This is a genomic window from Roseateles sp. GW821-FHT09H11, from assembly GCF_059415845.1.
This window is the reverse complement of sequence record NZ_JBWKOA010000007.1, coordinates 165,282-279,187: the sequence shown is the minus strand read 5'-3', so window position 1 is coordinate 279,187 and position 113,906 is coordinate 165,282. Positions and strand designations below refer to the sequence as shown.

The 113,906-nt window shown below is 69.9% G+C and carries 100 protein-coding genes and 2 riboswitches (1 of these 102 only partly in view); of the genes, 53 read left to right on the top strand and 47 right to left on the bottom strand.

The genetic code is table 11. The features are described 5' to 3' along the window. Together glnK and AC07PR_RS23315 are read right to left on the bottom strand one after the other, a co-directional pair. Positions 1-319: the 5' portion of a P-II family nitrogen regulator gene (gene glnK, locus AC07PR_RS23320; protein WP_067279313.1), read on the bottom strand. It extends 20 nt beyond the left edge of the window; only the first 319 of its 339 coding nucleotides appear in the window; it begins with the start codon at positions 317-319; the stop codon falls past the left edge of the window. A 10-nt stretch (positions 320-329) separates the two neighbouring features. Further along, positions 330-1,052, bottom strand: coding sequence for a TorF family putative porin (locus AC07PR_RS23315; protein WP_377158382.1), 723 nt, complete (start codon positions 1,050-1,052; stop codon positions 330-332). Positions 1,053-1,351: 299 nt separating this feature from the next. On the opposite strand from AC07PR_RS23315, the gene AC07PR_RS23310 reads away from it, so the two are divergent. From AC07PR_RS23310 to AC07PR_RS23275, 8 genes are all read left to right on the top strand, one after another. Beyond that, a complete protein-coding gene (locus AC07PR_RS23310) occupies positions 1,352-1,912 on the top strand; it encodes an ImmA/IrrE family metallo-endopeptidase (RefSeq protein ID WP_495136727.1) in 561 nt (186 codons plus the stop codon). Positions 1,913-1,947: 35 nt separating this feature from the next. Beyond that, the gene (locus AC07PR_RS23305) at positions 1,948-2,481 is read left to right on the top strand and encodes a hypothetical protein (RefSeq protein WP_495136726.1); all 534 of its coding nucleotides are present in this window, start codon (positions 1,948-1,950) and stop codon (positions 2,479-2,481) included. A 22-nt stretch (positions 2,482-2,503) separates the two neighbouring features. Next, positions 2,504-4,021, top strand: a complete 1,518-nt coding sequence (locus AC07PR_RS23300) for a YifB family Mg chelatase-like AAA ATPase (protein ID WP_495136823.1) — start codon at positions 2,504-2,506, stop codon at positions 4,019-4,021. A gap of 152 nt (positions 4,022-4,173) precedes the next feature. Then, on the top strand, positions 4,174-5,904 hold the full coding sequence (locus tag AC07PR_RS23295; protein WP_495136725.1) for a hypothetical protein: 1,731 nt from the start codon (positions 4,174-4,176) through the stop codon (positions 5,902-5,904). A 33-nt stretch (positions 5,905-5,937) separates the two neighbouring features. Then, a complete protein-coding gene (locus tag AC07PR_RS23290) occupies positions 5,938-8,313 on the top strand; it encodes an Ig-like domain repeat protein (protein WP_495136724.1) in 2,376 nt (791 codons plus the stop codon). A 16-nt stretch (positions 8,314-8,329) separates the two neighbouring features. Continuing rightward, a complete protein-coding gene (locus AC07PR_RS23285) occupies positions 8,330-9,337 on the top strand; it encodes an RHS repeat-associated core domain-containing protein (RefSeq protein WP_495136723.1) in 1,008 nt (335 codons plus the stop codon). 2 nt (positions 9,338-9,339) lie between these two features. Further along, entirely contained in the window at positions 9,340-9,801 is a 462-nt protein-coding gene (locus AC07PR_RS23280; protein ID WP_495136722.1) for a hypothetical protein, read from the top strand. Further along, the gene (locus AC07PR_RS23275; RefSeq protein WP_495136721.1) at positions 9,798-10,001 is read left to right on the top strand and encodes a hypothetical protein; all 204 of its coding nucleotides are present in this window, start codon (positions 9,798-9,800) and stop codon (positions 9,999-10,001) included. The genes AC07PR_RS23280 and AC07PR_RS23275 overlap by 4 nt, the downstream gene beginning before the upstream one ends. A 105-nt stretch (positions 10,002-10,106) precedes the next feature. Here AC07PR_RS23275 and AC07PR_RS23270 read toward each other — a convergent pair whose 3' ends face one another. From AC07PR_RS23270 to metH, 3 genes are all read right to left on the bottom strand, one after another. After that, positions 10,107-10,484 (bottom strand): hypothetical protein, encoded by a 378-nt coding sequence (locus tag AC07PR_RS23270; protein WP_495136720.1) that lies wholly within the window; start codon positions 10,482-10,484, stop codon positions 10,107-10,109. 192 nt (positions 10,485-10,676) lie between these two features. Further along, entirely contained in the window at positions 10,677-11,345 is a 669-nt protein-coding gene (locus tag AC07PR_RS23265) for a glycine zipper 2TM domain-containing protein (RefSeq protein WP_377158421.1), read from the bottom strand. Between the two features lie 163 nt (positions 11,346-11,508). Beyond that, entirely contained in the window at positions 11,509-14,292 is a 2,784-nt protein-coding gene (gene metH, locus AC07PR_RS23260) for a methionine synthase (protein WP_495136719.1), read from the bottom strand. An 81-nt stretch (positions 14,293-14,373) separates the two neighbouring features. Beyond that, a riboswitch (S-adenosyl-L-homocysteine riboswitch) is annotated at positions 14,374-14,478 on the bottom strand. 166 nt (positions 14,479-14,644) lie between these two features. Here metH and AC07PR_RS23255 point away from each other — a divergent pair. Further along, positions 14,645-15,850, top strand: a complete 1,206-nt coding sequence (locus tag AC07PR_RS23255; protein ID WP_495136718.1) for an HD-GYP domain-containing protein — start codon at positions 14,645-14,647, stop codon at positions 15,848-15,850. 3 nt (positions 15,851-15,853) lie between these two features. Here the strand turns inward: AC07PR_RS23255 and AC07PR_RS23250 are convergent, their stop codons facing one another. The 3 genes from AC07PR_RS23250 to AC07PR_RS23240 are packed head-to-tail and all read right to left on the bottom strand — an operon-like array spanning position 15,854 to position 18,726. After that, positions 15,854-16,930: a homocysteine S-methyltransferase family protein gene (locus AC07PR_RS23250; protein WP_377158425.1), complete on the bottom strand. Its 1,077-nt coding sequence runs from the start codon at positions 16,928-16,930 to the stop codon at positions 15,854-15,856. 40 nt (positions 16,931-16,970) lie between these two features. Further along, the gene (locus AC07PR_RS23245; protein ID WP_495136717.1) at positions 16,971-17,648 is read right to left on the bottom strand and encodes a DUF4197 domain-containing protein; all 678 of its coding nucleotides are present in this window, start codon (positions 17,646-17,648) and stop codon (positions 16,971-16,973) included. After that, on the bottom strand, positions 17,629-18,726 hold the full coding sequence (locus tag AC07PR_RS23240) for a fumarylacetoacetate hydrolase family protein (RefSeq protein WP_495136716.1): 1,098 nt from the start codon (positions 18,724-18,726) through the stop codon (positions 17,629-17,631). The genes AC07PR_RS23245 and AC07PR_RS23240 overlap by 20 nt, the downstream gene beginning before the upstream one ends. A 34-nt stretch (positions 18,727-18,760) precedes the next feature. Here AC07PR_RS23240 and AC07PR_RS23235 point away from each other — a divergent pair, with 34 nt between their 5' ends. The 18 genes from AC07PR_RS23235 to pssA all read left to right on the top strand — a co-directional run bounded on the left by AC07PR_RS23235 (position 18,761) and on the right by pssA (position 39,955). Continuing rightward, a complete protein-coding gene (locus AC07PR_RS23235) occupies positions 18,761-19,645 on the top strand; it encodes a hypothetical protein (protein WP_495136715.1) in 885 nt (294 codons plus the stop codon). 218 nt (positions 19,646-19,863) lie between these two features. Further along, positions 19,864-20,169 (top strand): BTH_I0359 family protein, encoded by a 306-nt coding sequence (locus tag AC07PR_RS23230; RefSeq protein ID WP_067279348.1) that lies wholly within the window; start codon positions 19,864-19,866, stop codon positions 20,167-20,169. Positions 20,170-20,488: 319 nt separating this feature from the next. Continuing rightward, positions 20,489-22,822, top strand: a complete 2,334-nt coding sequence (locus tag AC07PR_RS23225) for an ATP-binding protein (RefSeq protein ID WP_495136714.1) — start codon at positions 20,489-20,491, stop codon at positions 22,820-22,822. Positions 22,823-22,928: 106 nt separating this feature from the next. Next, positions 22,929-23,912, top strand: coding sequence for a TraB/GumN family protein (locus AC07PR_RS23220; protein WP_483108520.1), 984 nt, complete (start codon positions 22,929-22,931; stop codon positions 23,910-23,912). Between the two features lie 112 nt (positions 23,913-24,024). After that, entirely contained in the window at positions 24,025-24,696 is a 672-nt protein-coding gene (locus AC07PR_RS23215; protein ID WP_377158433.1) for a MarC family protein, read from the top strand. 126 nt (positions 24,697-24,822) lie between these two features. Then, positions 24,823-25,551, top strand: a complete 729-nt coding sequence (locus tag AC07PR_RS23210; protein WP_495136713.1) for a PhaM family polyhydroxyalkanoate granule multifunctional regulatory protein — start codon at positions 24,823-24,825, stop codon at positions 25,549-25,551. A 29-nt stretch (positions 25,552-25,580) separates the two neighbouring features. Beyond that, a complete protein-coding gene (locus tag AC07PR_RS23205; protein WP_377158437.1) occupies positions 25,581-26,720 on the top strand; it encodes an FIST signal transduction protein in 1,140 nt (379 codons plus the stop codon). Then, on the top strand, positions 26,720-27,661 hold the full coding sequence (locus AC07PR_RS23200) for a substrate-binding periplasmic protein (protein WP_495136712.1): 942 nt from the start codon (positions 26,720-26,722) through the stop codon (positions 27,659-27,661). The genes AC07PR_RS23205 and AC07PR_RS23200 overlap by 1 nt, the downstream gene beginning before the upstream one ends. A gap of 47 nt (positions 27,662-27,708) precedes the next feature. After that, positions 27,709-29,235, top strand: a complete 1,527-nt coding sequence (locus tag AC07PR_RS23195; RefSeq protein WP_495136711.1) for an FAD-linked oxidase C-terminal domain-containing protein — start codon at positions 27,709-27,711, stop codon at positions 29,233-29,235. A gap of 74 nt (positions 29,236-29,309) precedes the next feature. Beyond that, positions 29,310-30,398, top strand: a complete 1,089-nt coding sequence (gene glcE, locus AC07PR_RS23190; protein WP_377161636.1) for a glycolate oxidase subunit GlcE — start codon at positions 29,310-29,312, stop codon at positions 30,396-30,398. A 95-nt stretch (positions 30,399-30,493) separates the two neighbouring features. Next, a complete protein-coding gene (glcF, locus tag AC07PR_RS23185) occupies positions 30,494-31,750 on the top strand; it encodes a glycolate oxidase subunit GlcF (protein WP_495136710.1) in 1,257 nt (418 codons plus the stop codon). Between the two features lie 407 nt (positions 31,751-32,157). Continuing rightward, complete coding sequence (locus tag AC07PR_RS23180; protein ID WP_495136709.1) at positions 32,158-33,864, top strand: alkaline phosphatase family protein; 1,707 nt, start codon at positions 32,158-32,160, stop codon at positions 33,862-33,864. Between the two features lie 123 nt (positions 33,865-33,987). Next, the gene (locus tag AC07PR_RS23175) at positions 33,988-35,964 is read left to right on the top strand and encodes an ABC transporter ATP-binding protein (protein WP_495136708.1); all 1,977 of its coding nucleotides are present in this window, start codon (positions 33,988-33,990) and stop codon (positions 35,962-35,964) included. 178 nt (positions 35,965-36,142) lie between these two features. Continuing rightward, positions 36,143-36,817 carry a hypothetical protein gene (locus AC07PR_RS23170; RefSeq protein WP_377158446.1) on the top strand — a complete coding sequence of 225 codons (675 nt, stop codon included), beginning with the start codon at positions 36,143-36,145 and terminating at the stop codon, positions 36,815-36,817. Between the two features lie 41 nt (positions 36,818-36,858). Beyond that, positions 36,859-37,158: an HPr-rel-A system PqqD family peptide chaperone gene (locus tag AC07PR_RS23165; protein ID WP_377158448.1), complete on the top strand. Its 300-nt coding sequence runs from the start codon at positions 36,859-36,861 to the stop codon at positions 37,156-37,158. Continuing rightward, positions 37,155-38,069, top strand: coding sequence for an HprK-related kinase A (locus tag AC07PR_RS23160; protein ID WP_483108510.1), 915 nt, complete (start codon positions 37,155-37,157; stop codon positions 38,067-38,069). Before AC07PR_RS23165 ends, AC07PR_RS23160 begins: the two co-directional genes overlap by 4 nt. Beyond that, complete coding sequence (locus AC07PR_RS23155) at positions 38,066-39,220, top strand: nucleotidyltransferase domain-containing protein (RefSeq protein ID WP_495136707.1); 1,155 nt, start codon at positions 38,066-38,068, stop codon at positions 39,218-39,220. Before AC07PR_RS23160 ends, AC07PR_RS23155 begins: the two co-directional genes overlap by 4 nt. A gap of 117 nt (positions 39,221-39,337) precedes the next feature. After that, complete coding sequence (pssA, locus tag AC07PR_RS23150; protein WP_495136706.1) at positions 39,338-39,955, top strand: CDP-diacylglycerol--serine O-phosphatidyltransferase; 618 nt, start codon at positions 39,338-39,340, stop codon at positions 39,953-39,955. 74 nt (positions 39,956-40,029) lie between these two features. Here the strand turns inward: pssA and AC07PR_RS23145 are convergent, their stop codons facing one another. From AC07PR_RS23145 to AC07PR_RS23135, 3 genes are all read right to left on the bottom strand, one after another. Beyond that, positions 40,030-42,072: a S41 family peptidase gene (locus AC07PR_RS23145; RefSeq protein ID WP_495136705.1), complete on the bottom strand. Its 2,043-nt coding sequence runs from the start codon at positions 42,070-42,072 to the stop codon at positions 40,030-40,032. Positions 42,073-42,243: 171 nt separating this feature from the next. Then, positions 42,244-43,905, bottom strand: a complete 1,662-nt coding sequence (locus tag AC07PR_RS23140; protein ID WP_495136704.1) for a S41 family peptidase — start codon at positions 43,903-43,905, stop codon at positions 42,244-42,246. 120 nt (positions 43,906-44,025) lie between these two features. Continuing rightward, the gene (locus AC07PR_RS23135) at positions 44,026-44,361 is read right to left on the bottom strand and encodes a DUF2917 domain-containing protein (RefSeq protein WP_495136703.1); all 336 of its coding nucleotides are present in this window, start codon (positions 44,359-44,361) and stop codon (positions 44,026-44,028) included. A gap of 152 nt (positions 44,362-44,513) precedes the next feature. Between AC07PR_RS23135 and AC07PR_RS23130 the strand changes: the two genes are divergently transcribed. Then, positions 44,514-45,977, top strand: a complete 1,464-nt coding sequence (locus AC07PR_RS23130) for an aminotransferase-like domain-containing protein (protein WP_483108504.1) — start codon at positions 44,514-44,516, stop codon at positions 45,975-45,977. Between the two features lie 7 nt (positions 45,978-45,984). On the opposite strand, the gene AC07PR_RS23125 is transcribed toward AC07PR_RS23130, so the two are convergent. The 5 genes from AC07PR_RS23125 to AC07PR_RS23105 all read right to left on the bottom strand — a co-directional run bounded on the left by AC07PR_RS23125 (position 45,985) and on the right by AC07PR_RS23105 (position 50,992). Beyond that, entirely contained in the window at positions 45,985-47,019 is a 1,035-nt protein-coding gene (locus AC07PR_RS23125) for an alpha/beta hydrolase family protein (RefSeq protein ID WP_495136702.1), read from the bottom strand. Next, positions 47,016-48,002 carry a DMT family transporter gene (locus tag AC07PR_RS23120; protein ID WP_495136701.1) on the bottom strand — a complete coding sequence of 329 codons (987 nt, stop codon included), beginning with the start codon at positions 48,000-48,002 and terminating at the stop codon, positions 47,016-47,018. The genes AC07PR_RS23125 and AC07PR_RS23120 overlap by 4 nt, the downstream gene beginning before the upstream one ends. 21 nt (positions 48,003-48,023) lie before the next feature. Further along, positions 48,024-48,851: an AraC family transcriptional regulator gene (locus AC07PR_RS23115; RefSeq protein ID WP_495136700.1), complete on the bottom strand. Its 828-nt coding sequence runs from the start codon at positions 48,849-48,851 to the stop codon at positions 48,024-48,026. Positions 48,852-48,929: 78 nt separating this feature from the next. Further along, positions 48,930-50,054: an AraC family transcriptional regulator gene (locus AC07PR_RS23110; protein WP_495136699.1), complete on the bottom strand. Its 1,125-nt coding sequence runs from the start codon at positions 50,052-50,054 to the stop codon at positions 48,930-48,932. Then, positions 50,051-50,992, bottom strand: a complete 942-nt coding sequence (locus tag AC07PR_RS23105) for a GGDEF domain-containing protein (RefSeq protein WP_495136698.1) — start codon at positions 50,990-50,992, stop codon at positions 50,051-50,053. Before AC07PR_RS23105 ends, AC07PR_RS23110 begins: the two co-directional genes overlap by 4 nt. A gap of 132 nt (positions 50,993-51,124) precedes the next feature. Between AC07PR_RS23105 and AC07PR_RS23100 the strand changes: the two genes are divergently transcribed. The 4 genes from AC07PR_RS23100 (at position 51,125) to AC07PR_RS23085 (ending at position 57,783) form a co-directional block, all read left to right on the top strand. Beyond that, positions 51,125-52,741, top strand: a complete 1,617-nt coding sequence (locus AC07PR_RS23100) for a hypothetical protein (protein WP_495136697.1) — start codon at positions 51,125-51,127, stop codon at positions 52,739-52,741. Between the two features lie 156 nt (positions 52,742-52,897). After that, entirely contained in the window at positions 52,898-55,495 is a 2,598-nt protein-coding gene (locus tag AC07PR_RS23095) for a TonB-dependent receptor (RefSeq protein ID WP_495136696.1), read from the top strand. A 23-nt stretch (positions 55,496-55,518) separates the two neighbouring features. Continuing rightward, positions 55,519-57,216 (top strand): phytase, encoded by a 1,698-nt coding sequence (locus AC07PR_RS23090; RefSeq protein WP_495136695.1) that lies wholly within the window; start codon positions 55,519-55,521, stop codon positions 57,214-57,216. Between the two features lie 105 nt (positions 57,217-57,321). Beyond that, positions 57,322-57,783 carry a GNAT family N-acetyltransferase gene (locus AC07PR_RS23085; protein WP_377158480.1) on the top strand — a complete coding sequence of 154 codons (462 nt, stop codon included), beginning with the start codon at positions 57,322-57,324 and terminating at the stop codon, positions 57,781-57,783. 46 nt (positions 57,784-57,829) lie between these two features. Here the strand turns inward: AC07PR_RS23085 and AC07PR_RS23080 are convergent, their stop codons facing one another. Further along, positions 57,830-58,438, bottom strand: a complete 609-nt coding sequence (locus tag AC07PR_RS23080; protein ID WP_495136694.1) for a diguanylate cyclase domain-containing protein — start codon at positions 58,436-58,438, stop codon at positions 57,830-57,832. A 311-nt stretch (positions 58,439-58,749) separates the two neighbouring features. Between AC07PR_RS23080 and AC07PR_RS23075 the strand changes: the two genes are divergently transcribed. The 3 genes from AC07PR_RS23075 to AC07PR_RS23065 are packed head-to-tail and all read left to right on the top strand — an operon-like array spanning position 58,750 to position 62,506. Further along, positions 58,750-59,304, top strand: a complete 555-nt coding sequence (locus AC07PR_RS23075) for an ECF-type sigma factor (protein ID WP_377158483.1) — start codon at positions 58,750-58,752, stop codon at positions 59,302-59,304. A gap of 57 nt (positions 59,305-59,361) precedes the next feature. Beyond that, the gene (locus AC07PR_RS23070) at positions 59,362-62,082 is read left to right on the top strand and encodes a serine/threonine protein kinase (protein ID WP_495136693.1); all 2,721 of its coding nucleotides are present in this window, start codon (positions 59,362-59,364) and stop codon (positions 62,080-62,082) included. Positions 62,083-62,116: 34 nt separating this feature from the next. Continuing rightward, positions 62,117-62,506 carry a hypothetical protein gene (locus tag AC07PR_RS23065; protein WP_495136692.1) on the top strand — a complete coding sequence of 130 codons (390 nt, stop codon included), beginning with the start codon at positions 62,117-62,119 and terminating at the stop codon, positions 62,504-62,506. A gap of 15 nt (positions 62,507-62,521) precedes the next feature. Here the strand turns inward: AC07PR_RS23065 and AC07PR_RS23060 are convergent, their stop codons facing one another. Beyond that, positions 62,522-63,136: a hypothetical protein gene (locus tag AC07PR_RS23060; protein WP_495136691.1), complete on the bottom strand. Its 615-nt coding sequence runs from the start codon at positions 63,134-63,136 to the stop codon at positions 62,522-62,524. A 63-nt stretch (positions 63,137-63,199) separates the two neighbouring features. Between AC07PR_RS23060 and AC07PR_RS23055 the strand changes: the two genes are divergently transcribed. The 4 genes from AC07PR_RS23055 (at position 63,200) to AC07PR_RS23040 (ending at position 66,656) form a co-directional block, all read left to right on the top strand. Beyond that, positions 63,200-63,724, top strand: coding sequence for an outer membrane protein assembly factor BamE (locus AC07PR_RS23055; protein WP_495136690.1), 525 nt, complete (start codon positions 63,200-63,202; stop codon positions 63,722-63,724). Between the two features lie 154 nt (positions 63,725-63,878). Then, entirely contained in the window at positions 63,879-64,118 is a 240-nt protein-coding gene (locus tag AC07PR_RS23050; protein WP_495136689.1) for a hypothetical protein, read from the top strand. Further along, a complete protein-coding gene (locus AC07PR_RS23045; protein WP_495136688.1) occupies positions 64,111-64,623 on the top strand; it encodes a putative toxin-antitoxin system toxin component, PIN family in 513 nt (170 codons plus the stop codon). Before AC07PR_RS23050 ends, AC07PR_RS23045 begins: the two co-directional genes overlap by 8 nt. A 56-nt stretch (positions 64,624-64,679) precedes the next feature. Beyond that, the gene (locus AC07PR_RS23040) at positions 64,680-66,656 is read left to right on the top strand and encodes an RDD family protein (protein ID WP_495136687.1); all 1,977 of its coding nucleotides are present in this window, start codon (positions 64,680-64,682) and stop codon (positions 66,654-66,656) included. Between the two features lie 87 nt (positions 66,657-66,743). Here the strand turns inward: AC07PR_RS23040 and AC07PR_RS23035 are convergent, their stop codons facing one another. The 8 genes from AC07PR_RS23035 to glpD all read right to left on the bottom strand — a co-directional run bounded on the left by AC07PR_RS23035 (position 66,744) and on the right by glpD (position 75,218). Further along, a complete protein-coding gene (locus AC07PR_RS23035; protein ID WP_495136686.1) occupies positions 66,744-67,220 on the bottom strand; it encodes a tellurite resistance TerB family protein in 477 nt (158 codons plus the stop codon). Positions 67,221-67,331: 111 nt separating this feature from the next. Further along, positions 67,332-69,068: an ABC transporter substrate-binding protein gene (locus tag AC07PR_RS23030; protein ID WP_067279460.1), complete on the bottom strand. Its 1,737-nt coding sequence runs from the start codon at positions 69,066-69,068 to the stop codon at positions 67,332-67,334. Positions 69,069-69,167: 99 nt separating this feature from the next. Continuing rightward, complete coding sequence (locus AC07PR_RS23025; protein ID WP_377158493.1) at positions 69,168-69,476, bottom strand: DUF2160 domain-containing protein; 309 nt, start codon at positions 69,474-69,476, stop codon at positions 69,168-69,170. Positions 69,477-69,594: 118 nt separating this feature from the next. Continuing rightward, a complete protein-coding gene (locus tag AC07PR_RS23020; RefSeq protein ID WP_331617855.1) occupies positions 69,595-70,407 on the bottom strand; it encodes a carbohydrate ABC transporter permease in 813 nt (270 codons plus the stop codon). Continuing rightward, on the bottom strand, positions 70,400-71,287 hold the full coding sequence (locus AC07PR_RS23015) for a carbohydrate ABC transporter permease (protein ID WP_495136685.1): 888 nt from the start codon (positions 71,285-71,287) through the stop codon (positions 70,400-70,402). The genes AC07PR_RS23020 and AC07PR_RS23015 overlap by 8 nt, the downstream gene beginning before the upstream one ends. Then, positions 71,284-72,459, bottom strand: a complete 1,176-nt coding sequence (locus AC07PR_RS23010; protein ID WP_377158498.1) for an ABC transporter ATP-binding protein — start codon at positions 72,457-72,459, stop codon at positions 71,284-71,286. Before AC07PR_RS23010 ends, AC07PR_RS23015 begins: the two co-directional genes overlap by 4 nt. After that, a complete protein-coding gene (locus AC07PR_RS23005) occupies positions 72,459-73,529 on the bottom strand; it encodes an ABC transporter ATP-binding protein (RefSeq protein ID WP_431101138.1) in 1,071 nt (356 codons plus the stop codon). Before AC07PR_RS23005 ends, AC07PR_RS23010 begins: the two co-directional genes overlap by 1 nt. A 105-nt stretch (positions 73,530-73,634) precedes the next feature. Then, positions 73,635-75,218 carry a glycerol-3-phosphate dehydrogenase gene (gene glpD, locus AC07PR_RS23000; protein ID WP_377161640.1) on the bottom strand — a complete coding sequence of 528 codons (1,584 nt, stop codon included), beginning with the start codon at positions 75,216-75,218 and terminating at the stop codon, positions 73,635-73,637. A gap of 255 nt (positions 75,219-75,473) precedes the next feature. On the opposite strand from glpD, the gene AC07PR_RS22995 reads away from it, so the two are divergent. From AC07PR_RS22995 to AC07PR_RS22980, 4 genes are all read left to right on the top strand, one after another. Next, positions 75,474-76,238 carry a DeoR/GlpR family DNA-binding transcription regulator gene (locus tag AC07PR_RS22995; RefSeq protein WP_377158500.1) on the top strand — a complete coding sequence of 255 codons (765 nt, stop codon included), beginning with the start codon at positions 75,474-75,476 and terminating at the stop codon, positions 76,236-76,238. A 56-nt stretch (positions 76,239-76,294) separates the two neighbouring features. Further along, positions 76,295-77,788: a glycerol kinase GlpK gene (gene glpK, locus AC07PR_RS22990; protein WP_495136684.1), complete on the top strand. Its 1,494-nt coding sequence runs from the start codon at positions 76,295-76,297 to the stop codon at positions 77,786-77,788. Positions 77,789-77,919: 131 nt separating this feature from the next. Then, on the top strand, positions 77,920-78,180 hold the full coding sequence (locus tag AC07PR_RS22985) for a hypothetical protein (RefSeq protein WP_067279481.1): 261 nt from the start codon (positions 77,920-77,922) through the stop codon (positions 78,178-78,180). Then, positions 78,177-78,647 carry a type II toxin-antitoxin system VapC family toxin gene (locus tag AC07PR_RS22980; protein WP_495136683.1) on the top strand — a complete coding sequence of 157 codons (471 nt, stop codon included), beginning with the start codon at positions 78,177-78,179 and terminating at the stop codon, positions 78,645-78,647. The genes AC07PR_RS22985 and AC07PR_RS22980 overlap by 4 nt, the downstream gene beginning before the upstream one ends. Here AC07PR_RS22980 and AC07PR_RS22975 read toward each other — a convergent pair. The 3 genes from AC07PR_RS22975 to AC07PR_RS22965 all read right to left on the bottom strand — a co-directional run bounded on the left by AC07PR_RS22975 (position 78,569) and on the right by AC07PR_RS22965 (position 82,025). Then, positions 78,569-79,147 (bottom strand): TMEM165/GDT1 family protein, encoded by a 579-nt coding sequence (locus AC07PR_RS22975; RefSeq protein WP_431101133.1) that lies wholly within the window; start codon positions 79,145-79,147, stop codon positions 78,569-78,571. The two genes, AC07PR_RS22980 and AC07PR_RS22975, sit on opposite strands and share 79 nt — an antisense overlap. Positions 79,148-79,225: 78 nt before the next feature. Continuing rightward, positions 79,226-79,359, bottom strand: a riboswitch (yybP-ykoY riboswitch). Further along, on the bottom strand, positions 79,339-80,751 hold the full coding sequence (locus tag AC07PR_RS22970) for a M16 family metallopeptidase (protein ID WP_495136682.1): 1,413 nt from the start codon (positions 80,749-80,751) through the stop codon (positions 79,339-79,341). Its footprint overlaps the riboswitch before it by 21 nt. After that, positions 80,748-82,025, bottom strand: a complete 1,278-nt coding sequence (locus AC07PR_RS22965; RefSeq protein WP_495136681.1) for a M16 family metallopeptidase — start codon at positions 82,023-82,025, stop codon at positions 80,748-80,750. Before AC07PR_RS22965 ends, AC07PR_RS22970 begins: the two co-directional genes overlap by 4 nt. 199 nt (positions 82,026-82,224) lie before the next feature. On the opposite strand from AC07PR_RS22965, the gene AC07PR_RS22960 reads away from it, so the two are divergent. Beyond that, on the top strand, positions 82,225-82,608 hold the full coding sequence (locus tag AC07PR_RS22960; protein WP_483109320.1) for a VOC family protein: 384 nt from the start codon (positions 82,225-82,227) through the stop codon (positions 82,606-82,608). Positions 82,609-82,636: 28 nt separating this feature from the next. Here AC07PR_RS22960 and AC07PR_RS22955 read toward each other — a convergent pair whose 3' ends face one another. After that, positions 82,637-83,944 (bottom strand): NAD(P)/FAD-dependent oxidoreductase, encoded by a 1,308-nt coding sequence (locus AC07PR_RS22955; protein WP_495136680.1) that lies wholly within the window; start codon positions 83,942-83,944, stop codon positions 82,637-82,639. 62 nt (positions 83,945-84,006) lie between these two features. On the opposite strand from AC07PR_RS22955, the gene AC07PR_RS22950 reads away from it, so the two are divergent. Continuing rightward, positions 84,007-84,699 carry a helix-turn-helix transcriptional regulator gene (locus tag AC07PR_RS22950; RefSeq protein WP_377161644.1) on the top strand — a complete coding sequence of 231 codons (693 nt, stop codon included), beginning with the start codon at positions 84,007-84,009 and terminating at the stop codon, positions 84,697-84,699. 72 nt (positions 84,700-84,771) lie between these two features. Here the strand turns inward: AC07PR_RS22950 and AC07PR_RS22945 are convergent, their stop codons facing one another. Then, positions 84,772-85,866, bottom strand: coding sequence for an acyltransferase family protein (locus tag AC07PR_RS22945; RefSeq protein WP_495136679.1), 1,095 nt, complete (start codon positions 85,864-85,866; stop codon positions 84,772-84,774). Positions 85,867-86,034: 168 nt separating this feature from the next. Further along, positions 86,035-86,604, bottom strand: a complete 570-nt coding sequence (locus tag AC07PR_RS22940) for an SRPBCC family protein (RefSeq protein WP_483108478.1) — start codon at positions 86,602-86,604, stop codon at positions 86,035-86,037. 67 nt (positions 86,605-86,671) lie between these two features. On the opposite strand from AC07PR_RS22940, the gene AC07PR_RS22935 reads away from it, so the two are divergent. Then, on the top strand, positions 86,672-87,679 hold the full coding sequence (locus tag AC07PR_RS22935; RefSeq protein ID WP_495136678.1) for an XdhC family protein: 1,008 nt from the start codon (positions 86,672-86,674) through the stop codon (positions 87,677-87,679). 37 nt (positions 87,680-87,716) lie between these two features. Here AC07PR_RS22935 and AC07PR_RS22930 read toward each other — a convergent pair whose 3' ends face one another. The 3 genes from AC07PR_RS22930 to AC07PR_RS22920 all read right to left on the bottom strand — a co-directional run bounded on the left by AC07PR_RS22930 (position 87,717) and on the right by AC07PR_RS22920 (position 90,146). Then, positions 87,717-88,973, bottom strand: coding sequence for an acyl-CoA desaturase (locus tag AC07PR_RS22930; protein ID WP_483108476.1), 1,257 nt, complete (start codon positions 88,971-88,973; stop codon positions 87,717-87,719). Between the two features lie 14 nt (positions 88,974-88,987). Next, complete coding sequence (locus AC07PR_RS22925; protein WP_483108475.1) at positions 88,988-89,395, bottom strand: metalloregulator ArsR/SmtB family transcription factor; 408 nt, start codon at positions 89,393-89,395, stop codon at positions 88,988-88,990. A 136-nt stretch (positions 89,396-89,531) separates the two neighbouring features. Beyond that, on the bottom strand, positions 89,532-90,146 hold the full coding sequence (locus AC07PR_RS22920) for a DUF6515 family protein (RefSeq protein ID WP_377158518.1): 615 nt from the start codon (positions 90,144-90,146) through the stop codon (positions 89,532-89,534). A gap of 313 nt (positions 90,147-90,459) precedes the next feature. On the opposite strand from AC07PR_RS22920, the gene AC07PR_RS22915 reads away from it, so the two are divergent. Then, entirely contained in the window at positions 90,460-91,122 is a 663-nt protein-coding gene (locus AC07PR_RS22915; RefSeq protein ID WP_495136677.1) for a glutathione S-transferase family protein, read from the top strand. A gap of 76 nt (positions 91,123-91,198) precedes the next feature. On the opposite strand, the gene AC07PR_RS22910 is transcribed toward AC07PR_RS22915, so the two are convergent. From AC07PR_RS22910 to AC07PR_RS22875, 8 genes are all read right to left on the bottom strand, one after another. Then, positions 91,199-92,083, bottom strand: coding sequence for a hypothetical protein (locus AC07PR_RS22910; RefSeq protein ID WP_495136676.1), 885 nt, complete (start codon positions 92,081-92,083; stop codon positions 91,199-91,201). After that, complete coding sequence (locus tag AC07PR_RS22905; protein ID WP_483108472.1) at positions 92,080-94,518, bottom strand: penicillin acylase family protein; 2,439 nt, start codon at positions 94,516-94,518, stop codon at positions 92,080-92,082. Before AC07PR_RS22905 ends, AC07PR_RS22910 begins: the two co-directional genes overlap by 4 nt. Then, complete coding sequence (locus AC07PR_RS22900) at positions 94,515-95,111, bottom strand: response regulator (RefSeq protein ID WP_377158525.1); 597 nt, start codon at positions 95,109-95,111, stop codon at positions 94,515-94,517. The genes AC07PR_RS22905 and AC07PR_RS22900 overlap by 4 nt, the downstream gene beginning before the upstream one ends. Before the next feature lie 230 nt (positions 95,112-95,341). After that, positions 95,342-96,865: an ABC transporter substrate-binding protein gene (locus AC07PR_RS22895; protein WP_495136675.1), complete on the bottom strand. Its 1,524-nt coding sequence runs from the start codon at positions 96,863-96,865 to the stop codon at positions 95,342-95,344. Between the two features lie 9 nt (positions 96,866-96,874). Further along, the gene (locus AC07PR_RS22890; protein ID WP_495136674.1) at positions 96,875-97,681 is read right to left on the bottom strand and encodes an ABC transporter ATP-binding protein; all 807 of its coding nucleotides are present in this window, start codon (positions 97,679-97,681) and stop codon (positions 96,875-96,877) included. Next, positions 97,678-98,631 carry an ABC transporter ATP-binding protein gene (locus AC07PR_RS22885; protein WP_483108469.1) on the bottom strand — a complete coding sequence of 318 codons (954 nt, stop codon included), beginning with the start codon at positions 98,629-98,631 and terminating at the stop codon, positions 97,678-97,680. The genes AC07PR_RS22890 and AC07PR_RS22885 overlap by 4 nt, the downstream gene beginning before the upstream one ends. Next, a complete protein-coding gene (locus AC07PR_RS22880; protein ID WP_495136673.1) occupies positions 98,628-99,437 on the bottom strand; it encodes an ABC transporter permease in 810 nt (269 codons plus the stop codon). Before AC07PR_RS22880 ends, AC07PR_RS22885 begins: the two co-directional genes overlap by 4 nt. A 10-nt stretch (positions 99,438-99,447) precedes the next feature. Continuing rightward, a complete protein-coding gene (locus AC07PR_RS22875) occupies positions 99,448-100,425 on the bottom strand; it encodes an ABC transporter permease (RefSeq protein ID WP_377158532.1) in 978 nt (325 codons plus the stop codon). Between the two features lie 224 nt (positions 100,426-100,649). On the opposite strand from AC07PR_RS22875, the gene AC07PR_RS22870 reads away from it, so the two are divergent. Then, entirely contained in the window at positions 100,650-101,378 is a 729-nt protein-coding gene (locus AC07PR_RS22870) for a cistern family PEP-CTERM protein (protein ID WP_483108466.1), read from the top strand. Between the two features lie 53 nt (positions 101,379-101,431). On the opposite strand, the gene AC07PR_RS22865 is transcribed toward AC07PR_RS22870, so the two are convergent. From AC07PR_RS22865 to AC07PR_RS22850, 4 genes are all read right to left on the bottom strand, one after another. Then, positions 101,432-103,672, bottom strand: coding sequence for a S8 family serine peptidase (locus AC07PR_RS22865; protein ID WP_495136672.1), 2,241 nt, complete (start codon positions 103,670-103,672; stop codon positions 101,432-101,434). Between the two features lie 229 nt (positions 103,673-103,901). Next, positions 103,902-105,272, bottom strand: a complete 1,371-nt coding sequence (locus AC07PR_RS22860) for an MATE family efflux transporter (protein ID WP_483108464.1) — start codon at positions 105,270-105,272, stop codon at positions 103,902-103,904. 201 nt (positions 105,273-105,473) lie between these two features. Then, positions 105,474-105,737 carry a hypothetical protein gene (locus AC07PR_RS22855; RefSeq protein WP_431101109.1) on the bottom strand — a complete coding sequence of 88 codons (264 nt, stop codon included), beginning with the start codon at positions 105,735-105,737 and terminating at the stop codon, positions 105,474-105,476. Positions 105,738-105,830: 93 nt separating this feature from the next. Continuing rightward, a complete protein-coding gene (locus AC07PR_RS22850) occupies positions 105,831-107,003 on the bottom strand; it encodes a phospholipase A (RefSeq protein ID WP_495136671.1) in 1,173 nt (390 codons plus the stop codon). Between the two features lie 134 nt (positions 107,004-107,137). Between AC07PR_RS22850 and AC07PR_RS22845 the strand changes: the two genes are divergently transcribed. The 5 genes from AC07PR_RS22845 to AC07PR_RS22825 all read left to right on the top strand — a co-directional run bounded on the left by AC07PR_RS22845 (position 107,138) and on the right by AC07PR_RS22825 (position 113,695). After that, a complete protein-coding gene (locus AC07PR_RS22845) occupies positions 107,138-108,541 on the top strand; it encodes a hypothetical protein (protein WP_495136670.1) in 1,404 nt (467 codons plus the stop codon). Between the two features lie 117 nt (positions 108,542-108,658). Beyond that, positions 108,659-109,552, top strand: coding sequence for an N-acetylmuramic acid 6-phosphate etherase (locus AC07PR_RS22840; protein ID WP_495136669.1), 894 nt, complete (start codon positions 108,659-108,661; stop codon positions 109,550-109,552). Positions 109,553-109,650: 98 nt separating this feature from the next. Further along, a complete protein-coding gene (locus AC07PR_RS22835) occupies positions 109,651-110,952 on the top strand; it encodes an MFS transporter (RefSeq protein ID WP_483108460.1) in 1,302 nt (433 codons plus the stop codon). Beyond that, entirely contained in the window at positions 110,949-112,127 is a 1,179-nt protein-coding gene (locus AC07PR_RS22830) for an acyltransferase family protein (protein ID WP_495136668.1), read from the top strand. Before AC07PR_RS22835 ends, AC07PR_RS22830 begins: the two co-directional genes overlap by 4 nt. A gap of 53 nt (positions 112,128-112,180) precedes the next feature. Further along, the gene (locus AC07PR_RS22825; RefSeq protein WP_495136667.1) at positions 112,181-113,695 is read left to right on the top strand and encodes a glycoside hydrolase family 10-like protein; all 1,515 of its coding nucleotides are present in this window, start codon (positions 112,181-112,183) and stop codon (positions 113,693-113,695) included. The last annotated feature ends 211 nt before the right edge of the window (positions 113,696-113,906 follow it).

Here is a 113,906-nt window from a genome sequence, read left to right as displayed (position 1 = left end):
TCTCGCCGGTACGGATGCGGATCACCTGGTCCAGCGGGGAGACGAAGATCTTGCCGTCCCCGATCTTGCCGGTGCGGGCGGCGTTCTCGATCGCCTCGATGACCTGCTCGACCACGGTATCGGAGACCGCGGCCTCGATCTTCACCTTGGGCAGGAAGTCGACGACGTACTCCGCGCCGCGGTACAGCTCGGTGTGGCCCTTCTGGCGGCCGAAGCCCTTGACCTCGGTGACGGTCAGCCCCTGGACGCCGATGGCGCTCAGCGCCTCGCGCACTTCATCCAGCTTGAAGGGCTTGATGACGGCAGTGATCAGTTTCATGCGTAGCTCCTCAGAAGACCTTCTTGACGGACACGACCACACCGTTCTTGCCCAGGTCCTTGCCCTTGCCGCCGATGTAGTTGTCGGTGTTGGTGGCGACGAAGCCGGCGCCGAAGGTGAAGCCGGACCAGTCCTTGTTCACCGTGAGCGAGTAGTCCGTGTAGCTGAAGTCACCGTTGTTCTTGACCTTCTGGTGACCAATGTGCGGGGTCAGGGTGAAGCCGCCGCCGACGTCGAAGGTGGCGCTCAGGTCGAGGTAGCCGCTCTGCTTGGAATCGGCGAAACCGAACAGGTTGCTGATCGAGTGCGAGTACTTCAGCGTGGCGGGACCGAAGGACACCGCGCCGTACAGCTCGTTGGTGTTGGCGCTGGTGGGCAGGTCGTTGCCGGGGTAGTTGTAGCGCAGGAAACCGACGTCGACGGTGACGCCGCCGCCGACCTCGGTCTTGTAGCCGGCGTAGGTGTCGATCTCGATGTCGGCGTCGCCGCCGCCGTCCTTGATCCACTTGATGGTCGAGGCCCAGGCGCCGATGTAGAAGCCGCTCGAATGGGCGTAATCGACACCGCCTTGCAGGGCGGGCTTGAGGCGGGTCTGCGAGATCCCGCGATAGCGGTAGTCGGAGGTGACGCTGACGTTGAAGGACAGCGGGTTGGCCTCCTGCGCCAGCGCCGGGAGGGCGATGGCGGCGATGGCGGCGACGGCTGCGGCGCGGACGACGGCGATGGGATTCATGCGCGGGGGCTCCTGATTGTTTGGGGCGACTCTGGGCGACTGCTTCCGGACGTGGCTTTGCAGCTTTTGTGCCAAGCGGGCCTTGGCGAGTCCCTTCCCCCATGAAGGGGCCCCATTCCGGCTCACATCGCCACGAACGGTTGCCGATCACGCCCCGTCAAGCGTCAAAGCGCACCAAATGCATGCACAAGCGGGGGAGTGGTTAACCCTGGAAACGCCCCAACAGGGTGCTAGGCGTGAAATCGTTCGCTGCGGACACTGCGGAGCTCATGAACCGAATGGGTGCGGAAGGAATGCAGATGCAAGGCAACGGATCGAACGAGAGGTCGAACGGCGAATCGAGCGGCGAATCGAGCAACGTGACGGTGCGGTGGCCGGCGGACCTGTCGCACCTGCGGCCGGAGGACGCGGCGGAGTGGGTGGTGGCGCGGTACGGCGATGGCGCGATGCCGATCCTTCCGGAGAAGATTGCCGAGCAGATGGGGATCCGTGTGTGTGCCCTGGCTGATCACCATCGCCATTCGGTGTACGCGGGTCCGGACGGTGGACTGCGGATCGTGATCGACACGAACGGCAGCAACCATCGCAAGCGTTTCGCGGTGGCTCATGGCCTGGGGCATATCCTGCTGCGTCACGAGCATCCGCCGCTGGAGGCGTGGAACTCGTTCGGAAACCACCCACCCGACCCGCGGGACCATGCGGCCAACATGTTCGCGGCCAGTCTGCTCGTGCCCACCGAGAAGCTGCGGTGGTGCGTCACGAGCGGCTGGATGAGAAACGTCGACCACATCGTCAAGACGCTCTGGGTTCCATTGGAACTCCTCGAATTCCGATACCAACAGCTGCTCCGACGTCGTTGACTCGATGACGCCGCCTGCTGCTCAAGGAGCTGCAAATGTCCCAACTTCCCTCGGAGCACGCACCGGACCGACAAGGGGAGGCGGAGGCCGCGATCACACCCGAGATCCCGCTTCTCCGCGTCTCTGACGACTCGATCGAAGCGCGCGCCCGCATGTGCTTCCGCGCGTTGTCGCTGTGCCTCGCCGCCATGGTGCTAATCCTCACCACACTCGGCCTCCACGCCGTGATATCCGGCTTTGTCAGCGATGTGCATGCCGGGCAGTACGACGCTCCACATGCGACACCCGCGAGCCTCGACACGGCGACCGACGTGGACGCCACCAACGGTTCACCGGCCCAAGCCTGGCCGCACGCCGTCGTTGCCGTGATCTCGATCCTGTTGATTGGCGAGGTTGTCCTGGCGATCGGACTGGTCCGCGCAACGTTCTCGATGAAGGTCAATACGGATGTGCCTTCAACGCCCGAGAAAGAGACCTCCTCCGCAGGCGGCGGTCTTCCCGGCATCGAGCTGCTCAAAGCCGCGACAGACACCATTGAGATGGTGCTCAAGGGCCTGCCCAAACGCTGACGCTGGGCGACGTCACATGGCGATGTCCCTCTCCATCATCCACAGCCGCGCGCTGGACGGCCTATCCGCCGCGGCCGTTGAAGTCGAGGTCCATCTGGCCAACGGGCTGCCGAGCTTCACCTTGGTCGGTCTCGCAGACCTGGAGGTCAAGGAGTCCCGCGAGCGCGTGCGCGCCGCGTTGCAGAGCAGCGGGCTGGAGTTCCCCGCGAACAAGCGCATCACGGTCAATCTGTCCCCGGCCGACCTGCCGAAGGAAGGCGCGCGCTTCGACCTGCCGATCGCGCTCGGGCTGCTTGCGGCGAGCGGGCAGATCGACGCGGACATGCTCGCGAACATCGAATGCGCGGGCGAGCTCGGTCTGTCCGGTGAACTGCGGCCGGTCAAGGGCGCGCTGGCGATGGCGCTCGCGCTGCGCGCCGCCAAGCTCGATCGGGAACTGGTCCTGCCGCGCGGCTGTGCCGACGAGGCAGCGCTGGTGCAAGGCCTGGTGGTGCGGGAAGCGGCACACCTGCTCGACCTCGTGAATGCGCTGCAAGCCCGCAGCGAAGCGCCCTTGCCTCGCGTGCAGCGCGATCCGCCGCCGCGCGGCGAGACGCCGCTCGACCTGCGCGACATCAAGGGCCAGACCGGGCCGAAGCGCGCCCTGGAGATCGCCGCGGCAGGCGCATTGAGCATCCTCCTGGTCGGCCCGCCGGGTACCGGCAAATCGATGCTCGCGCAGCGGCTGCCGACGCTGCTGCCGCCCTTGTCGGAGTCCGAGGCGCTGGAGTCCGCCGCGCTGCTCAGCGCCAACGGCCAGTTCCGCCCGTCGATGTGGGCGCAACGCGCCTTCCGCGCGCCGCATCACAGCGCCTCGTCCGCCGCGATGATCGGCGGCGGGTCGCCGCCGCGGCCCGGCGAGATCACCCTCGCCCAGCACGGCGTGCTCTTTCTCGACGAGCTGCCGGAGTTCCAGCGCATGTCGCTCGAAGCCCTGCGCGAGCCGCTCGAGACCGGCCGCGTCCACATCTCGCGCTCGGCGCATCAAGCGGAGTTCCCGGCGCGCTTCCAGCTGGTCGCGGCGATGAACCCCTGCCCGTGCGGACACCTCGGCAATCCGACCAAGGCCTGCCGATGCTCCCCGGATCAGGTCACGCGTTATCAGAACCGCCTGTCAGGTCCGCTGCTGGATCGCATCGACCTGACGGTGGAGGTGCCGGTGCTGCCGCCCGCGATCCTGTCGGCGGCCGCGGACGGCGAGACCAGCGCTGCCGTTGCCGCCCGCGTGGCCGCAGCCCGTGATCGCGCCATCCGCCGGCAGGGATGCACCAACGGACTGCTCGGCGCGGGACAACTGGACCGGCATCTCGCCATGGCGCCGGAAGCCGAAGCGATGCTGCATCGTGCCGCGGCGCGGCTGGCCTGGTCCGCGCGCAGCTTCCATCGAGTGATGCGCATCGCGCGCACTGTCGCCGACCTGGCGGAGAGTGACGCCATCACGGCATCGCATGTCTCCGAAGCGATCCAGTGGCGCCGCGCGCTGTCCGGCCGCGAGAGCTGACGTCATCGTGCGGATCGACGACTCGCCGGTGGGCGGCGGTGTCGTCAACCTGTCATCGTTCCTCAGTAAAAAGCCGTCCCAGAACAAGACTGGCCGCCGCCCGACTCCATCGCAAGGACGACGAATCGCGGCCTGTTTCGAGGGAGTTCCAGATGCATGTCTCCACCGCAGTCGCGGGCCTGTCGGCCCTCGCGATGGTTGCGCTCGCCGCGCATGCCCAGACCGTCGAGGTCCCCGAGCAACGCGGCAACAACGATGAGAACCGGGCCTACATGGGCGATATCGTGAAGAGCGATATCGATCCCTATTCCGGGAACCTGCGCCTTGTCTACAAGGACGTCGACCTGCCGGGCACCGGCGGACTGGCCATCCAGGTGCACCGCGTCTACGACGTCCAGTCCATCGCGCACTTCCCGCGCCTGCGCATCGCCAACATGGCGTCGACCCGCTGGGCGGGCCTGGGGTTCGGCTGGCAGTTGAGGGTCGCGCCGCGCGTGGTGATCAGCGGGGCCAAGGATCCTGAGAACTGGCAGACCTATCCGGGCGGCTCGCCGAAGCTGCCGGACGGCAACTACCCATGGTGCCAAAAGGCGTACGCGCACACCGACGGTGTGACCTTCCGGCTTGAGCTGCCCGACGGCACCGCCGAACAGATGGCGACGTCGCAGTCGTTCAACATGGTCACGCCGTCCAACTGGTCGGCGTCCTGTACCTTGGTCAACGGCACCTACAAGTACACGCTGCGGTCGCCAGCGGGCATCCGCTATGACCTGGGGGCCAACTTCTACGTCACGGAGGCGGCCCCGCAATCGAACGTGACGCCGAGCGAACTGGTGCTCACGCCGACCACGCAGACCGACCTGTCGGGCAACACGCTCACCTACACCTACGCCGGCTCGACCTTCACCGGCCTGACCAACGGCACGCCGTTCCCGCAGACGATCACCGCCAGCGACGGCCGGAAGATCACCTTCGCCTACAACATGCCGACCGATGGCAAACCGCCGTCGCTGACCAGCATCACCGGGCCCCGCTTCACGCGGAACTACACCTACGCCTTCCTCGCCGCGCCGCCGTGGGCGTCGCTGAGCGCGGACTACGGCCACTACACGCTGACCGGCGCGCAGCGGGCCGATGGTTCGTGGTGGCGCTACACCTACTCGCCGGTCCAGGCCGAGGCGGCACCCGATCGGGTGATCAGCCATCTCCTGCAGTCGGTGCAGTTCCCCTTCGGCGGATCGAAGACCTATCAGTACGCGTTGTCCCAGCCCTATGCGAAATGCCTGCAGGCACCGGGCACCGAGCCGCTGCAATCGTCGATCCAGGTGCGCTCGATGGACGCGAGCGACGGCGACTTCGAACATCTCTCCCATGCGCCCGCGCTTCGCGGCGGCGATCTCGACGTCACCACGGTCGAGACGCCGGCCGCCACGAAGACCTACAGCTTCATCGGACCGAGCTATTTCCTCCCCGCTTCGGAAGGGTCTCCCAGCCTGACCAAGCCCATGACCTGCGTCGATACCCCGGGCGGCGACAGCCTCGGCACGCTGGTGCGGATGGCGGTGGGCTCGCGCTACAGCGAAACCTCCGTGTGGGGCAGTCGGCCGTTGAACAACCGCAACAACCGCGTCATCTACTCGCGGATGCAGCTGCGGGATCTACCCGGCGGCAGCACATCGATCCTGCTGTCGAAAGTGGTGTCGCAAGACGGCCTGGAGTACCGGACCGAGTACTCGGATTTCGACGGCTTCGGCAATCCCGGCACCGTGACCGAGACCGGCCCCGGCGGCACCACGCGCCGCACGACGCGGCGGTATCTCAACGACACGACCTTGAACATCATTGGTCAGCCGATCGGGATCGACGTCACGAACGCGCCCTGACCCAGAGCCTGCCGACCCATCGACGAGCACCGCATGAACACCCTTCCCTACGCAAAGACAGCCGTCCGCGCGGCCGGCGGCCTGCTGATCGGCGCCGCCGTGGCAACCGGGGTCCACGCCCAGAGCACCACCTCGCTCACCCGGGAATACGTTCCCGGGACCACGCTGGTGCGTAGCGAGACCCGCGACGGCGTCGCCCGGACCTACACCTACACGGCCGCCGGGGACGTCGAGACGATGACCGACGCGCTCGGCATCGTCACGCGCTACGGCAACTACAAGCTGGGTATCGCCCGCACCGAGACACGGGCGGAAGGCCGGCCCGAACAGGTCGCGATCACGCGCGAGGTGGACGATCTCGGCTGCATCACCGCCGAGACCGATGGCGAGGGCGATCGCACCCTGTATGAGCGTGACGCGCTGTGCCGCCCGATCACCATCACGCCCGCACGCGAAGGCGCCAACCGGACGGTCATCGTCCACGCACTGCGCACGCCCACGACGCCGGAAACCGAGACCACCACGCGGGGCGCGTTGGTCGAGCTGCGGGTCTACGACGACTTCGGCCGCATGATCGAGCACACCCGGGGCGGCGTGCGCCGCACCTGGGCGTTCGACGCCGTAGGCCGCACCCGTTTCGCGTCCCTGCCCTATGACGCCGGCGGCCCCTCGGCGGGCGGCGACACCTTCACCTACGACGAACGGGACCGCCTGCTGCGCACGGACCATGCCGACGGCACGACCAGCCTGCGCAACTACGTCGCCGCCGGCGGCAAGCCGCAGATCGAACTCACCGACGAACGCGGCAACGTGGTCCGGCACACCTTCCGCGCGTACGGCGGCCCGGAGAGCGCGGAGCTGATGAGCATCGGCACGCCGGTGCCTTCGACCGACATCGCGATGGAGCGCAACGTGCGCGGTCAGGTGACCCGGGTCGTGCAAGGCGGACTCACGCGCACCTACGCCTACAACGAGCGCTTCCAGCTGACGACGGTGGTCAATCCGGAGACAGGCACCACGACCTACGGCCGCGACGCGCTCGGCAACATGACCTCGGTCCAGGTCGCCGGCTCGGGCGTCACCGGCTTCGACTACGACGGCCTGGGTCAGGCGGTCGCGATCCGGTATCCGGACGCCGCGAGGAACGTCGTCCAGACCTGGTTCAAGGACGGCAAGCGCAAGACCGCCCAGAACGGCACGACGACGCTGAGCTGGCGCTACGACGCGGATGGCAACCTGATCCAGGAGACGCTGAGCGTGGGCGGCCAGGAGTTCGTGGCCGCCTACGGCTACGACGCCAACGACGAACTCAGCAGCATCGCCTATCCGAAGAAGGGGACGGTGATCGATCTGGCGCCCGACGTCCTGGGACGGCCCACCCGCGTGGGTCCTTATCTCAGCGCCGTGGTTTATCACGCGAGCGGCCTGGTCGCGTCGATGACCTATGCCAACGGCGTGCGCACGACCGTCACCCCCGACTCGCGCCAGCGGCCGCAGGCCGTGAGCGCGGGCAGGAACGGCGGCAACGGCTACGTGGGCCTGGCGATGGTCTACGACGGCACGGGCAACGTGACGTCGGTGGCAGACAGCGCCAACCCAGTCAACGATCGAGGCTACGGCTACGACGGCGTCGACCGGCTGACCGACGTGGTCGCGGGCGGCGTCAGCTATCCGGTGAGCTACGACGGCGCGGGCAACATCACGCAGCAGAACTTCGGCGGTCGGCTGGACTACAGCTACGACGCGGCCACGAACCGGCTGCTGAGCACGACAGGCCAGAAGATCGGCAGCTACGGCTACGACGTGCGCGGCAACATCACGTCGGACGGCAGCATCGCCTTCCAGTACGACGACAGCTCGCGACTGCGATGTGCCCGTTGCGGCACGGCCGCCCAGATCGACTACGACTACGACGCGCTGGGCAAGCGGGTGAGCCGCACGAAGGACGGCCAGGTGTCCTACCGGGTCCACAGCACGTCGGGCGACCTGTTGATGGAGTTCAGTCCGGCCGCCAACACGCGGCAGGAACACGTTTACCTGCGCGGCCAGAAGATCGCCACGCGGAGCGAGGGCGCCTATTTCCCCACCAGCGTCGGCCTGACCGCCAGCGCGGCGTCGATCGATCCGGGACAGGCGGTCACGCTGACGGCGACCCTGAGCGGCGGACGCACGCCGGACGGTCGCATCGATTTCTACGACAACGGCACGCTGATCGGCACGGCGTCGGTGGTCAACGGCGTCGCCACCTTCACGACGGCCGCATTGCCCTTCGGCAACCACAACTTCACGGCGTCGTACGGCGGTGACGGCGCGAACGCGGTCAGTAGCACCGCGGTCGCGACGCGCGTGGCCTCCGGGCCGGTGGATGCGGTCATGAGCGCCATCCTCTCGATCCTGCTGGACGACTGAGACAGGGAGCACAAGAGTGTCGACACACGCATCGGCCGCACGCACGGCCTCGAATCCGGCGGCTCCGGCCAGACGTCTGCTCCACTGGGCGCTAGCCCTGCTGGCGCTGGTCACGCTCGCGCTCGGACTGCAGTCCGCGGCGCGGGCGCAGACGATCACCTACTTCCACAACGACACGGCGGGCTCGCCGGTCGCGGCCACCAACGAGGCCGGCGACCTGCTGTGGCGAGAGAGCTACCGGCCCTACGGGGATCGAATCCTCAAGCCGGCCACCGCCAACACGCAGTGGTTCCACGGCAAACAGCAGGATCCGGACACCGGCCTGGAGGACTTCGGCGCGCGCAACTACGACCCGGTGCTGGGGCGCTTCCTGTCGATCGATCCGGTGGATTTCACCGACAAGAACATCCACTCCTTCAACCGCTACACCTACGGCAACAACAACCCGCTGAAGTACAAGGACCCGGACGGCAACTCGCCGCTGGACATCGGATTCCTGGCGTATGACGTCATCAAGTTCGGCGTCGCGGTGTACACGGGCGTCGGCGTCGGCGGTGCCGCCATCGAGGTCGCGATCAGCATCGCGGGCGTGGCCAGTCCGATCCCGGGTACCGGTCAGGTGCTCAAGGGTCTGCGCACGGCTGAGCGTGTCGCCGAAGGGGTCCGTGCGGCGGAGAAGGCGGGTGAGACCGGCGTCAAGGCCGAACGTACCTTCCAGACTTATACGAAGACGAACGCGAAAACGGGCGAGATCTATACCGGAAAGACCAGCGGGCTCGGCACGCCGGCGGAAAATGTGGCCAAGCGTGACAGCGGGCATCACATGACCAAGAAGGGGTTCGGCCCTGCTGTGCTGGACAAGTCGTCCAAGAACGAGGCCGCGATCCGCGGCCGCGAGCAGATCGGGATTGAAGCCAACGGCGGCGCGAAATCGGTGGGGGGCACGTCGGGCAATGCCATCAACGGTATCTCGCCCAAGAACGTCAACCGGGAGTTCTATATGAGCGAAGGCGGCAAACTCTAGGTATGAACAAGAGAAAACCTCCCGAAGGCAGCTTCCTCAGAATCGACCTCGGCGATCTGCATTGCGCCGTTGCCAGGGTGTTGCCCAACATGCAGGTGGCTGTCTACGGCCGCAGGACAGCGTGCGAAGACCTGCCGAAGCTAACGTCGCTGTCCGCCGATGACGTGCTGTTCATCTCCACGGTCATGAAGGCCGCGCTGCTGAAATGGGATGTGATCGGCAGGGAGCCACTTGAACCGGCGCTGGTCGGACCGTTCGACTACTTCATGCAGGATCAGCTCGACGGCAGTTTCAGCATCTATCGGAGCGACACAGGAGAGACACGCCCCGCCACCGACGAGGAGTGTCACTCGCTGGAGCGGATGGCCGTCTGGGAAGCGGAACACGTTGAAGACCGTCTGCGCGACCATTTTGCGGGCCGACCTAACGCCTGGTTGGAGCAATTGAAGCCGGCGCCCCGATGAACAGCGAATCCTTCGTGCGTGCCGTCGAGCAGCACATCGTGAACGCCGCGATCGAAGACATGCTCGAGGAACTGAAGCAGCCGACCGGCCGGCGCGTACCGCCTGAGATCCAGGCTCGCACGGACTGGTACAACGGCCTGCCCGCTGAGGCGCGCGACGAACATGTGGGGTCGCCGATGGCGGACAGCGGACATGGCTGAATCCGGACTCGATCAGCCTGCACGAGTTCCTGACCTTGCGTCGTTGAATCAACGTGCGGCCCCCCGCAGAGCTCGATGCATGACACGGGGGCGTCCGCGCCCCGGTCAATCCTCGTTCGGATCGATCTGGGACAGCCGGCAGTAGCCGCCGGAGGTCGGCGGATCGACGTAGAACACGCCGGACTTCTTGCCCGTCGACCACATGAGCAAGGTCGTCGCCATCAGCGCCTTGTCCTCCGTGGCCACCAGCATCCATGCGAAGGGTGTCCCGTCGCAGATCGTCGGGCGGGCCGCGTCCAGCCGGATCAGGACGCCCTGACGCGTGGCGGTGAGGTCGATGATGCGACCGTTCGCATACGTCGTCTGTGCCGCTGCCGTCAGTGGCAGCACGAGCGCACTCGCCAGCACCGCGGCACCGAGGCCGACCCGTTGAACGAGGCGCCGCGCCGACCCGGCACGGACTGTCGAGATCGTGTTTGCCATGAATCCTCCCTGACGAGCCTGACGCAGGCTCCTTGTTGTGGTCTTGATCGGCGCGACCCGTCCGCGCCGGGGGGCGATTCTAGGAGCCGATCTGCACTGTTTTCATGGCGAAAGCCTGCTTCGAAAACGACAACGCCGACCCGCAGGTCGGCGTTGATCGCAACACCAGGCAGACCGCCCGGGACGCAGCGTTTACTGGCGGATCAGCTGACCGTCGCTCACGCGCACGATGTCGCCGTTCTGCACACCCGGGTCGTGGCTGAACGTCATCGTGCGGTTGCTCTGGTCGGCGTTGCGCATCTTGACCACCCACACGGTGGTGCTGCGCTGGCGCTTCTCGATCTCGTTGCCGGCGTAGCCGCCCGCGACCGCACCGCCGACCGTGGCGATCTTCTTGCCCGTGCCGCCGCCGACCGCGCTGCCCAGCAGGCCGCCGACCACCGCGCCGCCAACGACGCCGATGCCCGTGCCCTGGCCTTCACGCGCCTCGGTACGGACCGACAGCACCGTCGCGCAGGATGCGCACAGGCGGGACTCGGTCTGGCCCGCGCCGGACGTGCCGGCGTTGTCCGCATAGCCGGTCGAACCGCCGTCGCGCGGCGCCTGCTGCTGCGCGACGCGGCGCGAGTCGTTGGCCGGACGCTGCTGGACGGCGTCATCGCCGGAGCGGCGGGCCGCCCGGGCCTCGTCCGCGGCGTTGGCGCCATTGCGGTCGACGATGTTGCCTTGCTGCTCGGTCGCCGCCACCGGCGAGTCCGGCAAGGTCGGCGCGGCCTGCCGGCCCGCGAAGAAGGCCGCCACGACCAGCACGGTCGCCCCAACGGCCCCAGCCGCGATCTTCTGATTGGTATTCAACGCCATGATTCACCTCTTATGGTTTTCCCCTATCTCGGGGGATGAGCGAAGAATGCCACGCTGTTACAAGTCGCGGGGGCCTAAAACTGTCCCGTTTGTAAAGGGGTGAAACGCCGCCTGTAGGACAAGGCCGCGTCCTGTGGCTTTCGTTGCGCGGACGCGTCGCGCGTCAGCCGAGCAGCGGCGCCAGCGCCCGTTGCGCGGCCTGATGGTCGAGCGCCATCCGTGCCGCCCAGTCGGCGACCTGGTCGTCCCCGATGCGGCCGACGTTGAAGTACGTCGCCTCCGGATGCGCCAGGTAGAAGCCGCTCACGCTGGCCGCCGGCGTCATCGCCATGCCCTCGGTGAGCGCCATGCCGATGTCCTCGGCCTGGAGCACGCGGAACATGTCCCGCTTGACCAGGTGATCCGGGCAGGCCGGATAGCCCGGCGCCGGACGGATGCCGCGATACGACTCCGCGATGAGTTCCTCGTTGCTGAGGGTCTCGTCCGCCGCATACCCCCACAGATCCAGCCGCACGCGCTGGTGCAGCCGTTCGGCGAAGGCTTCGGCCAGGCGGTCCGCCAGCGCCTTCAGCATGATCGCGGAGTAGTCGTCCAGGTCGTCGATGAACTGCTGCTCCTTCTTGTCCACGCCGAGGCCGGCGGTGACCGCGAACAGCCCGATGTAGTCCGGCACCGTGCCCTTGGCGGCGATGAAGTCGGCCAGCGCGCGATTGGGCCGGCGCACGCCGTCGACCACCGGCCGCTCGGTCTGCATGCGCAGGCCGCGCCAGGTCATCAGCACCTCGGTGCGCGACTCGTCGCTGTAGATCTCGATGTCGTCGTCGTTGACCTGCGCGGCGGGGTACAGGCCCATCACGCCGCTGGCGGTCAGCCAGCGGCCCTCGATCAGCCGCTGCAGCATGCGCTTGCCGTCGCTGAAGACACGCTGCGCCTCGGCGCCGACGATCTCGTCCTTCAGGATGGCCGGGAACGGCCCCGCCAGGTCCCAGGTCTGGAAGAACGGGCCCCAGTCGATGCACTGCGCAAGCTCGGCCAGGTCGTAGTTGCGGAACTGGCGCTTGCCGATGAAGCGCGGCACCGCCGGCGTGTAGTTCGTGAAGTCGGCGCGGTGCTTGTTCGCGCGCGCCTGCGCCAGCGTCACCAGCGGGGTCTGCTTCTTGTTGGCGTGGAGCTCGCGGACCTTCTCGTAATCGGACTTCAGCTCGTCGATGAAGCGCGTCGCGCGTTCGTCGGACAGCAGCTCCGAACACACGCCCACCGAGCGCGACGCGTCCGGCACGTAGACCACCGGGCCTTCGTAGTGCGGCGAGATCTTGACGGCCGTGTGCACGCGGCTGGTCGTCGCGCCGCCGATCAGCAGCGGGATCTTCTTCATGCGGAAGTAGTCGTCGCGCTGCATCTCGGCGGCGACGTACTGCATCTCCTCGAGGCTGGGCGTGATCAGGCCCGACAGCCCGATGATGTCCGCGCCCTCGACCTTGGCCTTCGCGAGGATGTCCTGGCACGGGACCATCACGCCCATGTTGACGACCTCGAAGTTGTTGCACTGCAGGACCACCGTGACGATGTTCTTGCCGATGTCGTGCACGTCGCCCTTCACCGTCGCGATGACGATCTTGCCCTTGGAGCGCACGTCCTCGCCGGCGGCGGCCATCAGCCGCTTCTCTTCCTCGATGTAGGGCACCAGGTGCGCGACGGCGGACTTCATCACGCGGGCGCTCTTCACCACCTGCGGCAGGAACATCTTGCCGGCGCCGAACAGGTCGCCGACGACGTTCATGCCCGCCATCAGCGGCCCTTCGATCACGTGCAGCGGCCGGCCACCCTGGGCAAGGATGCCCTGCCAGGCCTCCTCGGTGTCCTCGACGATGAAGTCGGTGATGCCGTGGATCAGCGCATGCGACAGCCGCGCGGCGACGTCGCCGGCGCGCCAGGCCAGCTTGGCGCTGTCGTCCTTGGCGGCGCCCTTGACGGTCTCGGCGACCTCGAGCAGCCGTTCGGTCGAATCCTCGCGGCGGTTCAGCACCACGTCCTCGACGCGCTCGCGCAAGTCGGCGGGGATCTCGTCGTAGACGCCGACCATGCCGGCGTTGACGATGCCCATGTCCATGCCGGCCTGGATCGCGTGGTACAGGAAGACCGTGTGGATGGCCTCGCGCACCGGCTCGTTGCCGCGGAAGCTGAAGGACACGTTCGAGACGCCGCCGCTGACCTTCGCGCCGGGCAAGTTCTTCTTGATCCAGCGCGTCGCCTCGATGAAGTCGACGGCGTAGTTGTTGTGCTCCTCGATCCCCGTGGCGATCGCGAAGATGTTGGGGTCGAAGATGATGTCCTCGGGCGGGAAGCCGATCTCGTCGACCAGCATGCGGTAGGCCCGGGTGCAGATCTCGATCTTGCGCTGGTAGGTGTCGGCCTGGCCGGTCTCGTCGAAGGCCATCACCACCGTGGCCGCGCCGTAGCGGCGGATCAGCTTGGCCTGGCGGCGGAACTCCGTCTCGCCTTCCTTCAGCGAGATCGAGTTGACGATGCCCTTGCCTTGGATGCACTTCAGGCCGGCCTCGATCACCTCCCACTTGGACGAGTCGATCATGATCGGCACGCGCGCGATCTCGGGCTCCGAGGCGATCAGGTTGAGGAAGCGCACCATCGCGGCCTTGCTGTCGAGCATGGCCTCGTCCATGTTGATGTCGATGACCTGCGCGCCGTTCTCGACCTGCTGACGGGCGACGCTCAGCGCGGCCTCGAACTCGCCGTTCAGGATCAGCCGCGCGAAGGCCTTCGAGCCGGTGACGTTGGTGCGTTCGCCGATGTTCACGAACAGCGTGCCGGCGCCGATGTTCACCGGCTCCAGGCCGGAGAGCTTCATCGGCGGCACGGCCACGGGCGAGGCCGGCGCGGCAGAAAGATCGGAAGCAGCGGAAGCGGAGGCGGAATTCGGGGCGGACATGGCGGCGGCGCTTTTCGAAGCTGGACGTGAGCTGAAACGAAAGACGGGGCCGCGCAACTCACCGCAACCCCGCGGAACGCGGGTCGGTGAGCGCCGTTGTGAGGCGGGGTCCAGGGGTCCGACACCGCCGTTCCGAGCCTGGCGGGAACCCGGGTGACGGGACCTGTCGCAACGCTCCTCGGAAACCACCGCCGCCGCAGGGGCGCGGTGCGGCCTTGCTGGTAGCGGGAACAGCGTGCATTCTACCGGTCCGGCCCTGGTTTGTTCGTGCCGTATTGCCTTCCCGGCCCAGGTGCGCCCGTATCCTGCGCGGCACAACGACAAGACGACGACACGTCGATGGGAAGCCACCGTGGATCTGGTCCAACTTCCTCCCAACAGCCTGCGCGTGGGACAGGTGCTGACGTTCTCGCTGCGCGACGCGGCGGGACATCTGCTGTTCGCCTCCGGGCATCCGCTGCCCGACACGCCGCAGGTGCGCGACCTGCTGGCCCGCGGGCCGTGGGTGCAGGCGCACGAGACGCGCGAGTACCAGCGCGCCCTCGCCCACAAGCTCGACACGATGATGCTGCAAGGCGCGTCGATGTCGGCGCTGGCCAACGCGACCGCGGAATACAAGCCCACGCGTCCGATGCCCATGCCGCAGTCGACGTCGCCGGCGCACACCGCCATCTGGGCCGACCTGCAATGGCATGCGCAGCAGGTGCTGCGTGATCCGCGACGGCCGGAATTCCTGCCGCGCCTGAGCGAACTGCTCGACAAGGTGCTGGCCCGGCTGACGCAGCAGCCGGACGCCTCGCTGGCGATGCTGGTGCACGACGCCGGCCAGGAGCCGCTGCAGTACAGCGCGCGGCATGCGCTGCTGTCGCTGGCGCTGGTCGAGATGACGACGCGCCAGCTCGGCTGGGGCGAAGGCCGCCGTCGCACGCTCGGGCTCGCGGCCTTGACGATGAACCTGGACAGCGGCGCGCAGCAGGACCAGCACGCGATGCGTCCGCAAGCGCTGGGCGACGCGCAGCGCGAGCAGTTGGCCGGGCACGGCGACCGCGCGGCGGCCACGCTGCAGGCGATCGGCGTGGACGACGAGGACTGGCTGACCGCCGTGCGGCTGCATCACGACGCCGGTCCAGGCCCCCTGGCGGGCCGATCGGACGGCGAGCTGATGGCGCGGCTGCTCCGGCGCATCGACGTGTACGGCGCCCGCCTCAGCCCGCGACGCAGCCGCCGGCCGCTGTCCGCGGCGCAGGCGGCGCGGGCGGTCTACCTCGACGAACTCCAGCAACCCGACGAGGCCGGTGCCGCCCTGATCAAGGCGATCGGTCTCTACCCGCCGGGCTCGTTGGCCCGGCTGGCCAACGGCGAGGAAGGCATGGTGCTCAAGCGCGGCCACAGCGCCAACGCGCCGCTCGTGGCCTCGCTGGTCGGCCGCAGCGGCACGCCGTTGACCGTGCCGGTGCTGCGCGACACGCGGCTGCAGGCGCAGGCCATCACGGCCAGCCTCGCGCCGCATGAGATCCGCCTGCGGATCAACATGGACGCGATGCTGAAGTTGTATTGAGGCTCAGACCTCTTCGGCGACCAGCCCGCTGAAGAGCTTGCTGCCCCAGCGACGCGGCTGGTAGGCGGAGACCTTCTGCGCGATCGCCCGGATGTGATCCGGCGTCGTGCCGCAGCAGCCGCCCGCGATGTTCAGGAAACCCGCGGCGGCGAACTCGCCGACCAGACGGCCGGTGACGTCCGGCGTCTCGTCGAAGCCGGTGTCGCTCATCGGGTTGGGCAGGCCGGCGTTCGGATAGCAGGAGATCGGCGTGTCGCCGGCCGCCTTCGAGAGTTCCTCGATGTAAGGCCGCATCAGCGCCGCGCCGAGCGCGCAGTTCAAGCCGATCGCGATCGGCTGCGCGTGCCGCACCGAGTGCCAGAACGCCGTCACCGTCTGCCCCGACAGGATGCGGCCCGACGCGTCGGTCACCGTGCCGGAGATGATCACCGGCAGACGCTCGCCGGTGTCGTCCATCAGCTGGTCGACCGCGAAGATCGCGGCCTTGGCGTTCAGCGTGTCGAAGATGGTCTCGATCAGGAACAGGTCGACGCCGCCTTCCAGCATCGCCTTGGCCTGGTCGTAGTAGGCCGCGCGCAGGGTGTCGAAGTCGACGTTGCGGGCGCCGGGGTCGTTGACATCCGGGCTGATCGAGGCCGTGCGCGGCGTCGGGCCGAGCGCACCGGCCGCGAAGCGCGGCTTCTCCGGCGTGCTGAACGCATCGCAGGCCTCGCGCGCCAGGCGCGCGGCGGCGACGTTCATCTCGTAGGCGTAGGCCTCGAGGCCGTAGTCCTCCTGCGCGACGGTGGTCGTGCCGAAGGTGTTGGTCTCGATGATGTCGGCGCCGGCGTCGAGGTACTGGCGGTGGATCTCGCTGATGACCTCGGGCTTCGTCAGCACCAGCAGGTCGTTGTTGCCCTTGAGGTCCTTGGGATGATCGGCGAAGCGCTCACCGCGGAAGTCGGCCTCCGTCAGCTTGTAGCGCTGGATCATCGTGCCCATCGCGCCGTCGAGGACGGCGATGCGTTGCGCCAGGATGGCAGGCAAGGCGGCGCCGCGGGTGTAGGCGACGGCGGGACGGGCGGAGGTCGGGGCGTTCATGGGGCTCGATTGTAGGAAGCCCCACCCCGCCCCATCGTTCTCAACCGCCGAAGACCTTCTTCAGGATGGCGCTTCCGGTGCCGACCGGGTCCTGGCGGATCTTCTTCTCCTCCTGGCCGATCATGAAGTACAGGCCGTCCAGCGCCTTGTCGGTGACGTAGCCCTGCAGGTTGGCGTCTTCCTTGCGGATGAGGCCGAACCCGGAGGCCTTGCCGGCGACCGCGTTGTACTTCTCGCTCAGCGACTGGCGCTCGGTGGCCTTCGTGACGATGGGCAGGAACTTCGTCGTCAGCGGCGAGCGGGTCTTGTCCTCGAAGAACTGCGTCACCGCGTTGTCGCCGCCGCGCACGATCCTCACCGCGTCCTCGACGCTGATGTTGCGCACGGTGCTCACCAGCAGTTGGCGCGCCTCGGGCATCGCCTGTTCGGCGGCGCGGTTCATCGAGGTGATCAGGTCGTCGATGCGCCTGCCCTGGCCGGTCGTGCGCAGCAGGCGCGCGGCGTCCTTCAAGGCGCCGGGGAGCTCGATCTTCACCTGGGGATTGCCGAGGAAACCATCGGTGCGACCCAGGTTGGCGAGCGCCGCCTGGGCGCCGCGCTCGAGGGCCGCGCGCACGCCGGAGGCGGCGTCGCCCTCGCTCAGGCTCAACGCCATCGCCCACGGCGAGGCGCAGCCCGCGCCCAGCAGCGCGATCAGGTCACGGCGAAGCAGGTTCATCGGTGTCTCCTTCTTGAGCTTCAGTGGGGGTCGCTTTCTCGGCTTCGATCGCCGCCTCGGCAGCGCCTTCCGAGGCGGCGGCAGCGTTCGAGGGCCTGTCGTCGGTGTTCTCGGCGTTCTCGGCGTTCTCGGTGTGCTCGGTGTTCTCGTCGAGGCCGGCGTCGTCGGACGTTGCATCTTCCGACTCCGCGAGATCCATGTCGATGGCGCCGAACGGGCCGGGACCGTCGCCGAGCTTGAACTCGATGCGCAGGCTGTCCCCGGCCTCCAGCGCCACCGGCTTGCCGAGCACCGGCGTGCCCGCGCCGACCAGCGTGCCGGCGCGCAGCGGCCGGTTGAGGGCCGCCTCGGCGAGCAGGTCGCCGAAGGACCAGCGCATGCCGGTCTTCGCGTCGACGACCGCCTGCTTGCGTCCGTTGCGCATCACCTGCAGCTGCAGCGCCGCGCGTCCGAGGTACCACGCACCGGGCAGTTCGTCGGGCGTGACGGCGACCGGCGCGAACTGCAGCGCCGGGCGGCTGTGCAGCGCCGGCCAGCCGTTGGCGAGTTCCTCCTGCTGCACCGGCCGCAGCACCCAGTCGCTGACCAGCATCAGCAGCCGGATCGACTCCAGCGCCTGCGACGGCACCGCGCCCTGCGCCAGGTCGCCGGTGAGCACGGCGAGCTGCGGCTCGGGTTCCAGCCCCGGCGTACGCAGGTCCAGGAGTTCGGTCGGACCGAGCAGCGCCTCGGCGCCGCCGGCGCGCAGCAGCGGAGCGCTGAGGCGTTCCGGCCACGCGAGGCCGCGCTCGCGCAAGGCCTGACCCTGGTCCGGGTAGGCCTCGCCGGCGATCCAGCCGGCCAGGCGCGGCAGCGGTGCCAGGCATTGCTTCGGGTCGAACGCGAACGCATGCCGCGCGCGGCCGTGGTTCAGCGACTGCGACAGCATCTCCAGCTGAGGCGCCATGAAATTCCAGTCGTCGAGCACCTGTTGCAGGCGCGTCGCGATGCCGTTGGCATAGCATGCTTGACTCAGGTCTCGCGACACGACCACCAGTTGGCCGTCGCGGGATCCGTCGCGGTAGGTTGCGAGTTTCATTGTGGTGGGCGGACAGTCATTCGTCGGGCGATCGTTGGCGGCATTTTCACCTCAGGATCGGGTCGCGCTCGCGACGGCCGTCGCGGGGGCGCTGGTGCTGCACGCGGCGGCGATCGGTGCGCTGTCTCAGCGTCCGCCGCCGCAGGCGATCGATGCGCCGGTGGTGACGACCCGCGTCATCGAGGCCCCGCCCCCGGCCAGGCCAGAAGCGGTCACACCCGTGGCCGCTCCGCCCGCCACGCCGCGCACGCCTTCGCGTCCCGCGCCCACGCCCGCTGCGGCTCCCGAAACCCGGCCCGTGCCGGCGCTGCTCGCGCTGCCGCTGCGCGGCGACGGCGCCCTCGCCTACGCCTTCGTCATCGACGGCCAACCCGGCGAGGCCGCCTTGAACTTCCACATCGGGAACGGGCGCTACGACATCACGCTCGAACGCCGCTCGGGCGATCGCGAGCTGCCGGTCTGGCACAGCGAAGGCCGCGTCGGTCCGCAAGGTTTGCAGCCGGAGCTGCACCGCGTGTCGCGCCAGGGTCGCGAACGGGAGCTGCAGATCTTCGACCGTGACGCCGCGCGTCCGGTTCTGCTTGTAGGCGCGCGCGCCTTTCCGCTGTCGGCTGGCACGCAGGACCGCCTGTCGTGGTGGCTGCAGGTGGCCGCCATGATGGCCGCCGAACCCGCGCCCTACATCGGGCAGCGCCTGCGCGTGCCGGTGGCCGGCCCGACGGGCGTCAGCGACTGGGATTTCGAGGTGATCGCGCGCGACGGCGGCCGGTGGCTGCTGCGGCGCGACCTGGCCCGCGGCGCGGGCCGCCCGGCGCTGCAATGGTCGGTCTGGCTCGACGGTCAGCGCGGTTTCCTGGCCGTCGACCTGCGCTTCAGCCTGGACGACGACGAGCAGTGGGCGCTCCGATTGCTGGAGTGACCCTGTCCGCCGCGTGCATGTCCGCTTGATCTCGATCCCGTGTGTGCGCGTTACGGTTCGTGAATCCGTGAAACCCTGTGCGGTTGGCACCACAAATGCTTGAGACACGGTGCAGCGTGTTCCGCGAGATCTGCCACCATGGGTCATGGCCTGGTTGGGAGCGACGGGTCTTGAATCTGTCGCAACAGGCCATAACTCCTCCAACCAAGGAGTCCTTCATGCACATGCTTTACGACTCACCGAGCTACATCGTCGTCCAGTTCGATGTACCGGTCGCTCCGTCCGCTGGCGATGCCGCGCACGCCGCCCAGGTGGACCACACGAACCTGCCATCGCTGCAGCGTGACGGTTTCGAGATCGTCGACAAGTTCACCCGCAAGGAGATCTTCATCGAAGGCGCCCTGGCGCAGACCTTCCAGGAGGGCGTCGAAGCCCTGATCGAGCAAGGTCCCGACGTCGACGACCTCGACGCCTTCATCGCGCAGTACGCGAACCTGGGCCAGCAGCCCGTGATCATGCATTGATCCCCCACACCACCCGCCCCTGACAGGCAGTCGACCACTGCTCCGCAAACGGGCAGTCAGCGATTGCTGGTGGGGCCGGAGTGGCGCTTGGGGTTCCCGGAGGGAGGCCCCATGCACCGCGGAGAGCCCGCGCCTGGCCTCCCGCACGCTGACCGCCGCTGATTCCGTCAGCCGGGGCTTGTCCCCAAACCATCCCTGCGCCAAGATCGTGCAGCCGCGCCCCTTCGAGGGGTGACGCGGCAAGCGGCGCCCGGGTCCGGGGCCATGTCCGCGTCCTCGACGCCGTCCTCGTTCCGGAGATCCCCCTCCCGCACGAACCATGGGCAAGCGCGCGCAACTTCCACTGGACTCCCCGGGCCTGTCCGACAGCCCGGTGCTGGACCGCATGTGCTCGCACTTCGTGCTGACGCTGACGGTCCGCCACGCCAACCGCTTCAATCCGCGCCGCGACCTCAGCGGCCTGCTGGCGCTGACGGCGCGCCACCTGGTCTGGCCGCCGCAGGTGCTCACGCGTGTGCGGGGCTATCTGGCGCGGCGTTGCCAGGGCCACTCGCTGTGGGCCGGCCATGAACGGCTGGGCGACGCCGCCTTCCTCGCCCGCCACGGCGTGTGGCGCGGCCCGTTCGCCGAAGGCACGGTGTTCTTCTACCTCGACGAGTACGTCAAGGATGCGCCGAAGGACCTCCTCGCGCTGCTGTCCTGCACCTGCGACGCCCTCGACGGCCAGCTGCGCAGCCGGTCCACGCTGGTCGAGCAGAACATCGACGTGCTGGGCCGCCTGCTGCAGCTGAACGCGGCCGAGCGCGCGCTGCTGCTCTACGGCACGCTGGCGCGATACCAGCGCGAATTGCGCGGCGCACTGGTCGAGTTCAAGGTCAACACCGCGCAGGAAGCCTTCGCCGCGATCGCGGACCTGGCCGGCGTCGATCCGCACGAGGTGGCCGACGCGCTGCGCGCCGGGTCGCGGCTGGAGCGGGTCGGCATGATCGAGAACCTGATCGCCGAACACAACATCACCGATCTCTCCGACCTGATGAAGGTCAGCGAGCAGTTGCCGCCGGTGCTGATGCGGGCCTATGACGGTCCGCAGGACCTGATGGCCGTGTTCACGCGCCCGGTGACGCCGAGCCCGCTGCAACGCGCGGACTTCGACTTCATCGCCGAGGACGTGACGCTGCTCGCGACCCTGCTGCGCCAGGCGGTGGCGCAGGGACAGGCCGGCGTGAACGTGCTGCTGTACGGGCCGCCCGGCACCGGCAAGACGGAGCTCGCCAAGGTCGCCGCGCGCGAGGCCGGCCTGGCGCTGTACGAGGTGGAGTACGCCGACCGCGACGGCAATGCGCTGAGCGGCCGCGACCGCTACCGTTCGCTGCAGATCAGCCAGGTGTTCCTGAAGGCGAGCCGCGATGTCGCGCTGCTGTTCGACGAGGTCGAGGACGTCTTCCCGCACCTGAGCGGCGACACCGCGCATCTGATGGCCCGGCTCGACGCGGCGCTGGAACTGCCGGCGACGATGGCCGTCAACGGCAAGGCCTGGGTCAACCAGATCCTCGAGAGCAACCCCGTTCCGGTGCTGTGGATCACCAACCGCATCGAGCACATCGACCCCGCGTTCCGGCGCCGTTTCCAGTACCACCTGGAACTGACCTCGCCGCCGCCCGGCGCGCGGCTGGGGCTGGTGCGCAAGGCGCTGGAGGAACTGCCGGTGCCCGAGGGCTTCGCCGAACGGCTGTCCGAGCGCCGCGGCCTGACGCCGGCGCAGGTCCGCACCGCCGTGCGTTTCGCCCGGCTGGCGGGGGCCGGACGGGGAGGCGACGACAGCGCCGCCGATCCTGCGGAGGTCGCCGCCGCCAACGAGCGCCTCGTCAGCCGGCAGCTGCTGCACGCCGACAAGGCGCTCGGTCTGGTCGATGCCTCGCCCCAGTCGCGGCCGTCGGCGACGCGTTACTCGCTCGACCTGATCCACTGCGAATGCCGCTTCGCGCTGCCGCGCCTGATCGAGGCGCTGCGCCGCCGCGGCATGGGCAGCCTGTGCTTCCACGGCCCGCCGGGCAGCGGCAAGACCGCGCTGGCCGAGCACATCGCTTCCGAACTGCAACGGCCGCTGATGGTGCGGCTGGCCAGCGACCTGATGTCCAAGTACGTCGGCGAGACGGAGCAGAACATGGCCCGCATGTTCGAGACCGCCGCCGCCGAGGGCGCGCTGCTGCTGCTGGACGAGGCCGACAGCTTCCTGCGCAGCCGCCGCGCCGCCGAGCGGCACTACGAGGTCAGCGAGGTCAACGAGATGCTGGCCGGCATGGAGCGCCACGCCGGGCTCTTCATCTGCACGACCAACGCCTTCGACGATCTGGACGAGGCCGCGCTGCGCCGTTTCAGTTTCAAGATCCGCTTCAAGGCGCTGCGGCCGGACCAGCGGCTGACGATGTTCGAGCGCGAAGTCGGCGTGGCGCCCGACGGTGCGCACGCGGACCGGCTGGGCGCGCTGGACGCGTTGACGCTGGGCGACTTCGCCGCGGTGCGGCAGCAGGCCGAGATCCTCGGCGAGGCGTTGTCGCCCGACGAATTCCTGACGCTGCTCGAGGCCGAGCATCGTGTGAAGCCGGAAGTCCGCCAGCGCCGCCCGATGGGCTTCCGCGCCGGCGAGGCCTGACCCCAGCCCGTTCATCCGCCCCAGCCGATCTCCCACGCCGCGCCGGAGAGCGCGGTCGTGCACCGCCTGCCTCGAACCGCGCCGGTTCTATGGCATCGTGCCGCCCATGCTGAACCCGTTCCTCTCGACGCTGCTGATGCGGGCCTCTCGCGGTCTCGCCACCGGCTCGCTCGCCTTGTTGGCGCTGCTGGCCGGCGCCGGCGCGCTGGCCGCGCCGCCCAAGCCCTCCTGCCCCCCGGAACCCGCGCCGCTGCCCGCCGACCGCCTCGCCGCCCAGGCCAGGGATCGCGGGCTGATGTGGACGCTCAAGCGCGACGGTCGGACCTCCTACCTGTACGCCAGCCTGCACGTCGGCAAGCCGGGCTGGGCCGCGCCCGGTCCGCGCCTGCGCAAGGCGCTGGACGAGGTCGACGCCGTCGCGCTGGAACTGGACCCGCTCGACCGCGACGCCTGGAAGATGCCGCCGATGCCCGAGCTGCCGCTGGACGCCGCGATGCGCCAGCGTCTGGATGCGCAGGCCGTGGCGGTCTGCCTGGAGCCGCACGCCCTCGCCGCGATGCATCCGCTGCTGCAGACCAGCACCTACATGCTGCTGCGCGCCCGGTCGCTGGGGCTGGACGTGCGTTACGGCCAGGAGATGCTGCTGAGCCAGTGGGCGCGCGACCGCGGCCTGCCGGTGCTGGCGCTGGAAACGCTGCAGGGCCAGCTCGAAGCTCTGCTGCCCGCCGACGTGGACGCGGCGCGGCACGAGTTGCGCTCGAACCTGCAGCAGCTCGAACGCCCGAAGTCGCTGCTGCGCACGCTGGACACGATGGTGGGCGTCTATGACCGCGGCGACCTGGCCCGCCTGAACCGATACGCCGAGTGGTGCGACTGCGTGACCGACGCCGCCGATCGCGCGGCGCTGCAGCGCATCAACGACGGGCGCAATCCGGCCCTCGCCCAGCGCATCTCCGAGCTGCACCAGCGCGGCCAGTCGCTGCTGGTGGCCGTCGGCGCGATGCACATGACCGGCCCCCGCGCGCTCACCGCGCTGCTCAAGGAGCAGGGTTTCGAGGTAACCCTGATGCCGCGATCCGGATCGCGGTGACCGAGTTGCGGCACACTGGGCCGCGCCGGCCTGGCCGGGCCTTCCCGCCGGTCTTCCCCACCCCCCTTTCCACCGACCTTTCCACCGACTTTTTCCTCTGGAGTCGCGCATCTTGGACAACCTGCCGTCCTTCCTCCAATCCCTGTTCCTGGTGCCGCTGACGCTGCTGCCGATCATCAATCCGGTGGGCGTGGCCCCGATCGTCATCGGCGCGGCCGGCGGCGACGACCGGGTCCTCAAGCGGCTCGCGCGCCAGGTCGCGATCAACGGCTGGGTCGTGATCATGGTGTCGCTGCTGGTGGGGACCTACGTGCTGGACCTGTTCGGCATCTCGCTGCCGGTCGTGCGCGTCGGCGGCGGCCTGCTGGTGGCCTACAGCGCCTGGGTCATGCTGACCCGCAACGAGACCGACGACGTCCAGACCGCCGTCGTGCACGCCTCGCCCGGCGACATCAGCGAGACCGAGATCGTCCGTCGCAGCTTCTTCCCGATCACCTTCCCGCTGACCACCGGTCCGGGCAGCATCGCCGCGGCGATCGCGCTGGGCGCGCAGATCCCGCGCTCGCCGGTGCCGTACGTGATGGGCGCGGGCATCGCCGCCATCGGCGCGGCCTTCACCGCCGCCGTGGTCTATCTGGTCTACCGCAACGGCGGCCGGTTGCTGATGAAGATGGGCGAGGTCGGCACGCTGGTCATGATGCGGCTGATGGCCTTCGTGCTGCTGTGCATCGGCATCCAGATCCTGTGGACCGGCTGGGCCGACCTGAACCACATTCCGACCTGACGCGGCCACCGCCCTTCCCGACATCGGGCGGCCGCCGCCAGGACGTAGGATCGAGCCCATGGCCGCCCCCGGGGCGCCCCTGCGCACGCCGGGGTCCCTGGCGAGGACGGCTCCCGAGGAGACACCATGGCGGACACCGACTTCAGCAAATTCGTTCCGGGCTTCGACTTCCTGCAAGGGCTGATGAAGAACGCCGGCGCCGCGATCCCCGGCTTCAACCAGTGGGTCGCGCCGACGCTGGACCCGCAGGAGCTGGACAAACGTATCGACGAGCTGCGCACCGTGCAGTTCTGGCTCGAGAACAACGCCCGCATGCTCAACGCGACCATCCAGGCGCTCGAGGTGCAGCGGATGACGCTGTCGACGCTGCACGCGATGAACGTGCCCATGGCCGACCTGAAGGACGTGCTGAAGACGCAGGTGCCGCCGCGCCCGTCGCCCGCGCCGAGACCCCAGGAGCCTGCCGCCGCCGCCGCGACGCCGGCTCCCCAGGACGCGCCGGCCGACGCGAAGGCCGACGCGAAGGGCGAGGCAAAGGGTGAGGCGAAGGCCGGCGACCCGGCCGGGCCCAAGCCTGCCGGCGCCGACCCGATGCAATGGTGGAACGCGCTGACGCAGCAGTTCACGCAGGTCGCGGCCAACGCGATGAAGACGGCCCAGACGGCGGCGACGGCCGCCACGTCGGCCGCGACGTCCTCGGCTTCCGCGGCCTCGACCCCGACGTCCACCGCGAAGCCGGCGACGAAGACTTCGCCGGGCGGGGCGAAGAAGACTTCCGCCACGTCCGCGGCCAGGCCAGCCGCGAAGAAGGCGGCGCCCGCGCGCAAGACCGCTCCCAAACGCAAGGCTCCCTGAGCCATCCCCAGTTTCCCCGAGGGCCGTTCATGCCTCGTTTCCTCCAGGCGCACGCCACCCATCCCGATCCCCACATGGCGCTGGCGCTGGCCGGCGCGCAGCTGGAGGGACAGCGCGCCGGCATGACGCCGACGCTGGGTTTCCTCTACCTCACGCATCCCTACGTGCCGCACGCGCAGGCGCTGCTGGACGAGGTCCGCGAACGCTGGCCGGGCTGCGGCTGGGTCGGGGCCTCGGCGCTGGCGGTCAGCGCCAGCGGCGTCGAATACTTCGACGAGCCGGCGCTGGTCGTCATGCTGTGCGACCTGCCCGCCGACCAATGGCGGATCTTCTCGGGACTGCGGCCGCTGACGCCGGACTGCGAATCCCGCAGCCTGCTGCTGCACGCCGACGGCGGCACGCCCGACCTGCAGGAGTTGATCGCCGAGCTCGCCCAGCGCTGCAGCAGCGGCTACCTCTTCGGCGGGCTGGTCAGCGGCGGTGACGACGCGGTCCAGATCGCCGACGGCATCTTCGAAGGCGGCCTGTCGGGCCTGGCGCTGGGCCCGGACGTGCGCTGGATCTCGCGCGTCAGCCAGGGTTGCCAGCCACTCGGTCGCGAGCGCCGCGTCACCGCCTGCGACGGCCCGCTGGTCACGGAGCTCGACGGCCAACCCGCGCTCGACGCACTGCTCGAGGATCTGAAGCTGCCCGCCTACACCGGCGAATCCGGTTCCCTGCGCCAGGCGATGCCGCTGTTCCGCCGCACGCTGGTCGGCCTCAGTGACGAACCCGGCGCCCGGCGCGAGTACGGCGCCGAGGTCCGTGTGCGGCATCTGGTCGGCCTCGACCCGGGCCGACGCGGCATCGCCGTCGCTGAGCAGATGCGCGAGGGCGAATTGCTGAGCTTCTGCGAACGCCACCCCGACGCCGCCCGGCGCGACCTGGTGCGCATCTGCACCGAGATCCGCGCCGAGGCCGAGGAGCGCGGCGCGCGCATGGCCGGCGCGCTGTACTTCAGCTGCACCGGTCGCGGCGGTCCGCACTTCGGCGCGCCGTCGGCGGAGCTGCAGTGGGTGCAGCACGCGCTGGGCGAGGTGCCGCTGGCCGGCTTCTTCGCCAACGGCGAGATCGCCCACGCGCGGCTGCATGGCTATACCGGCGTGCTGACGGTCTTCCTGGACGCCTGATGCCGGGACGCCGCGACCTGCTGCAGGCCGCCGCGGCCTCGGCCCTCTCCGCCACGCTGCCTGCGCTGTCCCTCCTGCCGGGCCGCGCCACGGCCGCCCGTGCTGCGCCCGCGGCCCCGCTCGCCGCGGTGCCGCCGGAGCCGACCACCGTCATCTATCCGCGCCACCTGCCGCAGCAGGACCGGCAGGTCGACTACTTCATCAGCCTGTTGCACGCCGCGTTGCAACGCAGCGGCGCGCGCTATGCGCTGGTCCAGACGCAGTCGGAGATGGTGCAGAGCCGCGCGCTGCTGGAGATGGCGAGCAACGACCCCAGCATCGACGTGTTCTGGACGATGACCGACCCGCAGCGCGAGAAGAGCCTGCTGCCGATCCGCGTGCCGCTGGACCGCGGACTGATCGGATGGCGCCTGTGCCTGACGCGCGCCGCCGACCGCGACCGCCTGCGCGAGGTGCGGGACCTGAAGGACCTGGCACGGCTGACCGCCGGGCAGATGCACGACTGGCCGGACACCGCCGTGCTGCGCGCCAACGGGCTGCCGGTGCAGGTCAGCACGCATTACCAGGGGCTGTTCCAGATGCTGTCGGCGGGACGTTTCGACTACTTCCCGCGGTCGATCTTCGAGATCGACGCCGAGCTCGGCAGCTTCGCCGACCAGAACCTCGTCATCGACCCTTACCTGCTGTTGCACTATCCGGCGGCGCTCTACATGTTCGTCCGCCCGGGGCGTCCGCGCCTGGCGGCGGACCTCACGCGGGGCATGAATGCCCTGGTGGCCGACGGCACCTTCGAACGCCTGTCGCGACAGATCTTCGGCGATCTGCTGCAGCGTCATCGGATCGACCAGCGCCGCGTGCTGCGGCTGCGCAACCCGCTGCTGCCGGCGCAGACGCCGCTCGACCGCAAGGCGCTGTGGTGGCCGCTGCCGGGTATGCGCTGACGCCGCGTTCAGGCCGGGGTCAGCGCGCGGGGCTACAGTTCGACGCCATGACCGCCGTCCTCCCTTCGACCCACGAGCCGCCCGGCGACCAGGCCGCCGCGCTGGCCGGTTTCCGCGCCGGGCGTCGCGCGCAGCTGGTCCAGGCCCTGCGGGCCGAGCTGCCCGCGCACGCGCTGCTGTGGCAGGACGAGCAGACCCGCCCCTACGAGTGCGACGGCCTGACCGCCTACCGCGAGCGTCCGCTGGCCGTGGCGCTGCCCGAGACCGAGGCCCAGGTCGCCGGCGTGCTGAAGGCCTGCCATGCGCTGGGCGTGCCGGTGGTGGCGCGCGGCGCCGGCACCGGCCTGTCCGGCGGCGCGATGCCGCACGCCGAAGGCCTGACGCTGGCACTCGCGAAGTTCAACCGCATCGTCGCGATCGATCCCCTGGCACGGACCGCCCGCGTCCAATGCGGCGTGCGCAACCTGGCGATCTCCGAAGCGGCCGCCGCGCACGGCCTGTACTACGCGCCGGACCCGAGCAGCCAGATCGCCTGCACGATCGGCGGCAACGTCGCGGAGAACTCCGGCGGCGTGCATTGCCTGAAGTACGGCCTGACGCTGCACAACGTGCTCAAGGTGCGCGGATTCACCGTCGAGGGCGAGCCGGTCGAGTTCGGCTCCGAGGCGCTGGACGCCGCGGGCCTGGACTTGCTCAGCGTCGTGATCGGCAGCGAAGGCATGCTGGCGGTGGTGACGGAGGTGGTGGTCAAGCTGACGCCCAAGCCGCAACTGGCGCGCTGCATCATGGCCAGCTTCGACGACCTGCGCCGTGCCGGCGACGCGGTGGCGGCGATCATCGCGGCCGGCATCATCCCCGCCGGCCTGGAGATGATGGACAAGCCGATGACCGCGGCGGTCGAGGACTTCGTCCACGCCGGTTACGACCTGGATGCCGAGGCCATCCTGCTGTGCGAGAGCGACGGCACGCCGGAGGAGGTCGAGGAAGAGATCGACCGCATGAGCGCGGTGCTGAACGCCAACGGCGCCACCCGGCTGGAAGTCAGCGAGAACGAGGCGCAGCGCCTGCGCTTCTGGAGCGGCCGCAAGAACGCCTTCCCGGCGTCGGGGCGCATCAGCCCGGACTACATGTGCATGGACTCGACGATCCCGCGCAAGCGGCTGGCCGACATCCTGCTGGCGATCCAGGCGATGGAGCGCAAGTACGACCTGCGCTGCGCCAACGTCTTCCATGCCGGCGACGGCAACCTGCATCCGCTGATCCTGTTCGACGCGAACGATCCGGACCAGTTGCACCGCTGCGAGCGCTTCGGCGCGGACATCCTCGAGACCAGCGTCGCGATGGGCGGCACCATCACCGGGGAACACGGCGTGGGCGTCGAGAAGCTCAACAGCATGTGCGTCCAGTTCTCGCCGCAGGAGCGCGAACGGATGCTGGCCCTGAAGCGGGCCTTCGACCCGCAGGGCCTGCTGAATCCCGGCAAGGTGATCCCGACGCTGCAGCGCTGCGCCGAATACGGCCGCATGCACGTGAAGCGCGGCGCACTCTCATTTCCAGAACTGGAGCGATTCTGATGGCAGTGCAAGCAGCAGGTGTCGCGGCGGCGGACACGGACCCGTCCCCCGGCTTCGTCCCCGCGACGCAACTGATGGCGACGCTGGAGGCGATGGCGGCCCGCTTCGCCGAAGGCCGGCCGGTGCGTTTCACCGGCCACGGCAGCAAGGACTTCTACGGCGGTCCGCTGGGCGACGCCGAGCCGATGTCGACGCTGTCGCTCAACGGCGTGATGGCGTATGAGCCGAGCGAGCTCTACGTGACCGCGGCCGCCGGCACGCCGGTGGCGGACGTGGAGGCGCTGCTCGCGCGGCACGGGCAACACCTGGCCTTCGAGCCGCCGCGTTTCGTCGGCGCGGCCTCGGGCGGCACGGGCACGATCGGCGGCATGGTCGCGAGCGGGCTGTCGGGCCCGGCGCGCGCGACGGCCGGCGCGGTGCGCGATCACGTGCTGGGGCTGACGATGCTGGACGCCAAGGGCGAGCTGCTGCACTTCGGCGGCACGGTGATGAAGAACGTCGCCGGTTACGACGTGTCGCGGCTGATGGCCGGATCGCTGGGCGTGCTCGGGCTGATCGCGCAGGTGACGCTGAAGGTGCTGCCGCAGCCGGTCGCGACGGCGACGCTGCGCTTCGAGGCCAAGCAGGACAAGGCCCTGCTGCAGATGAACCGCTGGGGCGGGCAGCCGCTGCCGGTGTCGGCGAGCGCGTGGTGGGACGGCGCGCTGGTGGTGCGGCTCTCGGGCGCCGAGGCGGCGGTCCGCGCGGCGATCCACAAGCTCGGCGGCTCCGCGATTCCGGAGGCGATGGCCGCGCCGTTCTGGCAGGGCTTGCGCGACCAGTGCGACGAGTTCTTCCTCGGCGCGCGCCGGGCGGTGCAGGGCGGCGCGACCTTGTGGCGCATCGCCGTGCCGTCGACGACGCCGCCGATGCCGCTGCACGGCGAGCAGCTCGTGGAATGGGGCGGCGCGCAGCGCTGGGTCGTCACGCCGATGGCGCCCGCGCAGGTGCGCGAGGTGGTGGCCGCGGCCGGCGGCCACGCGACGATGTTCTACGCCAACGACAAGTCGGCCGGCACCTTCTCGCCGCTCGGCCCCCAGCTGACGCGGATTCACAAGGAGTTGAAGCGGCAGTTCGATCCGGCGGGGATCTTCAATCCGGGGCGGCTCTATCCGGATCTTTGATTCGAACCTCTGACCCGGGCCGTTGAACCGGATCTCCGAGGCGAGACGTCTCCTCCAGCCTCACGACGCGCAGCAAGCCCACAGCAAGCCGACCGATGCAAACCCACCTGGCCCCCGAATTCCAAGGCACCCCGGAAGGCGAGACCGCCGAGGCCATCCTGCGGCGCTGCGTGCACTGCGGCTTCTGCACCGCGACCTGCCCGACCTATCAGCTGCTGGGGGATGAGCTCGACGGACCGCGCGGCCGCATCTACCTGATCAAGCAGGTGCTCGAGGGCGAACCGCCGACTGCGGCGACGCAACTGCATCTGGACCGCTGCCTGACCTGCCGCAATTGCGAGACGACCTGCCCCTCGGGCGTCCAGTACGGCCAGCTCGTCGAGATCGGCCGGCAGATCGTCGACGCGAAGGTCGAGCGCCCGCGCGAGGAGCGCCTCAAGCGCTGGCTGCTGAAGGAGGGGCTGACCTCGCCGCTGTTCAAGCCGGCGTTGCGGATCGGGCAGGCCCTGCGTCCGCTGGTCCCGGGCACGCTGAAGGACAAGGTGCCGCCCAAGCCCGACGCGCGCGCCCACCAGTGGCCGCAACGCACGCATCCGCGCAAGGTGCTGATGCTGCTCGGCTGCGTGCAGCCCGCGATGATGCCCAACATCAACGCGGCCACCGCCCGCGTGCTCGACGCCGCCGGCGTGCAGACGCTGGTCGCCGACGAGGCCGGCTGCTGCGGCGCGATCCGCACGCACATGAACGACCACCACGGCGGCCTCGACGACGCGCGGCGCAACATCGACGCCTGGTGGCCGATGGTCGACGGGCACGGCGAGCAGGTCGAGGCCATCGTGATGAACGCGTCCGGCTGCGGCGTGCAGGTCAAGGACTACGGCCGGCTGCTCGCGCACGACGCGGACTACGCGGCGAAGGCCGAGCGCGTGTCCGCCCTGACCCGGGACCTCAGCGAGTTCCTGCCCGAACTGGTCCAGCCGCTGCGCTCGCGCATGGGCCAGGACGCGTCGACGGCGCCGCGCCCGAAGCTCGCCTATCACCCGCCCTGCACGCTGCAGCACGGCCAGCAGCTGCGCGGCGGCGTCGAGGGCCTGATGCGCGAGCTCGGCTTCGAGATCTCGGTCGCCCCCAGCGAAAGCCACCTCTGCTGCGGCTCCGCCGGCACGTATTCGGTGCTGCAACCGCTGCTGTCCAAGCAGTTGCGGGAACGCAAGCTCGCCGCGCTCGCGCCGCTGGCGGCCGAGGCCATCGTCTCGGCCAACATCGGCTGCATCCAGCATCTGCAAAGTGGCACGGACGTCCCGGTCCGACATTGGGTCGAAGTGCTGGACGATGCACTTCTACATCGATGAGTCATTGACTCGCGCCCCGAATCTCTTGAGGAAGCGTCGCTTCGGCGCATCACTTCGCGCCTAAACCCTTCCCACTTGAGGAGGAGTTCTCACGTCAATCGCCCCACCTCGGGCAAACCCGGGCATGCCCTTTGCCTGCGGCCCGCAGAATCGCCTCCCATAACAGGAGGGGAGCGCGTCAAGCGATCCAACCAGAAAGTGAAATGGGCCGGTCACCGCGTGGTGACCGGCCTTTTTTCCGTCCAGGCCCCTTCGGCTCCCCGGCAGGATCCTGGCCGCCCGGTCAGGGTTTCCCCGCCGCGCAGAGCGAGCAGATGCGCCGGCAGCCGCCCCGACACCGCGAGCGGGAGGCGGATACTCCGCTGTCATATCTGTTTCAGCGGCTTCGTCCGGAGCCCCGATCCGCCATGACCCTGACCCGTCGCACCTGGCTGCTGGTGCCCGTCCTGGCGGCGCTGGCCGCCTGCGCCAACGCCCCGTCCTCCCCGACCTCGGACGCCGGCACCGCCCCGGCAACACCTGGCCCCGTGGCCCCCGCCTTCGCGGCGAAGAAACCGCCCAGGCTGGTGGTCTTCATGGTGGTCGACGGGCTGCCGATCCGGCAGGTGCTCGACTACCGCGACCAGCTGCAGCCGGACGGCTTCAAGCGCTTCCTGGACCGCGGCGCGTGGTTCGCCAACGCGTACTACGGTCACGGCTACACGGTCACGGCCGCCGGCCACTCGATCATGCTGAGCGGCGCCTATCCGCAGCGCAGCGGCATCATCGGCAACGAGTGGCGCGATCCGCAGACCGCCGCCCCGCAGTACAACACCGCCGATGCGCGCTACCAGTACATCGGCAACAAGACCGAGCCGCTGGCCGGCACGAGCCCGAACAACTACAAGGTCGAGACCGTCGGCGACGTGCTGCGCACGCTGCAACCGGGGTCGAAGGTCATCGGCATCTCCGGCAAGGACCGCGGCGCCATCCTGCCGGCCGGCCACAAGGGCACGGCCTACATGTACATGGGCGGCAGCGGCGAATTCGCGTCGTCCACCTACTACATGGACAAGCACCCCGCCTGGGTCGACGCCTTCAACGCGGCCAAGCCGGCCGACAAGTTCTTCGGCAAGACCTGGTCCCCGATGCTGCCGGAGGCGGCCTACGCGCGCAGCGTGCCGGACGGCCAGCCCTGGCAGGCCAACAGCGGCAACGGCAACAAGCTGCCGGCCGTGCTGGGCGCCGGCATGGACGGCCCGGGGCCGCGCTTCTACGGCAACATCCTGCCCTCCCCCTTCGGCGACGAGCTGACGCTGGCCTTCGCCAAGGCTGCCGTCGAGGGCGAGCGGCTGGGCACCGACGATCAGACGGACATCCTGTCCGTCAGCCTCTCCAGCCATGACTACATCAACCACGCCTTCGGTCCCGAGTCGCGGCTGTCGCACGACCACTTCCTGCACCTCGACGCCTACCTGCAGGACTGGTTCAAGTACCTCGACGCCAAGGTCGGGCGCGACAACTACGTCGCCGTGCTGACCGCCGACCACGGTTTCACCGACACGCCCGAATGGGCGAAGTCGCAGGGCCGGGACGCCGGGCGCATCAACCCGGCGCAGGTCGTGGGCGTCATCAACGCGGGCCTGTCGAAACGCTTCGGCGAGTACCGCTGGGCACTCAACATGTCCGGATCGGGCGTGATCTTCGACGAGGTGGCGATCAAGGCCGGCGGCCTGAACCCCGACGACGTCTATGCCGTCGCCAAGGCGTCGGTCGAGCAGGTCGATGGCATCCAGGTGGCCTTCACCCGCGCGCAGCTGGCCGGAACGGACACCACGACGCCCTACCTCGAGCAGTTCCGCCGTTCCTGGTACCCCGGCATCGCCGCGCCGCTGCAGGTGGTGCCGAAGGCGGGCTGGATGTTCGGTTCCCGCGCGACCGGCACCACCCACGGCAGTCCCTACGAGAACGACACCCACGTTCCGCTGCTGACCTGGGGACCGACGTGGGTCGGCCAGGGCCGCATCGAGCAGCGCGTCGAGATCGTCGATCTCGCGCCGACGCTGTCGGCCCTTCTGCACATCCCCGCGCCGAAGCAGGCGCAGGGCCGGCTGCTGCCCCTGCCGGCGAAGTAACCCAACCGAGCGCGGATTCCCCCCGTTCACCCCACCCACCCGCCACCGAAGCGGGGGTGGGGTGCGCCCGCCACACGGCTCCTGTAGGCTCACCGGTCTCGCAGAAGTGACAGGGAGACCGCCGTGTTTGGCTGGTTCGAAAAGCTCGTCGATCCGTTTCCGCAGACCCCGGCGCCTCAGCCGCCCAAGGGGTTCTTCGCCTTCGTCTGGGCCGGCTCGCACGGCATGCGCGGACTGGTGGGGGTGCTCATCGTCCTGACCGCCGCCATCGGCGCCTTCGAGGCGCTGCTGTTCTCGATGCTGGGCTCGGTCGTCGACTGGCTCAGCCAGGTCCCGCCCGCGCAGTGGTGGGCGACGCAGCAGGACAAGCTGCTGATGCTCGGCGGCATCCTGCTGGCCAGCCCGCTGCTGATCGCGCTGCAGTCGCTGAGCAAGTACCAGGGCCTGTCCAGCAACTTCCCGATGCGGCTGCGCTGGAACTTCCACCGCCACCTGCTCGCGCAGAGCATGAGCTTCTACCAGGACGAGTTCGCCGGCCGCGTCTCCGCCAAGCTGATGCAGACCGCGCTGGCGGTGCGCGAATGCTGGTTGATCGTCACCGACATCCTGGTCTTCATCACGATCTACTTCGTGACGATGCTGGGCGTCGTCGGCAGCTTCGACGCGACGCTGCTGCTGCCCTTCCTGGGCTGGCTGGCCTGCTACGTGGTGGCGCTGAGCTACTTCGTGCCGCGCCTGGGCAAGGCCGCCACCGCGCAGGCCGACGCCCGCAGCCTGATGACCGGCCGCATCACCGACGCGTACACCAACATCAGCACGGTCAAGCTGTTCTCGCACTCCAACCGCGAAGCCGGTTTCGCCCGCGGCGCGATGCAGGACTTCCTGAACACCGCCTACCGCCAGATGCGGCTGATCAGCGGCTTCGAGATCGTCAACCATGCGCTGTCGATGGGCCTGATCGCCTCGACCGCCGGCATGACGGTCTGGCTGTGGACGCAGGGCCAGGTCGGCATCGGCGCGGTCGCCGCCGCCACCGCGATGGCGCTGCGCCTGAACGGGATCTCGCACTGGATCATGTGGGAGATGGCCAGCCTGTTCGAGAACATCGGCACCGTGCAGGACGGCATCACGACGCTGTCGCGCCCCATCGCGATCCAGGATGCGGACGACGCCAGGCCGCTGGACGTGACCCGGGGCGAGGTCCGCTTTGAGCATGTCGACTTCAGCTACGGCGGTCGCAAGACCGTGCTGCACGACCTGACCCTGACGATCCGCCCCGGCGAGAAGATCGGCGTGGTGGGCCGCTCGGGCGCGGGCAAGTCGACGCTGGTCAACCTGCTGCTGCGCTTCTACGACGTGGACAAGGGCCGCGTCCTCATCGACGGCCAGGACATCGCCACGGCCACCCAGGACAGCCTGAGACGCCAGGTCGGCATGGTCACCCAGGACACCAGCCTGCTGCACCGCTCGGTGCGCGACAACCTGATGTACGGCCGCCCCGACGCGACGGAAGAGGAAATGCGCGCCGCCGCCGAGCGGGCCGAGGCCGTGGACTTCATCGACGGCCTGACGGACCCGAAGGGCCGGCAGGGCTACGACGCCCACGTCGGCGAGCGCGGCGTGAAGCTGTCCGGCGGCCAGCGCCAGCGGATCGCCATCGCCCGGGTGATGCTCAAGGACGCGCCGATCCTGCTGCTCGACGAAGCGACCAGCGCACTGGACTCCGAGGTCGAAGCCGCGATCCAGCGCAGCCTGTACCGGCTGATGGAAGGCAAGACGGTGGTGGCGATCGCGCACCGGCTGTCGACGATCGCAGCGATGGACCGGTTGATCGTGATGGACCAGGGCCGCATCGTCGAACAGGGCGACCACGCGGCGCTGCTGGCCCAGGGCGGCCTCTACGCGAAGCTGTGGGCGCACCAGAGCGGCGGCTTCCTGGTGGAGGACGACGTGGACGTGAAGGAGGACCCCCCGGCGCAAGGGCGGGCGCGGGCGTTGTCGCCTGAAGCCGTCACGGGCATGGGCCATCCGCCTCATGCCGTCGGATCCACCGTTGGACACATGGATCCAGCGTCAACGACAGCAAGGGATTCCGCGTAAGCCGGCGCTGACTTATCTGGCGCGCGACGGACACCGCACGCCACCCGTTCAAGGGGTTGGGCGGGGTATCCGGTGGCAGGCTTGTATGGAACACTGCGATCGCAGGTCGGACGGGAGCGCCGATCCGCTTGAGCGTCCGCAGGAATCAGGACGGCATAGCACCACGAAAGCTGAGCATATGGACAACAGCAGCGACACCACCCCGCAGTCTTCGGCCACCCCGACCCCGGTCAAGGGTTCCGTCGTCTCGCAACGCCGCCGCCGTTTCATCCAGGCAGGCGTGGTGCCGGTCGGCCTGACGCTGGCCAGCCGTCCCGCGATGGCGTGGCACTGCAACACGACCTCGGCCTGGGGCTCGGCGATCCTGCGCAACGGCGGCGCCAGCGTGCAGGCGCGTGCCGACGCGGCGGTGATCAACAACACCGAGTGCTGGTACATCTCCAACTGGAAGGACAACTCGGGCCGGTCCCAGGTGCGCGGCGGCAACGCCCCCTGGAACTACGTCATCGCCCAGTACTACTCCGGCAAGACGCTGACTTACGCGCGCAACAACCTGACCGTCTCCAAGCTGTTCCCGGGCGGCCTGAAGAACGTCAGCGGCACGGCCAACGTCTACAACCTGCTGAAGAACGACCCGTCGGGCTACGGCACGATGATGATCGTCGCGCGGCTGAACACCTTGTTCGCCGGCAACAGCGTCGGTCAATGCGTGCTGTCGGCGACCGGCCAGGACATGCTGCTGCAGATGGCCTCCCAAGGCCCCGGCCTCTTCAAGCCGACCAACTCGACCGGCGCGGCCTGGACCCAGGCGGACTTCAAGAACTACCTGTACAGCAACTGGCTCGTGGCCTGATGGCCGGAGCCGCCTGGCGCTGCAGGCAACCGATCGCTGAGGTGCTGCTCGCCTGGGAGGGCGAACAGCACGCGGTCTATTTCGACCCCGACAGCGGGGACACCCACCTGATCGCCGCGCTCGGCGCGCAGCTGGCCGAATGGCTGGCCGCCGAGCCGCTGGACCGCGACCAACTCCTGGCGCGCCTGGCCCGGGACGTCGACTGGGACGAGCCGCCCACCCCCGAGGCCCTGTCCGAACTGCTGGACCTGCATCTGCGCCGCCTGGCCGACATCCACCTGCTGATGCCGACGGACCTGGCGGATGCGGTGGCGGAGGCGGCGGAGGAGCCGGTCGCTTGAGACTGCAGGACGTCGGCACCGCCGGGCTGCGGGCCCGGATGCGCGACGGCGGCGTGACGCTGCGGCTGTCGCCCTTCACCGTGCGCGTGCGCTCGGACATTCCCCACCTCGCCGACGACGTCGCGGCCATGTACCGCGACTTCGATCTCGTCGACGAGAACGAATTTGTCGACTTCCACGTCGCCGTCCTGCGCAGCCCCCATTGGCTGAGCCGTCTGCAGGGCCGCGCCGAGTTCTGGTTCGACGGCCAGCGCTCCTTCACGCCGCTGCCGGCCGCGCAGGCGCTGGCGATGCTCGAATGGGGCATCAACTGGTGCATCGCCGCCCACGCCCATCAATACCTGCTGATCCACGCGGCGGTGCTCGAGCGCGACGGCCGCGCGCTGCTGATGCCGGCACCGCCGGGCTCCGGCAAGAGCACGCTGTGCGCCGCGCTGGCGCATCGCGGCTGGCGGCTGCTGTCGGACGAACTCGGCCTGCTGGACATGGCCACCGGCCTGGTGCATGGCATGGCGCGGCCGATCAACCTGAAGAACGCGTCGATCCCGTTGATCCGATCCTTCGTGCCGGAGGCGCATTTCAGCGCGTCCATGCCCAACACGTCCAAGGGCACGGTCGCGCTGGTGCGCGCGCCGCAGGACGCGATCGAGCACCGGCTCGCGCCCGCCCGGCCCGCCTGGGTCGTGCTGCCCGCCTGGCGCGCCGAGGCGGCCGCGCAGCTGCTGCCCATCGAGCGCGCCCGCGCCTTCATGGACCTCGCCGAGCAGTCCTTCAACTACGACGTCCATGGCCAGGCCGGTTTCCAGACGCTGGGACGGCTGGTCGACGCCTGCGCGTGCTACCGCTTCGAGTACAGCCGGCTCGACGAGGCCGTGGCGCTCTTCGAAACGCTCGCGGAGGCGGCGCCATGAGCGCGCGTCATGGTCGCGGTCACGGCGAACGCCGCCGTCCACTGCTGGTCCGCGTGCTGCTGCAGCCCGCGATCGCGGCCGGATTGAGCCTGACCGACTGGGACCTGCTGCTGCGCCAGGCGCGGCGGTCCAACCTCGCCGGCAAGCTGGCCGCGCAGATGGAAGCCGGCGGCTGGCTGGCCACACTGCCCGAGCCGGTGCAGCCGCATCTGCGCTCGGCGCTGCTGCTGTCGCGGCGGCAGGCGCAGATGCTGCGGCGCGAGGTCGACCTGCTGCGCCAGACACTGGCCGAGCTGCCCGGGCCGCTGATCCTGCTCAAGGGCGCCGCGTATGCGCTCGGTGGACACGCCCCGGCGCCGGGGCGGATGTTCAGCGACATCGACCTGCTGATCCCGCCCGAACAGCTGCCGCGCTGCGAGACGACGCTGCTGGTGCACGGCTGGGACTTCGACGACGGCCTGGACGCCTACGACCAGCGCTACTACCGCACCTGGATGCACGAGCTGCCGCCGCTGCATCACAAGCGCCGGGGCACCTCGCTGGACGTGCACCACACGCTGCTGCCGCCGACGGCGCGCACGCCGCTGGACAGCCGCGCGCTGTTCGACGCCCCGCGGCCCCTGGACGGTCTGCCTGGCGTCTTCACGTTGCCGCCCGAGGACATGCTGCTGCACAGCGCCGCCCACCTGTTCCACGAGGGCGAGTTGCCCAACGGCCTGCGCGACCTGTTCGACCTCGACGCGCTGTTGCGCGAGTTCGGCGCGATCGAGGGCTTCTGGCCGCGGCTGGCCGAGCGCGCGCGGCGGATCGGCCTCTCCCGCCCGCTGTGGCTCGCGCTGCGCTACACGCGGATGCTGCTGGACACACCCTATCCGGACACATTGCCGTCGGCACTCAGCCCGCCGCCGGGTCCGGTGGCGCTGCGACTGCTGGACGCCTGCTATCGCCGCGCGCTGCGGCCGGCCCACGACAGCTGCCGCCTGCCCGGCCACGCGCTGGCCGAGGTCGCGCTGTACGTGCGGTCGCACTGGCTGCGGATGCCGGTCGGGTTGCTCGCGCTGCACCTGGGGCGCAAGGCCTGGGGCCGGATGACGGCGGTGCCCGAGGCGCCCCCGGTCGACGCGCCCGGCGCGACCCGGGGCGACGGCTGAGAGCCCTCCCCCGCCCTCTTCTTCCCCTCTCACCTCGCGAGCGTGGGCCGAGGGGAGGGCCTGCCCGGGCGCGGCCTTTGCCACGTGGGCCAAGGCCTTCGCTTATGCTCGCTTCCCATGAACCGACCCAAGCCTTTCTCCATGATCCGCGAGTTCCACCTGGCGGACTGGTTCACCCTGGGCAACGCCTTCTGCGGCGTCGGCGCGCTGTTCTCGGTGATGACCTTCCTGCAGACCGGCGCGGTGCAGCACCTGTACTACGCGTGCGCGCTGATCCCGGCGGCGCTGGTCTTCGACGTGCTCGACGGCCGCATCGCGCGCTGGCGCCAGAAGAGCTCCGCGATGGGGCGTGAGCTCGACTCGCTGGCCGACGTGATCTCCTTCGGCGTCGCGCCGGCGGTGATCGCCTACGGCTGCGGCATGCAGGGGCTGTGGGACCGCATCGTGCTGGGCTTCTTCGTCGCCTGCGGCGTGTCGCGTCTGGCCCGCTACAACATCACCGCCGAGACGCTGTCCGGCGGCAACGACAAGGTCGCCTACTTCGAAGGCACGCCGATCCCGACCTCGCTGCTGATCGTGATCGTGCTGTGGATCGCCGCCTGGCAAGGCGCGATCGGCGAGGCGCTGTGGTTCGGCGGCGTCAAGCTCGGCGGCTTCACGCTGCACCCGCTGGTGCTGCTGTTCGCGATCTCGGGCTCGCTGATGATCAGCCGGATCAGGATTCCCAAGCTTTGATCCGGCGCGACGGTCAGGTCGGCATCATGCCGACTGACCACCGCCAAACCGCCGCCAGACCGCCGCCGCCGCCCTCAGTGCGGCGGCGTCGTGACGATCGCGCCACCGCGCAGCAGATCGCGCCAGGGCGCCCGCGGCGCCGCGTCTGCCGGCCGGTCTTCCAATGGCCTCGTCACCCGGCACTGGCCGGTGGCGGCATGGATCAAAGCCGCTTTCAGCAGCGCCTCATTGGGATCGCTGAGCTCATGGGCGAGATCGTCCACCACGAAGCAGCCCTGAACCCCATTGGCGCCCGATCCGCCCGGCACGAAGCCCTCGCCGTAACCTGAGAATCCCTGGGCGTTGCTCACGACATGGTCCAGCGGCAGGTAGGTGTGGCCGCAGTTGGCCCTCGGGCTGGCGGCATAGGGGCGACCGCAGGTGGTGCTGCCGATCAGCACGACATCCACGCCGACGCCCCGCAGGCCGTTGATCAAGGCCTCGCTGGCCGCGCATGTGCCGGCCTGGGTCAGGACGTACACGCGCCGAAGATGGCCGGCATCGAGCGTGGGCAGGTCAGGCGTCAGACAGCGCCCGCTCAGGTCGGCGCAGCCATGGAACGGCAGCTCCGTGCCGCTCAGTTGCCCGCCCTGGAGGCGCGAGAAGGCTTGTCCCATGCTGCGTTTGCCAGCGACCATGTAGGCCAGTTGACTGGCGACGGACAAGTCGCCGCCCTGGTTGAAGCGCAGGTCGATCACGAGGTGGTCGATCCGCGCCTCGCTGAAGTCATTGATCGCGCTGACCAGCTCGGCGGTCGCGTGCGCGCCATGTTCCTGGAACAGCAGATATCCGACATCGTCCTCTCCCATCTTGATGAGCTTCGCCAACGGCACGGGCTGCCTGGCGAGGCCGCTGGTCAAGATCACGGTCCTCGTCGAAGCGTCGCCCTCCGACCTCAAGATGAAGCGGTGCTCCGTTTCCATGTCGCGCGGAAACATCAACGCCGCGAGGAGGGCCGCGCGTTCCTCGTCGTCGTCGTCGGCCTCGACGCCGGCGGCAGCGACCAGCGTATCGCCCCGCTTGACGCCTTGCCGCTCCGCCCGGCTGCCGGGCTGAACGAAAGCGACCCGGATGTTCCTGGGCGGCGTGTGCGATCCCACCGACCATTCGATGCCGAAACCGGGCACTTTCTCGCCGCTCATGAAGGCATTGAACGCGGACGTGGGCACGACCTGGGTGTATTCATCCCGGCGCTTTCCGCCGGGCTTGAACGCGGGCGAGCGCAGCGCGTCCAGATAGGCCGACAGGGCTCGCGACACGTCGTTGTCGTCGAGTCCATCGACATCGACATCGACATACGGCACGTCCTGGCGCCAGAGGTAGACCTCGTCCATGAGTGAACGCACCCAGTTCCGCTCGATCGCCAGGCTGCCGGTGGGCGCTCCGTCCCGGGCGTTCTCCGCTTCGACGTTGTCCGGGGCGCACTGCCCGGCGTAGACCGAGCTGTGCTGAAAGGCGCGATTCAGCACCCGCCCGGCATCGACGCCGTCCTTGCCGTCCGCGCCAGCCGGACCACGCGGGCCTGGAAAACCGGGCCGGCCTGGAAGACCTTCCGGACCAGGAAAGCCCGGCTCACCACGTTCACCCGGATTGCCGGGCGAGCCGTCCTTGCCATCCCGCCCGTCCTTGCCCGCCGGTCCGGGCAGGCCCGCTTCGCCGGGCAGACCGCGAAGCCCGTGCAAGCCGTCCTCGCCATCCCGTCCATCCTTGCCCGCCGGTCCAGGCAGGCCCGCTTCGCCGGGCAGACCGCGAGGTCCGGGCATGCCGTCCTCGCCATCCAGCCCATCCTTGCCATCCCTGCCCGCCGGTCCGGGCAGGCCGGCCTCGCCAGGCAGACCGCGAGGTCCGGGGGAGCCGTCCATCCCGGCCATCCCGGTCATCCCATTCGTCCCGTTCGTCCCGTCCCGGCCATCCTTTCCAGCCGGCCCCGGCGGGCCGTCCTTGCCATCGGCCCCGTCCACGGCCATCACGTCCTCGCCGCCGTCATGGCAGCCTTGCAACACCGCGACGCAAGCGGCGCACATCACGATGATCGACGCACGCTTGGCCGCGCGCTCGATCCAGGTTCTCTTGGTCATCTCTGCTGTCCGCCGAACGAATCGGCCGCCTCTGTGGGAGAAGGCGACTTTGTCGAAGCGCTGCGGGCAGGGTTCCGTTGCCCAGTGCAACAAATCGGCGCGCGCGACAACAAAAAAGCCGCTCCGGGGAGCGGCTTCTTCAGTGCGCCATGAACGGCGCGGACCGACGGCTCAGGGCCGTCCGCCGACGATCCGGTTGCTGCGCGCCGCGAGCTTCTTGAGACTCAGCGCGATCGCATCGCCGTCCGCCGCCCGCACGCCCATCGCGCGGGCCCGGCCCGTTTCCGACGACTGCGCCGCCGGGCAGGTGCCGTTGGCCCGGTACTGCAGCGCCGCGGCCAGCATCGCCTCGCTGGTGTCGCCCAGCGCGTGGTCGAAATCGTCCGCGACCTGGCAACCCTTGACCCCGGTCGCGCCCGTGCCCGCGGGGACGAAGCCGTCCGCGTACTCGCCGAAGCCCTTGTTGTTGGTGCCGACGAACTCGATCGGGAAGTAGCTGTAGCCGCAGTTGTCCTTCGCGGAGAAGCCGTAGGGCTTGCCGCAGGTGGTCCCGCCGACCAGCACGACCTCGATGTCGACGCCGCGCAGGCCGTTGATCAGCGCCTCGCTGGCCGAGCAGGTGCCCGACTGCGCCAGCACGAACACGCGCTTGAGGTTCAACGCCGGCAGCGGCTGCTGGGACGTGCAGTTGTTGCCCGACAGCAGGCAGGACTCGCTGTAGAACGGCGTCTTCGAATCCGGGCTGTTGGTCTCCGCGCTGCGCTTGCTGTTGTAGCGCAGCTGCTCGAAGGTCTTGCCCGACGTCGCCGTGCCGCCCGCGATCATGTAGGCCAGCTCGCTGGCGATGAACAGGTAGCCGCCGCCGTTGTAGCGCAGGTCGACGACCAGATCGCTCACGCCGCTGGCGCCGAAGCTGCGCATCGCGCTGATCAGCTGCGCCTCCGCCGTCAGGATGTGGTCGTTGAAGACCAGGTAGCCCACCTTCGCGCCGTCGGCGGCGGTGAGCACCTGGCTGGTCGGCACCGGCGTCTTGGTGACATTGCCGGCGACCAGCGAGACGTCGCGCGGCAGCCCCGCGTTGGACGTCAGCACCAGGCGGTGGCTGCCGCCCGCGGTGTCGGGGAAGAGCGCCGCGTTGAGCGTGTTCACGCCGGCCGCATCGGCGGCATCCGCGGCCGCGCCGTCCGCGGTCACCAGCGTGTCGCCGCGGCGCACGCCGGCCCGGTCGGCGACGCTGCCGGGTTCCACGAAGGCGACGCGCAGACCGCGCGGCGGCGTCGGCGACTTCATCGACCATTCGATGCCGTAACCGACCTCCACGCCGCTCTGCGACAGCGCGTTCCACTCGCGCGTGCTCATCATGAAGCTGAACTGGTCCTTGCGCTTGCCGCTCGCCGTGAACGCCGGCGACAGCAGGTCCTCGAAGTAGGCGTTCAGCGCGGTCTCCACGTCGCTGCCGCTGTAGGCCGCCGCCGAGGCGTTGATCGACGGCACGTCCTCGCGCCACAGGTAGGCCTCGTCGAGGTAGGAACGGACCCAGCTCTTCTCCGTGGACAGCGAGGCGGTGCGCAGATTGGCCGCCGCTTCCGTGTTGCCCGGCGCGCATTGCTGGGCGTAACTGGCGCTGGGCTGGATCGTGGTCTCGCCCCCGGTGTTCCCACCGGTGTTGCCCCCGCCGCCGACGGAGCCGCCGCCGTTGTTGCTGCCGCTGTTGCTGCCGTTGAGCGGCGTCCCGCTCTCACCGCCCCCGCCGCCGCAGGCGCTCAGCATCATCACGCCAACAGCGCCGGCCACGGCCAGACGCGCCACCCGGCCCATCACGGATCGATTCATCGCAACTCCCTCGTGGGACTTCGGTCCCATGTCTTTGTAGGTTGGCTGACACCGTCGTGATGTCATCGGGAAACCTTCGAGGGCCGATTTATAGCGAAAAACCGGTGACAGGCCTTGGACTTAATCGAGGGTCTCCGCCCTCAGGGTGACGAGTGATGCGCCCTCGCCACTGGCGAAGATCCGCCAACCGAACCAACCCGGGGGCGCCGGCAGGTCCAGCGTCTGGCCGGGTTCCAGCCAGTGATCGTCCGGCCAGCCGACCCGGGTGATCCAGGCCCGACCGCCGAAGACCCGCAGCCGCACGGGGCGCCGCAGGCGCAGCGCGACCGGGCGGCCGTCGGTCGGCAGCACGAGGGCGTCGGGACCCGGCCCGGGAGGGACAAAGGCCGGCGCGGGCCAGACCTGGGGCTGGAGGCGGGGCCGGAACGGCGAGGGGAGCAGGCGGAGCGGTTGCATGCCGTCACCTTAAAAAATATGGCTGTCGCGCTCCATCCACAGCCGCCGACCGACACGAGGCATACAGCCCGCGCACGAACCGGGCCTGTGCTGGCCGGCTTGCCGCTCATCTGTATCGGTCATCGCCGGGCGGGAACACACAGAATCGATGCATGGACGCGCCGCTGTTACCGCTGTACATGCAACTCGCCGACCGGATGGCCCGGTCGATCCGCTCGGGCACCTTGAAGCGCGGCGAGCGGCTGCCGTCGGTGCGGGAGCTGGCGGGACAGCACGGCGTCTCGCTGTCGACGGCGGTCCAGGCCTACCGGTGGCTGGAAGACGCCCGGCTGATCGAGGCCCGGCCGCGCTCGGGCTACTTCGTCGCGGCACGCCCGCCGCGGCTGCCGGAACCGCGCGTCTCGCGCCCCGACACGGCGTCCCGGATGGTGCAGCTGGACCAGCTCGGCGTGCAGGTGATGGCGCTGTCGCAGGACCCCGCCTTCGTCTCCTTCGGCGCGGCCTGTCCGGGCCCGGAGCTGTTCGACCAGGACCGCGTCCGCCGCGCGATGGCGCGCGCGGTGATGCGCCATCGCGACCTGCTGTGCACCTACCCGCTCGGCCCCGGCATGGAGGAGGCGCGGCGCGCGGTCGCGCGGCATGCGCTCGGCCTGGGCTGCGTGCTCGACCCGGACGAGGTCGTCCTCACCAACAGCTGCATGGAGGCGATCAGCCTGTGCCTGCGCACGGTGTGCAAGCCCGGCGACGTGGTGGCGCTGGAATCGCCGACCTATTACGGCTTCCTCGAGATCCTGCAGAGCCTGCACCTGCGCGCGCTGGAGATCCCCACGCATCCGCGGCACGGCATGTCGCTGGACGCGCTGCAGCTGGCCTTCGAGACCCAGCAGGTCAAGGCGGTGCTGACGGTGCCGACGCTGTCGAATCCGCTGGGCGCGTCCATGCCGGTGCCTGAGCGCCGCCGGCTGGCGGCGATGCTGGCGCAGCACGACGTCGCGCTGATCGAGGACGTGCTCTACAACGACCTGTCCGAGCAGGAGGACAAACGCCGCGCGGTGAAGTCCTTCGACACGACGGGGCACGTGATGATCTGCGGCTCGTTCTCGAAGACGATCGCGCCCGGGCTGCGGCTGGGGTGGGTGGAAGCGGGCCGCTGGGGCCAGGTGTTGCGGCGGACGAAGGCGGTGCAGTCTGGCGGCCAGACCAGCGTGCTGGAGCTGGCGCTGGCGGACCTGCTGACGCAGGCCGGCGGCGGTGCCGCGTTGCGGCAGCTGCGCGCGACGATCGCCGCGCGCGTCGACCACGCCCGCCAGATGATCGCGGAGAGCTTCCCGAAGGGCACGCGCGTGTCCGACCCGGCCGGCGGCTTCATCCTGTGGGTGGAACTGCCCGACGGGCTGGACACCGCCCTGCTCTACGAGGCCTGCCTGGCCGAGCACATCGTGATCGCGCCGGGGATGATGTTCTCGGCGAGTCCGCGCTTCCGGAACTGCGTGCGTCTGGGTGTCGGCGGCCAGTGGGGCGACGCGCACCCGCGCGCGCTGCGCCGCATCGGAGCGTTGGCGAAGGCGCTGCTCATGGCCCCTTCCAACACGTCCAACGACGAGCTCGCGGCTTAGCAGTCGCTCATCCCTGAAGCCATTCGTCCTTGGCGTCCAGGCCCTTCGGTGACTTCAGGCGCGTCAGCGCGCCTTCGTCCTCGAGCAATCGCCAGCGCCACCAGTCCGTACTGATGGACTTGATGAGCGACGCGTGGTGCGCGGCGAGCTTCTCCGGAGCTACTTCACGCCCCCGCCCCAGCAGCCGCTGCCCGAAACCCGCGCCTCGCTCGCCGCCGCCGCCGAAGCTCATGTGATCGGCGTCCTCGAGCCACAGCTGCGCCTTGGCGCCGGCCGGCAGCGTGTCGTAGACGACGCGGCGATAGCGGCCGTCGCGCTCCTGGCCGATCGGGTTGCCGTCGAGGCTGCCGGTCAGGCACAGCATCGGGCGCGTGATGCCCTTGATGCCGCCCGGGAAGTGGCCGGCCGACGGACTGAACGCGGCGAAGGCCCTGAAGTGCGAGTCGGTCAGGTCCGGCGCGTTGCGCACCTGGAAGTCGCGTCCCGCGACCGCCAGCGTCGTCTGGGCGCCGAAGGAGTGGCCCGACATGCCGAGCGCCTTCGGCAACACGCGCGCCCACGGACCGCTGCCGTCCTTCTGCAGCTTCAACATCTGCCCGACGGCGAACTGCACGTCGTGGCCGCGTTCGATCAACTGCTCGACGCTCGCGGCGGCCTTCACCGCCTGCAGCCCGCCGCGCCAGATCGCGCGATCGCTCCCCGCATGCTGCAGATGCAGCGTCGCGATGCCGGCCTCGGCCCAGGCCTGCCCCCACTCGGTGCCGCCGTCCAGGCTGCCGCCCAGGCCGTGCGAGAACACCACCAGCGCCATCGGCCGGTCGCCGTCGGGCAGGCGCAGCCGCCAGGGAATGTCGCGCAGGCGGGACTGATCGCGCCAGACGCCTTGCTGGACGCCGGCATCCGGCGCGCTCTGCGCACGCGCGGGAAGCCATGCGGCGGCACCGAAGGGGAGGCCCACGGCCGTCACGGCGGAGAAGGCGGAAAAGGCGGAAGCGCGCTTCAGGAGCGCGCGGCGAGCGGGGTCGTGAGGCAGAAAATTCATGGCGACGAGGCGGGCAGATGCCGTTCCCGCCCCGGTGGCGGCACCGGCTTGAGGCGCAGGGCCCAGGAGACGCCGCCGACCAGCAGCGCCACGCCGGCCACGCCCATCAGCGGCGGCCACTCGGCGCGATGCCACTGCGCGTAGGCGAGCGCGGCCAGCGTCTCGAAGACGATCAACTGGCCCACCAACGCGGTCGGCAGGCGCTGGCTGGCCTCATTCCAGCACAGCGTGCCGAGCCAGGACGCGAACAGCCCGATGGCGGCCATCAGTCCGACATAGGGCCACAGCCGGGGACCGGCGGGGAAGTCGAAGCCGGCGGGCAGCAGCGGCAGCCCGGCGCCGTCGGCGATCGCGAGCACCACGAAGGCCAGCCCCGCCATCGGCAGCGTCACCAGCCCCTGCGCGGTGGCCCAGGCCCGGGGGTTGCGGTCGGCGTGCGCGCGCAGCCAGTCGGCGTTGCGGATCGGGTACCAGGTCCAGCAGGCCAGCGCGATCAACGCCAGACCCGCGCCCTGCAGGTAGCGGCCCAGTTGCTGGGGCGCGACCGCGGCCTGCTCGACCTGGTTGACGCAGCCGATGCCCAGGGCGATCAGCAGCAGCGCCGGCGCCAGGTCGCGCCAGCGGTAGTGGCCGTCGCGCGCGGCGTTGCGATGGTTGGAGCAGACCGCGATGACCACGGGCAAGGTGCCGATGATCATCGTCGGCAGCGGTCCGCCGGCGCGCTGGATGGCGGCGGCCAGCGTCAGGTAGTAGAGGAAGTTGCCGATCGCGCTGAGCTTCACCGCGTCGACCCAGTCCGCGCGGGTGAGGCGCTTCAGCTCCCGCCAGTCGATCGACGCCAGCGGCACGGCCAGCAGGCCGAACGCGAGGTAGCGGCCGGCCATCAGCATGGCGGCGGGGTAGTCGGGCAGCAACAGCGGGGTGACGAACACCAGGCCCCACATCAGGCCGGCGGCGAGCGCGAACAGGAATCCGGACAGCATGCGGCGCAGTGTCGCCGGGCGTCAGGGGCGGCGTCTTGTACCCAGTTGCTGCTGGTAGCGCGCCGGCGTCACGCCGTAGCGACGCGCGAAACCGCGCGTCAGGTGCGCCTGGTCGGTGAGTCCGACGGCGGCCGCGACCTGCGCGGGCGCGTGGCCGGCGGCGAGTTGCCGCTTGGCCTCATTGAGCCGCAGTGCCATCAGCGCCTGCTGCGGCGTCGCATGGTGCTGCGCCTTGAAGCTGCGCAGGAAGTGGAACGGGCTCAGGCCGGCGACGGCGGCCAGGCGCCCGGTGTCCATCGACTCGTCGAGGTGGGCCCGCATGTGCTCGATCACCGGCGCGAAGCGCGGCGCGCCGCCGTCGGGGCGGACCGGCGCGCGATGCGCGTGGCGGCTCAGTCCCTGGACCAGTTCGAGCAAGGCACTGTCGAAGGCCAGCGGCTCGCGCGCGCGCCACAGCGCGGCGATCAGCGCGGCGGCGCGCGTGGCGGCCGCCGCATCGTGCGCCACCGCGACGTCGAAGCGCCACGCCGGGCCGCCGTACAGCTCGGCCAGCAGCGCCTCGTCGAGGTAGACCATCCGATATCCCCAGGCGTCGGCCGTGGCCGCCTCGCCGGTGTGGATGTCCTCAGGGTTCATGAGCATCAGCGTCGCCCGGGGCGCAAGGTGCTCGCCGCCCCGCCAGCGGAAGCGCCCGACTCCGTCCGTGATCGCGCCCAGGCCGTAGGCCTCGTGCGTGTGCGGCTCGAAGCTGTGGCGCAGGATGTGGGCGTGGTACAGCTCGACGCCCGCGCGATGCGCGGGGCGACGGTACTGGGCCTGGTCCTCGGGATGTTCGAACGCCGTGGGCATGAGGCCGAGTCTATGCGGGCCTCGCGCCGCGCGTCGGCGCCAGCCTTCGCGGCTTCGGAAGTCCGTGGACCGCGCCGCTCAGAGCAATCCCGGCGTCATCCCCGTCCAGCGCTTGAATGAACGCCGGAAGTTGCTCTTGTCGGTGAAGCCCAGCGAGCGCGCCACCGCCTCGCCGCGCTGGCCGCGCATCAGCATGAGGTAGAGCGCCGCATGCGCGCGGACCTGGTCCAGCTGCGCCTGGTGGTGGGTGCCGAGCTGGGCCAGCTGGCGCTTCAGCGTCGCCGGGCTGACGCCGAAACGCCGCGCGCTGCGTTCCAGCGACGGATCGCCGCCGACCTCGGCCAGCAGGTGGTCGTAGAGCGCCGCGAGCTGGCCGCGCGAGGCGGCTTCCGGATCCGCGCCCTGCGCCAGCGCGCCTGCGGCCATGGCCGGGCGGCCGGGGACTGCCGCGGGCCAGGGCGCGGTCGCCGCCGCCAGCGGCAGGCGCATTGCATCCACCTGGCAACCGAAGCGGAGATCGCTGCCGAGGTAGGCCGCGTGCTGCGACAGCTCCCGCGGGCGCGTGCGGTTGAAGCTGAAGGACCAGGGCAGCGCCTGCCCGCCGCCCAGCCATTGCGCCATCGCGACGACGGCGCTCATCTGCATGTCCACGAGCAAGGGCTGCAGGCTGGCCGGCGCGCCGCAGGATTCGGTCCAGACGAGCAGCAGTTCGTCCGAGGTCTCGACCAGCCGAGGCGTGAGCAGCGGCGACAGACGTGCCGGCCAGTCGCACAGCACGCGCAGCGCCTGGCGCAGGTCGCCGGCCTGCTGCATCGCCTGGCTGGCGAGGCCGTAATGCCCCGGCAGGCTCAGCTGGCCGACGACGAACCCGACGTCGCGCGCCAGCGGCTGCAGCGCGGCCAGCATCGACAGCAGTTGCCGAGGCGACAACACCTGCCCCGGCACCACCCCGCAACGGCCCAGCCATTCCTGCGGTTCGAACGCGCGGCTCCGGGCGAACTCGGCCAGCAGCGCGCCCTGGTAGGCCCACGGGATGAAGGCGCGGTCCGCGCCGTGATGCGGCACGGCGCGCGTCGGCAAGGCCTGGCGCAACGCGGCCAGCGCATCGTCGGACGCAGCGGTCGCGCCGGTTGCGCCGGTCGCTGCGACCGCGCCCACCGCAGCGCTGGCAGCGGCGTCGGCTTCGTCCGCGACGAGCCTCACCGCAGCCGCTCCAGCAGGCGCAGCAGCTGCGTCTCCGCGTCTTCCTGCGGATCCAGCGCGGCGCTGGCCATGCGGGCGCTCAGCCGCGCCCGCGTGCGTCCGTCGGCGCACGGGTGCACATGGGAGGACAAGGCCGCCAGCAGATCGCCCGGCAGCGCCGAATCGGCGTCCGGCAACACGGCCACGAAGCGGTCGGCCGCATAGCGGCACAGCAGGTCGTCGCCGCGCAACTGCAGCAGCAACAGCGGGCCGGTGGCCTGCAGCAGCCGGTCGGCTTCGGCCAGCCCGTGCTGGCGCGCGAGCGCGGGCAAGTCCAACCAGCCCAGCATGACCAGCGTGGTGCCCACCGCCGCCGTGCCCGCTGTCGTGCCCGCCGACGTCGCGTTCGACGCTCGTGCCAGGTCTTGCTGGCGGCGGATCTGATCCAGCAGGTAGGCGCCGTCGCCGAGTTGCGTCAGGCCGTCGATCTGCGTGTGTTCGCGATAGCCCCGCTCGCGCCCGGCGCGCAGCGCATTCAGCGCGAGCTGCTCCTGCCGCCACAGGTGCAGGCCGAAGGTCAGGCCCGTCATGCCGATGACGTGGAAGGTCGACTCCATCCCCATCAGCAGCGTGAACTCGCGCGGGAACTTCCAGAACTCGTCCATCAGGTCGGCCCAGCCGCCCAGCAGCATCCCGGACAGGCCCAGGCACAGCCAGGTCGTCACGCGGCCCGCGGGCCGGCTCGCGCGCAGCTGGACGAGCCACAGCGCCAGCATCGCGACGATCGAGGTCTCGCTGACAAGGTCGATCCAGCGCCAGATCGCCATCGGCTTGGCCACGGCCCAATAACCGAAGGCCCAGGTGATGCCCGCCATGGCCAGCAGCAGCGCATGGCCGAAATGACGCGAGCCCGCGACCGGAGCGAGCACCAGCGGCGGGCGAGGCAGCACGACTTTCATGGCGCGCGATGCTAGGCGGCGTGTGTGACAGCCGTTGTCACACGGCGGGGACGGGGTCGTTTCGGCTCACGAACGCCCGGCCAACGCCACTCACCGGCCTCCGTGGCCCCGCCACGTCAACCGGAGAGCCCCTTGCCGAACCGCGTCCTGTCCCTCACCCCGATCGCCGCCGCGCTGCTGGCGCCATTGACCGTTTCCGCCCTGTCGACCGCCTTGCCTCCCCGATCCGTCACGGTCGTCACGACGCTCCCACCGCCGATGGTGATGTGCGGCAACGAGCCGATGCCCATCCTCGAAGCGCCCTACCAGGTGGTGTGCGCGCTCAACGAAGGCGTGATGGCCGATTCGGGGGCTGACCAGGGCGACAACATCCGTGCCGCGCTGGAACGCCTGGCCGACAAAGACACCGGCCTGTACTTCCCGACGGGCCGCTACCTCGTGTCGGGGCACCTCTGGCTGCGCAGCGGCAACGTGCTGGTGGGCAGCCGGTCCGGGGTCACGCACTTCGTCAATCCGGCCGGGAAGACGTCTTCCATCGATCAGACCTTTCACAGTGCCAACAACATCCTGGTCGAGGGCCTGGTCCTGGACAACATCGCCATCAACTTCACGCACGCCGGCACCAGCGTGGCCCGCTACAACGGTTTTCGCAATACTGCGTCCGAACAACCGCAGATCTGGACCCACGGGGCGGACAGGATCGTGGGCAACGTGCTGTGGCGTGAGCCGGACCATGCAGGCCGCGGCATCGCCGACTACGGCGGTCGCGGAGCGCTCATTTCGGGCAATCTGCTCGGCAGCGGCGACGCGAGCTCGATCGCAGGGATGAAGCGTCTGGCCGTCGTCGACGCCCGCACGCTGAAGCTCGCCAAGCGGATGACGCGGCTGGCCGCCATTGACGGGATGGTGCCCGACGCAGGGCAGCCTCAGGGTTACTTCACCGTTGCCCTTCATGTCGACGGCACCCGCGGGGGGCAGATCACCAGGAATGACGTCTCGGTGAACGGTTCGCGCGGCGGCGAGGTCGGCCCCGCGGGCCAGGTGGCCCAGCTGAGGAACGTTCAGGACCTGTCCCTGATGGACAACCGTTTCGCCGTCGAGGGCGACGCAGCCACCACCGGGCTGCCGCTCCTGATCGAGGCGCCGCAGGACACGCACATCACCGGGAACACGCTTGAGGGCGTCCCGCTGCAGCTGGTGCCAGACGCCGAGGGGAAACGTCCGACCAAGCGAACCATCGTCAAGACGAATGACCTGGTCGGCACTGCCGTGAGCGTCACCCAGCCTGTCACCGGCGACGACAAGGCCAGCACCACGATCGACGACCTGTCCTTCGTCCAGAACCGCTTCTGGCGGGTGGACCGCTCGCACTGCATGATCGACGCCCCGGTCCCCGTGCAACCGGGCAGGACCTTCGGGGCAATGGGCAACGTGCGGGTCCCCGGCAACGAGCCGGCGAAGACCTGCAATCTCCGCCTCTTGTCTCGCAAGGTGCCGGCGGGGACGACGGAGATCAAGCCGTCGGCAGAGGGTCGTCCTCCCGAAAGGACCACGTCCACGCCCGCCCCCGGCGACGGCAATGCGACGGCACCGATTCCCGAGGTCGCGATGCGACCGGTCCCAGCGACCGACGACCGGCAGCCCGAAGCACCCAGGAAGCGCCGCTGGTACCAGCGGGCGTCCGAGTTCATCGACGAGCAATCCGACGAGATCATCGACAGGCTGAGGGCCATGATCCGGCGGCTCTGACGTCGCCTGCGCGCCACCAGGGGGTCGGATCGGCTCACCGCGCCCCCGCGACGGAGCCGTCCGGGCCGGCACGACACGAGAATCGCGCGCTGTCACGGACCCGCCATCCGCGGTTCCTAACGTGCGTCGCCATCCGTGACTCACCGACCCCCGACCATGCGCACGCCTCCCCGCCCTACCCTGCTCGCCCTCTGCCTGTCCAGCCTCTTCGCCGCCGCGCCGGCCCTGGCCCAGCAGACGCTGGATCCGAAGAACGACGCCAGGACCGCATCGAAGGCCGAGGCGACGTCCGACGCGAAGGCCGACGCGAAGAAGAACGCCAAGGACTCGACGCCCGGGGCGAAGCAGCTCGAGACCGTCGTCACCGTCGGCCAGGCCGCGTCGCTGCGCTCCGCGCTCGACAAGCAGACCGCCGCCTCGGGCATCGTCAACGTCGTGCACGCCGACGGCATCGGCCAGCTGCCCGACAACAACGCCGCCGAGGCGCTGGCCCGCATGCCGGGCGTCTCGGTCGAGCGCGACCAGGGCGAAGGCCGCTTCATCCGCGTCCGCGGCCTGGGCCCGGACTACAACGCCGTCAACATCAACGGCGCGCTGACGCCGGCCTCGGAGTCCGACCGCCGCGCGCCCGGCCTGGACCTGGTGCCGGCCGGCCTGATCCGGTCACTCGAGGTGCAGAAGACGCTGACGCCGGACCAGGACGCCAACTCCCTCGGCGGCACGGTGACCGTGCGCACGCTGAGCGCCTTCGACCAGCCGGGACGGCTCTTCACGATGGAGCTCGGCGGCAACTACGACGCCAATGCGTCCAAGACCAAGCCGCGCGGCTCGGTGGCCTTCGCCGACCGCTTTGCCGGCGGCACGCTGGGCGTGGCGATGGCGCTGTCCGGCGACCAGCGCCGCTTCGCCAGCGACAACGTCGAGACCGGCGGGGATTGGGACGGCGAGAAGCTCAACAGCTTCGAGCTGCGCCGCTACACCATCACCCGCGAGCGCGTCGGCGCCGCGCTGAACCTCGACTTCAAGCCGGACGACGCGTCGCTCTTCTACCTGCGCAGCTTCACCAGCAGGTTCACCGACCAGGAAAGCCGACAGTCGGTCGCCGTCGAGTTCGAGGAGCCGCAGGCCCCCGGCGAGACCGGCGAAGGCACCGTCAGCCGCGGCCTGAAGGCGCGCAAGGAGATCAACAAGTCCAGCGCCGTGGTGCTCGGCACCGAGCTGTCGCGCGGCGACTGGAAGTTCTGGGCCGAGGCCGGCGCCGGTCGCGCCAGCGAGAACAAGCCCGACACGCTGGCCTCCTCCTCGTTCACGGCGGACTTCTCCGGCCTGGGCTACACGGACACGGTCAAGCCGATGCCCACGGCCGTCGCGGGCCTGAACGATCCGTCGCGGTATGCCTTCAACAAGGCCAAGATCGAGAAGAGCAACGCCACCGACCGCGTGCGCCACTTGAAGGCGGACGTGCAGCGCGAGTTCGACCTCGGCGGCTGGGACCTCGACCTCAAGACCGGCCTGAAGGCGACCCGTCGCGACAAGGACAACGAGCAGGAGACCTACGCGCCCAGCGCCAAGCTGCTGAAGAAGGCGCCGTACAACGTGCCCTCGTCGCAGCTGGGCCTGGGCGGCTATGTCGGCGGCGGCCCGGTCGATTATCCGTGGACCTCGTTCGGCCCCGGCATCGATGTCGGCAAGCTGCGCGGCCTGTACGGCGGCTACGACCTGAACGCGTTCCGCGACGAAGTCGATTCGACGGTCAACGACTACGGCATGAAGGAACGCACCGACGCCGGCTACCTGCAGGCGACGCTGGAGAGCGGCGGCACGCAATGGCTGGTCGGCGTGCGCCACGAGCGCGTGCGCTTCACCGCCGACGGCACCGCCTGGAAGGACGGCGTGCTGAGCCCGGTGCATGAGGAGACGCGCTCGCGCCATTGGCTGCCGGCGGTGCTGCTGCGCCAGAAGCTGAACGAGGGCCTGGTGCTGCGCGCGGCGCTGACGCATTCGGTGGTGCGGCCGGCCTTCGGGCAGTTGAGCCCCGGCGTGACCGTCGACGGCGACGAGGCCACCATCGGCAACCCGCTGCTCAAGCCGCTGCGGGCACGCAACCTGGACCTGGGCCTGGAGCAGCGCCTGGGCCGCGACGGCGCGATGTCGGCCTACGTCTTCCACAAGAAGATCCGCGACTTTGCGTTCCAGACCGACCTGGCGGGCACGCCGGGCTGGGAGGACTTCAGCCATGTCGAGGCCTTCGCCAACGGCGGCGACGCGACCGTGCGCGGCGTGGAGCTCTCCTGGAGCCAGGCGCTGAGCACCCTGCCCGCCCCGTGGAACGGCCTGGTGATCGGCGCGAACGGCAGCTTCGTGAAGTCGCGCGCGACCATCGGCGGCTACGACGCCGGCCAGTTCGTCAGCCGCCGCATCGCGCTGCCGAGTCAGTCCGACCGCAGCGTCAACCTGAGCCTGGGGTGGGAGTCGCCGGCCTTCGGCGCGCGGATCGCGCTGAACCACAAGTCGCCCTACCTGCTCGAAGTCGGCGACGTGCTGGACGCCCGCCAGGACCGCAAGGTCGACACGCAGAACCAGATCGACGCGTCGATGCGCGTGCAGCTGACCCCGCAGCTGCAGCTCCAGTTCGAGGCGCTGAACCTGAGCAACGAGCGCTACTACGTGTACCAGGGCAGCAAGGCCTTCAACACCCAGTACGAACAGTACGGCCGCGCCTACAAGCTCAGCCTGAAGCTGGCGATGTTCTGAGGCGGCGGCACACGATGACGATGATGACAAAGACGATTCGCGCATTCGCGTCCACTGCCGCACTCGCCGCGACGCTGTCGGTGGCGGGGTTCTCCGCCGGCGCGGCGACGCCGAAAACGGCGCTCGAACTCGGCAAGAGCGGGCTGCGCCTGCTCGACGACAAGGGTCAGGTGGTGGACGAGTTCGGCGTCCGGGCCAAGCGCTGGGATCGCCGCCAGTTGGCGGACGGGACGACGGTCGCGCTGCTGCAGGACGCCGACTCCGGCGCCCTGCGCCTCATCGAGGTGGGCGATCGGCAGCTGCGTGAACGCGCGCACTGGCATGGCCCCGCCTTCGATGTGGAAGCCATCTGCCTGTACCTGGAGCCACGGCAGCAGACGCTGCAGGCGTTCCTGCTGAGCAGCGACGGGTTGGCCGAGCAATGGGTGCTGGGGCCGTCGAACCATGGCCAGGGCAGCGCCAAGAGCAACCGCAGCGGCAACAGCAGCGGCAACAGCAAGGACGGTGGCAAGGATTTCGCGAGGGGCCAGGTGTTGCGTCAGCTCGCCACGGTCCCCGATGCCAAGGCTTGCACGGTGCGCGACGACGAAGCGACCTTGTACGTCGCCGAGGCTGGCGTCGGCCTGTGGGCCTTCGTCGCGGATGCGGAGCGCGCGGGCCGTGAGCTCGTCGCCCCCGGTCTGGCGCCGCAGGACATGGCGCTCTGGCTCGACGCTCGCGCGGCGCAGCCGCGTCCCGTGATCCCGGTCGCGACGCCCTCGGCGCAGACCGAGCCGGTGCGCGGCGGCGGCGATGCGGCGGACGACCCGGCGATCTGGGTCCATCCGACCCGGCCGTCCCGGAGCCGCATCCTCGGCACCGACAAGAAGCGCGGCCTCGCGGTCTACGACCTGCAGGGTCGCGAGACGCAGTTCCTGCCGGTCGGCCGGGTCAACAACGTCGACCTGCGCCAGCGCGTGCGCGACGGCGATCGCACCTGGGACCTCGCGGTCGCGACGCAGCGCGACCAGCGCAGCGTGCTGCTCTTCGGCATCGACGGCGCGGGCAAGGTCTCGACGCTCGCCGAGTTGCCGACGGGGCTGGACGAGGTCTACGGCGTCTGCAGCGCCCGCCATCCGGCAGGCGGGCTGGATGTGTTCGTCAACGACAAGGATGGCCGGCTCCTGCAGATGCGCGTGACGCGCAAGGCCGGCGTGTGGACGTCGGAGACGGTGGCGTCGATGAAGCTGGCGACGCAGCCGGAAGGCTGCGTCGCGGACGAGCCCGGCCGGCAGCTGTTCATCGGCGAGGAGAAGCGCGGCCTGTGGCGCGTGGCGCTGGACGCGGACGGCCGGCTCGGCGACGCGACGCTCATCCTGCCGGTCGGCGAGGTGCTGCATGCCGACGTCGAGGGCATGGCGGTGCATCGCAGCGCGGCGGGCGCATGGCTGGTGGTGTCCTCGCAGGGCAACGACAGCTACGTGGTGCTCGACGCCGACGCGCCGCACGCGGTCAAGGGACGCTTCCGCGTCGGACTGAACCCGGCGCGCGGCATCGACGCGGCGTCGGAGACGGACGGCCTGGACGTGACCTCGGCATCGCTCGGCGGCGAATACGGCGAGGGCCTGCTCGTCGTCCAGGACGGCCACAAGCGCTGGCCGATGGGCCGGCAGAACTTCAAGCTGGTGCCGTGGCGCGAGGTGATGAAGGCGATCGAGGCGCCGACCACGCCGGTGCGCTGAGACGTCCGCTCACCCCGCGCGCCAGCGACGGCTTGATCGTGCGGACACCAGGGCTGATGATCCGGGCCTTTTCAACCCCGGGCTCGGCCCTCAGCTTCACCGCGCATGTCCTCAGATCTCGTCGTCCGTCCGATCGCTCCGTCCGACCTCGCCGCCTGGCGTCCGCTCTGGGACGGCTACAACGCCTTCTACGGACGCGTGGGCGAGACCGCCCTGCCCGAGGCCGTCACCGCGTCCACGTGGTCGCGCTTCTTCGACGAGCGCGAGCCGGTGCACGCCTTCGTCGCGGAACTCGACGGTCGGCTGGTCGGCCTGACGCACTACCTCTTCCATCGCAGCACGTCTCGGATCGAGGACACCTGCTACCTGCAGGACCTGTTCACCGCCGATGACGTCCGCGGCCGCGGCGTCGGGCGTGCGCTGATCGCGGCCGTCACGGCCGCCGTCCAGGCCCGAGGCGGCCATCGCCTCTACTGGCAGACACACACGACCAATGCCGCCGGTCGCGCGCTGTACGACCGCGTCGCGGAACACAAGGGGTTCATCGTCTACGGCCAGGATTTCTGACCGGGGGGAGATCGCGACGGCGGAGGCGCCGGATCCTGATCCGGTCTCAGCGCATCCGCCGGCGCAGATCCTGGCGCGCGCTTTCCGCAAGATCGGTGCCGCGCGCGCCGCCTTCCGGGAAGGACGCCATGCCCATCTGCAGGCGCACCTGCATCGTCACGGCACCCACGCCGTACGGCCCGTTGAGCGCGGTCTCCAGACGGTGCTGCACCAGGTGCGCCTCGGCGACGCCGGCATCCAGCAGCAGCACCGCGAAGCTGGTCTCGCCCACCTGCAGGACCATGTCGGTCCCACGCACCCGGCTGCGCACGCGGCGACCCACGGCCGTCATCAGCCCGTCCCGGACCTCGGCCGCGGCGGCGCGTTCCCGGGCGCCCTCGCCCTCGCCCTCGCCCTCGTCCTCACCGACATCGTCGGCACCGGCCATGGCCTGCGCCGCGGTCGCCGCCGCCTCGGCCTCCAGCCACAGCACCGACAGGTGCCCGCCGTAGCGGCGGCACTGTGTCAGCTGGCGCGAGATCATGAGGCCGAACTCGGCCAGCGAATCCACCCGCGGCACCCACAGCGCCGGCGTCTGGCGCGTCGGCTTGAGGAGCCCGACCGGGGCCTGCTCCAAGGCGTCGGCGGGCGCTGCGGCGGCGGTGGACGGACTCATGCGCAACTGCTCCAGGCGGAAGACGGGTCACGCCCGCGCCTTTGCCTTTGATCGGCCTTCCGCGGGTGCGAATGAAGAGGGTGAGGACACGACCCGCTGAAGCAGCCCGATCCATGCCGGCCTCCCTTGCCACATTGACCAAGCCGTGTCCTCATCTATCTAAAACGGATCCCCAACGGCCATCCCGACATCCGCTAACAAAAATCTTCTCAGTGGAAACCCTTGAATTGACGCCTCCATGGCGCTGATCGCGTCATCCGTCGCCCGCGCCTGTGTAACAGGGTCATACGGGGCCGCTAGAGTTCTGCTCCATGAAGGACATCACCGAACTGCTGCACGACGCCGGTCAAGGGGACCGGTCCGCCGCTGACCAGGTGGTGGCGCAGCTGTACGGCGACCTTCAGCGCCTGGCGCGGCAGCGCATCCGGCAGGCAGGAGACCTGACCCTGCTGGACACCACCGCGCTGGTGCACGAGGCCTGGCTGCGGCTCGCCGGTTCGCAGGGGCAGACGTTCCCGGACCGGCGCCACTTCCTGGCCTACGCGGCCCGCACCATGCGCCACGTGGTCATCGACCTGGTGCGCGCGCGCCAGGCCGAGCGCCGCGGCGGCAACCAGCCGGACCTGACGCTGAACACCGCCGTCGTGGAAGGCACGCCGCAATCCGACGACAGCATCCTGCGCGTGCACGAGGCGCTGGAGGAGCTGGCGACGATCGATCCGCGCCTGGCGCAGGTGGTCGAGATGCGCTACTTCGGCGGGCTGCTCGAGCAGGAAATCGCGGAAGCCCTCGGCGTCACCGAAAGGACCGTCCAGCGGGACTGGCAGAAGGCGAGAATCCTGCTTTCGATGAGCCTCAAGGACTGACCCCCGCCGGGTCGGGTCCGAGACCCGTCGTCCTCACCGACACAAGACGCCCGACCGATGGACGCACTCGATAAACAGCGCTGGATCGCGCTGAGTCCGCTGCTCGACGAACTCCTGGACCTGGAGGGGCCGGACCGCGTGCGCCGGCTCGAGGAGATCCGGGCCGGCGACGTCGCCATGGCCGAGCACCTCGAGGCGCTGCTCGCGCGCGACGAGGCCCTGAACGACGACGGCTTCCTGGAGCAGCCCGCCGCGGAGGCGCTGCAGGGACCGGTGCCGTCGGCGGTGCCGCCGCTGGACTTGCGCGGCGAGTCGCTCGGCCCCTACGAGCTGGAGCGCGAGATCGGCCAGGGCGGCATGGGCGCGGTGTGGCTCGCGAGCCGGGCCGACGGCCGCTTCGAGGGCCAGGTCGCCGTCAAGTTCCTGAAGTCCGGCCTGTTCGGCAAGGGCGACAGCGGGCGCTTCGAACGCGAGGGACAGATCCTTGCGCGGCTCTCGCATCCCAACATCGCGCGGCTGCTCGACGCGGGCGTGCACAACGGGCACCAGCCCTACCTGGTGCTGGAGTACGTCGACGGCCTGCCGATCGACCGCCACTGCCAGATCAACGCGCTGGACGTCGAGTCGCGCATCCAGCTCTTCCTCGACGTGCTGGCGGCGGTCGCGCACGCGCATTCGCGGCTGATCCTGCACCGCGACCTCAAGCCCAGCAACATCCTGGTCACACACGACGGGCAGGTGAAGCTGCTGGACTTCGGCATCGCCAAGCTGCTCGACGATGCCACGCATTCGGGCGCGGCGACGGAACTCACGCAGCGCGCCGGCAGCGCGTTCACGCCGCAGTACGCGGCGCCGGAGCAGGTCCAGCAGGCCGACGTCACGACCGCGACGGACGTCTACGCGCTGGGCGTGCTGCTCTACCAGATGCTGGGCGGCCGCCATCCGACGGCGGACGACACGCAGACCCACCTCGACCGGCTGCGCGCCGTCGTCGAGCTCGTGCCCAAGCGGCTGTCGGAGGTGGCCAGCGACCAGCTCGACCCGGTCATCGCGCGCCAGGCCAAGCTGCTGCGCGGCGACCTGGACACGATCGTCGGGAAGGCGCTGAAGAAGAAGCCGTCCGAGCGCTATGCCAACGCGGAGTCGATGGCCGTCGACCTGCGGCACTGGCTGGCGCATGAGCCGATCACGGCAAGACCTGACACGCGGCTCTATGTGTTGGGGCGGTTCGTCCGGCGCCACCGGTGGAGCGTGGCGGCCAGCAGCGTGGCCGTGCTGGCGATGGTGTCGCTGACCGGGCTCAGCGTGCTGCAGGCGCGGCGTGCCGAGCGGGCCGAACATCAGGCGCAGGAGCGGCGGCAACAGGCGGACGATCTGCTGAGCTACATGCTCGGGGAGTTCGCCGACAAGCTGCGGCCCGTGGGCCGGCTGGAGCTGCTCGACAGCGTGGGGAGCAAGGCGCTGACGTATCTGGCGCAGGACGACAACGCCACGCCGGAGGAACGGCTTCAGCGAGCCAAGGCGCTGACCGTGATCGGCGAGGTACGCGTGACCAAGCGCGCCTTGAAGGAGGCACAGGAACCGCTGGCCGTCGCGCGCCGGCTGTTGACAGGGCTCCCGCCCTCGAAGGCCTTGACCGGCGAGTGGTTCAAGGCCCAGGGAGCGGCCGCGTTCTGGGCCGGACATATCCACTACATCGGCGGGGACCTGGACCAGGCCACGTCCGCCTGGCTGGCCTATCGCGATTCCGAGCAGGCCTGGCTGGATGCCGAGCCGGACAACCTCGAGGCGCTCATCGAGCTGTCCTACGCCTACAACAGCCTGGGATCCGCGCGGCTGAGCCGCGTCGACCTGGAGGGCGCAGCGGACTACTTCCGTCGATCCATCGACCTCAAGCGCAAGAGCATCGCGGCCAATCGTTCTCCCAGCGTCGACAGCCGCATGGAGTTGGCCGACAGCCTGAGCTGGCTGGGCACGGTCTATTTCCAGCAGGGCATGAACGCCGCCGCGGCGCGGCTTTTCGCCGAAGGCGCGGCGATCATCGCGCAGGTGAGGAGCAACGCGCCCAAGGACGCGAAATGGGTTTACCGCGAGGCGATCATGTTGCGCTGGCAGGCCGATGCGCTGTCACGCCTGCGCCGGCACGAGGAGTCGCAGCGGGCCTCCCGCAAGGTGCTGGACATGCTGCGCGATCTGCTGCAACAGGATCCGTCCAACTCACAATGGCGCGTCAACCTGTACACCTCGGAGGTCTTCGATCTCGGCTTCCGTGAATCGAGTCTGACGCCGGCCGAGGTCTTGGCCGGCGCCCGCGCGCTGAGAGCGCGCATGCCGGAGATCCGCGACCCCGCCAACCCCCAGCGCAGTCTGCTGGACTCGCCGTCGCAGCTGGCATGGCTCACATCGCATGCGCTGGCTCAGCTGCACGACACGGCGGGCGCCATCCGCGAGTTGCAGGACACCCGGCGGGGGCAGCAGGCGATGTTGGCGAGGCGCCCGGTCGATCTCAACTTCATTTCCAGCTACGTGGAAACGCGCCGCCGGCTGATCGCTTTGCTCGCGCCCGGCGGACCGGCGGCGGACGAAACGGAGCGCCGCGCCGTGTGCCGGGAGGTCGATGACTTCCTCGTGAAGAAGGGCGCGGCGATCCGGGTTCATCAGCAGATCACGCAGGCATGGGTTGAGGCCCAATCCTGCTTGGGTCGGGAAGAGAGAGAAGACGTGAGGCAGGCAGCACGATGGTTGCAACGCGACCGGTCTGCGGAGTTTCCTTCCTGATCCGGATCACCACCACATCCCAGGAGAGGAAAACATGGCTACTACCATCTACGTCGCTGGCACCGTGAGTGCGGACGGCAACTTCGCCGATTGCATCTACTACAAGGACCAGGCAGGCACTGACCCCTATCCGAGTTCGGACATCAGCATCCCTCAGGACGCCGGCGAATGCATCTTTGCCCAGGCGGACACGACCGACCTGCTGCTGATCGGCGCGACCTTCAAGACGATCGGATCGGCGCCGGGCATGAACGCCAGCAACTTCGCGCCGGCGGACGACGAGAACGCCGTGCACTTCCCGATGCCCGTGACCTCGATCATCACGAAGGGCGTCGTGCTCCTGTTCTCGACGCCGGGCACGGTGGAGAACCTGTACCCGAGCACCGACCCGCAGGTCACCAACGATTCGGTCCGCTGCGACTGACGGTCGGTCTCGGTCTCAGGGCCGTCCGGCCGCTGGGGAGAGGCTCGGGAGTGCCTCCTCCGCCATGACCCGTCCCAGCCGGGACGGGTTCACGCGATCCATCACGCGCGCGTCGAGCGCGAATTCCTTCTGCTGCGTGTAGGCCACCGCGCCGATCCTCGGCACGCTGCCGGCCGCCTGCGGCCCGAGCATCCCCAGCACCGGATAGACGCGCAGCCGCGCGATCAGCAGCCCCTGCGCCGCATCGGCGAACACCGCCGTCTCCAACACCCGCGTGCAGCCGCGCCGCTGCACCTCCGCCACCAGTCCCTGCAGATTGCGTGGCACATCCGTCGCGGACACCGGCAGCACCACGTTCACCACCGGCAGGCCCGCGGCCACGAGCGGCTCGCGCGCGGCGAGGTTGAAGGCCCCGTTGGCCTCGTCCCAGCGGCGGTTGGCGGCGGGCTGGTCGGGATCGAAGTTGCGGCCCTGGCCGAACAGCAGCACGCACGGCGCGCCGCTTGCCACGGTGGCTGGCGCGGGCGTCGGAGCGGACGCTGGCGTTTGCGCCTGCGACGGCCCTGCGGCCACGGCGAAGGCGACGAGGGCGGCGTGCTCAAGCGCCTTCCGGATGTGCGATCTCGACATGGCGCGGATTGTGCGCTGCCCCGATCGCCGCACAATGGCCGCTCCGCCTTGCAGGAGACAACGATGCGCGAATGGACGAGCCTGGGCACCCTGTGCGCCACGACGATGGCCGTGGTGGCGACCGTCGCTCTCAGCGGCTGCGCGACGCCGGTGAAGGATGAGCGGATGAGGGCCGGCGTGACGACCAGCGCCGACGTGCAGCAGTACTACGGCGCCCCGACGCGTGTCTGGCCCGAGGCCGACGGCGGCCGCACGCTGGAGTACGCGACCCAGCCGTTCGGCCAGACCTGCTACATGGTCCGTCTGGACGCGCAGGACCGCCTCGTCGGCACGACGGACGGCCTGTCCGCGGCGAACCGCGCCCGCATCGTGCCGGGCCTGACGACCGATCAGGTCACGCGGATGCTCGGCCGGGAGCGCAAGCGCGTGTTCTTCAGGCTCAGCGGCGAGGACGTCTGGGACTGGAACATCCCGCCGGAGATGAACGGCTACCTGCTGCGCTTCAACGTCCACTTCAAGCACGGCGTGGTGGTCCGCACCTCGCAGAGCGTGGTCTACCCGGACCGGCGCTTCTTGTGGGATGACTGAAGGGCGCGCAGTCGCGGTGGCGCACCATCCGGACGACGACCTCGCAACTTCAGGCTGCTTGTGTAGCAAGACGAGTCATTGAATCGGGACGTCGTCTTGGGGACGATGGTCCATCGCGATGCCCATTCCACGGCAGCGAGAAAGGACCTCTCCCGTGACCTCCATTGAAATCCAACTGCCGCCCCTTCTTGCGCGCGAGGCGGCGCGCGCCGGGCTGTTCGCTCCTGATCGCCTGGAGACGATGTTCCGCAGACAGCTCCACGTCGCAGATCTCCAAGCCTTCTTGAAGGAAGAAGAAGACCTCGAAGAACTGGTCATGCAAGAGATTCAGGTGGAAGTCGATGCGGTCCGAGCAGGCAAGCGAGCAGCACAGCACAGTACGGCTCGTGCTTGACACGAATGTCGTCGCTTCGGGCCTCATGTGGGAGGGAGCCACGGCGCGGCTCATCGAGCTAGCCGCCAGCGGCCCCCTTCATGTCCAGCTCGTGTGCAGCACACCGCTGTTGGCGGAGTTGAGAGACATCATCGGGCGCCGCAAGTTCTCGAAGCGCCTGTTGTTGAAGTCCCGCAGTCCCGACGAATTCGTCGCGGACTATGCCTGTCGCACCACTCTGGTGGCACCGTCGGCGATTCCACCCACGGTGCATGAGGATCCCGATGACGACGTTGTCCTGGCGACTGCCCATGCGGGTCAGGCTCATCTGCTCGTCACCGGCGATGCTCACCTGCTGAGGCTGGGCCGCTTCAGGTTCGTTCCCATCGTGCGTCCCGCCGCCGCGATCGCGATGCTTGGCGGTCCGCCGTTGCGCCGAAGGCCGCCCGCTCTCCTCCCAAAGGGGGAAGCCCACCCTCATGCCTGTGACGGAATGAATACAGCTCCCGCGCTGTCGTCGAGCTGACGCACGAAGCCGTTCACACCCTCTTTACACTTCCTGCCCAAGAGGGAGAGAAGAGGATGTCGAACCAATCCGTCGGCCTGGCGCCCCGCGCACTGGCCATGGTCATCGACGGCGTCTTGATGATCGCCGCGAGTACCTTGTTGATGTGGGCCGTGTACGGCGACCCGGTGTCGAAGTGGAACGATCTGCGGCCCGGCACCATCGCCATCAACTGGCTGCTGCCGCTGATCGTCTGCGTCGCGTTCTGGACCTGGCAGGGCGCCACGCCCGGCAAGCTCGTCGCCGGCATCAAGGTCGTGGACGCCCGCAGCGGCGGACGCCCGACCCCCGTGCAGGCCGTGATCCGCTGGGTCGGGTATCTGATCTCCGCGATCCCGCTCTTCGCCGGCTTCCTGTGGGCGCGCGTCGATGCCGAGGGACGCACCTGGCATGACCGTCTGTCCCGCACCGCCGTCGAGCGCAGCCGGCCCGCCCCGGCCGACGGGGAAGGCCTGCTCATCGGCTACATCGCCAGCCACTGGCGCGGCGAGCAGAGCCTGGCCCAGAGCTTCTGGATCAACCACGTCCTCCTGACCTGGCCCCTCGCCGCCGGCGTGCAGGGCCTGGTCGCCTGGCTCGCCACCAAGAGCGACGGCCTGCAGGGCGTCGCGATCGCGCTGCTGATCGTCTGGCCGCTGCTGATCCTCGTCGAGATCTGGAGCGCCGTCGGCACCTGGCGCTCGGTGCGCGGTTATGTCGACGCCGGCGGCTCCTTCCTGATCTCCGGTTTCGCCCGCCTGTGCCTGCTGTTGTCGTTCCTGCAGATCGCGTTCTCGCTGGCGCTGGGCGTGTTCGGGGAACTCCCCGAGCTGTGGAAGCTCGCGCGCGGCATCGATCCGATCGGCAACGCGCGCCTGGTCGTCAGCACCGACGGCCGCACGATGCAGCTCAACGGCCCCATCGGCGCCGGGGACGCCGGCCGGCTGGGCACGCTGCTCGCAGCCTCGCCGGCCGTGCGTCTGCTGGAGGTCGCCTCGCCCGGCGGCCGCGTGACCGAAGCCGAACGCATGGTCCAGCTGATCCGCCAGCGCGGCGTCGGCACGCGCGCGATCGGCAATTGCGAGAGCGCCTGCACGCTGGTCTTCCTCGCCGGCAACAAGCGCCAGCTGATGCCGGGCGCGCAGCTCGGCTTCCACCGCGCCAGCAGCGGCACCTTCAATCCGGCCTTCGACGAGATCGCCAACCAGGAGCTCGCGCGCACCTATCGCCGCATGGAGCTGCCGGAGGAATTCATCCAGAAGACGCTGAGCACGCCGTCGCGCACCATGTGGTATCCGCCGCCCGTCGACCTGGTGCGTCACTCGCTGATCCAACCGCCACCGAAGACGCTGGACGTCGCCCTGCCCGAGGGCGACAAGCCCGGCCAGTACGCGCCGCTGAGCGACTACGTCAACGCCCTGCGCGCCAGCGATGCCTGGTTCCGGCTCGACCAGCGTTTCCCCGGCCTGATCGACGAGGCCGCTGGCCGCATGCGCGCGGCGCAACTCGCGCTGGGTGACTCGGAGCACGCCGTCGCCGGGGCCCAGATCGCCGCACAAAGCGTGCTGGCCCCCAATGTGCGTGAGATGCTCCTGAACGGATCGCGCGACCTGCGCCGCCGCTACCTGCAGGTGCTGCGCGCGCAACTGACCGCCGCGCAGACACTGGGCGCCGACACGTGCCAGTCCTGGTTGTCCGGCTCCCCCGTGCCGCGCCGGCTGCTGCCGGAGGACGCCATGGCACTCGAAGCCCTCTGGCTGACCGACGCCGCGGGGGAAGCCCTCCCCACGCGCGCCCGCGCGCCGCAAGCGACGCCGCTGGAACTCGAGGTCGTGACCCGCACGGTCGGCGCCACGGCCCCCGGCGCGTTCTCCAAGCTGTGGACCGACGGCAATGCCGGCCCCGCCCCCATCACGTGCGAGCGTGCCGGCCAGGTGTTGGACCACATCCAGCGCCGGACCGTGGGCGCGCCGCGCGAGCTGGCGGAGCGGGTGGTGTTCCAGAACGCGCGCTGACCCCGCGACCGCGCGGAGTCCCCACGAAGAAGGCCCTCCTCAGGAGGGCCTTTCCGTTTGGGGCGTCGAATCGGCGCGCGCAGCGGGTCAGTCGTCCTCGCCGAGGCCGGCCGCCGCCTTCGCGCGGATCCGTGCGTGGTGGTACGCGCCTTGCGGGATGTGCAGCAGGTCGGCGATGCGCCACATCGTGTGGCGCTCGATGTCGCCGAGCCTGCCGTCGGCGTAGGCCACGCCCCACATCAGTTCGACCAGGCGCAGCTTCGCGGGCATGTCCCAGCGCTCGTCGACCGGCGAGGTGAAGGCGAACAGGTCGGACGCCGTGCGGGCGGTGCGCTCGGCCTGCGCGGTGAGCGCGTCGGCCTCGTCCTCGGACAGCGCGAACAGCACGGTGAGCGCCTTGCCCACCGCCGAGCGCTCGACGCTGGAGAAATCCGCGTCGGAGCGCATCACCTCGACGAGCAGCACCGCGGCCGCCAGCGGCAACGACGGCGCGCCGCCCCGCGAGCCACCGAACGCGTCGTCCGGCGCCAGCGTGTCGAAGAGGTCCATGAGCGACTTGAACATGGGCCGATGGTGGCACGGCGCCCGGAGCGGGCCTTATGCCCGTCTTAAACGCGCAATGAAAAGGGCCGTGCCACCGGCACGGCCCCATCGAGTCTCAGCCCGGGTGCGCGATCACCGCACCTTGCCGTCCTTCCACGCATTCAGCAGCTTCTCGTAGGCGATGGTCTCGCCCTTGGGCTTCTCGTTGGCCAGCTTGGCCCACGGCGCGCCCTTGTCGGACAGCCACTTCTTCGGGTCTTCCTTCTTGTTGAGCTTGGGCGCGCACTTGGCCATGCCGGCGCGCTCCAGCCGCGCCATCACCGCGTCCATCTCGTCGGCCAGCGTGTCCATCGCGGCCTGCGGCGTCTTCTCGCCGGTCACCGCCTGCGCCACGTTCTTCCACCACAGCTGCGCCAGCTTCGGATAGTCCGGCACGTTCGTGCCCGTGGGCGTCCACGCCACGCGCGCCGGCGAGCGGTAGAACTCGATCAGGCCGCCGTACTTGTTGGCGTTCTTGGTGAAGTAGTCGCTGCGGATGTCGCTGTCGCGGATGAAGGTCAGGCCCTGGATGCTCTTCTTCAGGCTCACCGACTTGGCCGTCACGAACTGCGCGTACAGCCAGGCCGCCGCGGTCCGGTTGGCGTCATGGCCGCTGAAGAAGGTCCAGCTGCCCACGTCCTGGTAGCCGTTCTGCATGCCGTCCTTCCAGTACGGCCCGTTCGGCCCCGGCGCCATGCGCCACTTCGGCGTGCCGTCCGCGTTCACCACCGGCAGGCCCGGCTTGACCATGTCCGCCGTGAACGCCGTGTACCAGAAGATCTGCTGCGCGATCTGGCCCTGCGCCGGCACCGGGCCCGATTCCCCGAAGGTCATCCCGGTCGCCTCCTTGGGCGCGTACTTCTTCATCCAGTCGACGTACTTGGTCAGCGCGTAGACCGCCGCCGGCGAGTTGGTCGCGCCGCCGCGCGCCACCGAGGCGCCCACCGGCGTGCACTTGTCGTCGGCGACGCGGATGCCCCACTCGTCGACCGGCATGCCGTTGGGGATGCCCTTGTCCGCCGCGCCGGCCATCGACAGCCACGCGTCGGTGAAGCGCCAGCCCAGCGAGGGGTCCTTCTTGCCGTAGTCCATGTGGCCGTAGATCGGCTTGCCGTCCAGCGTCTTCACGTCGTTGGAGAAGAAGGCCGCGATGTCCTCGTAGGCGCTCCAGTTCAGCGGCACGCCCAGGTCGTAGCCGTACTTGGCCTTGAACTTGTCCTGCAGGTCCTTGCGCGCGAACAGGTCGGCGCGGAACCAGTACAGGTTGGCGAACTGCTGGTCGGGCAGCTGGTAGAGCTTGCCGTCCGGCGCCGTCGTGAAGCTGGTGCCGATGAAGTCCTTCAGGTCCAGGCCCGGGTTCGTCCACTCCTTGCCCGCGCCGGTCATGTAGTCGGAAAGATTCATGATCTTCCCGTACCGGTAGTGCGTGCCGATCAGGTCGGAGTCGGAGATCCAGCCGTCGTAGATGCTCTTGCCCGACTGCATCGAGGTCTGCAGCTTCTCGACGACGTCGCCTTCCTGGATCAGGTCGTGCTTGACCGTGATGCCGGTGATCTCGGCGAAGGCCTTGGCCAGCACCTTGCTCTCGTACTCGTGCGTGGTCAGCGTCTCGGACACCACCGAGATCTCCTTCACGCCCTTGGCCTGGAGCTTCTTGGCCGCCTCGATGAACCACTTCATCTCGGCCGTCTGCTTGTCCTTGGACAGGGTCGACGGCTGGAATTCGCTGTCGATCCACTTCTTCGCCTCGGCCTCGCCGGCCCACGCGGCGTTTGCTCCCAACGCCAGCAATGCGGCCACGGCCAGCGCGGAATACTTGCTCTTGTTCACGCTTGTCTCCTGTGTCTGTCGAATCTCCCCCTGCATGAGGACGAATCGCGGCTCCGGGGGAACGGGGAAGCCGAATTCCTTGAAGCTTGAACTACTCGATCATCCCTTGCGCAGGATCAGGCCCAGCACCAGCATCGACGCGATGAAGCTGATCCAGACGCTGGGTTCGGCCTCGAGCTGGAACCACTCGGCCATCTTCGCGCCCAGGCCGACGAAGGCCAGGTTGATGTACGCGGCCGTCAGCAGGCCGATGAACAGCCGGTCGCCGCGCGTCGTGCGCATCGGCAGCCAGCCCTTGCGCAGCGTCGTCGGCGACTTGATCTCCCACACCGTCATGCCGACCAGCATCAGCACCACGCAGGTGAAGAAGACGGCGACCGGGGTCGTCCACACCATCCAATCGAACATCAGGACTCCTTTTGGCCGGCGTCAGCCCGGCCGTCGTCAAGCGGCACCCATGGACCGGGCTCCGCCGGGCCATCGGGTGCGCCCCCTTGAGGGGGCCGCCGTAGGCGGTAGGGGGTGGTCATACTCTGCCCATCGCAAAGCCTTTTGCGATGTAGTGCCGGACAAACCAGATGACGATCGCGCCCGGCACGATCGTCAGCGTGCCGGCCGCGGCCAGCGTCGCCCAGTCCATGCCGGAGGCGCTGACGGTACGCGTCATCGTCGCGACGATGGGCTTGGCGTTGACGCTGGTCAGCGTGCGCGCCAGCAGCAGTTCCACCCACGAGAACATGAAGCAGAAGAACGCCGCCACGCCCACGCCCGCCTTGATCAGCGGCAGGAACACGGTCAGGAAGAAGCGCGGGAAGCTGTAGCCGTCGATGTAGGCGGTCTCGTCGATCTCGCGCGGGATGCCGCTCATGAAGCCTTCCAGGATCCACACCGCCAGCGGCACGTTGAACAGCAGATGCGCCAGCGCGACCGCGATGTGCGTGTCCATCAGCCCCAGCGTCGTGTACAGCTGGAAGAACGGCAGCAGGAACACCGCCGGCGGCGTCATGCGGTTGGTCAGCAGCCAGAAGAAGACGTGCTTGTCGCCGAGGAACGAGTAGCGGCTGAACGCATAGGCGGCCGGCAGCGCCACGCTGACCGAGATCACCATGTTGATGCCGACGTAGATCAGGCTGTTGATGTAGCCGCTGTACCAGGACGGGTCGGTGAAGATGGTCTTGTAGCTGGCCAGCGAGAAGTGCTGCGGCCAGAGGCTGAAGCTGGAGAGGATCTCCTCGTTGGTCTTGAAGCTCATGTTGACCATCCAGTAGATGGGCAGCAGCGCGAAGAGCAGGTACGCGATCAGGAAGATCGTGCGCTTGCGGAAACGGCGGTCATCCATGGCCAGCCTCCATCGTCTTGTCTTGGGTTCCGAGCGACTGCATCCAGTTGTAGAGGATGAAGCACAGCAGCAGGATGATCAGGAAGTAGATCAGCGAGAACGCCGCCGCCGGGCCGAGGTCGAACTGGCCGACCGCCTTCTGCGTCAGGTACTGGCTGAGGAAGGTGGTCGCGTTGCCGGGACCGCCGCCGGTGAGGACGAAGGGCTCGGTGTAGATCATGAAGCTGTCCATGAAGCGCAGCAGCACCGCGATCATCAGCACGCCCCGCATCTTGGGCAGCTGGATGTAGCGGAACACGGCGAACTTGCTGGCGCCGTCGATGCGCGCGGCCTGGTAGTAGGCATCGGGGATGGAGCGCAGTCCGGCGAAGCACAGCAACGCCACCAGCGGCGTCCAGTGCCAGACGTCCATGATGAGCACGGTGACCCATGCGTCGGTCGCATCGCCGGTGTAGTTGTAGTCGATGCCCAGCGCCTGCAGCGACGCGCCGAGCAGCCCGATGTCCGCGCGGCCGTAGATCTGCCAGATGGTGCCGACGACGTTCCACGGGATCAGCAGCGACAGCGCGACGATCACCAGCACCAGCGACGAACGCCAGCCCTGCGCCGGCATCGACAAGGCCAGGCAGATGCCCAGCGGGATCTCGACCAGCAGCACCGCCAGCGAGAAGCCGAGCTGGCGCAGCAGCGCGCCGTGGAGTTCCTCGTCGCGCATCACCGCGGCGAACCACTCGGTGCCGACGAAGACGCGCCGCTCGGGCGAGATGATGTCCTGCACCGAATAGTTCACCACCGTCATCAGCGGCAGGATGGCCGAGAAGGCCACGCAGATGAGCACGGGCAGGACGAGGAACCAGGCCTTCTGGTTGATCGGTTTCATGCGAGGCCCTCCGGAGCACCCGAGGTGATCGCCGCGAAGGTCGCGGCCATGGGTACCGCGCCGACGATCAGCCGCTCGTCGGCACCGTAGAAACAGGTGTGGGGATTGAGGACGCGCAGGGCCACCGTGGCGCCGGCCGCGGGCGGCTGCGCATGGGCGGACAGACGCGCCTTCAGCGTGTGCGGTCCCACCTTGGCGGTGAGCAGCCAGTAGGTGCCGATGTCCTGGACCTGGCTGACCACGCCGGTCACCGTGCCCGGCAGCGCCGGCACGCCGTCACCGACATCGTCGACCTCGACATATTCGGGTCGGATGCCCACCATGAACGGCTCCGCCCGGGAGAGCGCGGCCCCGGCGACGGGATCGACCGAACCCGCGACCGGCTGCCCGGCGACGCTCAGTCCGCCGCCGTCCTCCAGCGCCGCCGGCAGGAAGTTCATGCCCGGCGAGCCGATGAAGTGGCCGACGAAGCGGTGGCTCGGGCGCTCGAACAGCTCGCCCGCCGAGCCGACCTGCACCGCGCGACCCCGCGTCATGACGACGATCTGGTCCGCGAAGGTCAGCGCCTCGACCTGGTCGTGGGTGACGTAGATCAGCGTGAGCTTGAGCTCGTTGTGGATCTGCTTGAGCTTGCGGCGCAGCTGCCACTTCAGGTGGGGATCGATGACGGTCAGCGGCTCGTCGAAGAGCACGGCCGAGACGTCCTCGCGCACCAGCCCGCGGCCCAGCGAGATCTTCTGCTTGGCGTCGGCGGACAGCCCGGAGGCGCGCTGGTTCAACTGGCCGTTGAGCTCGAGCATCTCCGCGATCTTCCCGACGCGGGCCTTGATCTTGTCCGCCGCCACGCCGCGGTTGCGCAGCGGGAAGGCGAGGTTCTCGGCCACCGTCATCGTGTCGTAGATGACGGGGAACTGGAACACCTGCGCGATGTTGCGCTGCTGCGGCGTCAGCCCGGTGACGTCGCGGCCGTCGAAGCGCACGGTGCCCTGCGAGGGCCGCAGCAGCCCGGAGACGATGTTCAGCAGCGTCGTCTTGCCGCAGCCCGAGGGGCCGAGCAGCGCATAGGCGCCGCCGTCCTCGAAGCTCATCTTCAGCGGGAGCAGCGCGTAGTCGCTGTCTTCCTTCGGATCGGGCCGGTACGCGTGGGCGAGGTCCAGATCGATGCGGGCCATCAGCGGGCTCCCTGGCGCTCGGGGGCGCGCGTCAGCAGCCCGGCCGCGTCGAAGACGTGGACATGGGCGGCATTGAGGTACAGCGTCAGCGGGGCGCCGAGCTCGAAGTCGTGCACGCCGGTCAGCTGCGCGACGAGTTCGCCGACCTCGGTGTGGGCGTGGACGAAGGTGTCGGAGCCGGAGATCTCGGCCAGTTCCACCTCGCCCTTGATCGCGATGTCGCCGGGCCGCTGCGTGACGTGCAGCGCACTGGCACGCACGCCCACCGTCACGCCGCCCTGCCCCGGCAGCGCCAGGTCGAGCCCCGGCCGCAGTTGCAGCCGGTCGCCGAGTCCCTGGGCGATGACGAGGTTCATCGGCGGATCGCTGAAGGCCCGCGCGACGCGCAGCGACGCGGGTCGGTGGAAGACCTCGGCGGTGGGACCGTATTGCAGCAGCTCGCCGGCGTCCATCACCGCGGTGTAGCCGCCGAGCTGGAGCGCCTCCGCCGGTTCGGTCGTCGCGTAGACCACGGTCGATTCCCCGGCGGCGAACAGCTGGCCGAGTTCCTCGCGCAGTTCCTCCCGCAGCTTGTAGTCGAGGTTCACCAGCGGCTCGTCCAGCAGCATCAGCGGCGCCTGCTTGGCCAGCGCGCGCGCCAGCGCGACGCGCTGCTGCTGACCGCCGGACAGCTGCGCGGGCAGCTTGTCGAGGTGCATCTCGATGTGCAGCTTGTCGGCCAGCTCGTCGACGCGCTTGCGGATGGCGTCGCGATCGAGCTTGCCGCGCAGCTTCAGCGGAGACGCGATGTTGTCGCGCACGCTCATCGACGGGTAGTTGATGAACTGCTGGTAGACCATCGCGACGTCGCGCTTGCGCACCGGCCAGCCGGTGACGTCCGTGCCGTCGACCGTCACGCTGCCGTCGCTGGGCTTGTCCAGGCCCGCCATCAGGCGCATCAGCGTCGTCTTGCCGGCCTGCGTCGCGCCCAGCAGCACGGTGACCGCGTTCGGCACCAGCCGCAGGTCCATCGGGTACAGGTGGTGCTGCGCGCCGACCTTGTGGCTCACGCCGCGCAAGGTCAGCTCCATGATGTCGGCTCCATCGGGGTGTCTCTTCGCATGTCGTTCTTGTGGATCGGTCTCTGGATCGGTTGCCCGATCGGAGTCGGGATCGGCGCCCGCGCCGGGGTCAGGTCATGCCGCCGCGGCCGGCGGCTTGGCCCAGAGGTGCTCGCGCTCGGCGAACCACTGGACCACCGCCATCCGCTGCGCCTCGGTGTAATGCAGTCCCAGCTTGGAGCGGCGCCACAGCACGTCGTCCGCGGCGCGCGCCCATTCCTCGCGGACCAGGTATTCGAGTTCCGCCTGGTGCAGCCCCGGGGCAATCTCCGGGCCAAGGTCGTCGATCCGCTCCGCGCCGCCGAGCACACGCCCGAGACGCGCGCCGTAGGCCCGCGCGAGGCGCCGCGCCAGCGACGGCGGCAGCCACGGATGGCGCTGGCCGACGGCGGACAGCAGGCGCTGGAAATCGGTATCGGGCCGCTGCGGCGCGCCGATCCAGTCGCGCAGGTCGCCGCCGGGAAGATGGGCGTGCTCGGTCCAGGCCCGGCGCCGATCGCCGAGCAGGTCACCCAGCAGGTCGGCCGCATCCTCCGCCAGCTTGCGGAAGGTCGTGATCTTGCCGCCCCACACGCTCAGCAGCGGCGCGCCGCCGTCGGCGTGGGTCTCGAGCAGATAGTCGCGCGTCACCGCCGACGGATCGCCAGACGCGTCGTCCAGCAGCGGCCGCACGCCGGCGTAGGTCCAGACCACGTCGGACGCGACCACCGGCTCGCGGAAGTAGCGGCTGGCCTGCTCGCAGAGGTAGGCGATCTCGCGCTCGTCGATGCGCGCCTTGCCGAAGCCCGCCAGCGCGTCCGGCGCCAGCTCCACGTCGGTCGTGCCGATCAGCGTGAAGTCGTCTTCGTAGGGGATGGCGAAGATGATCCGCTTGTCCGGGTTCTGGAAGATGTAGGCGTGGTCGTGCTGGAAACGCTTGTGCACGATGATGTGGCTGCCCTTGACCAGGCGCAGGCTCTTCGTGGCGAGCGCCTCGCCACGCGCGGGCGCGGCGACCTCGCGCAGGAAGCCTTCGGCCCACGGACCCGCCGCGTTGACCAGCGCGCGCGCCTTCAGCGTGCGGTCGCCGTCGGCACAGCGCAGCGTCGCGGTCCAATGATCCGCGTGTCGCTGCGCGGCGGTGACCGTCGTGCGGGTGTGCAGCACGGCGCCGTGCTCACGCGCGTCGAGCGCGTTCAGCAGCACCAGCCGCGCGTCGTCGACCCAGCCGTCGGAATAGACGAAGCCCTTCGTGTACTCGGCCTTCAGCGGCTCGCCGTAGGGCGAGCGCCGCAGGTCCACGCCCTCGGAGCCCGGCAGCACCTCGCGCCGCGCCAGGTGGTCGTAGAGGAACAGGCCGATGCGGATCATCCAGGCCGGGCGCATCGCCGCGTCGTGCGGCATCACGAAGCGCAGCGGCCACATGATGTGCGGGGCGCTGCGCAGCAGGACTTCGCGCTCCTGCAGTGCCTTGCGCACGAGCGAGAACTCGTAGTACTCCAGGTAGCGCAGCCCGCCGTGGATCAGCTTGGTCGAGGACGAGGACGTGTGCGCCGCGAAGTCCGAGGCTTCCGCCAGCACGACCTTCCAGCCGCGGCCGGCCAGGTCGCGCGCGATGCCGGCGCCGTTGATGCCGCCGCCGACGACGAGCACGTCGCAGTCACCGATCGCGCCGCCCACGCGGGCGGCGTCGCGCGCGCCGGCGACGCCTGCATCGAGGGAGGCGCGGTCAACGGAGATCGGTTCGGGGATCGAGGCGGCGGTCAAGGTGTCTCCTTGGAGCGAATTGGCCGGACAGTCAAACGGCCACCCTGCGATGGCCGTTGGAAAGTTCGCAATTCTGTTCTTCTTTTTTCTTTTTAGCGCGAATATGCGCGTTTCGATTGAGGGTTAACCCGATCAATTGTTCGTTTCGGTTCCTTTAGCCTGCGCGCCATGAATCCGAACCCTCGTCAGAACAATCTGCTGCAGGAGGTGCGCGCCCATGGATCGGTGAGCGTAGAGGCGCTGGCCGAGAAGTTCGGCGTGACGCTGCAGACGGTGCGCCGGGACGTGCAGCGCCTGGCCGAAGCCGGCCTGGTGCAGCGCTTCCACGGCGGCGTGCGCGTGCCGTCGTCGACCACGGAGAACATCGCCTACCGCCAACGCCAGGCCATGCAGGCCGACGGCAAGGCGCGCATCGCGCGCGCCATCGCAGCGCGCATCCCGGCCGGCTGCTCGCTGATCCTGAACCTGGGGACGACGACGGAGGCGGTGGCGCACGCGCTGCTGCGCCACAAGGGCCTGCGGGTGATCACGAACAACCTGAACGTCGCGATGATCCTGAGCGACAACCCGGACTGCGAGCTGGTGATGGTCGGCGGCTCGGTGCGGCACCGCGACCGCGGCATCGTCGGCGAGGCGGCGGTCGACTTCATCCGCCAGTTCAAGGTGGACATCGGGCTGATCGGCATCTCGGGCATCGAGTCCGACGGCAGCCTGCGCGACTTCGACTATCGCGAGGTGATGGTCGCGCGGACCATCGTCGAGCATTCGCGCGAGGTGTGGGTCGCGGCGGACGCGACCAAGTTCAACCGGCCGGCGATGGCCGAGGTGGCCCGCCTGCCGCAGATCGACGCGCTGTTCACCGACGAGCCGCCGCCGGAGCCCTTCCCCGCGCTGATGGCCGATGCGGGCGTGGAGCTCGTGGTCGCGCCGTAGCATCGCGACGGGTTCTTTCCAAAAGCAGTTCAAGAACACAACGAGCGAGACAAGCCATGACCTATCTGCTGGCCCTGGACCAGGGCACCTCGAGTTCGCGCGCGATCGTCTTCGACGCGCAGGGGCGCATCGTCGCGATGGCGCAGCGCGAGTTCCGCCAGATCTATCCGCAGCCCGGCTGGGTCGAGCACGATGCCGATGAAATCTGGGAGACGCAGCTTGCCGTCGCCCGCGAGGTGCTGACCAAGGCGTCGCTGAAAGCCTCCGAGGTGAAGGCGATCGGCATCACCAACCAGCGCGAGACGACGCTGGTGTGGAACCGCAAGACCGGCCGCCCGATCCATCACGCGATCGTCTGGCAGGACCGGCGTGCGGAGCCACAATGCGCCGCGCTGCGCGAGCAGGGCCACGGCGCGCGCATCCAGGAGAAGACGGGGCTGGTGGTCGACGCGTACTTCTCGGGGACGAAGCTGCAGTGGATCCTCGACAACGTCGCTGGCGCGCGCGACGCGGCGGAGCGCGGCGAGCTCGCCTTCGGCACGATCGACAGCTGGCTGATCTGGAAGCTCACGAACGGCGAGGTGCACGTCACCGACGTGAGCAACGCGTCGCGCACGATGCTGTTCAACGTGCGTGAGAACCAATGGGATGAAGCGCTGCTCGCGCTGCTGCGCATTCCGAAGTCGCTGCTGCCCGAGGTGAAGCCGTCGGCTTCGGACTTCGGCCGTGTCGCGCCGGAGCATCTCGGCACGGCGCTGATGATCGGCGGCATCGGCGGCGACCAGCAGAGCGCGCTGTTCGGCCAGGCCTGCTTCGAGGCCGGCATGGCCAAGAACACCTACGGCACCGGCTGCTTCATGCTGATGCACACGGGGCCGCGCTTCCAGACCAGCGCGAACGGGCTGATCACGACGAGCGCGGCGCAGATCGACGCGACGCCGCAGTACGCGCTCGAAGGCAGCGTCTTCATCGGCGGCGCGGTGGTGCAGTGGCTGCGCGACGGGCTGAACGCGATCAAGGGCAGCGGCGAGGTGCAGGGGCTCGCGGAGAGCGTTCCCGACGCGGGCGGCGTGATGTTCGTGCCGGCCTTCACTGGCCTCGGAGCGCCCTACTGGGACGCGGAGGCACGCGGTGCCATCGTGGGCCTCACGCGCGGATCGACAGTGGCGCACATCGCGCGCGCGGCGCTGGAGAGCATCGCGTTCCAGAGCGCGGCGCTGCTGCAGGCGATGAGCCGCGATGCCGTCGCAGCCGGCGGCGCGCCGGTGAGCGAGCTGCGCGTCGACGGCGGCGCGTGCGTGAACGACCTGCTGATGCAGTTCCAGGCGGACCTGCTCGGCATCCCGGTCGTGCGTCCGAAGGTGATCGAGACGACGGCGCTCGGCGCGGCCTACCTCGCCGGCCTCACGGCGGGCGTCTACGGCAACCTCGGCGACATCGGCCGCAACTGGCAGACGGAGCGCACCTTCCGCCCGACCATGTCGCGCGACCGCGCCGAGACTCTGATGGCGCAGTGGGAACGCGCGGTGAGGCAGGCCTCGGCGCGCTGAACGGACCCCTCTTGGGAAGGCCCCATTCAGGGGGTCAGGTCTTCACCCCTCAATGACAAGTTTGAGGAAGTGCCAGACGGAATCGGCGTGCCTAGAGTTGTCGGCTTCTGTTCCATTGAAGGAGAAGCTTCATGTCTGCACTCGATACCCTGGTCAAGGTCGGTACCTACGAAGAAGGTCAGGTGCTCAACATTCCCGACGCCGTTCGGGACGAACTCCGCTTGAATCCGGGAGACCGGGTGGAGTTCCTCAGGCTCGCGCCGCACGAGTACCTGATCTATTCGAAGGAGCACCCCCTCAGCCTGGAGGGAATGATCGGCAAGCCCAAACGCAAGGTGACGATCAAGGACATGAACCGGGCGATTCGTGCCCGGGGAGGTCATGTCGGATGAAGGGCATCGATACGAACATCCTCGTTCGCCACTTCGCGAACGCGGATGACCCGCAGACTGCGGTAGCCCGGCGCTTCTTGAGTTCCCTCACGCCGGAAGATCCCGGCTATGTCTCCACCGTCGCGCTAATGGAGCTGTGGTGGGTCCTCAGCAAGACCTACGAAATGGAAAGGGCCGGCCTCATCCGCACCATTGGACGGATGCTTGCTGATCCTCGCCTGCGCGTCGAACATGAGTTCGAGGTTGCCGACGCGGTGGACCGATTTGTGATGGGAAAGGCTGACTTCCAGGACTACCTGATAGAGCGCCGCTGTTCGGGCGCTGGCTGCGTCCGAACGATGACTTTCGATCACGGCGCAGCCAAGTCAGCCGGAATGACGCTGGTCGATCAGAACCCCAGCGACTCCCCTGCCCCCAGAAGCGTGAGCACCCCCAGCACCGCGAAGATGATCGCCGCGATGCCGTGAACCAGCCGCACCGGCAGCTTGTGCGCGAGCTTGTCGCCCACCAGCACCGCCGGCACGTTGGCGATCATCATCCCGAGGGTCGTGCCCGCGACCACCATCCACAGGTCATTGAAGCGCGCCGCCAGCGCCACTGTGGCGATCTGCGTCTTGTCGCCCATCTCGGCCAGGAAGAAGGCCACGATCGTCGTGCCCAGCACGCCCAGGCGGAACTTGCCGCCGGTCTCCTCTTCGTCGATCTTGTCGGGGATCAGCGTCCACGCCGCCATCGCGATGAAGCCCACACCCAGCACCCAGCGCAGCGTCTGCGGCGACACCTGCGTCGTGATCCAGCTGCCGACAGCACCCGCACAGGCGTGATTGACCAAGGTCGCGATCAGGATGCCCAGCACGATCGGTCCCGGCTTGCGGAAGCGCGCCGCCAGGATGAAGGCCAGCAACTGGGTCTTGTCGCCGATTTCGGCGAGGGCCACGAGGCCGGTGGAGATGAGGAAGGCTTCCATGAAAGACTCAGCGGCCGAGACGAACCAATGACCACGTCACCGCCGGCCGCAAAGTCCGGGGACATGGTCAAAGGTCTCGCCAGGCTGGGAACCGGTGGGTTCCTGGCTACCTCGCGCCATGAGCCAAGGCTCAAGTCTGTTGACGCGGGTCTGCTGAATCGGCCCGTCGGGCGACGGGCGGGGTGCAGCGGCTACTCCCCAATGACAGCTCGCATTGTAGTCAAGGCCAGCCCAGGCCACGCGCGCTGCGCCGGCTCCGGCGACCCCGCGTCGCCCAGCAGCAGCAGATGTGTGCGGCCTTCGCGCCAGCTGGACGCCATCAGCAGCTGCAGCACCGGCGCGCTCACTGCGCGCACACGCTGCGGCCAGTGGACGCAGTCCTCGAGTTCCCCCACCGCCAGCGCCTGCGCCAGCAGCGCATCCGGCGCTTCGGTGAGCTCGAACTCCCAGTCCCCTTGTGCCAGTGCCTGCGCGAGCGCCAGGTCCTCCGGCGTCACCGCCTCGGCCGCGAGCAATGGCAGTTGCTCGCGCAACAGCGTGAGCTGCTCCGGCACCGCCGACGCCGGCAAGGTCACGCTCAGCCGCCAGCACAACGCGCCGCCGAGGGACTCCATCTCACTCTCCCACGGCCACGGCAGCCGCGCCGCGAGCCGTTGATGCATCAGCGTGCGCGCCAGCTCGCGCAAGGCGGGCGGCGTGCCGCGCGGCACCGGCGTCTGCACGATCAGCCGGCAGCCCTGCCCCTGCGGCAACGGCAGGAACTGCGCGATCGCCGGCGTGGGCGCCGCGGCGGGCAGCGCCACCGCCGGCGTCGGACCGGTCGCCGGCACCTTCGGCACGCGCCAGCCGCCCATGAAATCCTCGGCTAGCCCGCGCGCCGTCTGCAAGCTCAGGTCGCCGGTGAACAGCAGCACCGCGCGCTCCGGCCGCCAGTACTGGCGGTGGAAGGCCAGCACGTCCTCGCGGCGCAGCCGCTTCAGGCTGGCCGTGGTCTGCACCGGCTGCGCGCGGCCCCGGAACTGCCGCCGCGCCGCCCACGGCGCGAGCAGCAGCGCATCGGCGCGACGCAGCACCAGCGCATCGATGGCGCGGCTGCGAATGTGCTCGAGCGATTCGAAGGCGAGCAGCGGCCGCTGCGTCAGGTCCGCCAGCAGGTTGACCGCGTCGTCGCACTGATCGGGCAAAGCCTCCAGCACGATCTCCGCCGTCGACGGCGTCAACTCCAGCCGCAGCGGCAGGCCCAGCAGATCGCCCGCATAGGCGATGTCGGCGGATTCCATCTCCTCGCCGTCGCGCTTCGCGCCTTGCGCCAGCATCGACAACGCCACTTCCGCGAGGCCGTCCTTGCCCGCCGGGTCGCGCAGCCAGCCGCCTTCGCCAATCAGTCGGACCGCCGTGCGCGGCGCGCCGGGACGCGGCAGCACGATGACGCGCAATCCGTTCGCGAGCTTCGTCTGCTCGAGCGGCAACGGCTGCGGCGCCGGGGCCGAAGGCGCCTCGGGCGGTCGGTCGAAACCATCCTGCGCCAACGCCGGCCAGGCCGCCGATCCCGACACGATCGCCGTGCCGAGCATCAGCCCCCGGCGGCTCAGATCGACCGTCATGCGGCGACCCCCGCGGCGGCGCCGATGTCCGCCAGCAGCGTCAGCACCGGCGCCTGCACGACCTGTTTGCGCCAGAACTGCTGCACCTCGGCACCGCTCAGCTTGACCCACGTCGCCATGTCCTTGGCCGGTGCGCCGGCGTCGCCCCGCACCGCCCAGGCAGTGCCGAGCGAACGCGCCAGGCGGTCCGCGGTCCAGTCGTCCGACAAGGTCTGGCGCCGCAGCAGCGCCTTGGCCTTGTTGAGTTCCTCGTCGGTCACCGGCTCGTCGGCCAGGCGCAGCACTTCCTGCTGCAGGGCCTGCGCCACCGGCGCGGACGTCTGCCCGTGGGCCGCCAGCGCCTGCGCGACCAGCAGCCCCGCGTCCCGATGCGTGTCCAGACGCAGGCTGAGCTGATGCGCCAGCGCCTTCTCGTCGACCAGCGTGTCGATCAGCCGGCCGGAGCGACCGAGTCCAAGCAGCGCGTGGGCGAGCTGCCAGCTCGGCAAGGCCGGATCGTCGGCGCGCGGCACCTGCCAGACCAGCGCGGCGGCCGGCAGCGGCGCCTGCGCGAGCGACAGTTTCTGAGTCTGACTCTGAGGGCGGCGCGACTCGCGAACGTCGACCGGCTCGGGCGCCGTCGCGGGCGGCATCGGCGGCCGGATCGAGCCGAAGTAATGCATCACCCAGCGCGCGACGGCCGCTTCATCGAACGCGCCCGTGACGACGAGCAATGCGCGGTCGCAGCCGAAGCGGTTGGCATGGAAGGCCCGCACGGTGTCGATGTCCAGGTCCTTGAGCTGCTCCGGGTCGCCGAGCGCGCCGCGCTGGTACGGATGCGTCAGGTAGCCGTGGCGCTGGACGGCGAGGTCCAGCCGCGCATACGGATGGAGCTGCGGCGCCTGCACCGCCTGGCGCAGCTGTTGCCGCGCGGTGGCGAGCGCGTCCGGCTCCAGCCGCGGGTTGCTCATGCGTTCGGCCTCGGCCCACAGCACGCGTTCGAGCTGATGCGCGGGCACGACGGTCTGCAGCGCGGCGAAGTCCTCGTCGATCTCGAGGCCGCTTCGACCGCCGGCCGAAGCGACCAGCCGGTTGAACTGGCCGGGCTCCAGGTAACGGCTGGCGCCGGCGACGAGTCGCAGCACCAGATGCGTCATGCCGCTGCGGCCGGTGGGATCGTCGCGTCCGCCGCAACGGTAGACGACGCGCACCGCCGCCTGCGTGCTTGCGACCGGACGCGCCAGCCAGAGCAGGCCGTTGGGAAGCCGTTGCGGCTCGAGGGACGGGGCACTCATGGGCGGCAATCCTAGCTGCCAATCCGCTGTCAGCAGCCGGTCCGCATCATGGACGCGACGTCGTCCTACACGATGGCCCACCCGAATCGGGGGGCCTCGGTCAGGGCGACGGGGGAGCCGGCTCGCGCCGACGCCCCGCGCGCAGGGGACATGTGCCCCGCTGTCATCGTCCTTCCACGGAGAGCCCGCCATGAGCGCCTTGAACTTCGCCTACACGATCGTCTACGTCGAGGACGTGGGTGCGTCGCTGGACTTCTTCGAGCGCGCCTTCGGGCTCCGGCGACGTTTCCTGCACGAGTCCGGCGCCTATGGCGAGCTGGAGACCGGCGCCACGACCCTGTCGTTCGCGCGGCACGACATCGCGCGCGGCAATCTCGGCCAGGACTACCGGAAAGCCGAGGACGGCGCGCCCCTGGGCATGGAGATCGGACTCTCCACGCAGGACGTCCCCGCCGCCTACGCCCTGGCGCTGGCTGCCGGCGCGCAAGGCCTGACCCCGCCGATGACCAAGCCCTGGGGCCAGGTGGTGGCCTACGTCCGATGTCCCGACGGGACGCTGGTCGAGATCTGCACGCCCATCTGAACGCCCATCTGAACGCTGCCGACGCGTCCTACGCGTCGTCTCCAACGCCCGGGCGCGGCTCGACCACGATCCGCGCGTGGCGCTGGAAGGTGAAGTAGGCCCAGGCCCAATCCGCGAAGACGCGGACGCGGTTGCGGAAGCCGATCAGGAAGTACACGTGCACGAACAGCCAGAACAGCCACGCGGAGAAGCCGCTGAACTGGATCGTCCCCAGGTCGGCGACGGCCGCCTTGCGGCCGATCGTCGCGAGGTTGCCGTAATCGCGGTAATGGAACGGCGGCTCCGAACGCCCTTGCATCCGCGCCAGGATCTGCCGCGCGGCATGCCGGCCGGCCTGCTTCGCACCGGGGCTGACGCCGGGCACCGGCTTGCGGCTGCCGTCCTTCTCGAGGCTGGTCGCCGCGGCCATGTCGCCGACGACGTAGATCTCCGGATGGCCGGGGATGTTCATGTGCTCGTCCACGACCACGCGACCCGCGCGATCGAGCGGCACCTCCAGCGTGCGGGCCAGCGGCGACGCCGCCACCCCGGCCGCCCAGACCTTGGTCCGCGACGCGATGCGTTCCGTGCCGCCATCGGCGGTCTGGAGGTCGACGCCCGCCTCGTCGATGCCGACGACGCGGCAGCCGGTCCGCACCACCACGCCGATGCGTTCCAGCTGCGCCTGGGCCTGCGCCGACTGCGCCGGCTTGAACGCCGCCAGGATCCGGTCCGAGCCCTCGACCAGCAGCACCTGCGCGCGGCTGGGATCGATGCGGCGGAATTCGTCGCGCAGCGTGTGGCGGGCGATCTCGGCCAGCGTGCCGGCCATCTCGACACCGGTCGGCCCGCCGCCGATGACGACGAAGTTCAGCCACGGCGCGCGGCTGGCGGCATCGGGCAGTGTCTCGGCGCGCTCGAAGGCGCTCAGCAGCCGGGCCCGCAGCTGGAAGGCGTCAGCCAGCGTCTTCAGTCCGGGCGCGTGCGCCTGCCACTGGTCGTTGCCGAAGTAGCTGTGCGTGGCGCCGGCGGCCACGATCAATTGGTCATACCCCACGCGCTGGCCATCGGCGAGCACGATCTCCCGCGCGTCCTTGTGGATGGCCTCGACGTCGGCCATCAGCACCGTGAGATTGCGCTGGTGCCGCCGCATGTGGCGGATCGGCGAGGCGATCGACGGTGCGGACAGCCCTGCCGTCGCGACCTGGTACAGCAGCGGCTGGAACAGGTGGTGGTTGCTGCGATCGATCAGCGTGACGCGGACCGGCGCGCCGTCGAGGACCTTGGTGGCCTCCAGGCCGCCAAAACCGCAACCGACGATCACGACATGGGGAAGCACAACATGTGGGTCAGCCATGCGACACATCGTAGCGGGGATGACGACCTGGACAGGTCATGCCCATGGCCGACAATCATCGGATGCGCCGCGCCGACCGCCTGTTCCAGATCGTCCAACTCATCCGTGGACGCCGTCTCACGACGGCCGAGTTCCTCTCCCAGCGGCTGGAGGTGTCGATCCGCACCGTCTACCGCGACGTCGCCGCGCTGCAGCAGCAGGGCGTGCCGATCGACGGCGAGGCGGGCGTCGGTTACCGCATGCGGGTGGGCTTCGAATTGCCGCCGCTGATGTTCAGCGCCGAGGAAGCCCAGTCGCTGGTCGCCGCAGTGCGGCTGGCGCAGCCGCAGCTCGACGCGGTGCTCGGCCAGCGCGCGGAGGAGGCGCTCGGCAAGATCTTCGCGGTGCTGCCCGGCACGGCGCGCGCGGCGGCCGAAAGCCTCACCGTCTACGCGCCGCAGCGCGGCCTCGACGACGCCACCCGCGAGCGCCTCACCCACCTGCGCCAGGCCACCGAATCCCGCACCAAGCTGCGCCTGCACTATCTCGACCTCAGCGACCAGACCAGCACGCGCCTCGTGCGGCCGCTGGCCTGCTTCTTCTGGGGACCGGTGTGGACCTTCTCCGCCTGGTGCGAGTTGAGAGAGGATTTCCGCAGCTTCCGCGTCGACCGCGTGCAGCAGCTCGAGATGACGGAAGAGCGCTTCCGCGACGAGCCCGGCAAGACGCTCGCCGATCTGCAGCGGCGCGAGAACGCGCGCGAGAACTGGGCCTAGTCCGAACGGACCGGCGTCAGCGGTCCTGGATCAGCGGACAGGCATCGGCGGCTCCAACGCCGTCGAGCGGAATCAGCGGACCGCCACGCCCTGCGGCAGCACCGCGGCGCGCGGACGCCAGCGCAGCAGCGGCGCCTCGATCCAGCGATGGAAGGGCAACGCGGCCAGGTTGCTGAGGAACCAGGCGGCCACCAGCGCCAGCGGCGCGAGCGCATCCAGCATGGGGGCGGGACTCTCGGCGCGGTGCTCGTAGATCGCGTTCACGAGCAGGCAGACCGGGAAGTGCACCAGAAAGAGCGCATACGCATGACGCGCCATGGCCTGGACCGGCGCCTGTCCGCGCCGTTCGAACCATGCCGGCAGCGTGCCGCGACGCCACATCACGATGACCACGGCCGTCAGCGCGGCGACGACCAGACGCTCCCGGAACTGCAGCGCCAGCGCGACCACCATCAGGCCGCCCAGCGCCAGCAGTCCGGCGCGGCGCGCGGCCGGCGCCCAGCCCTGGCACCAGTAGAGCAGCACGCCCAGGCCATAGGCGCCGAAGAAGTAGATCGCGTAGGCGTCCATGTCGGCCATGCGGTTGAACTTCAGCAGCGACGCGGCGCACAGGGCGCCAACGACGGCCGGCGCCATCCACTGCCGCGACGCGCGCGTCAGCGGCAGGCAACGCAGGCCCCACATCACCAGCAGCAGCAGGGCGAAGAGCTGGAAGTCGATCGCCACGTACCAGGCGCCGACGGTCAGCGCCTCGACCGACATCAGGTCGTGCAGCAGCAGCGCATGGGCCAGGATCTGCGTCAGGTGGACCTGGGTCGGGACCAATTCGGGCAGCAGGGGCTGGACCAGCCAGGACGTCAGCAGCGTCAGCCCGACGGCCGCCATGAAGGGCGGCACCAGGCGCCAGTAGCGCTGCGCCAGCAGGGCCGGCGCGGAGCGGCGCAGTTGCGGCTCCTGCGCCGACAGCGCCCGCGCGCTGAGATAGCCGCCCAGGACGAGGAACACCTGCACGGCCATGCGGCCGTAGTCGTAGAGCCATCCCGACAGCAGCGGGAACAGGCCGTGCATCGCCTCGGCGATCGGTCCGTAGACCGACAGGTGATGCAGCACGATCAATTGCGCGGCGGCCGCGCGCAGCGCGTCCAGCGGGAACAGGCGAGAAGCCATCGGGGGTCGGCGGATTCGGTCGCCGACGATCCTGGGGAGCGCATTCGGCGGAAAACGAAGCGGCCACCGCGAGGTGGCCGTTGGATTGCGCCGGATTCTATAAGCAAATCAACAAGTTACATCGAGGCACAGATTCGGTGGCGGTCGCATGACGCCCGGGTGTCGCGCTCAGCGCTTGTCGCGCGGGCCCGGAGGACGCGGTTTCGGCGCGGGAAACAGCGTCCCGTTGAAGATCGCCGCGAACCAGCCGAGGTACCAGTCGACCAGCCGCTGCGGCCACGGCTTGGGCGGTGCTTTCACCGGCAGCGGGCGGTCGGAGGGATGGCGGCGCTCGACCGCGGCGGCGAAGGCGACGAGCCTCGCCCGGAGCGCCTGCAGCCCGGCAACCTTCGACGGCGTGGCGCCCTCGGCCTGGATCACGATCGCCACATGCAGCAGCGTGCGGTCGTCGCCGAGCGACTCCAACCGGAGTTGCGCCTGGCCCGTCACGGCGCCGGTGCGAGGGCCGCGCCCGTCGAAGCTCAGGCGCAGTCGGCTGGGCGCGTCGAGATCGAGCTGCAGGACACGACCGTCGAATCCCGCCAACGCCAGCGCGAACGCGCCCGGCGCATCGCCGGCCTGGAGGCGGGCGCCCTCGGGCAGGCTGTCCGCGAGCAGGGTCAGGTCGTGCAGCGTCTTCCAGGCCAGGGCCTGCGGGACGGGCAGCACGAGGTCGTCGTTGAGGGCGAGCGTGGGCATGTCGACGATTGTGAGCCTGCATGCCCGGTCCGACGCAGACGGGAGCGAAATTCGCTATGGTGCGCGGATGGACAACATGGACCTGCAGGTGCTGCGCCAAGTGCAGCAATGGATCGACGCCGACCAGCGCGTCGTGCTCGGCACCATCACGCGGACCTGGGGCTCGGCGCCGCGGCCGGTCGGATCGATCGTCGCGGTGCGGGCGGACGGGCTGATCACCGGATCGGTCTCCGGCGGCTGCATCGAGGACGACCTGGTCGCGAAGATCCGCGAGGGCGCGCTGTCCCTGGAAACGCCGGAGCTGATCCGCTACGGCGTCGGGGCGGAGGCGGCGCAGCGCTTCGGCCTGCCCTGCGGCGGCACCTTGGAGCTGATGCTGGAGCCGGTCGGCGCGCACTCGGCGATCGCGCCGCTGCTGGAGCGGCTGTCGCGCGGCGAGCGCGTGCTGCGCACGCTCGACCTGGCGACCGGCGCCGTCTCGCTCGCGGAGCCCGGCGCGCATTCGCGCGACGGCGCGGACCGGCTGGTGCGGAGCGACACCCAGCTGGTGACGCACCACGGGCCGCAATGGCGGCTGCTGATCATCGGCGCGGGGCAGATGAGCCAGTACCTGGCGCAGATGGCGTTGGCGCTCGACTACCAGGTGCAGGTCTGCGATCCGCGCGACGACTACCCGTGGACGCTGATCGCCGCGCCGCTGACGCGCGAGATGCCGGACGACGTCGTCCAGCGCCTGAAGCCCGACGGCCACACGGCGATCGTGGCGCTGACGCACGACCCCAAGCTCGACGACCTGGCGCTGATGGAGGCGCTGCGCGGGCCGGCGTTCTACGTCGGCGCGATCGGCTCGCGCGTGAACCAGGCCAAGCGCCGCGCGCGGCTGAAGGAACACTTCGACCTGACCGACGCGCAGCTCGATCGGCTGCACGGCCCGGTGGGCCTGCACATCGGCGCACGCACGCCGCCCGAGATTGCGCTGGCGATCCTGGCGCACATGACCGCGGAGCGGTATGGGGTGCAGGTCAGCAGCAGCGGGGCACCGTCGGATGGGAGCGAGGCCGGCTGCTTGCTGTGAACCAGGCGCGGCGTGGATCTGCCGGTGACTCGCCCGCTCAGGCAGGCTGCGATGCCGATCGACCGGACTCCCAGGCTGCGGCCATCGGCAGCAACGCCGCCGCCGCCCAGCTCGCCAAGGCACCTCGCGCAGCGAGGCTGACGCACAGCGCGGGCAGGCCGCGCACCACCTGGCCGGTGCTCGGGACGAGCACCTCCAGACGCGCCATCTCGCGTCGACGCTCGAAGGCCGCGCCCGACCAGGCGGTCAGCCACGCCGCCGGCATCAGCGCCGCCGGTCCTTGCAATCGGGCGCCGTCACGCGCCGCGGTTCTCAGCACGCCGCGCAATGCCGGCAGGTCGCGCCAGGCACCGAGGCCCGCCGCCGTCGCGACCGGCATTGCGTCGATCGCGCGAAGCTCGGCCCGCGGGGGCATCGCTGCCGGCAGCCGGAAGTCCCAGGCAAGGCCGAGCCGCTTCAGCAGCATCAGCATCCACCAGCCCGGATCGAACTCACCCGGATAGAGACCCAGCCGCGCGGAGCCGGGAAAGGCATGGTGGTTGTTGTGCCAGCTCTCGCCCATCGTCAGCAGCGAGGTCCACCGGATGTTGCGCCCCTGGACGGCAGCGCCCTCCACCTCGTGATGCATGCCGCCCGCGTTGTGGGCGAAATGCCCGATCAGCCAGTGCCCGACGACACCGGCGCAGATCCGCGCGCACACCCCCCAGCAGACGAATGCCCAGCCGCCCACGGCGTACAGCAGCAACGCGGGCGGCAGCTGCTGCAGCATCCAGGTGCGTTCCAGCAGGCGCAGGTAGCGGTCATCGGCGATGCGGGGTTCCAGCGCAATACGCGGCTCGCGCGCGAGCCGCAGCTCGCAATGCAGCTGCCACCAGCCGTCACGCCAGAACGAGACACCGTGACGCAGGTACGGATGGCAATCGGGCAGGCGCTGCGCGAAGTCCCGCAGTTCGTGCTGACGCAGCAGTCCCAGCGGCCCCGCGAGGCCGACCTGGACGCCGAACCAGATCAGCAGCCGCTCGAGCCAGCGCGGCGCTTGATAGCTGTCGTGGATCAGCTTGCGATGGCTGCCGAGCGAGTGGCCCAGCAAGAGCACCGTGACCGTGGCCATCACGAACATCAGCACGGCGGACCAGGACAGGAAGAACCAGACGCCGACGAGCGCGCCAGCCAGATTCGCGAGCAACCAGAGCGACTTCAGCGGCGAGTAGCGGACCTCGCCGATGAGGACGTCTTCCGGCGCATCGACATGCACGCGATGGCCGTCGAGGGATTCAGGGGCGGCGAATGGCATGGTGGTCTCCAGGATCAGCCTTTGGCGGGCTTGGCTCGTTTGGCGGCTGCAACGGTCTTGATGGCCTTCGTGACCTTCGCCGTCCTGGCGGGAGTCGATGGCGCCGCGGCCTTGGCCGCACTGGCGCGCGCCTTTGCCTCCTGCTTGAGCGGCCGGCCGACCGGGCAGACCTCCAGCGCGTAGCCGGTCAGGCTGTTGACGAGGTTGTCCGGGTTCAAGCGATACAGGACGAACTGCCCCTGGCGCTCGCTGCTGACGAGACCGGCCAACTCGAGGATGGAGAGATGACGGGAAATCGCCGGCGCGCTCATGTTGAAGCGCTCGGCGAGCGCGCTCGTGCTCAGCTCGCCGCCGGACAGATACGCCAGGATCTGGCGACGCGGCCCGGAGGCCAATGCTTCGAAGACGCGATCGAGTTGCATGCGAATCAGCTATTAAGCAATTTGTTAATAGCTTATCGCCAATACACGTCGCCTGACAAGTGGGAGATCGAAATGACGAAGGGCCAGCACGCGGCTGGCCCTTGCTCGACGTCAAAGCCCTCGCCGAGGGCGACGTTCACCGCATGCTGTATCCCCGCCCATCCATGCATGCCTCCACCGCGCGGTTGAACACGCCGGCGTCGTTCATCGACGAGGGCTGCGTCGTCGCCCAGCGGTTGCATTCCTGGCGGTCGGCTTCGGTCTGGCCGGCGGACTGTCCGTTGCGCGGATAGATGATCGGATCGGGCCGCGGTGGCGCGACAGGCGCGGGTGTCGCGGCGTCGGCACCCGGCGGCGGCGCGACGACCACGTAGCCCGGCCCCGGCGAGGCCACCGTGTAGTAGGCGCCGTTGGCGTAGTAGTACGGGTAGCCGCCGATGCGCAGCGTCACGTAGGCGCTCGGCAGGATCGGCACCACGAAGCCCAGCGGCGGCGCGATCACGCGGAAGCTCGGACCCCACGGCTGGTACCAGACGCCGCCGTGGTACCAGTAGCGGTTGCCCACGAACACCGCGCCGCCCGGCAGGCCGCGTGCGACGTAGCCCGGCGCGGGGTAGTAGTGGTCATGGTGGTAGCGGCTGTCCAGGCGCAGGCCGATGTCGACGCGCGCACCGCCGCCGTGATGTTGCGCCGACGCCAGCCCCGCGGACAGGGCCAGTGCGACGGGAATCAACCAACGAAGCTTGTTCATGCTGCTCATGATCTGCTCGCGCCGTCCAACGGCGCCCAGGAAGTCCAGATGGCTTATTCAACGCCGCAGCGCTCGGCCACGTCTACGGGAGGGCGTTTCGCCGGGGTAAAGAACCATTGCTTCCGAAGCCCCCGCGCACACCGTCATGCACACCGTCATGCACGCCGTCATGCACGCCGTCATGCCGGGTCGCGGCCGGACCCGCCGCCGGATCGGCGATGATGCCCGCCGCCTGGCGCCTCCCCCGTCATGGCACACCTCCACGAGAGATTCACGAGACATTCACGCCGCCGCCACGCGCCACCCCGACGCCATGATCGAGCTCTACTACTTCCCCAGCAACGCCAGCTTCGCGCCTCACGTCGTCCTGCATGAACTGGGCGTTCCGTTCCAGCTCCGGCTGGTCGACCGCGACAAGGACGAACACAAGTCGCCCGCGTTCCTCGCGATCAACCCGAACGGCCTGCTGCCCGCGATGCGCGACACGCGCGCAGGCGCGGACGACCTGGTGCTGTTCGAGACCGCGGCGATCCTGCTGCACCTCGCCGACACCCACCCCGACGCCGGCCTGATGCCGCCGCTCGGCAGCGCCCAGCGCGCGCAGGCCTACAAGTGGCTGATGTGGCTGACCAACACGCTGCAGCCCACCGTCATCGCCTACTACTACCCCGATCGTTTCGTCGCGCCGGGCAACACCGCCGGCAGCGCCGAGGTGAAGGCACAGGCGCAGGTCCGGGCCGGTGCGCAGCTGGATCTGCTCGCCGCCGAGTTCGAGCGCCATGGCGGCCCCTTCATGCTTGGCGAGCGCTACTCGGTGCTGGATGCCTTCGCGTTCATGCTCTGCCGCTGGACGCGCAACTTCGTCGATCCGGCGCGCAACCGCCCGGCGCTGGGCGCTTTCCTCGAACGCATGGCGCAACGCCCCGCGCTGCAGCGCGCGATCGAGACCGAGAAATTGCCGAAGCCCTGGTTCTGAGCCGATCGACGCGCATCCCGCGCGTCCCGCTCGTCCTGCTCGTCGTCGGCATGTTGCCGGCGCGTCGCCGTGTCCGTCAGCGCGGGGGCAGCGCCTGCAGGTAGTCGTAAAGCCGCTGCGCGATGGCGGCACGTTCGTCCGCCGGCCTCTCGACGACCAGCGGCGGCATCGTCGTGCCGGGGCGCACCGCGGACGGCTCAAGCAGCCAGCGCTTCCACGCCGCGGCGTCGTAGCCCTTGACGACCACGTCGAGGTCCAGCGGCATCTTGTCGCCGCCGTAGCCGCGGATGCGGTGGCAGCTCAAGCAGTACGTGCGGGCCAGGTCCGCCGCGTCGGCGTACTTCGCCGCCAGGCCGTCCGGCAACAACGCGCGCGTGGAGGACGGCCCCACGCTCACCGACGCGACCTGGTACGGCCACAGGGCGCCGCCCTCGGCCTGCAGGGCTTTCGACGAACGGTTGTCCCAGACCAGATAGAACGGGCCGAGCGGCACCTGCTTTTCGCCCTGCAGGTGGTTGTCGACCTGGAACGGCTGCCCGTCGGCACGCGCGTAGACCAGCCACGCGCGATGCTGCGCGAAGCGTTCCACCGGGATGCGCGAGACGAAACCGTCCAGCGCGCGGAACTCGAGCTCCTGCCCGGGCGCGCGCCATCCCTTGCCGAGCACCGCCGTCAGCACGGACTCCGCAGGGAAGCCGACATAGCGCACCTCGGGCATGCGGCCGTCGTGAATCAGATGGGGCTCGAGAACGGCGACCGTGACCGCCGCGCCAGTGCGCGTCGTCTTCCCGCCCGGGCCCTTGTCGACCTCCGGGCCGACGCCCTTGCCGGCTGGCGCAGCCAGTTCCCGGCCGAGGTCGGCCGGCTTCGGCAGTTCGACGGCGAGGACCGGCATCGCGGCCCACGCACCCGATATCGCGATCGCCGCGGCGATCGACTTGGCGATTCGCATCGCGTTCATGGTTTCAGGATCAGCATCCCGCGAGAGTGGGCCTGAACGTCCGTCTCGTTCAACCACTCTCGACGGTATTGGCCCTTGGCCAGCAGCTCAGCCTGATCGCTGTAATGCGCATCGGGCCAGACGCCGCTCTGGCCCACCGGATTGACGCCGAGCGCCTCCTGCGGCCGCGCGAAGTCGATCAAGCGTCGCGTCGACGGCCCGTAGACCACGCCCCATGGCGCGCTGCCGTTGCGCTGCGCGAGGTTGTTGGGCACCTCGTGCCCGCCGGGCACCGGGAACGGGCCGACGTTGAACACCCGGTCGAGCGGCTTCTGCTTGCCCAGCGGGTGTTCGTGCGTCAGCGTGTGGACGCTGTCCCAACGCCACTTCGTGCTGTCGGCGCCGAGCGTCATGGTCAGGTGCGCGACCGCCGCCTTCCAGGCGCGACGCACGATGTCGGTCTGCGTCTCGCGCTGCGGTGTCGAGCGGTCGTCCCACCACGGCGAGTCGGTGTCCGCGGTCAGCTTCGGCAGCGCCTGATCGAGCGCGCGCGTGCGGCGCAGGTTGTCGAACTGCGCGTCACCGAGCTCGTCCTTCATCGCCGCGCGCAGCAGCTCCGCCGCGAACTGCTGGAACAGCACCGGCGCCACGGCGTCGGCCTTGTAGGCGCCGTTCCAGCGCACCAGCGCCTCGACCAGCGACTGCTCCTCGGCCGAGGCCGAGCCGCGCAGCAACGGGATGATCGGCCGCAGCACGCGCGGGCCGTAGTCGGTCTGCACGTCGAGCTGCAGCGCCTGGCTGTTGTGGATGTCCCAGCGCTTGCCCTGGTTCAGCAGCGCGTCGAGCCGGATGCCCCGCTCGGCCAGGTTGTAGTAGCCCGGCACCGGCGTGTCGCCCGGTGGCTGGAAGTTGGCCGACACGATGTAGCCGCGTGCCGGATTCTCCTCGTGCGGATTCGCGGAGAACGGCAGGAAGCCGGGCTTGTCGGCCTCGTCCGTCGCGCCGTCGAGCACGAAGGTCGGATTCACGCCCTCGGGCCGCATCGGCAGCTTCGCCGCGGCCCACCAGGCGATGTCGCCGGCCGCGTTGGCCCAGACGACGTTCAGGCCCGGGGCGTGGATCAGGCTGACGGCCTCGCGCGCCCGGTCCAGCGTGTCCGCGCGGCCCAGCTTGTAGAAGCCGTCGAGCACCGGGTTCTCGGTCTCCAGGAAGGCCCACCACATCGCGACGGGGCGCTCGCCGCGGTCGCCCGGGATCGCGTCGTTGACGATCGGTCCGTGCGGCGAGCGGCGCAGTGTCAGCACCTGGTCCGGCTGCCCCTTGACCTTGAGCACCTCCTGGCGCGAGGTCATCGGCACCCAGCGGTCCTTGATCCAGACCTCGTTCGGATTCTCCGGATTGACCTTCTCGGCGATCAGGTCGACGTCGTCGTTCTGGAACATCGTCAGGCTCCAGCCGAAGCGCTGGTTGTGCCCCAGCAGCGCCATCGGATTGAGCGCGAGGTGATGCCCGTAGAGCTCGAACTGCGGCGTGCGCAGATGCGCCTCCCACCACACGGCCGGCGTCGAATAGGCGATGTGCGGATCGCCCGCCAGCAGCGGCTTGCCGCTGGCCGTGCGGCTGCCCGAGACGACCCAGGCGTTGCTGCCTTCGAACTGCGGCAGGCCGGCGAGTTCCGCGGCGCGTCCGCTGACTTCGGCCAGGCGCGCCAGCACCGGCGCCACGTCGGCGAAGCGGCGGTCCGCGCCGTCCGGCGCGCGGGGAGTTCCCGGCGCGTTCAGCGCCTGCGGCTCCAGCGCGCCTTTCGGACGCCACGCGAGATCGAAGATGCGCAGGTAGTCGGGCCCGAGCTGATCCCGCACCGCCGTCAGCGCCGGCTCGGTGCGGAAGGCCGCCGCGAAGCTGTAGGCCAGGTACCCCGCGATGCTGTAGGTGTCCGCCGCCGTGAACGGGCGCTTGGGAATGCCGAGGATCTCGAACTCCAGCGGCGCCGGCCGGGTGGCCTGGTATTGGTTGATGCCGTCCAGGTAGGCGTACAGCGCCCGGACCGCGCCCGGTTGCGCGGTGATCGCCGACGAGGCCGCGGCCAGTTCATCGGCGCGCTGCCGGATGCCGAGCGTGCGGAACAGCCGGTCGGTCTCGACCAGCTTGGGGCCCAGCACTTCCGCCAGTTCGCCGCGCGACAGCCGGCGCAGCATCTCCATCTGGAACAGCCGGTCCTGCGCATGCAGATAACCGAGGGCGCGGTAGAGGTCGTCCTCGTTGCGCGCGTCGACGTGGGGCACGCCCCATTCGTCGTAGCGGACGGTGACCGGCGCGCTCAGGCCCGAGAGCTGCAGCTCGCCGTCCCGCACCGGCAGCTTCTTGTAGACGTGCCAGGCCGCGCCGGCCGCGCCGATGGCCACGAGCACGGCGAGCGTGATCGCGCCGCGCCTGAGCCAGCGACCGACGCTCATGGGCGGACCGGTGCGCGCAGGTGGGACAGCGCCTCGACGCGCTTGATCAGCTCGCGGTCGTTCCAGGGCTTGTGGAACATGCCGTACAGCCCCTGGATCTGATGCAGTCGCGCATGCAGCTCCTCGTGGCCGGTGATGGCGATCATGGGCAGGTCCTCGGTGGCCAGCGCCCCCTGCACCGCCTTGATCAGCTCGAAGCCGTCCATGTTGGGCATCTCGAGGTCGGTGATCAGCACGCCGAAGCGGGTCTGGCCGAGCAGCTCCATCGCCTCGACGCCGTCACGCGCGGCGACCACCTCATGGCCGGCCTCGCTGAACAGCTTCAGCAGCTTGGCGCGCACCACGGCCGAATCGTCGACCACCAGCAGCGGCAGGCGCTCCGGCGCGGCGCTCGGAGCGACCGGCGCCGGCGGAGGAACGGTGGCGGCCGTCGGCGCCGGCGGCTGCGGTCGCGACACGGGCGGCGGCGGCGCGCCGAAGTCACGGTAGTCGCCGCGGCGCACCGTGATGATGATGATCAGGATGGCCAACGGGACCACGATCAGCAGCGGCAGCAGGAACGGCTGCAGGGTCTCAGGCAAATCAAACGGCATTCGTCTCTCCGACTCCTCCCCAAACCGGGCACGCTACACGGTCGAGGGGCGTCACTGTAGAGGAAAAGCCCTCTCGGTGGATGGCCGGTGGATGACGACCGACGAGCCGCCACCGCGTTCCCAGGGCCGATGCGCTCGCACCACAGCCCTTTGTGGCGCCGTCCCTGCATCAGGGGGCTTGTGTGACCTCCGGCCTGGACGCCGTCGCACCGGGCTCGCGCCGAGGCGGATCAGGCCCAGCTCAACGCCGACAGGTCGTTCGCGAACAGCGGGGTGCGTGTCCACAGGCCCTTCAGGCCGGCACGCGCGACGGTGATCCACTGCGGCTGGTACAGGAAGGCGGCGACGGCGTCTTCCGCCACCTGACGCTGCGCTTCGCCGAAGCGCTTCATCCGCTGCGCCGGCTCGGCCGCGTTCTGCATGAGTTCGTAAATCGCATTGAACTGTTCGCTGCGGTAGCCCCAGTAGTAGTCGGGCCGCGCGAAGTTGCCGAAGTCGTGCGGCTCGACATGCGAGATCACCGTCAGGTCATAGGCCTTGCTGCCGTAGACGCTGGACAGCCACTGCGCCCATTCGATCTGCTCGATCCTTGCCGTGATGCCGACGGCCGCCAGTTGCGCCGCGATCAACTCGCCGCCCTGGCGCGCGTAGGGCACCGGCGGCAGCTTGAGCGAGAGCGACAGCCCGGTGGCCTTGGCCTCGGCCAGCAGCGCCTTCGCGGCGGCGGGGTTGTAGGCGTTGATCGCGGTGCAGTCGACGTAGCCCGGCGTGTCCGGCGTGACGAAGCTGCCGATGGGCACGCCGAAGCCGTCGGCGCTTGCCTGGATGACGGCCTTGCGGTCGATGGCCATCGCGATCGCGCGACGCACGCGGACGTCGCCCAGCGGCGCGCGCTGGTGATTGATCGCCAGGATGGTCTTCGCACGCGAGGACGCGGTGATCACCTGGAAGCGCTTGGGCTGCGCCTTGAACTGCGTCATCGCGCGTGCCGCGGCGACGCGCGGGAAGAGGTCGACATCGCCCGCCAGCAGGGCCGCGACCTGCGCGGCCGGCTCGCTGATGAAGCGGAACTGCACGCGCGGGATCCGGATCGCCGCCGCGTCGCGGAAGCCCGGCCAGGCGACGACGCTCAGGCTCGCGCCGCGCTGCCATTGGGCGACGCGATAGGGCCCGGTGCCGACCGGGTTCTGCGCGTTGCCCGCGGCGCTTTTCGGCTCGACGATCACCGCCGGCGACTGGGCCAGCAATGCGGGAAGCTCAGGTTCCGGATGCTTGAGCGTCAGCACCACGGTGAGCGGATCCGGCGTGCCGATCGCGGCGATGTTCTCGAAAACGCGCCGGTCCTTGTTCAGGCTGTTCGGCGCGCCCGCGCGCTCGAAGCTGAACTTCACCGCCTTCGCGTCGAACGGCTCGCCGTTGTGGAAGCGCACGTTCGGGCGCAGCGTGAAGGTCCAGCGCTTCTGATCGGACGATACGTTCCAGCGCAGTGCCAGCAGCGGCAGCGCCGAGCCGTCCTCCGCGACCTTGGTCAGCGGCTCCATCACGTTGTAGAGCACGATCTCGCCGATCGCGGCGGCGGCACCCGTGGTCGGATCCAGGCCTGGCGGTTCGAGCGTCATGCCGAGCACGAGCGGACGCGCGGCGCTGCCCTGCGCGAGCGCCGGCAACGAAGCGCCGAGGGTCGCGCCGGCGGCGCCGAGCGACAGCAGATGAAAGCGGCGGCGGTCCAGGGCAATCTCCAGGAGGGGGTCCATGGCGGCGGATCATGCCAAAGCGGCGAGCAGGTCCTGCGTGTACGGGTGTTGCGGCTCGCCCAGGACGCGCGCGGCGGGTCCGTGCTCGACAGCCTCGCCGCCGCGCAGCACCAGCGCGCGATCGCACAGGACCTCGATCGCCGGCAGGTCGTGACTGACGATGACGAGGCTGATGCCGTCGCGTCGCTGCAGCTCGCGCAGCAGCGCCAGGATCTGCGCCTGCACCGAGACATCGAGCGCCGACAGCGGTTCGTCCGCGACGATCAGGCGAGGCCGTGTCGACAGCGCCCGCGCGATCGCCAGCCGCTGGCGCTGGCCGCCGGAGAACTGATGCGGGAAGCGCAGCGCGGCGTCGGCCTCCAGCCCGACGGCGGCGAGCACCTCGGCCACGCGCTCGCGGCGCTGGGCGTCGTTCATGGGCAAGGCCTGGAGCGGCTCCATCACGCTGCGTCCGACGCGCCAGCGCGGATCGAGCGAACCGTACGGATCCTGGAACACCATCTGCACCCGCGGCCGCAGCGCGCGCCGATCGCGCGCCGCCATCGCGTTCACGTCCTGCCCGTCCCACCACACGCGCCCCTGATGCGGGCGCTCCAGCGCCATGACGAGCCGCGCCAGCGTGCTCTTCCCCGCGCCCGATTCGCCGATGACACCGAGCGACTCGCCAGGCACCAGCGTGAAGTCGATGTCGCGCAGGACCGACCGACCGCCGTAGCGCTGGCCGAGACCCTCGACCTGCAGCAACGGGGTCGCCGAGGGTGGCGGCTTCACCGGGGATGCCGGAGAAGGCACCGTCATCGAGGACGGCCCGGTCATGGTGTCACCTCCCAGCAGGCCAGGCGGCCGTCGAAGCGCGGAGGCTCCGCGGCGCAGCGTGCCGTCGCCAAGGGACAGCGCGGCGTGAACGGGCAACCCTCGCCGAGCTGCGTCAGCGCCGGCACGTTCCCCTTGAGCGGATGGAGCGCCTGGTCGCGCCCGGCCCCCAGCCGCGGCCGCGCGGCCCACAGGGCCTGCGTGTACGGATGGCGCGGGTGGTCGAGCAGCTCCGGCCCGGCGCCCTGCTCCATCACGCGCCCGCCGTACAGGATCGCCAGGCGGTCGACGCGGCGCGCCGTCAGTGCCAGGTCGTGCGAGATCAGCAGCAGCCCCATGCCGCGTTCGGTCACCAGGTCGCGCAACAGGTCCAGCACCTGCACGCGCAGGCGTGCATCGAGCGCCGTGGTGGGCTCGTCGGCGATCAGCAGGTCCGGCTCCGCGGCGAGCGCCATCGCGATCAGCGCGCGCTGCCGCTGACCGCCGGACAGTTGATGCGGGTAGGCGCGCGCCTGGCGCTCATCGAGACCCACGCGCGTCAGCAGCGCCATCGCGCGCTCGCGGGCGGAGGCGCGGTCCGGCAGCAGCCGATGGAGGAGGATCGGCTCCGTCACCTGCGCCAGCACGCGCTGGAGCGGATTCAACGCCGTCAGCGGCTCCTGGAACACCATCGCGAGGCGACGGCCCCGCAGGCCGCACCAGCCGTCCTCATCGAGCGTGAGAAGCTCGCGGCCGTCGAGCGCGATCCGTCCGGTGACTTCGGCGCCTTCGGGCAGCAGGCCCATCGCGGCGAGCGCCGTCAGCGTCTTGCCGCTGCCGGACTCGCCGATCAGCGCGAGGCTCTCGCCGCGCGCCAGCGACAGGTCGATGCCGCGCAGCGCGTGCAGACGCTCGCCGCGGCGCCCGGGCAGATGCACGTGGAGATCGCGGATCTCGAGCAGCGGGGCGCTCATCGCGGCTGCTCCTTCGGATCGAGCCGGTCGCGCAGGCCGTCGCCGAGCAGGTTCAGCCCGAGCACCGCCAGCGTGATCGCGACGCCGGGCGCGAGCGCCAGCTGCGGCGCTTCGAACATCAGCGTCTGGGCCTCGGCGAGCAGCCGGCCCCAACTGGCCTGCGGCGGCTGGGTGCCCAGGCCGAGGTAGGACAGGCCGGCCTCGGCCAGGATCGCGAGCGCGAAGCTGGTCGTGCCCTGCACGATCAGCAGCGGGAGCAACTGAGGCAAGACATGACGCCACGTGATCGACCACGGCCCCTGGCCGGCGACGCGGGCGGCGAGCACGAAATCGCGCGCCCACCAGCTCTTGGCGCTGCCGTTGACCAGTCGCGCGAACGAGGGCACCGCGTGCAGCCCGATCGCCGCCATCGCGACCGTCATGCCGGGGCCGAGCGCGGCGGCCAGCAGGATCGCGAGCAGCAGCGCGGGGAAGGCGTAGCCGAGGTCGGCACCGCGCAGGATGAGCGCCTCCACCGGACCGCGCCGCGCGGCCGCGAGCAGGCCCAGCGCCGTGCCCGCGATCAGCCCGATGCCGACGGCGACGATGCCGACCAGCCAGGCGCTGCGCGCGCCGGCCATCAGGCGGCTGAACACATCGCGGCCGAGCTGGTCGCAGCCCAGCCAGTGCGCGAGGCTCGGCGACGCGAGCCGGCGGGTCATGTCGATCTGCTCGGGCGGCCACGGGGTCCAGGCCAGCGACAGCAGCGCGGTCAGGAGCAGCAGCGCGGTGAGCACGATGCCCGCGAAGAATCCGGCGCGCTTCATGTCCGAGCCCTCATGCCTCGGTCCTCGTGCGCAGCCGCGGGTCGATCCAGCCGTGCAGCAGGTCGATCGCGAAGTTGAGGAGCAGCACCAGCGCCGCGAGCCCCATGACGCCGTTGCGCACGACGATCAGGTCGCGGTTGGCGATGGCCTGCGCCATCAGCCGACCGAGTCCGGGCAGGGTGAAGACGTTCTCGATGACGATGGTGCCGGCGAGCAGGTTGGCGAACTGCAGGCCGCCAAGGGTCAGCAGCGGGATCGCCGCATGGCGCAGGCCGTGGCGCCACAGCGCCGCGCGGCGCGACAGGCCCTTGGCGCGGGCGCTGCGCATGAAGTCCTCGCGGACGATGTCGAGCAGCGCCGATCGCGCGATGCGCGCCAGGATCGCGGCCTGCACCAGCGCCAGCGCGGCGGCGGGCAGCAGCAGCGCGCGCAGGCCGGGCCACAGGCCGCCGCCGAGGTCCTCGCGCCAGCCGGGGAAGCCGCCGGCATCGAACCACTGCAGCTTCACCGCGAAGAGCAGCACCAGCAGCATGCCGAGCCAGAAGCTGGGCACCGCCAGACCGAGCTGGGTCAGACCCATCACGAGGTGATCGCCGGCACGCCCTTGCTGGCTCGCGGCCCACCAGCCGGCGGCCAGCGCCAGCACGACGGTCAGTGCCATCGCCATCAGCGCGAGCGGCAGCGTCAGCGCGAGCCGCTCCAGGAGGAGATCCATGACCGGCGCGCCGTAGGCATAGGACAGACCGAGATCACCGCGCACGAGCCCGGTGAGCCAGTCGACGTAGCGGTGCCAGGCGGGCTGGTCCAGGCCCAACTGACGCGCAAGCGCGGCGACGGCCTCGGGCGGCGCCTCGGGGCCCATGATCAATTGGGCGGCATTGCCGGGCAGCCATTCCAGCGCGCCGAAGATCAGCGCCGAGGCGGCCAGCAGCGTCAGCAGCAGCACGGCCAGGCGCTTGAGCAGGTAGTTCATCGCGGGCGGGATCATAGGGGTCGCCAGCGTCTCGCCCGCCGCCCTGTCGGGCCATCCAGGCCGCGCAATCGGCGTGCCGTACGGTGTCGCACTTTTTTACAGTTTCACCGGCATCTTTATCACATTGGCCAGAATCAGCCGCTGGATCAAGCACTTGGCGCATTGGCCCGGCTTATGCATATCCCGGACACAGGGGGACAAACAAGAAGCCACGTGCACTGCCCGGAAAGGGGTCGGTCATGAAACCAACAAGGATCCGTTGGGTCGTCGCCGCGGCGGCGCTGAGCCTCTGCAGCCAGGCGCAGGCCGCGGCTGTGCTGTTCAACAGCCTCAACAGCACGGCGACGCTGCTGTTCACAGGCGCCCAGGACGGGGCGACGCTGAACGCCACGGTCAAGTTCACGCTGACCTCCTGGTCGGCGCAGACGGCGACCTTCTCGACCATCGTCACCAACAACTCAAGCGGCCCGGGCCAGAACGTGCTGATGGCCTTCGGCATCACCGCGATCTCGCCGACGCTGACCGGAGCCAGCACCAATTCGGCGGCCTGGGGGGCGGGCATCGACGTCAACTTCCCCTCGTTCCAGAACATCGATCTCTGCCTGCTGTCCGGCAACCAGTGCGCGGGCGGATCGATCAACGACGGCCTCGGCATGGGCGGATCGTCCTCCTTCAACCTCACGCTGACGACCGACGCGTCCAACAACTTCATGACGCAGGGCATCGGCTTCACCAGCCCCTACGCCATCAAGTTCCAGGGCGTGGGGACCCTGGGCAGGTCGATCGAGTTCGAGGGCTGCATCCAGGGCACCGGGGCCTGCGGCGGCGGCGGTGGTGGCGCGGGCGGCAGCAACGGCAACGTGCCGGAACCGAACGCGCTGGCGCTGCTGGCGGCCGCCGCGCTGGCAGCCGGGTTGGCGCGCCGCCGGACGCCGCGGTTGCCGTGGCTGCCCAGCTTCTCCCGCTGAGCACAGCGCACTGAAGGAAGGCCCGCCTCGGCGGGCCTTTTTCGTGGTGCGTCCTACTTCGAGACCGTCGTCGTGGCCACGCTGGTGTTGCCGGCCGCGTCGCGGGCGACCGCCTGGATCGTGTGCGCGCCCGTCGACGCCTTCTTGACGTTCCAGGTGTAGCTGAGGCTCGTTCCGGTGCCGCTGGCGACCAGTTCGCCGTCGATGTAGATCGTCTGGCGGATGCCGGCCGCGCCACCGTTGTCGGCGGCGCTCGTCGAGATGGTGACGGTATTGCCGGCGACCTTGCTGTTGCTGGCCGGCCTGGTGATCGCGATCGTCGGCGGCTCCGTGTCGGCCAGGGCCGCATTGGCGACGGTCAAGGTCACCGGCGCACTGGTGGCGCTGTTGCCGGCCGCGTCGACCGCGGTGGCGGTGATCGTGACGGGGCCGTTCGCCACCGCCGCCGAGTTCCAGCTGAACCCATAGGGCGCCGAAGTGTCGGAGGCGACGACCGCGCCGTTGACGCGCAGATCGACGCGCACGACGGCCTGGTTGTCGGCGGCGGCGGCGTCCACCGCGACCAGCCCGCTGACGAGCGCGCCGGGCAGCGGCGCGCCGACCGAGACGACGGGCGGCTGCGTGTCGGGCGCCGGCGCGGCCAGAACGGCCTGCATCGCGGCACCGGCGTTGACGCGGCCCCAGCCGTAGAACGGATCGCGGCCGGCGGCACCGAGATCCGTGGCGGTGCTGAACAGCACGTTCTGGATCGCGCCACCGCTCATCGTCGGGCGGGCCGACATCAGCAGCGCCACGGTGCCGGCGACGACCGGGCTCGCGAACGAGGTGCCCCACCACGCGCCGTAGCCGCCGCCGCGGTTGGTGGTCCAGATGTTCTGTCCCGGCGCGGCGATCGCGACAAAGGCGCCGTAGCTCGACCAGCTCGTGCGGTTGTCGGTCTCGTCGGTGGCCGAGACGGGAATCATGCTGGCCGTGGGGGCGAGGCCTTCATCGATCCCGTTGTTGCCGGCGGACACGATCACCAGCCCGCCCTTGCTGCGCATGTCGTCGGCGGCGCCCTGCACGGTGGCGCTGCCGGCGACGCCGCCATAGCTGATGTTGGCCACGCGGGCACCCTGGTCCGCGGCCCAGTTCAGGCCCTGGGCCACGGTGCTCCAGTACGCATAGGCGTTGGCGTCGGCGATGCGCACCGGCATCAGCGACGCCTGCCCGGCTACGGCGGCGACACCGATGCCGTTGTTCATCGCCGCAGCCGCGGCACCGGCCACCGCGGTGCCGTGGCCGTGCACGTCGCTGGTGTCGGCGTTGCCGTCATAGAAGTTCCAGCCGGGGACCAGGCGGCCAGCCAGGTCGGGGTGGGTCGCGTCGACGCCGGTATCCAGGATCGCGATCCTGATGCCGGCCCCCTGCGCGCTGTCCCAGGCCAGCGGCGCGTTGATCCGCGCGAGGTGCCACTCGCTGCCCAGGTAGGGGTCATTGGGTGTCATCGCCGGGGAGATGCGCATGTCGAGTTCGGCCGACTTCAACTGCGGATGGCGCGCGAGCAGCATCGCGACGGCCGTCTCCGACGCATTGGGAGGCAGATCGACGATCGCCAGCGAAGAGCGGCCGATGCGGCGCGCCTTGCCGCCATGCGGCGAGAGGATCTTGTCGAGGTCCTTGTCGCCCAGGCCGGCCCGCATCTGCACGAGCACGCGCTGGCGCGCCCAGCCGTTGGCGGTCCCGGCGGCGGGCGGCGGCATCTCGAGCGCCGACTGCGGTCCCCCGGGGCGCACACGCAGCGCCTGCGCAAGTGCGTCGAAGGCATCGGGCTTGCGACGCGTCAGGCGCGCGAGCATGCGGCCGTCGACGGTCATCGCCACGCAGTGGTCGCCTTCGCAGAACACCAATGCGCTGGCCTCGTCGGAGGCCTTCCACGCGGACAGATCGAGCCGGTCGCAGAGTTGGCCGCCGATCAGCGCGTGGCGGATCTCGTCGTCATAGCGGTACTGCCCGCTGACGCCGGCGCGGCCGAGCATGACGAGGTCGTCGACGCGGAGGTCCGCGATGCGCTGGGCGAGCTGCCTCCGGACGTCGGGACTGAGATCGGTGTAGCGGTCCAGACCGCTCGCGGCGGACGCGTCGTCGCGCAGCAATTCGGGCCGGGCGGGTGCGCACGGCGGCGCGGAAGACGGCATCGCCGTCGAAGCCGCGGCTGCGGCGAGGACGAAGGAGGCAAGCATGGGCATGACGATCCCCTCGACTCCGCCGGGTCCGCCGACCTTGCCGGCGAACGCCGCGGGGCGTGTTGTCACCCCCCTGCTCCTCGCCGACGCGTCTGCGCGCGACCGGCACGCAAGACGCAGCAAGCCCCGGGCCAGCGCGGCAAGTGGCGATGGGCATTGAGAATTTTCAGTGCCGCGATCGGCACGCGCGCGGGAGTGTCAATTTCGCCGACGGTGAGACCGGGATCCACGCCGCGCTGCGCTGACGAACGCCGGGCTCAGTGCCGCGAAATCCCGGCACCACGGTGGCGGTCGCGACTCAGTGGCCCCGTGCCGCCAGACGCAGTCGCCGATGCACCGCCCTCGCCTGCGGCACCCAGCCCAGCCGCGCCCATCGGCGCCACATCAGCAGGCCGCGGATCCACTCGTCGGCGGCGTAGGCGATCCACAGGCCCACCAGGCCGAGTCCCAGCACCTCGCCCAGCAGCCAGCTGCCGCCGGCCAGCACGAGGAGCATCGACCCCGCGCCCACCATCACCGGGTACTTCGCGTCGCCCGCCGCGCGCAGCGCGTTGATGACGACGAGGTTGAAGGTCCGCCCCGGCTCCAGGATCACCGTGATCCACATCAGCACCACCGCGCTGGCGAGAATCTTCTGGTCGTGCGTGAACATCTGCAGCAGCCACGGCGAGGCCGCCGCCGCACCGGCCGCCACCACGACGCTGATCAGGAGCCCGCGGGCGAGTGCGCGTCGCACCAGGCGGTGCGCCTCGTGCAGCTGCCCTGCGCCGATCAGGTGGCCGACGACGATCTCCGCCGCGAAGCCCGTCGCCAGGCCTGGCAGCAGCACGAAGTACATCAGCTGCGAGGTGTAGCTGTGCGCCGCCAGCGCCGACGCGCCGAGGTGCCCCGCGATCGCCACGCTCACCATGTAGGCCAGCCGGTAGGCGATGTTCTCCGCCGCGCCCGGCAGGCCGATGTGCAGCACGCCGGCAAGCTCCGCGCGCGGCAGGCGCCACCAGTCCGACGCCTTCGGCCGCAGGTCCAGCCGCGCGCGCCACAGCCACACGTGCAGGCCGAGGCCGAACGCCCGGCTCACCGCCAGCGCCACCGCGAAGCCCGGCAGGCCGAGCTGCGGCATCAACGTGATCGACAGCAGCAGTTGCGCCACCTGCATCGCCACCAGCACCATCAGGGTGTCGCGGCTGCGCAGGTGGGCGCGCATCACGCTCGCCATCGAGGCATTCCAGGCGTCGAGCATCATGGCCGGCGCCAGCGCCATCAGGAAGGGCTGCGACAACGGCAGCACCTCCGCCGGCGCATTCATCAATCGCAGCAGCGGCCCCGCGAAGAGCAGCGCCATCAGCGCCGTGACGCCGCCCAGCCAGGTGCTCGCGCCGAGCGCCGCCCGCGCCGTCGCATCGGCCACCGCGCGACGGCCTCCGCCCAGCGCCTGCGTGATCACCACGCTGATGCCGGCGCCGATGATGCGGAACAGGATGAACAGCGTCGCCGCCAGCTGGTTGGCCAGGGCGAATGCGGCGCCGGCGGGATCGGAGATCCGCGCCGCCAGCATCGTCCCGATCACCCCGATGGCGATGCCCAGGCAGAGCTCGAGGAACAGCGGCCAGGCCAGTGCGAACAGGCGGGGCGACGGCGTGGGGGGCGAATGGGATGAGGGGGACGACATGGACGGCGGCGGCAGGGAGGTCCGCGCCGCCGCTGACAGCGGTGGACACGACGCGCGGAATTCTCGCGTGATGCCTTCGGGCCGGGGGCCGTAACCGCGATGAAACCGACATGAAACCGTGACGGCGCCGGAAGGACGCCCGGGTCTGTGGTTTCGCCGCCACCGCGGCGGGCGATCATCGATCGCCCGAGGGCCGCCGGTTCAGCCCGACGCGGGTCCCGGCGGGGTGGCGACCGGGCACATCGGCAGCCCGCCGGCCATGAGCGTGGCGCGTTCGGCGTCTTCGGCCTGCCGCAGCGAGACCAGTTCCGAACGCGCGCCGTAGAGCTCGTCGAGCTCCTCCAGCAGCAGCGCGCGCACCTGCGCCTCCGTCGTGGGCGGTAGCGCACGGACCCATTGGCGGTCGCGCCCGTCCAGGCGGTAGACCACGACCCAGATCACGCAGGTGTCGATGAATGCGGACATCCGCGCAGCCTAGTCCAGCCGCACCGGGCTGACGATGGGGACTGCCCCGACCTGTGCGCCATATTCATCGAATCAAAGCCCCAGGAAGAGGCATCAGCGCCACTCGACGACCGACACCCCCAGCCCGATCCGGGACTCGCGGAAGTTGTAGTCGATGAGGCTCTCCCCGTAGCCGCTGAACAGCTGCAGGTAGCCGTGCAGCCCGCCGCCGATCGGGAAGGCCCACTCCAGCTGCGCCGATCCGCGCGAACGATCGCCCCCCTTCAGGCTGTGCCGCGCCGTGAGGGCCAGGACGTGCCGGCCCAGCTTCTGCGTCACCAGCATCTCGCCGCGGCCGACATAGTCCTGGATGCCCGGGTTGTCGTCGCTGCCGGTGTTGAGGATCCGCCACCAGGGGCGCAGGCTCACCGTGGTCTCGCCGCGCTCCAGGCTGAGCTCGCCGATCACCCGGTTCCAGCTGCGCGACAGCGGCACCGCCCGCCCGTTGGACTGGTGGTTCAGGCTCAGGCCCACCATGCTGGCCTTCCAGCCGAACGGCAGCTCGACGTCGGTGCCGTGGGTCACGATCAGCTCGGGCTCGTAATTGGTCTCGCGGAACGGTCGCGACTCGCGCCCGTTGTAGATCTGCCAGCGCGAGTTCTGCGTGTACGCGCCCCACACCGACAGGGTGCCGTGATCGTCCAACGCCCAGATCTTGGACTTCAGGCTGATCTGGAACTTGGCCTCGTTCTTGTCCAGGTCCAGCGCCTGGACCACGCCGTTGTCCGGGCTTTCCGACGAGGACGGCGCCGGGGTCCGGTTGGATCGCGAGGTCCACGACACCGGCAACAGGTAGACCGGCCGGTGGGGGCGCGGCAGGAAGCGCGGCATCTGGTCGCGGCAGGACAGTTCCCAGCGCTCCGACAGCGTCGAGCCGAGGTAGTTGCGGGCGCTGCCGGAGGCCTCCGGCAGACGCGTGCAGGGATCGTCCACACGCGGCGAACTCGCCGCGGCGGCCACCGGCAAGGCGGCCGGCACCGGCTGGAGCCGGACCTGGGCCGCCGCGGAGGGCGGCGGCGCGTCGGGGGCCCGGCCGTTCAGGCGGTCATAACAAGCCAGACGCGCATCGTTGTCGCGGATCAGGGCGCAATCGGCCGGCGTCCTGGCCGACGAGGCCGCCGACATTGCCGGGTTCTCCGCCGGCAATGCCGCGATCTGCGCGGACGCGTCCTGCGGCATGGCCGCGATGAGCGCCGCCAGCGCGGCGGCCGCCCATGTCATCGCCATTGCCAGACGGCGGCGGAACTCCCTGATCGACATCATTGTGCTTGGCCCTTGTTCAGTCGGGCCGTCGAGTGCAAACAGCGTTCCTGGGTCCACATGGCAGAACTTTCCGCCCCGCGTCCCTAGAATCGGCCGCCATGCAGATGTATCCCTTGGTCGACCATGCGCCGGGCAAGTCCTGGCCCCGTTGGGCCGCGCTGGTCGCGCCGCTGCTTCTGGCGGCCTGCTCGCAGTTGCCCCGGACGCCGGCACCGTCCCCCGAGCCGACACCGGGCGGCGCCTTCAGCCCGGCGGCACTGCAAGCATTGCGACCGGAGCAGTTCCGCTCGACGGTCGGCTCCGCCGTCCAGGCCCAGGACCGGTGGAGCACTGACCGCGCCCGCATCCGGACGGCCTCCGCGCAGGCCTTGGCCGCGCCGCAGGACGGCGCCGCGCTGCGCGAGTTCGCCCAGGCCCTTCGTCTCGTCGCCCACTACCGGACCGAGATCGACACCGCCCGACCCGCGCTGCTCGCGGCGCTGCCGGCGCTGGACAGCCAACCGGCGGACATCCAGCGTCCGCTGCTGACCGCCGCGTACACGCTCTACGCGGTCGACGCCGCGCCGCTGCTGCGCCCGCTGCTGCCGCGATTGACCACGCCGCGCGAATTCGCGATCGCCGCCTACGCACTGATGCAGACGCGCCAGCCCGCGGACCTGGCACTGATCCAGTCCCAGCTTGCGCAGCGTGACCGCGACGAGCCACGCCTGCAGGCGCTCGCACAGGCGGTGTCCACCGCGCAGGGCGTGCCGCAGCCGGCGCGTCCGCCGCTGGCCGACCTGCTGGCGATCCGTCCGGGCCATCCTGTCGTGTTCAGCTTCCAGCGGCCTGGCCGCCAGCAGATGGGTCTGGCTTTGGTGCGACAAGCCGACGGCCGCTTCGTGCGGCGTCCCGACGGCGGCCTGTTCAACATCGAGCAACTGGCGCTGTCCAGCAGCGGCCTGCCGGGCACGATCACGCTGGGCAACACGCCGCAAGGCCTCTTCACGATCCAGGGCGCGGGACGCGCGGCGTCCAACATCTGGATCGGCCCCACCCCGTACCTGCACACGAAGGTGCCCGGCGAAGCGAGCGTGGCCGAATACGAGCAGCGCACCCCGGGCCCGAACGAGCCCGCCTGGTCGCTGGACCGCTACCGGGCCTTGCTGCCGGCGTCATGGCGCGACTACGCGCCGCTGCAGGAAGCCTGGCTCGCCGGCCGCGCCGGACGCGACGAGATGCTGATGCATGGCAGCACGATCGATCCGCGCTACTACGCCGGCAGCCGCTACTACCCCGGCACGCCGTCGGACGGCTGTCTGGTGGCGATGGAGTACTGGTCCCCGGACGGCGTGATGGTGCACAGCGACCAGATCGCCCTGCTGCAGGCCTTCACCGCGCAGGGCCGCGACCGCGGCTACATGGTCCTGATCGAGCTGGACGCCGCCCCCACGCCGGTGGCCCTCGCCGAGGTGATCCAGTCCGTGCTGGACGCCGAGGGCCGCACGAACGGACGCCGATGAGGCTTTTGGATTACCGTGGGTTATGACGCTCCCGCCGCGTTTCATTGGCAGCGGAGGCCGTCTCCCCACTAGAGTAGGCCGCACCTTGCGGGCCTCCCCTTCCGCTCCGGCCGAGCCATGTCCCACCCTCTGAAGACCGAAACCCCCAGCGCCCACCATCAAGACCTGGACCTGTACGACAGTGCCCGCCTGATGGAGGTCTTCATCGACGACCAGCGGTCGGCGGTGGAGGCGGTGCGGGCGGCGGCGCCCGCGCTGGCCGCGGCGGTGGACGCGGCGTTGCCGCGCATCGCGGCGGGCGGCCGGCTGCTGTATGCCGGCGCCGGGACCTCCGGCCGGCTGGGCGTGCTGGACAGCGTCGAGCTGGTGCCGACCTTCTCCTGGCCGCGTGACCGCGCGGTGGCGGTGCTGGCCGGCGGCGAAGGCGCGATGTTCGTCGCCGTCGAAGGCGCGGAGGACGACGAGCCCCAGGGCCGTCGCGACATCGAGGCGCTCGCGCCCACGCCGCAGGACGTACTGATCGGCATCGCCGCCTCGGGCCACACGCCCTACGTGCTGGGCGCGCTGGCCGCGGGGCGCGCCGCCGGTTGCCTGACGATCGCGATGGCCAACAACCCCGGCGCCGCGGTGCTGGCCGCCGGCGAGCATCCGGTCCTGCTGGACACCGGCGCCGAGGTGATCTCCGGCAGCACGCGCCTGAAGGCAGGGACCGCGCAGAAGATCGCGCTGAACACGTTCTCCAGCGCGCTGATGGTCAGGCTGCACAAGGTCTACGGCAACCTGATGGTGGACATGAAGGCCACCAACGCGAAGCTGGTCCGGCGCGCCGTCGCGTTGACGATGCGCGCCGCCGGCGCCGACGAGTCCGCCGCGCGCGCGGCGCTCGATCAATGCGGCTTCCACGTGAAGACGGCCGTCGTGATGCTGCTGCGTCAGCTCGACGCGGCCGGGGCGCTGGCGCTGCTCGCGCGACACGCCGGCGACGTGCGAGGCGCGCTCGCCGATCGCTGATCGCCGAGCTCACACCCGCCGGCCCTGCACGGTCCTCGCACGCAAGCGCTGCAATCCCCGATGCGACGCCCTCCCGGTTTGCGCCGACACTGAGCGTCATGCACGCTTCTTCCCTTCCGTCGGGTGCCGCCCCGGGCGCTCGCAGCCCCTGGCACTGGGTGCCCACGCTGTACTTCGCGCAGGGCATGCCGTACGTGGTCGTGATGACGCTGTCGGTCATCATGTACAAGAACCTGGAGATCTCGAACACCGACATCGCGCTCTACACCAGTTGGCTCTACCTGCCCTGGGTGATCAAGCCGCTGTGGTCGCCGCTGGTCGAGATGCTGGGCACCAAACGGCTGTGGGTCGTGACCCTGCAGTTCGCCGTCGGCGCGGCGCTCGCGATGGTGGCGCTGACGCTGCCGATGGAGCGCGCGTTCCAGATGTCGCTCGCCGTGCTCTGGCTGATGGCCTTCGCTTCGGCCTCGCACGACATCGCCGCCGACGGCTTCTACCTGCTCGCGCTGGAGAAGCATGAGCAGGCCGCCTTCGTCGGCGTGCGTTCGACCTTCTACCGGGTGGCCAACATCGGCGGCCAGGGCGGCCTCGTCTGGCTGGCCGGCGAGCTGCACGACCGCGGCGACAGCTGGGTGCTCGCCTGGCAGGGCGTGATGGCGGTCCTCGCGGGCGCCTTCCTGCTCCTCGCGGCGTATCACCTGTGGCGCTTGCCGCGCCCGGCCGTCGATGCCCCGCTCCCCCGCGACCAGCGCGATCCGGGCACCTTCTTCCGGATCTTCGCCGCGTTCTTCCGCAAGCCCGGACTCGCGGTGACGCTGGGTTTCCTGCTGCTCTACCGATTCCCGGAAGCGCAGCTCCTGAAGCTCGCCACGCCCTTCCTGCTCGACCCGCTGGACAAGGGCGGTCTCGCGCTGACCAACAAGCAGGTCGGCCTGGCCTACGGCACGGTCGGCCTGATCGCGCTGACGCTGGGCGGTCTGCTCGGCGGCTGGATCATCTCCCGCGTCGGCCTGAAGAAGGCGCTCTGGCCGCTGGTGCTCGCGATGCACCTGCCCAACGTCGTGTTCCTGGTCATGGCCTACGCGCATCCGGGAAGCCTCGCCGTCATCAGCGCGGCGCTGGCGGTCGAGCAGTTCGGCTACGGGCTCGGCTTCACGGCCTACCTGATGTACATGGTCCTGGTCGCCGAGGGCGCCCACAAGACCGCCCACTATGCGATCTGCACCGGCTTCATGGCGCTGGGCATGATGCTGCCGGGCATGTGGAGCGGCTGGCTGCAGGATCACCTCGGCTATCCGCACTTCTTCGCGTGGGTGCTGATCGCGACGGTCCCGTCGCTGGCCATGACCGCCCTCATCAGGATCCCCGAGAACTTCGGCCGCAAGGAGTCCACCGCGTGAGTGCCGCCTCGACCGGCGCCGGTCAGGGTGTCGGCCACGGCGGCAGCGACCGCCTGCTGTCGCTCGACGCCTTCCGCGGCTTCGCGATCGCGGCCATGCTGCTGGTCAACAACCCGGGCGACTGGTCGCAGCTCTACGCGCCGCTCGAGCACGCCGCCTGGCACGGCTGGACCTTCACCGACTGGATCTTCCCGTTCTTCGTCTTCATCAGCGGGATCTCGATGAGCTTCAGCCTGGCCCGCCGCGGCCAGGCGGCCGATCGCGTCGCCCTGCTGCGCCACATGGGGCGACGCGGCGCCACGATCATCCTCATCGGGCTGGCGCTGAATCTCTTCCCTTTCTTCCACTTCGAGACACTGCGCATCCCCGGCGTGCTGCAGCGGCTGGGCCTGATCACGATCCTGGTCGCGCCGATCGCGCTGTGGTGCGGCTGGCGCGCCCAGCTCGCGTGGTTCATCGGCCTGCTCCTCGGCTACGGCCTGGTGCAGACCTTCGTCGCCGTGCCGGACGCGCAAGGCGTCTGGCATCGCGGCTCGCTGCAGCCGGGCGAGGACGTCGGCGCCTGGCTCGACCGGACGCTGCTCGGCGGCCACCTCTGGGCGAAGAGCAAGACCTGGGACCCCGAAGGCCTGTTGAGCACGCTGCCCGCCGTCGCGAGCCAGATCGCCGGCCTGCTCGCCGGACGCTGGCTGGCGCTGCGCGGTCGAGATCCCGGCGAGAAGGCCGCCTGGTTCATGGTGTCAGGTCTTGCCTGCCTGTGGATCGCGCAGGTACTCGACGCCTGGACCCTGCCCATCAACAAGAATCTCTGGACGCCCGCCTTCGTTTTCCTCACGACGGGCTGGGGGTGCCTGGTCTTCGGCGTGTTCTACTGGCTGCTCGATGCCGCGCCCCTGCCGCGCATGCGCGACGCGATGGCGGGACGCTTGCGCCCGCTGGTGGTGTTCGGCATGAACGCGCTGTTCCTCTTCGCGCTGTCGGGCCTGGTGGCGCGGCTGCTCGGATTGATCCACGTCGCTGAGGGCGTCACGCTCAAGGCCTGGCTTGTCGCGCCGCTGCGCGCGCTGCCGGTGGATCCGCGCTTCGCGTCGCTGCTGTTCGCCATCGGTTTCGTGGCGGTGTTCTACGGCATCGCGTGGGCGATGTGGCGGCGCGGCTGGATCGTGAAAGTGTGAGCGGCCCCTGCGGCGCCGCCCGGTGAGAGCCTTCAATGCGACGACGACAGTGGATGACCGCGGCCCTGGCCGCGCCGGTGCTGGGTTCCCTGAGCACGCTCCCGGGCTGCGGCACCGCCCGGCCCCAGGCGCTGCCCGCGCTGCCGGGTCCCGCGCCCGACGATGCGCCGCCGCCGGCGCCGCGCGAGTTCCGCGCCGCCTGGGTCGCGACCGTCGCCAACATCGACTGGCCGAGCCGTCGCGGCCTGAGCGACGCGGCGCAGATCGCCGAGATCCACGCGATCCTCGACAGCGCCCGCGCGCTGCGCCTGAACGCGATCGTGCTGCAGGTGCGCACCAGTGCGGATGCCCTCTACCGGTCGACGCTGGAACCCTGGAGCGAGTACCTCTCCGGGGTCCAGGGCCAGGGACCGGGCTACGACCCGCTGACGCTGTGGATCGAGCAGGCGCATGCGCGCGGCCTCGAGCTGCACGCCTGGCTGAACCCGTACCGCGCGAAGCAGAGCGGCGGGAAGTCCGCGCCCGCCGCCACGCACCTGAGCCGCACCCGGCCCGAGTGGGTCAAGAAGTACGGCGACCAGCTCTGGATCGATCCAGGCGAGCCGGCCGCTGCCGATCACACGCTGGCCGTCTGCCGCGACCTGCTGACGCGCTACGCCGTCGACGGCCTGCACATCGACGACTACTTCTATCCCTACCCGGTCCAGGACGCGGCCAAGCAGGACATCGACTTCCCCGACGACGCGAGCTGGCTGCGCTACCTGCACGGCGGCGGGACGCTCGCGCGCGCGGACTGGCGGCGGGACAACGTCGACCAACTGGTGCGGCGGATGTACGAGCTGGTCCGCGAGTTGCGCCCCACCGCGCGCGTCGGCATCAGCCCGTTCGGTCTGCCGCGCCCGGACTTGCGCCCGGCGGGCATCACGGGGTTCTCGCAGTACGACAAGCTCTATGCCCACGTCGAGCACTGGATGGCGATGGGCTGGCTCGACTATGTGGCGCCGCAGCTCTACTGGCCCCGCGCGCAGAAACCGCAGGCCTTCGAGCCGCTGATGCGCGCCTGGCAGGGCGTCAATCCGCTGGGGCGGCATGTCTGGCCGGGCCTGTTCACGAGCCGGGCCGCCAACGAGGCCGAAGGCTGGCCGAGCGATGAGATCCCGGCGCAGATCGAAATCATGCGCACCGCGCCGTCGACCGGCGGACACCTGCACTTCAGCATGGTCGCATTGCTGAAGAACCGCCGGAACATCGCGGATACCTTGCGAGCCGGCGCTTACCTTCATCCCGCCCTGCCGCCTGAAACGCCGTGGCTGACCGCCCCCGCCTGCGGTGCCGTCACCCTGGAACGTCTGGCCGACGGCCGCCTCCGACTGTCCGCCCCGGAGGGCGCCCCGCCCCGCGCCTTTGCCCTGTGGAGGCGCGAGGCGCGTCGCGTCGACTCGCCCTGGCGCTTCGACCTCATCGGCCCTGACGGCGACCTGGGCGCCATCGGCGACGGCTGGCTGCTGAGCGCCAGCGCGGTCAACGCCGTCAATCGCGAAGGGCCGCGAGCAACGTTCTCGAATTGAACGTTACTGGCCCAAAACTGTCGATTCCACGCAACGACGAGTCAGCGCGGGGGCGCGCCCAGACTCCGTGGAAACCCTGTATCGCCCTGGTGCGCCAATAGCCCGGAAGAGCCCGTTTCAGGGCGCGCTCCGCCCGTTCCGTCGCGTTCGACAAACAGGTGGGAACGGCCTGGCGCCCCTGTCATTCCTTGTCACAAACCCACAACATCCC

Excerpts from the sequence above, each read along its gene's own strand:
- AC07PR_RS23315 (WP_377158382.1), bottom strand. The coding sequence starts at position 1,052 with ATGAATCCCATCGCCGTCGTCCGCGCCGCAGCCGTCGCCGCCATCGCC.
- AC07PR_RS23310 (WP_495136727.1), top strand. The coding sequence starts at position 1,352 with ATGCAAGGCAACGGATCGAACGAGAGGTCGAACGGCGAATCGAGCGGC.
- AC07PR_RS23305 (WP_495136726.1), top strand. The coding sequence starts at position 1,948 with ATGTCCCAACTTCCCTCGGAGCACGCACCGGACCGACAAGGGGAGGCG.
- AC07PR_RS23300 (WP_495136823.1), top strand. The coding sequence starts at position 2,504 with ATGTCCCTCTCCATCATCCACAGCCGCGCGCTGGACGGCCTATCCGCC.
- AC07PR_RS23295 (WP_495136725.1), top strand. The coding sequence starts at position 4,174 with ATGCATGTCTCCACCGCAGTCGCGGGCCTGTCGGCCCTCGCGATGGTT.
- AC07PR_RS23290 (WP_495136724.1), top strand. The coding sequence starts at position 5,938 with ATGAACACCCTTCCCTACGCAAAGACAGCCGTCCGCGCGGCCGGCGGC.
- AC07PR_RS23280 (WP_495136722.1), top strand. The coding sequence starts at position 9,340 with ATGAACAAGAGAAAACCTCCCGAAGGCAGCTTCCTCAGAATCGACCTC.
- AC07PR_RS23275 (WP_495136721.1), top strand. The coding sequence starts at position 9,798 with ATGAACAGCGAATCCTTCGTGCGTGCCGTCGAGCAGCACATCGTGAAC.
- AC07PR_RS23270 (WP_495136720.1), bottom strand. The coding sequence starts at position 10,484 with ATGGCAAACACGATCTCGACAGTCCGTGCCGGGTCGGCGCGGCGCCTC.
- AC07PR_RS23265 (WP_377158421.1), bottom strand. The coding sequence starts at position 11,345 with ATGGCGTTGAATACCAATCAGAAGATCGCGGCTGGGGCCGTTGGGGCG.
- metH (WP_495136719.1), bottom strand. The coding sequence starts at position 14,292 with ATGTCCGCCCCGAATTCCGCCTCCGCTTCCGCTGCTTCCGATCTTTCT.
- AC07PR_RS23250 (WP_377158425.1), bottom strand. The coding sequence starts at position 16,930 with ATGAACGCCCCGACCTCCGCCCGTCCCGCCGTCGCCTACACCCGCGGC.
- AC07PR_RS23245 (WP_495136717.1), bottom strand. The coding sequence starts at position 17,648 with ATGAACCTGCTTCGCCGTGACCTGATCGCGCTGCTGGGCGCGGGCTGC.
- AC07PR_RS23240 (WP_495136716.1), bottom strand. The coding sequence starts at position 18,726 with ATGAAACTCGCAACCTACCGCGACGGATCCCGCGACGGCCAACTGGTG.
- AC07PR_RS23230 (WP_067279348.1), top strand. The coding sequence starts at position 19,864 with ATGCACATGCTTTACGACTCACCGAGCTACATCGTCGTCCAGTTCGAT.
- AC07PR_RS23225 (WP_495136714.1), top strand. The coding sequence starts at position 20,489 with ATGGGCAAGCGCGCGCAACTTCCACTGGACTCCCCGGGCCTGTCCGAC.
- AC07PR_RS23220 (WP_483108520.1), top strand. The coding sequence starts at position 22,929 with ATGCTGAACCCGTTCCTCTCGACGCTGCTGATGCGGGCCTCTCGCGGT.
- AC07PR_RS23210 (WP_495136713.1), top strand. The coding sequence starts at position 24,823 with ATGGCGGACACCGACTTCAGCAAATTCGTTCCGGGCTTCGACTTCCTG.
- AC07PR_RS23205 (WP_377158437.1), top strand. The coding sequence starts at position 25,581 with ATGCCTCGTTTCCTCCAGGCGCACGCCACCCATCCCGATCCCCACATG.
- AC07PR_RS23200 (WP_495136712.1), top strand. The coding sequence starts at position 26,720 with ATGCCGGGACGCCGCGACCTGCTGCAGGCCGCCGCGGCCTCGGCCCTC.
- AC07PR_RS23195 (WP_495136711.1), top strand. The coding sequence starts at position 27,709 with ATGACCGCCGTCCTCCCTTCGACCCACGAGCCGCCCGGCGACCAGGCC.
- glcE (WP_377161636.1), top strand. The coding sequence starts at position 29,310 with ATGGCGACGCTGGAGGCGATGGCGGCCCGCTTCGCCGAAGGCCGGCCG.
- glcF (WP_495136710.1), top strand. The coding sequence starts at position 30,494 with ATGCAAACCCACCTGGCCCCCGAATTCCAAGGCACCCCGGAAGGCGAG.
- AC07PR_RS23180 (WP_495136709.1), top strand. The coding sequence starts at position 32,158 with ATGACCCTGACCCGTCGCACCTGGCTGCTGGTGCCCGTCCTGGCGGCG.
- AC07PR_RS23170 (WP_377158446.1), top strand. The coding sequence starts at position 36,143 with ATGGACAACAGCAGCGACACCACCCCGCAGTCTTCGGCCACCCCGACC.
- AC07PR_RS23155 (WP_495136707.1), top strand. The coding sequence starts at position 38,066 with ATGAGCGCGCGTCATGGTCGCGGTCACGGCGAACGCCGCCGTCCACTG.
- pssA (WP_495136706.1), top strand. The coding sequence starts at position 39,338 with ATGAACCGACCCAAGCCTTTCTCCATGATCCGCGAGTTCCACCTGGCG.
- AC07PR_RS23145 (WP_495136705.1), bottom strand. The coding sequence starts at position 42,072 with ATGACCAAGAGAACCTGGATCGAGCGCGCGGCCAAGCGTGCGTCGATC.
- AC07PR_RS23140 (WP_495136704.1), bottom strand. The coding sequence starts at position 43,905 with ATGAATCGATCCGTGATGGGCCGGGTGGCGCGTCTGGCCGTGGCCGGC.
- AC07PR_RS23135 (WP_495136703.1), bottom strand. The coding sequence starts at position 44,361 with ATGCAACCGCTCCGCCTGCTCCCCTCGCCGTTCCGGCCCCGCCTCCAG.
- AC07PR_RS23130 (WP_483108504.1), top strand. The coding sequence starts at position 44,514 with ATGGACGCGCCGCTGTTACCGCTGTACATGCAACTCGCCGACCGGATG.
- AC07PR_RS23125 (WP_495136702.1), bottom strand. The coding sequence starts at position 47,019 with ATGAATTTTCTGCCTCACGACCCCGCTCGCCGCGCGCTCCTGAAGCGC.
- AC07PR_RS23120 (WP_495136701.1), bottom strand. The coding sequence starts at position 48,002 with ATGCTGTCCGGATTCCTGTTCGCGCTCGCCGCCGGCCTGATGTGGGGC.
- AC07PR_RS23115 (WP_495136700.1), bottom strand. The coding sequence starts at position 48,851 with ATGCCCACGGCGTTCGAACATCCCGAGGACCAGGCCCAGTACCGTCGC.
- AC07PR_RS23105 (WP_495136698.1), bottom strand. The coding sequence starts at position 50,992 with ATGAAAGTCGTGCTGCCTCGCCCGCCGCTGGTGCTCGCTCCGGTCGCG.
- AC07PR_RS23095 (WP_495136696.1), top strand. The coding sequence starts at position 52,898 with ATGCGCACGCCTCCCCGCCCTACCCTGCTCGCCCTCTGCCTGTCCAGC.
- AC07PR_RS23090 (WP_495136695.1), top strand. The coding sequence starts at position 55,519 with ATGACAAAGACGATTCGCGCATTCGCGTCCACTGCCGCACTCGCCGCG.
- AC07PR_RS23085 (WP_377158480.1), top strand. The coding sequence starts at position 57,322 with ATGTCCTCAGATCTCGTCGTCCGTCCGATCGCTCCGTCCGACCTCGCC.
- AC07PR_RS23080 (WP_495136694.1), bottom strand. The coding sequence starts at position 58,438 with ATGAGTCCGTCCACCGCCGCCGCAGCGCCCGCCGACGCCTTGGAGCAG.
- AC07PR_RS23075 (WP_377158483.1), top strand. The coding sequence starts at position 58,750 with ATGAAGGACATCACCGAACTGCTGCACGACGCCGGTCAAGGGGACCGG.
- AC07PR_RS23070 (WP_495136693.1), top strand. The coding sequence starts at position 59,362 with ATGGACGCACTCGATAAACAGCGCTGGATCGCGCTGAGTCCGCTGCTC.
- AC07PR_RS23065 (WP_495136692.1), top strand. The coding sequence starts at position 62,117 with ATGGCTACTACCATCTACGTCGCTGGCACCGTGAGTGCGGACGGCAAC.
- AC07PR_RS23060 (WP_495136691.1), bottom strand. The coding sequence starts at position 63,136 with ATGTCGAGATCGCACATCCGGAAGGCGCTTGAGCACGCCGCCCTCGTC.
- AC07PR_RS23055 (WP_495136690.1), top strand. The coding sequence starts at position 63,200 with ATGCGCGAATGGACGAGCCTGGGCACCCTGTGCGCCACGACGATGGCC.
- AC07PR_RS23040 (WP_495136687.1), top strand. The coding sequence starts at position 64,680 with ATGTCGAACCAATCCGTCGGCCTGGCGCCCCGCGCACTGGCCATGGTC.
- AC07PR_RS23035 (WP_495136686.1), bottom strand. The coding sequence starts at position 67,220 with ATGTTCAAGTCGCTCATGGACCTCTTCGACACGCTGGCGCCGGACGAC.
- AC07PR_RS23025 (WP_377158493.1), bottom strand. The coding sequence starts at position 69,476 with ATGTTCGATTGGATGGTGTGGACGACCCCGGTCGCCGTCTTCTTCACC.
- AC07PR_RS23020 (WP_331617855.1), bottom strand. The coding sequence starts at position 70,407 with ATGGATGACCGCCGTTTCCGCAAGCGCACGATCTTCCTGATCGCGTAC.
- AC07PR_RS23015 (WP_495136685.1), bottom strand. The coding sequence starts at position 71,287 with ATGAAACCGATCAACCAGAAGGCCTGGTTCCTCGTCCTGCCCGTGCTC.
- AC07PR_RS23010 (WP_377158498.1), bottom strand. The coding sequence starts at position 72,459 with ATGGCCCGCATCGATCTGGACCTCGCCCACGCGTACCGGCCCGATCCG.
- AC07PR_RS23005 (WP_431101138.1), bottom strand. The coding sequence starts at position 73,529 with ATGGAGCTGACCTTGCGCGGCGTGAGCCACAAGGTCGGCGCGCAGCAC.
- AC07PR_RS22995 (WP_377158500.1), top strand. The coding sequence starts at position 75,474 with ATGAATCCGAACCCTCGTCAGAACAATCTGCTGCAGGAGGTGCGCGCC.
- glpK (WP_495136684.1), top strand. The coding sequence starts at position 76,295 with ATGACCTATCTGCTGGCCCTGGACCAGGGCACCTCGAGTTCGCGCGCG.
- AC07PR_RS22985 (WP_067279481.1), top strand. The coding sequence starts at position 77,920 with ATGTCTGCACTCGATACCCTGGTCAAGGTCGGTACCTACGAAGAAGGT.
- AC07PR_RS22980 (WP_495136683.1), top strand. The coding sequence starts at position 78,177 with ATGAAGGGCATCGATACGAACATCCTCGTTCGCCACTTCGCGAACGCG.
- AC07PR_RS22975 (WP_431101133.1), bottom strand. The coding sequence starts at position 79,147 with ATGGAAGCCTTCCTCATCTCCACCGGCCTCGTGGCCCTCGCCGAAATC.
- AC07PR_RS22970 (WP_495136682.1), bottom strand. The coding sequence starts at position 80,751 with ATGACGGTCGATCTGAGCCGCCGGGGGCTGATGCTCGGCACGGCGATC.
- AC07PR_RS22965 (WP_495136681.1), bottom strand. The coding sequence starts at position 82,025 with ATGAGTGCCCCGTCCCTCGAGCCGCAACGGCTTCCCAACGGCCTGCTC.
- AC07PR_RS22955 (WP_495136680.1), bottom strand. The coding sequence starts at position 83,944 with ATGGCTGACCCACATGTTGTGCTTCCCCATGTCGTGATCGTCGGTTGC.
- AC07PR_RS22950 (WP_377161644.1), top strand. The coding sequence starts at position 84,007 with ATGCGCCGCGCCGACCGCCTGTTCCAGATCGTCCAACTCATCCGTGGA.
- AC07PR_RS22945 (WP_495136679.1), bottom strand. The coding sequence starts at position 85,866 with ATGGCTTCTCGCCTGTTCCCGCTGGACGCGCTGCGCGCGGCCGCCGCG.
- AC07PR_RS22940 (WP_483108478.1), bottom strand. The coding sequence starts at position 86,604 with ATGCCCACGCTCGCCCTCAACGACGACCTCGTGCTGCCCGTCCCGCAG.
- AC07PR_RS22935 (WP_495136678.1), top strand. The coding sequence starts at position 86,672 with ATGGACAACATGGACCTGCAGGTGCTGCGCCAAGTGCAGCAATGGATC.
- AC07PR_RS22930 (WP_483108476.1), bottom strand. The coding sequence starts at position 88,973 with ATGCCATTCGCCGCCCCTGAATCCCTCGACGGCCATCGCGTGCATGTC.
- AC07PR_RS22925 (WP_483108475.1), bottom strand. The coding sequence starts at position 89,395 with ATGCAACTCGATCGCGTCTTCGAAGCATTGGCCTCCGGGCCGCGTCGC.
- AC07PR_RS22920 (WP_377158518.1), bottom strand. The coding sequence starts at position 90,146 with ATGAACAAGCTTCGTTGGTTGATTCCCGTCGCACTGGCCCTGTCCGCG.
- AC07PR_RS22915 (WP_495136677.1), top strand. The coding sequence starts at position 90,460 with ATGATCGAGCTCTACTACTTCCCCAGCAACGCCAGCTTCGCGCCTCAC.
- AC07PR_RS22910 (WP_495136676.1), bottom strand. The coding sequence starts at position 92,083 with ATGAACGCGATGCGAATCGCCAAGTCGATCGCCGCGGCGATCGCGATA.
- AC07PR_RS22905 (WP_483108472.1), bottom strand. The coding sequence starts at position 94,518 with ATGAGCGTCGGTCGCTGGCTCAGGCGCGGCGCGATCACGCTCGCCGTG.
- AC07PR_RS22900 (WP_377158525.1), bottom strand. The coding sequence starts at position 95,111 with ATGCCGTTTGATTTGCCTGAGACCCTGCAGCCGTTCCTGCTGCCGCTG.
- AC07PR_RS22895 (WP_495136675.1), bottom strand. The coding sequence starts at position 96,865 with ATGGACCCCCTCCTGGAGATTGCCCTGGACCGCCGCCGCTTTCATCTG.
- AC07PR_RS22890 (WP_495136674.1), bottom strand. The coding sequence starts at position 97,681 with ATGACCGGGCCGTCCTCGATGACGGTGCCTTCTCCGGCATCCCCGGTG.
- AC07PR_RS22885 (WP_483108469.1), bottom strand. The coding sequence starts at position 98,631 with ATGAGCGCCCCGCTGCTCGAGATCCGCGATCTCCACGTGCATCTGCCC.
- AC07PR_RS22880 (WP_495136673.1), bottom strand. The coding sequence starts at position 99,437 with ATGAAGCGCGCCGGATTCTTCGCGGGCATCGTGCTCACCGCGCTGCTG.
- AC07PR_RS22875 (WP_377158532.1), bottom strand. The coding sequence starts at position 100,425 with ATGATCCCGCCCGCGATGAACTACCTGCTCAAGCGCCTGGCCGTGCTG.
- AC07PR_RS22870 (WP_483108466.1), top strand. The coding sequence starts at position 100,650 with ATGAAACCAACAAGGATCCGTTGGGTCGTCGCCGCGGCGGCGCTGAGC.
- AC07PR_RS22860 (WP_483108464.1), bottom strand. The coding sequence starts at position 105,272 with ATGTCGTCCCCCTCATCCCATTCGCCCCCCACGCCGTCGCCCCGCCTG.
- AC07PR_RS22855 (WP_431101109.1), bottom strand. The coding sequence starts at position 105,737 with ATGTCCGCATTCATCGACACCTGCGTGATCTGGGTCGTGGTCTACCGC.
- AC07PR_RS22850 (WP_495136671.1), bottom strand. The coding sequence starts at position 107,003 with ATGGCGATGACATGGGCGGCCGCCGCGCTGGCGGCGCTCATCGCGGCC.
- AC07PR_RS22845 (WP_495136670.1), top strand. The coding sequence starts at position 107,138 with ATGCAGATGTATCCCTTGGTCGACCATGCGCCGGGCAAGTCCTGGCCC.
- AC07PR_RS22840 (WP_495136669.1), top strand. The coding sequence starts at position 108,659 with ATGTCCCACCCTCTGAAGACCGAAACCCCCAGCGCCCACCATCAAGAC.
- AC07PR_RS22835 (WP_483108460.1), top strand. The coding sequence starts at position 109,651 with ATGCACGCTTCTTCCCTTCCGTCGGGTGCCGCCCCGGGCGCTCGCAGC.
- AC07PR_RS22825 (WP_495136667.1), top strand. The coding sequence starts at position 112,181 with ATGACCGCGGCCCTGGCCGCGCCGGTGCTGGGTTCCCTGAGCACGCTC.